The organism is Mediterraneibacter sp. NSJ-151 (assembly GCF_022487435.1).
GTDB classification, from domain to species: domain Bacteria; phylum Bacillota; class Clostridia; order Lachnospirales; family Lachnospiraceae; genus Schaedlerella; species Schaedlerella hominis.
The window spans coordinates 57,672-173,014 of sequence record NZ_JAKVPP010000003.1 but is presented as its reverse complement, the minus strand read 5'-3'; the positions used below and the strand labels follow the sequence as shown (position 1 = coordinate 173,014).

The following is a 115,343-nucleotide window of genomic DNA, read 5'->3' as shown; positions in this document are numbered from 1 at the left end:
CAGGATTTGGACTTAATACAACATGCGGAAGAATAAAAATGTCCAAAAGACCCTGCTGTCTTTTAGCGATAGCGATTCTTTTAATTCAACTTGTTTTGGTAGGATGGTTTCAAATATCCAGAGATTTGAAACCATCCTATTTAGAACAAAATTATCTGGAAAATGAAAATGTAATAATTAAAGGGAACGTATATGATGTAGACAAACGTACTTCTTATTCTGTTTATTATCTAAAAGATATACAAGTATATCGGAAAAGCACCTGGGTAAAAATAAACCGTGAAAGAGTTCTTGTGAATGTAAAAGATTCTGATTCAATTATGGTTGGAAATATTATTCAGGCAGCTGGGAAAATATATTTTTTTCAAGAAAACCGGAATCCCGGAAATTTTAATCAAAAATTCTATTATCAAAAACAACATATCCATGCACAAATATGGTCTACTCAAATCCAAATAAATAATCAAAAAACTGATTTGTTAAAAGAGAATCTGTTTGAACTCAGAGAATCTATAAAAAATATGTTATTGCATAGTCTTGGAAAAGATGCCGGAAACAGTATGGCAGCAATATTACTTGGGGACAAAAAAGATTTAGATCAAACTATAAAACAATTATATCAAAAAGGGGGAATTGGACACATTCTTGCAATATCCGGTTTGCATATGTCTTTTATAGGAATCGGGATGTATCAAGTGTTAAGAAAAATAGGACTCGGTTTTTCGGCTTCGGGAATAATCGGAATATTCTTTTTGCTTTTATATACGATGATGATTGGAATCGGAGTATCTAGTCTTCGAGCTATCATTATGTACATTATACGAATGGGAGCAGAAATTTTAGGAAGAGATTACGATTTACTAACTTCTCTGTCAATTGCTACTGTAATAATTGTTTTATGGCAGCCGTTATATTTGTTTGATGCAGGTTTTTTATTTTCATTTGGTGCAGTTTTAGCGATGATATTAATAAATCCGCTTTTTGAACAAACTTCATGCATACCTAAAATATTCTGTCCTGGAATTGCGATTCAAGTAATGCTTCTTCCAATGACAATGTATTTCTATTTTGAAATTCCTACATGGTCAGTGCTGACAAATATAATTGTAATTCCTTGTATGTCGATTTTAATTGGAGTTGGGATTGTAGGCATATTATTTTTATTCATTTTTTATCCAATCGGTAACTTAATTTTACAACTTTGTAAGGCTATTTTATGGGGATATGAAAAGTTGTGTATGTTTATGATAGATGTTCCGTTTGGCAGGATTGTGACAGGAAAACCCTCAATATGGATAATGCTGACATATTATATAATATTATTGATAAGTTATTTTATATGGAAATATTGGGATATTCAGGCCGAAAAGCAGAAATATAAATCAAAAAACAGAGAAGATCTTATAGAAACAGAAAAAAAAGAAGGCCAAAGAATTTGTTTGAAAAGCAGATATTTTGCTATAAGAAGTGTAGTTTGTACAATTGCATTATGTGGAATTGTTTGTCTGTCCTACCATAAAAAAGGAAATTTGGAAATTACGATGTTGGATGTCGGACAAGGGGATGGCATTTTTATCCGCACCCCAAATGGAACAAACTGTCTTATAGATGGAGGCAGCACAGATGTATCTCAGGTAGGTCTTTATCGCCTGATTCCTTTTTTGGAATCAAACGGTGTTGGATGTTTAGATTATATTTTCATATCGCATGGGGATGAAGATCATATAAACGGAGTCAAAGAAATGTTAGAAAGTCAGAAATTAAATATAAAAATAAAAGCTCTGGTATTGCCTGTAAAGGAAGTATGGGATGACAAACTAAAAGATTTATCCGTGACGGCAGAAGAAAACCATACCAATGTGATCATAATGTCAGCGGGGCAGCAATTCGTAGAATATAAAGAAGATATATCATTCACATTAACATGTATTGGACCGGTAAAAAATTATTGTGGTGAAAATGGGAATGCAGCATCGATGGTTTTAGATTTAAAATTTGATGACTTCGATATGCTGTTTACTGGAGATTTGGAAGGAGAAGGGGAAACGCAATTAATTGAAAGCGGAAGTTTAAGGAAGTATGATATATTAAAAGTTGCACATCATGGTTCGAAAAATTCTACACCCGAAAAATTTCTGGAAATAACTTCTCCTTCCGTTGTGTTAATTTCAGCAGGAGTAAATAATCGATATGGGCATCCACATCAAGAAACTCTTGAACGATTAAATAAGGAAAAACGTACTATCTATAATACACAACATCAAGGAGCAATACATATAAAAACAAATGGAAAAAACTTGAGAATAAATGTTTTGCAAAAAGTAGGTATTTCCGATATAATATAGAAGTTATGAAAAGCTTAAACGAAGATTTAAAAACAGGACAATTTAAACAAATTTATCTCTTATATGGGGAAGAAGCATATTTAAAAAAACAATACCGGGATCGCCTTACAAAAGCATTGCTTCCAGAAGGCGACACGATGAATTTTGCACATTTTGAAGGAAAAGGAGTGGATGTTAAATCCGTGATTGATTTATCGGAGACATTACCTTTTTTTGCCGAAAGAAGATTAATCGTATTTGACAATACCGGCTTTTTTAAAAGTGCAGGTGCAGATCTGGCAGATTATATAAAAGAAATGCCCGATACCACATACTATATCTTTGTCGAAGATGAGGTGGATAAAAGAAGTAAACTGTTTAAGGCAGTAAAATCAAAAGGCCGTGTTGTCGAACTCCCATTTCAGGATGAAAATACGTTAAAACGTTGGGTCGCAGGAAAGATTCGAAATGAAAACAAACAGGTTACAGAGCAGACGATAATTTATTTTTTAAATAAAGTCGGAACAGATATGGAAAATATCACAAAAGAACTGGAAAAATTATTCAGTTATACTATGGAGAAAACAGACATTACAAAAGAAGATGTCGATGCAATCTGTGTTACACAAATTGCCAATCATATTTTTGATATGGTCAATGCAGTGGCTGAAAAGCAACAAAAAAAAGCCTTGGATTTATACTACGAATTGCTTGCATTAAAAGAGCCCCCTATGCGAATCCTTTTTCTGATGACCAGACAATATCGTATGTTGTTTCAGGTAAAACATTTGGCAAATAAAGGATATAGCAAAAAGGAAATTGCATCAAAAACAGGGTTACATCCATTTGCAGTTGGAAAATATATGGATCAGGCAAAATATTTTAAGACATCTGAACTAAGAATGGTTATGGAATACAGTGCAGATATCGAACAACGTGTAAAAACAGGATTGTTAACGGATAATCTGGCAGTGGAGTTGTTTATAATAAAATATTCATCAAAATAATTGTATTAATAAAAGAATATAACTGCGACATCATATTTTACAAAATAAATAAAATTTGGAGGAAGAAAAGTGTCAGGAATAGAACAAAGTAAAATTCGTAATTTTTGCATTATTGCACATATAGATCATGGAAAATCTACGTTGGCAGATCGTATTATTGAAAAAACAGGTCTTTTAACAGATCGTGAGATGCAGGCACAGGTTTTGGATAATATGGATTTGGAGCGTGAACGCGGTATTACGATCAAGGCACAGACCGTCCGAACAGTATACAAGGCAAAGGATGGGGAAGAATATATCTTCAATTTGATTGATACACCGGGGCATGTGGATTTCAACTATGAAGTGTCTCGAAGTCTGGCAGCTTGCGATGGTGCTATTTTGGTTGTAGATGCAGCACAGGGAGTAGAAGCACAGACATTGGCAAATGTATATCTTGCACTGGATCATGATCTTGATGTTGTGCCGGTTATTAATAAAATTGATCTTCCGAGTGCAGAGCCGGAGAGGGTAAAAGAAGAAATAGAAGATGTAATTGGAATTGAAGCTGAAGATGCACCTTTGATTTCAGCAAAGACAGGTCTTAATGTAGAGGATGTTTTAGAAGCAATTGTTGAGAAAATACCAGCCCCGGTAGGTGATGTCAAGGCGCCTTTACAGGCCTTGATCTTTGATTCTGTATATGATTCTTATCGTGGAGTTATTGTATTTTGCCGAATCAAACAAGGTAATGTGCGAAAAGGTACTCCGATTAAGATGATGGCTACAGGAGCTGTGGCCGATGTAGTTGAAGTTGGGTATTTTGGTGCAGGTCAGTTCATCCCTTGCGATGAACTGGAAGCAGGAATGGTTGGATATATTACAGCCAGCTTGAAAAATGTTAAAGATACTCGTGTTGGAGATACTATTACAAATGCGCAAAATCCATGTGCAGAACCTTTGCCAGGATATAAAAAAGTAAATCCAATGGTATATTGTGGGCTCTATCCTTCTGATGGAGCAAAATATCCTGATTTGAGAGATGCATTGGAGAAGCTGCAGTTAAATGATGCAGCACTACAATTTGAACCGGAAACATCTATTGCGTTAGGTTTTGGATTCCGTTGTGGTTTCTTGGGATTACTTCATCTGGAAATTATCCAGGAGCGTTTAGAAAGAGAGTACAATCTGGATTTGGTAACAACAGCACCGAGTGTAATCTATAAAGTGCACAAGACAAATGGTGATTTAATAGAACTCACAAATCCAACAAACCTGCCGGATCCGTCTGAGATCGACTATATGGAAGAACCAATTGTAAAAGCTGAAATAATGGTAACTTCGGAATTTATAGGCGCAATTATGGATTTATGTCAAGAACGCCGCGGTGTATATCAGGGAATGGAATACATTGAAGAAAAACGAGCTGTATTAACGTATCACCTTCCACTTAATGAAATTATTTATGATTTCTTTGATGCATTAAAATCTCGTTCCAGAGGCTATGCATCTTTTGATTATGAGATGTTAGGATATGAGCGTTCAGAACTTGTCAAATTGGATATTCTTATTAATAAAGAAGAAGTGGATGCACTTTCATTTATTATTCATAGTTCTAATGCATATGAACGTGGACGCAAAATGTGTGAGAAATTAAAGCAGGAAATTCCAAGACAAATGTTTGAGATCCCGATTCAGGCAGCAATCGGTGGAAAAGTAATTGCCAGAGAAACAGTTAAAGCAATGCGAAAAGATGTTCTTGCTAAATGTTATGGTGGTGATATCTCACGTAAGAAAAAACTTCTCGAAAAACAAAAAGAAGGTAAGAAGAGAATGCGTCAAGTCGGAAATGTAGATATCCCACAAAAAGCATTTATGAGTGTATTGAAATTAGATGAAGATTAATATGAAGAGAGAATTAGAATTATATCTCCATATACCATTTTGTGTAAGAAAGTGCAATTATTGCGATTTCTTTTCTGCAAGTGGAACAAAAGAAGAATTAAATGCTTATGTTCAGGCTTTATGTAAAGAAATTAATCGTTATAAAGATTTTGCAAAAGAATATATAGTAAAGACGGTTTTCCTCGGAGGAGGAACACCGTCTCTTTTGACAGCAGATCAGATGAAACTAATTTTTGAAAATCTAAATCAGATTTTTACCATCGATCCTGTTGCAGAAATTACAATGGAGATGAATCCAGGAACTGTAAACATTGAAAAATTAAGAAGCTATAAACAGGCAGGTATCAACCGTGTGAGTATCGGATTGCAATCAACAGAAAATAAAGAATTGAAAATGTTGGGAAGAATTCATACTTACGAAGATTTTTTAAATACATGGGAAGCTGTTGAACAAGCAGGATTTAAGAATAGAAATATTGATCTGATGTCAGCACTTCCTGGACAAACTTTAAAAAGCTGGGAAAATACACTGAGAAAGATTCTAACACTTAACCCTGAACACATTTCTGCATATAGTTTGATATTAGAAGAAGGAACGAACTTTTATGAGTGGTATTGTAAAGGTCAATTTGATGCGGGTGACTGGAAACTTCCTTCCGAAGATGATGAATATACAATGGGAGAGATGACCATTCAAATGTTAGAAAGTTGTGGAATGCACCGCTACGAGATATCCAATTATGCATACCCGGGAAAAGAGTGTCGGCATAATCTTGGATACTGGGACAGAGTGGAATATCTTGGAATTGGTGCTGGTGCAGCCTCTCTGATTTCCATTCAAAATAAAAATACTTCAGAAATACAAGAACAAATCCGTTTCAATCATATTAAGAATCGAGATAAATATATTCAAACCATTAATCAAAAACAAGCGATTGAAATAGAACATGAATACTTAACATTAGAAAATCAAATGGAAGAATTTATGTATTTGGGATTGAGAAAAACAGCTGGAATTTCAAAAAATAAGTTTCACAAGTTTTTTGGTAAAGAAATTGGGGAAGTTTATGGAAGTATAATAAAAAGGTTGGAAGAAGATGAATTGATAATAAGTAAAGAAGATAATCTCATGCTTACTCACAGAGGAATGGATATCAGCAATTATGTATTATCTGAATTTTTACTTTCATAAAATCAAATACTAATAAAAGTAAGAAAAACTTTGATTGTTTATGTCAGAGTTTTTTCTTTTTTATAGAAATATATAATAAATTTTTATTTCTATAAAAAAATGATAAACAGTGTTGACAAACGGAAATCAAGGTGCTATCTTATTACTTGTAAGGTGTTAGCACTCAAATAAGTGGAGTGCTAATAGCGAAGAAAGAGGAGGTTTTAAGAAGATGGATATAGAATTAACAGATAGACAACATATTATACTTAAAGCAATTATCCAGAATTATCTTGAAACCGGAGAGCCGGTAGGTTCAAGAACTCTTTCGAAATCAACCGACTTGAATTTAAGTTCAGCAACAATTCGAAACGAGATGGCAGATTTAGAGGATATGGGATATATTTTCCAACCACATACTTCTGCCGGAAGAATTCCTTCGGATAAAGGATATCGGTTATATGTAGATATGTTGATGGCCGATAAGGAACAAGAATTATCAGATTTGAAAAATGTTGTTTTAGAAAAATCTGATAAGGTTGATAAAGTATTAAAACAAGCAGCGAGAGTACTTGCAAATAATACAAATTATGCAACCATGATTTCTGCTCCGATCAACCATAAGAATACATTGAAATTCATTCAATTATCACAGGTGGATCCAGAACAGATTGTTGCAGTTATTGTAATGACGGGAAATGTAATCAAAAACAAGATTATCGAAGTTGATGAAGAGTTAGGCAATGAGACGATGCTAAAGTTGAATATGCTTCTGAACACTTCCCTCAATGGCATGTCTATTGAGGAAATTAACCTTGGGCTGATCGCCAGATTAAAAGATCAGGCAGGTATTCACAGTAAAGTAATCAGCGATGTGCTGGATGCTGTTGCAGATATTATTCATGTAGAAGATGATATGGAAATTTATACATGTGGTGCGACAAATATTTTTAAGTATCCGGAATTAAGCGATAAACAGAGTGCACAGGAAATAATAAGTGCCTTTGAGGAAAAACAACAGCTTGCAGAACTGGTTACAGAAACTCTTTCAAATGAAGAGAATACAGGAATACAAGTTTACATTGGCGATGAAACTCCGGTCAAGACAATGAAAGATTGCAGTGTTGTAACAGCTACTTATGAGTTAGGCGAAGGAATGCGTGGAACAATCGGTATTATTGGTCCGAAGCGTATGGATTATGAACATGTAATGAAGACATTACAGACATTGAAGAATGAACTGGACACTTTAAATCGTAGAGATTTAAGCGAACAGGATATAGAATAAAATTGGTGGAGGAAAAAATGAGTCAGGAAGATATGGTAAAAGAAGCAGTAGAAGAGGCAAAAGCAAAAGCCACACAAACTGTTGAAGAAGAATCTGAAGAGGTGACAGAAGAGGCTGTTGAAGCTGATGACTCTGAAGAAGAAACCTTAGAAGATGAATCATTAGAAGAGACAGAGAAATCTGGAAAAAAATTATTTGGTAAGAAAAACAAGAAAGACAAGAAAGACGAAAAGATTGAAGAATTAACAGATCGTCTTACTCGTCAAATGGCTGAGTTTGATAACTTCCGCAAGCGTACAGATAAAGAGAAAAAACAGATGTACGAAATAGGAGCGAAAGATATCATAGATAAAATTCTTCCCGTCGTGGACAATTTTGAACGCGGACTGGCAGCTGTGTCAGAGGAAGATAAATCACATCCTTTCATGGAAGGAATGGATAAAATTTACAAACAGTTAATGACAACTCTCGATGAAGCAGGTGTAAAACCAATCGAGGCTGTCGGACAGGAATTTAATCCTGATTTTCACAATGCAGTTATGCACGTAGAAGATGAGGAGGTGGGCGAGAATATCGTCGTGGAAGAGTTCCAGAAGGGTTACACATATCGTGACAGTGTTGTAAGACACAGCATGGTAAAAGTAGCAAATTAGAAGTAGTAAATCAGTAAATTTAGAATGATAAATTAGGAGGACAAATATCATGGGAAAAATTATTGGTATTGACTTAGGTACAACAAACAGTTGTGTTGCCGTAATGGAAGGTGGTCAGCCAACTGTTATCGCAAATACAGAAGGAGCAAGAACAACACCTTCTGTTGTTGCATTTACAAAAACAGGAGAACGTCTTGTTGGTGAACCTGCAAAACGTCAGGCTGTAACAAATGCAGACAAAACTATCTCTTCAATCAAACGAGAGATGGGTACAGATTACAAAGTAACAATTGATGACAAAAAGTATTCTCCACAGGAGATTTCTGCAATGATTCTTCAGAAACTGAAAGCTGATGCAGAAGGATATCTTGGAGAAAAAGTAACAGAGGCTGTCATCACAGTACCTGCTTACTTTAACGATGCTCAGCGTCAGGCTACAAAAGATGCCGGTAAAATTGCAGGACTTGATGTTAAACGTATTATCAACGAGCCTACAGCAGCAGCACTTGCTTATGGTCTTGATAACGAAAAAGAGCAGAAAATCATGGTATACGATTTAGGTGGTGGTACATTCGATGTATCTATCATCGAGATTGGTGATGGAGTTATTGAAGTATTATCTACAGCCGGAAATAACAGACTTGGTGGAGATGATTTCGACCAGAAGATTACAGATTATATGCTTGCTGATTTTAAAGCAAAAGAAGGCGTAGACTTATCTACAGATAAGATGGCACTTCAGAGATTAAGAGAAGCAGCAGAGAAGGCAAAAAAAGAGCTTTCTTCAGCTACAACAACAAATATTAACCTTCCTTTCATTACAGCAACAGCAGAAGGTCCAAAACATTTTGATATGAATCTTACAAGAGCTAAATTTGACGAATTAACTCGTGATTTAGTTGAAAAAACAGCTGAACCTGTACGTCGTGCACTTTCCGATGCAGGAATCACAGCTTCTGAATTAGGTCAGGTTCTTCTTGTAGGTGGATCTACTCGTATTCCAGCAGTACAGGAAGAAGTAAAACGTCTGACAGGTAAAGAGCCAAGCAAATCTCTGAACCCAGATGAATGTGTAGCACTTGGTGCTTCTGTTCAGGGAGGTAAACTTGCAGGAGATGCCGGCGCAGGAGATATCCTTCTTCTTGATGTAACTCCATTGTCATTGTCAATCGAAACAATGGGTGGTGTTGCTACAAGATTGATTGAGCGTAATACAACAATTCCAACAAAGAAGAGCCAGATTTTCTCTACAGCAGCAGACAATCAGACAGCCGTAGATATCAACGTTGTACAGGGTGAAAGACAGTTCGCAAGAGATAATAAATCACTCGGACAGTTCCGACTGGATGGAATTCCTCCGGCTCCACGTGGAATCCCACAGATTGAAGTTACATTCGATATTGATGCAAATGGTATCGTTAATGTATCCGCAAAAGATCTTGGAACTGGAAAAGAACAGCATATTACAATTACAGCAGGCTCTAACATGTCAGATGCTGATATCGATAAAGCTGTAAAAGAAGCAGCTGAGTTTGAAGCACAGGATAAGAAACGTAAAGAAGCTATCGACACAAGAAATGAAGCTGATTCTATGGTATTCCAGACAGAAAAAGCGATTAAAGAAGTCGGTGACAAATTAGATGCAACTGATAAAGCAGCTGTAGAAGCTGATTGTCAGGCATTGAAAGATTTGCTTGCTAAATCTACTCCAGAAGAGACTACAGATGAGCAGGTAGCAGAAATTAAAGCTGCAAAAGATAAATTGATGGAAAGTGCTCAGAAGCTCTTTACAAAGATGTATGAACAGACAGCTGGTCAGGCAGGTCCACAGGCAGGTCCTACACCAGAAGCAGGTCCGGCTCCTGAAGGATTCCAGGGTGACGATGTCGTAGATGGAGATTATAAAGAAGTTTAATAAAATGTATGACACATTTAAATAAACACATTGTGTTACTGTTTACAGATTTTGTAGACAGTAACACTTTATCTACGAAACCGGTCAAATGGTTTCGTAGATTTTCACGTTGCAATTTGTTGTAGTTTGTGGTAGATTGTAAACGTTTATGTAACTTAGTAAGAGAAATGAAAGGTAGTATAGATTATGGCGGAATCAAAAAGAGATTACTACGAAGTGCTTGGCGTAAGCAAAGATGCAGATGATGCAGCAATCAAAAAAGCATATCGTGTTCTGGCAAAAAAATATCATCCAGATATGAATCCTGGAGATGCTGAAGCTGAAAAGAAATTTAAAGAAGCTTCTGAGGCGTATGCCGTCCTCAGCGATGCAGATAAACGTCGTCAATATGATCAGTTTGGTCATGCAGCATTTGAAGGTGGTGCAGGTGGAGCCGGCGGTGGCTTTGGTGGCTTTGATTTTAATGGAGCTGATTTTGGAGATATCTTTGGAGATATTTTTGGAGATATTTTCGGTGGTGGCAGAAGAGGTGGTCGTGCCTCAAACAGTCCAATGAAAGGTGCGAATATCCGCAAGAGCATTCGAATTACTTTTGAAGAGGCAATTTCCGGCTGTGAAAAAGAATTGGAATTAGTATTAAAGGATCCTTGTACTACATGTAACGGAACCGGTGCAAAACCTGGAACATCTCCGGAAACATGTCCAAAATGTGGCGGTAAAGGTCAGGTTGTCTATTCGTCACAATCATTTTTTGGAACTGTGCAGAATGTGCAGACATGTCCAAATTGTAATGGAACGGGTAAAATTATTAAAGAGAAATGTTCTTCATGTTTAGGAACAGGATATACATCAAGCAAGAAAAAAATCCGAGTTACGATTCCTGCCGGTATCGACAATGGTCAAAGTGTGCGAATTCGTGAAAAAGGCGAACCAGGTGTAAATGGTGGTCCTAGAGGAGATTTACTTGTGGAAGTAAATGTATCTCGCCATCCTATTTTCCAGAGACAGGATATGCATATTTTCTCAACAGTTCCTATTTCATTTGCTCAGGCTGCTTTAGGAGCAGATATTCGCGTTCCTACTGTAGATGGTGATGTTATTTATACAGTAAAACCTGGAACAAAAACAGATACTAAGGTTCGTTTAAAAGGAAAAGGAGTTCCTTCTTTACGAAATGCTCAGGTACGAGGTGATCATTATGTAACATTAGTGATTCAGACTCCTGAAAAACTTAGTGCTGAAGCAAAAGAAGCTTTGCGAAAATTCGATATGCTTTCCGGTAATACTTTAAAACAAGAGTCTGCAAATACGGATGCTACAGACAAGAATAAAGGGAAAAGCAAGAAAAAATTCATGGACAAAGTGAAAGAGGCCTTTGAGGAATAGGGGAGACGAGTAATGACATTAGAAGAATGTTACACATCATGTGGCGGTGATTATCAGGATGTGTTAAGAAGATTGCAGAGTGAAAACTTGATACGAAGATTTTTAGGCAAGTTTTTAGATGACAAAAGTTATGAGCAGTTGCATGAAAATTTGAATAATCAGAATTATTCAGAAGCCTTTCGTGCTGCACATACTTTGAAGGGTGTATGCCAGAATTTAGGACTCGGATATTTAAGCGAATCAAGTATTGCTGTAACAGAAGCTCTTCGTGACGGAAAACAGAATGTTACGGCTGAGATGTTAAAGAAATTAGATGAAGACTATCGGGTAACAGTTTTGGCGATTCAGTCATTATAAAGTGATTTCAATGATAAAAACCATTGTTAGATTTAGTGCTATCAGTGGTTTTTTTATGCTCATTGTGATATAATAAAACAGATTATAAACCAACAGACGAGAGGAGATCAAGCATGGAATTTTGGGATATTTATAATGAAAAGAAAGAAAAAACAGGTCGGACAATGAAAAGAAATGACTGGAATATGAAGCCAGATGAATTTCATTTAACCGTACTTGGAGTATTGCAAAGACCGGATGGAAGATATCTGATCACTCGTCGTCGTATGGATAAAGAATGGGCCGCTGGATGGTGGGAAGTTCCAGGCGGTGGGGTAAACGCAGGAGAGGAATCCAAGGATGCTATAATAAGAGAAATTAAGGAAGAAACCGGAATCGATGTTTCCAGCGCAGATGGTGGTTACGCTTTTTCTTATAAGCGCATCAACCCAGATGAGAAAAATAATTATTTCGTAGATATTTATAAATTTATTTTAGATTTTGACGATAAAGATGTAAAAGTTCAAGATAAAGAAGTGTCAGAATTTTCAATTGCAACAATTGATGAAGTAAAACAATATGCAAAACAAGGAATCTTTCTTCATTATGACAGTATACGTCAAATATTTGAAGATTAAGATACAATGGCTTTATGCTATATATATTTTTAAGAAAGTGTAGGTATATGATATGTCAGAAGAGACAAAGACTCAGGGATGTTCAGAAGAGTCATGTGCTACTTGTGCACATGCAGATGGGTGCAGCAGTAAAAAAACTGATATGAGAGAACCGGCAAATCCATATTCAAGTGTGAAGCGTGTAATCGGTGTTGTTAGTGGAAAAGGCGGGGTTGGGAAATCTTTTGTAACGGCTTCGCTTGCACGTATGATGAGAGAAAAAGGCTATAATGTCGGTATCTTAGATGCTGATATTACAGGACCATCCATTCCAAAAATGTATGGTATTCATGGGCAGGCCAAAGGAAGCGAAGAGGGAATCTTCCCGGCACTTGCAAAAGACGGAACTCGGATTATGTCTGTTAATCTTTTATTAGATGATGAAGAAGCTCCTGTTATTTGGAGGGGACCAATTATTGCAGGCGTTGTAAAACAGTTTTGGACAGATGTAATCTGGGATGATATTGATTATTTATTTGTAGATATGCCACCTGGAACAGGTGATGTTCCATTGACTGTATTTCAGTCATTCCCAGTTGACGGAATCGTAATTGTAACATCTCCACAGGACTTAGTTCAGATGATCGTAAAGAAAGCTTATGGTATGGCAAAACAAATGAACATACCAGTATTAGGTATTGTGGAAAATTATAGTTATGTTAAATGTCCGGATTGTGGTAAGGAAATCAAAATATTTGGAGAAAGTCATATAGATGAGATTGCAGAATCATATGGTGTGCCAGTGTTAGGAAAGATGCCAATTGACACAAAAATGGCCGAAGCTGTTGAAAAAGAGCGTTTCTATGATATAACAAATCCGTATATAAAAGATATTGAACTTTAATTTTATTTACCAATCATTATAAAAAGCATGGATTATTTCGATAAAGTTATAATCTATGCTTTTTTATTTCAATCAAAAATATTTTTAGGACTTGAAATATACCGTATGGGGGTATATAATCTTTGTAGAGATGTAAAGGAGATGATATATATGGATGAAAAAAACGAATGTTGTTGTCATAAGACAAAAGAGCGTAGTGAAAAAGAGTATAAAGATTTAATCAATCGACTAAGTAGAATAGAAGGTCAGATTCGTGGAATTAAAAGAATGGTAGAAGAGGATGCGTATTGTCCAGATATATTAATTCAAGTATCTGCGGCAAATGCAGCACTTAACAGCTTTAATAAAGTACTCCTTTCGAATCATATTCGTACTTGTGTAGCAGATGATATACGTGCAGGTAAAGATGAAACGATAAATGAACTGGTAAATACATTACAGAAATTGATGAAATGATTGAACAATGGATTTACAACAACGAGAGGTGAGAAGGTATGGAACAATATAATATTACAGGAATGAGTTGTGCTGCCTGCAGTTCCAGAGTAGAGAAAGCAGTGTCTGCTGTTCCGGGTGTTACCAATTGTTCAGTGAGTTTACTTACAAATTCAATGGGTGTAGAAGGTACAGCATCCGCTGAAAAGATAATTTCAGCAGTAGAAAATGCGGGATATGGGGCATCAAAAAAAGGAAGTGAAAAAGGGAAACATACTGTTGATAATGCAGACGACATTTTAAAAGACAGAGATACCCCAAAGCTACGGCAACGTCTTATTATATCCCTTTGTTTTTTAATTCCGCTCATGTACCTTTCTATGGGACACATGATGTGGAACTGGCCGCTTCCAACATGGCTTAATGGAAATCACATCGCAATGGGACTGATACAATTATTACTTACTATTGCAATTATGGTAATCAATCAAAAATTCTTTATCAGTGGTTTTAAAGGATTACTTCACAGAGCACCAAATATGGATACACTTGTCGCATTGGGATCCGGAGCATCTTTTGCGTATAGTACATTTGCATTATTTGCAATGACAGATGCACAAATCCGTATGGATATGGATGCGGTAATGTCATGGATGCATGAATTTTATTTTGAGTCTGCAGCCATGATTTTAACATTAATTACTGTAGGAAAGATGCTAGAAGCACATTCGAAAGGAAAAACAACAGATGCATTAAAAGGTCTTATGAAGCTCGCTCCTCAAAAGGCAGTTATTTTAGTTGATGGTGCAGAGCAGGAAGTATCCATTGATCAGGTAAAAAAAGGCGATATATTTGTTGTTCGTCCCGGAGAAAATATACCTGTAGATGGTATAATAATCAGTGGAAGCAGTGCAGTGAATGAATCAACTTTAACAGGAGAAAGCATCCCTGTAGACAAAGAAAAAGGAGATGCAATATCTGCTGCAACATTAAATCAATCTGGTTTTATTACCTGTGAAGCAACAAGAGTCGGTGAAGATACAACGCTTTCTCAGATTATACAGATGGTTAGCGATGCGGCAGCCACGAAAGCTCCAATTGCTAAGATTGCTGATAAAGTATCTGGGATTTTTGTTCCAACAGTAATTAGTATTGCTATTGTAACCACAATAATCTGGCTGTTTGCCGGACAAGATATCGGCTTTGCTTTAGCAAGAGGAATATCCGTTCTTGTAATTAGTTGTCCTTGTGCTCTTGGTCTTGCGACTCCGGTTGCTATTATGGTGGGAAATGGAATCGGAGCAAAAAATGGAATCATGTTTAAAACGGCAGTTTCTTTGGAAGAAACCGGGAAAATTAACATAATTGCGTTGGATAAAACGGGAACCATTACATGTGGAGAACCACACGTAACTGATATCATCACTGCTGATGGCATATCAAAAACTGAATTATTAGAAAAGGCAGTTGCACTGGAAGCTAAGAGTGAACATCCACTTGCAACTGCTATATTATCAGCAAGCAAAGAATATAGTATTCCGATTCAAAATGTAGAAGATTTCGAAGCTGTTCCAGGCAATGGATTAACAGCAAGATTAAACGGCAAACTTTTATCAGGTGGAAATGAAAATTTCATCAATTCTCAGGCAATCATTTCTACAGACATACAACGACAGGCACAGATATTTGCAGAAGAAGGAAAAACACCTTTGTTTTTCTGTAGTGACAACCAATTTATTGGCATGATAGCTGTTGCAGATGTAATAAAAGAGGATAGTCCTCAAGCAGTAAAAGAATTACAGAATATGGGAATCGAGGTTGTTATGTTGACCGGCGATAATGAACGAACAGCAAAGGCTATCGGAAAACAGGCAGGAGTCAACCGCGTTATAGCAGATGTATTTCCAAACGAAAAAGAAGCAGTCATCCGCAAATTAAAACAACATGGAAAAGTCGCTATGGTAGGAGATGGAATTAATGACGCACCGGCATTAACACGAGCAGATGTTGGTATTGCAATTGGTGCAGGAACAGATATTGCTATTGATGCAGCGGATGTGGTATTGATGAAGAGTAAGCTGACAGACGTACCTGCTGCAATTCGAATGAGTAAGGCGACACTTCAAAATATTCATGAAAATCTATTTTGGGCATTCATTTATAATATAATTGGAATTCCATTAGCGGCAGGTTTATGGTATCCTGTTTTTGGGTGGAAATTAAATCCGATGTTTGGTGCAGCCGCTATGAGCTTATCAAGCTTTTGTGTGGTAACAAATGCGTTGCGACTGAATTTTGTAAATATTTACGATGCAAGAAAAGATAAAAAAAAGAAACAAAAAAATAAAATAATAAAGGAGAAAAAAGAAATGAAGAAAACAATGAAAATCGAAGGAATGATGTGCGGACACTGCGAAGCAGCTGTAAAGAAAGCATTAGAGGCACTGGATGGGGTTGAGATGGCTGAGGTAAGTCATGAATCAGGAACTGCAATTGTTACTTTATCAGCAGATGTTTCAGATGAAATTTTAACAAAAGCAGTAGAAGATAAAGATTATAAAGTACTTTCTATTGCGTAGATTGTAAAAAAGATACTCAAATCAAATTCCTGTTCTATTCGGAAATTGATTTGAGTATCTTTTATATAACAGGAAAGCTCCCATTATAAAATTGGCCTATCGAGCGATATGGCGTTTTAAAGCCTCAAAGCTTTCGGTGCTGATAACATGTTCCATACGGCATGCGTCTTCAGCAGCAACTTCTGGAGAAACACCCAGTCGTTCCAACCATGAAGAGAGCAATAAATGTCGCTCGTAAATTTTGTTTGCAACTTCCTTTCCGGTTTCTGTGAGATAAATATAGCCTTGTGGAGTTACTGTAATATGTTCGCTTTCACGTAATTTTTTCATTGCGACACTGACACTTGATTTCTTGAAATTTAACTCATTTGCTATATCTACAGAACGTACCACAGGAAGAGTTTTGCTAAGTACGAGAATTGTCTCTAAATAATTTTCAGCAGATTCATTTGAATGTATCATAATAACTCACCTCTGATTTTTATAATATATAGTAATTATAACATGAATTAGTGGGAATTGTAAACAGTACTTGACATATTACAACGGTTAGAGTATGCTAACCTTGTAAGGAAATAAAAAATATTTTTTTAATATAAGATTATTAGGAGGGTATAGCTATGGGAACAGCAATTGTAGGTCTTATTTTATTATGTGTTGTTATTGCAATTATTAAGAGTATGATAAAAGATAAAAAGAATGGAAAATCAATTCAATGTGGAGGCGATTGTAAATATTGCGGTGGGCACTGCAATCATAAACATGAATAAAGAAAAAGATACTCATATTAGTACACACTGTACAAATATGGGTATCTCTTTTTAGGGCTATGCCTATAACTGAATGTTTTTAAATAAATCACCGAGACTGGTTCCGATTTCTTCTGCTTCTGGAATTTCTACATTTTCCTCCACTTCTTCCTCTTCAATCTCTTCTAAAGCCTTCTTACTTAAACTAATTTTTCCATCTTTAATGCCAATTACTTTCACTTCGATTTCATCGCCAATACTGAGGACATCTGAAGGCTGCTTGATTCTCTTTTGTGATATCTGAGAAATGTGAACTAGTCCGGACAAACCATTTTCTAATTTAACAAAAGCTCCATAATTCTGAAGTGTCTCTACAACACCTTTCATAACAGATCCTATTTGCACAGAAGCCAGTTGTGCTTCACGTTCCTCTTTCTCTTTTGCTTTAAGCAGTTCACGGGCAGAAAGAACAAGACGATTATTTGCCTGATCAACATCAATCACCTGAACATCAATGTCTTTTAATAAAAATGTTTCCAAATCTTCAATATAAGATAAAGAAAGTCTTGATGCAGGAACAAATCCACGAAGTCCCTCTATCATAACGATAACGCCACCATTAACAATTCCTTCTACTTTTACATGAAGTACGGTTTTATTTTCCAAATAATTATAAACGCGATTCCATGGATTGGCATCATCAAAATGCTCTTCGTAATCAGCCATTGTTTCTTCTGTTTGCACTTCATTTACTTTCATTTCTTCACTCATTGTAGCACCTCTTTTTCTCTTTAAATTCGCAATAAATACGATTAGATTATCTTAAGTATATCATATTTATAAAAGAAAATACAATCTCTGTGAGTAAGCTATTTCAATTATTACAACTTCTTTGTAACGATTGTATCTAATGAAAAACATCTCTCAGATTTATGCCTTCCGGTTGTTGTAGTAAAAAAATCGTGATAGAATATGAATAAAAGAACGTAAAAACTGGAGGAATTTTATGTCACAAGAAGTGAATGAAAACAAAATCTATGTCGTAGGGCATAAAAACCCGGATACAGATTCTATTTGTTCTGCAATTGCATATGCAGCATTAAAAAAAGAATTGACAGGAAAACATTATGTTGCAAGAAGAGCAGGACGTTTAAACGAAGAAACACAATATGTATTAGAATATTTTGGAGTTGAAGTTCCTAAGTTGCTTTCTGATCTGCGTGTACAGGTAAGAGATGTAGATTTAAGACGAGCTGAGAATTTAAATGGTTCAGTATCTATAAAAACAGCCTGGGCACAAATGAAAGAACTGAATATCAAAACCCTTCCTATTGGCCGTAATAATAAACTCGAAGGCTTGATCACAGTAGGAGATATTGCCAGATCTTATATGGATGTATATGATAGTAATATTCTTGCAAGATCAAAGACACAATATCGGAATATTGCATCAACGATAGATGGCAAGATTATTTCCGGAAATGAACACAGTTATGTATCAAAGGGAAAAGTCGCTATCGCAGCATCAAGTCGCCAGTTGATGTCAGATTTTGTTGATGAAGATGATTTGGTAATCCTTGGAGATCGTATCGAAGCACAGCAGCTTGCTATTGATATCAATGTAAGCTGTATGGTGGTCTGTGGTGATGCCAGAATTCCAAATGAAATTCTCAAACAGGCTAAAGAAAAAGAAATTGTTGTAATCGCATCCCCTCATGATACATTTACTGTTGCACGTTTAATCAATCAAAGTATTCCTGTTCGCCATTTTATGACAAAAGACGAATTGATTACTTTTTATCCAAAAGATTATGTGGATGATGTAAAAGAAGTTATGGCACGTAAAAAATATCGTGATTTCCCTGTCGTAGATATAAATGGAGATTTTCAAGGATTTATTTCTCGTAGACGATTGTTAAATTGCCGTAAAAAACAGGTGATCCTCGTCGATCACAATGAGGAAAGCCAGGCTGTCGATGGAATTGAGCAGGCTGATGTATTGGAGATTATCGATCATCACAGATTAAACAGTATTCAGACAATCGGTCCTGTTATTTTCCGTAATCAGCCGGTAGGATGTACTGCAACCATAATTTATCAGATGTACCAAGAATATAATAAATCTGTGAATCCTGTAATTGCCGGATTACTTTGTTCTGCAATTATTTCTGATACTTTATTATTCCGTTCTCCAACTTGTACTTTATTAGATGAAGATGCGGCAAAAGAACTTGCAGAGATTGCCGGCATTAACATGGAAGAGCTTGCTCAGGCAATGTTTAAGGCGGGAAGCAATCTTCAGGGCAAAAGTGCAGAAGAAATTTGTTTCCTTGATTTCAAACAGTTTACAGTAAATGACACTGTATTTGGCGTTGGTCAGGTGAACTCTATGAGTGCTAAAGAGCTGACGGAGATTAAAACACAAATTGAATCCGAATTAGATAAAATCAGGCAAAATCATCGCCTGGATATGATTTTCTTTATGCTTACCAATATTATGACAGAATCATCAGAATTGCTGTGTGTGGGTCCAGAAGCGAGAGAGAAGGCAATCAGTGCTTTTGACTTAAACGGAAAATCAGATACATTATATTTAAAAGGGGTTGTGTCAAGAAAGAAACAACTCGTACCTGCAATTGTTGAGGCATTGCAACAGTAAATAAAAGGAGACATAATAATGAGTAAACAACTTTGGAAACCTGGGAATATGCTCTACCCACTTCCAGCTGTTATGGTTAGTGTTGGAAATAAACAAGGCGAAACAAATATTATTACTGTTGCATGGACGGGCACAATTTGCACGAATCCGGCAATGGTATATATTTCGGTACGCCCGGAACGTTATTCGTATCAGATGATTAAAGAAAGCGGAGAGTTTGTCATCAACCTGACAACAGAAAAATTGGTAAAAGCTACGGATTATTGTGGAGTAAAATCTGGACGCGATGTAGACAAATGGAAGGAAATGAATTTACATCAAGTAAAGGCCGAAACACTGGAATATAGTCCTTTGATTTTAGAATCACCTGTAAATATTGAATGTAAAGTAGTTGAAATCAAAGAATTGGGAAGCCATCATATGTTCTTAGCAAATGTCACAGCAGTTCATGCAGACGAGGCATATCTAAATGAACAAAATAAGTTTGAACTGAATAATACCGGTCTGTTGGCATATTCTCATGGAGAATATCTCGGGTTAGGTAAAAAACTCGGAACATTTGGATATAGTATAAGAAAAAAAGCAAAAAAAAATAAAAAGAAATAAAATCAATATCCGGATAATCTGTTGTTCACAAATTATCCGGATATTTTTATGATATCAGACAGTACTATTTAATATTTATAACGCTTCAATGAAACGATAGAATGCCATTAATCCATCTTCATTACACTTGTAAACACCGGCATCTTCAAGAACCTGACAGAAGACTTTTCCAACTTCTTGCTGTAAAATTTCATCAATTGAATCTTTATTAACATCTGTGTATTTAGGAAGGAATTCTTCTACCCATTCTGCATGTTTTTCAATTGATTCATTCGAACGAATATCTTTTCCCTCTAAAATATATTGTTTTAAAGTTTCAAGTTCCCCCTTCAATCTTGCAGGAAGGACAGCCAGTCCCATTACTTCAATTAATCCAATATTTTCTTTTTTAATATGATGAAGATTTGCGTGTGGATGGTATACACCCAGAGGATGCTCTTCTGTTGTAATATTATTTCTCAAAGTAAGATCAAGTTCATACAAATCACCGCGTTTACGAGCTATCGGAGTAATCGTATTGTGTGGTTGTCCTTCTGTTTCAGCATAGATAAATGCATCTTTATCTGTATAACCTCTCCATACGTTCAAAATATGATCAGCAAGCTCAATAATGCGTTTTTCATCAGCACACTGTAAACGAATGACAGACAATGGCCATTTAACAATTCCCGCCGTCACATCTTCATATCCGGCAACTGTAAACTGTTTAATAATTGGAGCTTTTGCCATTGCAAAAGTATAATGACCTCCCTGAAAATGATCATGACTTAAGATAGAACCGCCAACGATTGGGAGATCTGCGTTTGAACCAAGGAAGTAATGAGGGAATTGCTTAATAAAATCAAATAATTTGATAAACGCATTTTTATCAATCTTCATTGGTGTATGTTCCCCGTTAAATACGATACAATGCTCATTGTAATATACATATGGCGAATATTGGAATCCCCATTTTGAATCATTTATTGTTATTGGAATGATTCGATGATTTTCACGCGCAGGATGGTTTGTACGTCCGGCATATCCTTCATTTTCCATACAAAGCTGACATTTCGGATAAGAAACAGTAGCAGCATTGCGAGCAGCGGCAATAGCTTTTGGATCTTTTTCCGGTTTAGATAAATTAATTGTAATATCTAAAGTACCATATTCTGTATCTACAGTCCATTTCATATCTTTTGATACACGATATCTTCTAATATAGTCACTGTCCTGGCTGAATTTATAATAATAATCAGTTGCAGTTTCAGGAGAAATCTGATATTTCTGCCAAAATGTCTGTTGAACCTGTGCCGGACGCGGAAGAAGACAATTCATAAGTTTTGTGTCAAATAAATCTCGATATGTAATACTGTCTTCAATTATTTCTCGAGAACATGCTTCATCTAATAGCTCTTTTAAAATTGTTTCGAGATTTAAATTGCTTAAATCGCAATCCATATCTTCATAATTATTCTCATGAAATAAATCTAATATTAAATTCGTTGTATAAATTCGTTCGCACTCTGGTGTGATTCCAGTATTAATACCATATTGTACCAATTTTTTTATGTTTTCATATAAAGCCATTATACAAGCCTCCTTGCCCCATCACCGATTTCTACAGTATAAAATTCGGCTTCGTGTCCTACTTTTTCTTTGTATGCTGTACCAATTGTTTCGATAAATGTGTCGATAGCATCATTTTTAACAATGCTGACAGTACATCCGCCAAATCCGCCTCCTGTGATACGAGAACCAATCACTCCGGAAGTATTCCATGCGAGGTCTACAAGAATGTCTATTTCTTCACATGAAACTTCATAATCATCACGAAGAGAAATGTGAGACTGATTCATCAATTGACCAAATAATTCTATATTATCTTCTTTTAACGCTGCAACTGCATCAATCGTGCGTTGATTTTCAGCAACCGCATGTTTCGCACGCTGCTCTTTAATTGGATCACCAATCACAGATTTATATTTTTCAAATGTTTCCATATCCAAATCTCCAAGAGACTCGATAGAAACTACTGTCTGTAATGCAGCAAGTGCATCAGCACACTCCTGACGACGTGTATTATATGCTGAATCAACCAGACTATGTTTCACCTTACTGTTCGTAATAATGATTTTAGCATCTTTTAATTTAACTGGAGCGTATTCAAACTTCAATGTGCTTGTATCAAGGAATATTGCGTTATCGGCTTTACCCATTGCAACAGCAAACTGATCCATAATACCACAATTACATCCATTAAAATTATTTTCTGAGTATTGTCCGATCAGTGCAAGATCTGTCATTGTTAATGCATCGATATTATATAAATCTCTTAAAATAACTCCTGTAAGGACTTCCAAAGAAGCGGAAGAGGATAATCCTGAACCATTTGGAATATTTCCCCAGATTACCATATCAAATCCTGTATCCAGCGTATATCCTTTCTCTGCAAACGCCCATACAACACCCAAAGGATAGTTTGCCCAATTGTATTCTGCATGATATGAAAGATCCTTAAGAGTTACTTCAATCACACCAAAATTATCCAGATTCATAGAATAAAAATGAATTTTGTTGTCGTTTCTTTTTTTTGCAGCACCGTAGGTTCCAATTGTTAATGCACATGGGAATACATGTCCCCCATTATAGTCTGTATGTTCTCCGATGAGATTAACGCGTCCTGGAGAAAAGTAAAGGTGTGCATCCGATGTATCCCCAAAAAGTTCTTCAAATTTTTCAAAAAGTTTTTCCTGCATAATATAGTATCCTCACTTTCGTTATAACAGATAGAATCGTTTTACAAAACATATATTTTCTGTTTTCGTGTTAATTTTATTATACTGGTCTATCGATAAAAAGTATATAAAAAATCCGTGCAAAAATATGTAAAAATGTTGCTTTGGCAGGAGGAGAGCGTTTATAATAAGAAGTAGTAGAAAGAGGTGTTAAAATGTTAAACACATATAAATATTCTTTTAAAGCAAGAGAAAAGTTACTGGGATCGTTATCTGTATATAATGTAGGTCATCAGTTGTGCGAACCGGAATACCAGTGGGGTCCTGGAGTAAGAAACCATTATTGTATCCATCATATCATTTCGGGAACCGGTTGGTATGAAGTAAATGGAGCAGTTATTCAATTATCGGCAGGAGATACCTTTATACTATATCCCGATACAGAAGTGCGTTATTATGCTGACAGCCAAAACCCTTGGGAATATGCATGGGTTGGATTTATGGGAGAAGATGCAGACACTATTATCAGAGCAACTGATTTCAGGCGAAAGCATCCCTGGATAAAAAAGGGTACACTTCCAAATAATCTAATCCAGGAACAACTTGGTATTATCTATGATGTAAAAGGAAGTGATTATGAATCAGCAGTTGCAATGACCGGAGCACTTTACACATTATTGTCTACCTTTATGCATTATGCGCAACATGAAGAAGACGTACAAAACAGCCAAGTGGTTTATGTAGAACAGGCAAAAGATTATATTTCGACAAACTATTCTTATCCAATTACCGTAGAAGATGTTGCATCTTATGTTGGAATTAGCAGAAGTTATCTTTTCCGTTCATTTCAGGCAATACAAAATCAGTCTCCGAAAGAGTATTTAATTGAATATCGGCTTAAGCGGGCCAGACATTTACTACGCGAAACATCATTGTCTATTGCGAGTATTGCCTATTCCGTAGGCTTTGAAAATAATCTCTATTTTTCCAAGGCATTTAAAAGTAAAATGAAAATGACACCATCTGAGTATAGAAAAAATCAAATATAACAACTGCTTTACACCAATATGAATCATGAGTTGCCAAATATCTTGCATATAATTACAATAGATGTGTTCGAGAAGGACGATGTATGCATATAAATAGATATGAAAAAATTTTTTCGAAAATAATCAGTATCAGCTATTTTATTACTGTACTTTTTATCTCGCAATATTTTGGCGTTATACAATTCAATTTAAAGTCAAGTGAAACTAAAGGAGAAATTCCAAAACAATTTGAGGAAACCAAAGCAGCCTTACAAGAACAGATAGAGAAGCCCATGATTGCATTAACTTTTGATGATGGACCAAATGCTCAGTTCACACCTAAATTATTAGAAGGGTTAAAGCAGAGAAATGTGCATGCCACTTTCTTTTTGATTGGCGAAAATATTGAACAAAATAGTAATCGAAACCTTGTAAAACAAATGTATGAGGAAGGACATTTAATAGGAAATCATACATATCATCATTTAGAGATTACAAAGCTAAGTGATGAAGAAGCTTATGAAGAAATAAAAAACACAAATGATCTTATCGAAAGTATTATAGGAAAAGCACCGGAATATATGAGACCTCCTTTCGGCAGCTGGCAAAGAAATTTAGAGAAAAAAATGATGATTATTCCAGTGTTGTGGACTGTAGATCCGTTAGATTGGACTACAGAAAATGTGGATGAAATTGTAAACAAAGTAGTGACGGAAACAAAAGAAAATGATATTATCTTGTTACATGACTGTTACAACAGTTCTGTAATCGCAGCACTTCGAATTGTAGATTTGCTTCAGGCAGAAGGGTATCAGTTTGTTACTGTAGATAAATTACTTCTAAACTAAAACATTTCTGCATTTAGAAATTCATCTGTATAGAAGTGAAAGGAAGATATATATGGATTTATTTGATTATATGAGAGAAAACAAGCAAGAAAAAGAATCTCCTCTTGCATCCAGAATGCGTCCGACAACATTAGATGAGGTAGTCGGACAACAGCATATCATCGGTAAAGACAAATTATTATACCGAGCGATCAAGGCTGATAAATTAGGTTCAATTATTTTTTATGGGCCACCCGGAACAGGTAAGACAACACTTGCCAAAGTAATTGCTAATACCACCAGTGCTGAATTTAAACAGATCAATGCAACAGTAGCTGGTAAAAAAGACATGGAAGAGGTAGTAAAAGAAGCCAAAGATTTACTCGGCATGTATGGAAAGAAAACAATATTATTTATCGATGAGATTCATCGTTTCAACAAAGGTCAACAAGATTATCTGCTGCCTTTTGTAGAAGATGGAACCATTACCTTGATAGGGGCAACGACAGAAAATCCTTATTTTGAAGTAAATGGAGCTCTTTTATCCAGATCAAGTGTATTTGAATTACATGCTTTAGAAAAAGAAGATATCAAATTACTGCTTCATCGCGCCGTGTATGATAAAACAAAAGGAATGGGAAGCTATAAAGCAGATATTGATAAAGATGCAATTGAGTTTTTAGCTGACATTGCCGGTGGTGATGCGAGAAGTGCTTTGAATGCAGTAGAACTTGGTATCTTGACAACTCCGCGAAGTGAAGATGGGTTGATCCATATTACACTAGATGTTGCATCAGAATGCATCCAAAAGAGAGTAGTGCGTTATGATAAAACCGGGGATAATCATTATGACACAATTTCAGCATTTATTAAAAGTATGCGTGGATCGGATCCTGATGCCGCTGTTTACTATCTTGCAAAAATGCTTTACGCAGGTGAAGATGTTAAATTCATTGCCAGACGAATTATGATCTGCGCAGCAGAAGATGTGGGAAATGCTGATCCAATGGCTTTGACAGTTGCAGTGTCTGCCGCTCAGGCGGTGGAAAGGATCGGAATGCCGGAATCCCAGATTATACTTTCACAAGCTGTTTTATATGTGGCATCTGCACCAAAGAGTAATTCTGCAGTGAATGCTATTATGCTGGCAAATGAATCTGTGCGTAATATAAAAACAACAGTACCGACACACCTTCAAGATGCTCATTATAAAGGTTCTCAAAAATTGGGACATGGTATAGGCTATCAATATGCACATGACTATAAAAATCATTATGTACATCAACAATATCTACCAGATGAGATAAAAAATGCCAGGTTCTATGAACCCGGCAATCTTGGTCATGAAAAGCAAACAAAAGAATGGTTACAAAAGCTTCGCGAGCAATGATGCATAAACACTCTGACTTTGCATGTTCCAGTTATTTGCAATGGTTTCAGCCTCTTTTTTTGTGGGAACAGTCAATTTCAGATCAATGAGGCTGGAATCATTTTCTACAATCTGACATCGCACCTCGTATTCGTGGTTCGGTGTCAGATAATACTCTGTTTTTACCGCAGCTTCCTCTTTCAAATCATAACTTTTTTCTTCCAGAAAATCATCAATATCATGTTGAATCTCCGGTGAAATTTTATTGCGGAAAAATTCGATTGTTTTACTGCCTTCTTCTGTTAAGTGATATAAGGTACGATTGTGGGTATTCTCTGCCAAAATCAATTGTGAATCCAGCATTTCAGAAATCGTACTTTGAAGTTTGAAATAATTCGTATACCCCTTATCCAAAATAAATTCAGATATTTGGGATGTGGTTAATGGAAAATCTACCTTTTCCAACATATAAAGAATGATTAATTTGTATAATGTAAATGATTCAGACATGATACTCCTTTCCCTGCCAGATATCTTGTTCTTTCAGATAACGATGCAGCGTATTTAATACGGTCCTTTTCTGACTTGTCCATAATGGTGCTATAAGTAATTCTTTTGGCCCGTCACCAGTTAACCTGTGGATGGTTATATCCGGACGAAGGCTTGCAATACACTTTCCAAGCAGAGAAATATATTCCTCCATAGTAGGACTCCAAAACGGTTGTTTTTCATAGTCGAGGGCAAGATCTGTTCCTTTTAATATGTGAAGCAATTGAAGCTTAATCCCTTGTATATCCATTTTGTTAAGATAATCTATTGTCTCAAGCATCATATCTTCATTTTCTCCCGGAAGTCCTAAAATTGTATGTGTGATCACAGAAATATTTCGTTTTCTCAAATTATTTACTGCCTCTTCAAATACTTCCAACGGATATCCACGACGAATATAGGTTGCAGTTTGTGGATGAATTGTCTGAAGCCCAAGTTCAACCCAAACCGGTTTGATCTGATTGATTTCTTCTAATAATTGAAGTACATCATCTGGCAGACAATCCGGTCTCGTTGCTATAGAAAGAATTTGAACATCCGGATCTTGAATTGCCTCCATATAAATCTGTCTCAAATATTCTACAGGGGCATACGTATTCGTAAATGCCTGGAAATAGGCAATATATGAATGAACAGGTCGTTTTTTTGTTAAATTTTCTTTTCCTATGGCAAGTTGTTTTGTGATAGAGCAGGTGGCAGACCCGGCAAAGTCACCTGAGCCTGCAGCACTGCAGAAAATACAGCCACCATGCCCAACTTTTCCATCTCTGTTTGGACAAGTCATTCCACCATTAAGTGTAATCTTATATACTTTTTCTCCATAAAGTTCTTTTAGATCATAATCCATAGAATGATAACGTTTTTCACCCCAGCGATTCATTAAATCAAGTCCTTTACAGCTTTACTTACAACATCTGCCACACGTGGATCGAAAGCTTCCGGCAAAATATTATTTTCATTTAATTCATCATCCGCAACAAGTCCTGCAATTGCATTAGCAGTTGCGAGTTTCATTTCTTCCGTAATCTGTGTTGCACGGCCTTCTAAAGCACCTTTAAAAATTCCAGGGAAAGCAACAACATTATTTACTTGGTTTGGAAAATCAGAACGTCCGGTTCCAACAACTTTTGCACCGGCTTCTTTTGCAATATCAGGCATAATTTCAGGTACAGGATTTGCCATTGCAAAAAGAATTGCATCCTTATTCATAGAAGCTACCATATCTTTTGTAACAATATTAGGAGCAGATACTCCGACAAAGATATCAGCACCTTCTAAAGCATCAGCAAGAGTTCCTTTTTTATTCTCCAAATTTGTAACTTCAACCATTTTTTTCTGCATCCAATTTAAATTCGGTGAGTCTTTTCCGATAATTCCATTGATATCACACATTGTGATATTAGGAAAACCATATGTTAAAAGAAGTTTTGTGATTGCAACTCCTGCAGAACCTGCTCCATTTACAACAACACGGCAATTCTCTTTTTCTTTACCGGTTACTTTCAACGCATTTATAATACCTGCAAGTACAACGATAGCTGTTCCGTGCTGATCATCATGGAAAACAGGGATATCAAGAAGTTCTTTTAAACGTTCCTCAATCTCAAAACAACGAGGAGCAGAAATATCTTCCAAATTGATTCCTCCAAAAGCAGGTGCAATATTTACTACTGTACGAATGATTTCTTCTGTATCCTGTGTATCAAGACAGATAGGAACTGCATTCACTCCACCGAACTCTTTGAATAAAACTGCTTTTCCTTCCATAACCGGCATGGCAGCTTTAGCACCGATATTACCAAGTCCAAGTACTGCGCTTCCGTCAGAAACAACGGCAATCGTATTGGATTTGATCGTGTATTTATATGCAGCTTCCGGATCTTGTGCGATTACTTTACAAGGTTCTGCAACACCCGGAGTATAAGCGATGGCAAGATCTTCTCTTGAATTCACATGCGATTTTGCTATTGTTTCAATCTTACCATTCCACTGTTCATGCATCTGTAATGCTTTTTCGCTGTTTGTCATATTTTTGTACCTCTTCTTTATTATAATAGTATCTGAAAATTATCATATCACTCTTATAGAATAGACGCAAGAGAGGAATCCTTTCTAAATTTTGAAAAAACTCTTTTATTTTTGCAACAGTTGATGTATACTAACAATAGCTTTAATTCATTTGAGTCGATTCAGACCAAAGTTCCCGAAAATTTACAAAAGCAAATATTTAATACAAAAGACGTATTTTTAAAACATATTTTTATACTTTATATGAAAAGAAAGGATTGTATTTATGACAAGAGAAAAATACGAATCATTGCCGTTGGCAACGTTAAAAGAACTTGCAAAAGCCAGAAATATGAAAGGTATTTCTACAATGAAGAAAAGTGATTTGATTGACGCTATGCTTTCACAGGATGTTGCGGATAAACAAGAGGCTGCAAACACAGAGGCAAAAGAGGAAATCAAAGAAGAACTAAAAGAGAAAAAGGAAACAACTGACATTGAACAGCTGGATAGCGGAAAAGCCGCCAATGGAATTTTAGAGGTGCTTCCGGATGGCTACGGATTTATTCGCTGCGAAAATTATCTTCCAGGTGAAAATGATGTCTATGTTTCTCCATCCCAAATACGTAGATTCAATTTAAAAACCGGAGATATTCTAACTGGAAACACACGAATTAAAACACAGGGAGAAAAATTCAGTGCCCTGCTTTATGTTTCCACAATTAATGGAATTCGACCTGCTGAAGCTGCAAAACGTCCGAATTTTGAAGATTTAACACCGATTTTTCCAAATAAACGAATCCAGTTAGAGGAAGCAACAAGCAGCACCGCAATGCGAATTGTTGACCTTCTTTCTCCAATAGGAAAAGGACAAAGAGGTATGATTGTATCTCCACCAAAAGCCGGAAAAACAACATTATTAAAAGAAGTTGCTCTGTCTGTTCAGAAATCAGAACCAGATATGCACCTGTTAATTTTATTGATTGATGAACGTCCGGAGGAAGTAACAGATATACGTGAAGCAATTGCCGGACCAAATGTTGAAGTAATCTACTCTACATTTGATGAGTTGCCGGAGCACCATAAACGTGTATCCGAAATGGTAATTGAACGTGCGAAACGATTAGTAGAACACGGAAAAGATGTTATGATCCTTCTTGATAGTATTACACGACTTGCAAGAGCATACAACCTTACAGTACCGCCATCAGGAAGAACACTGTCAGGAGGTCTTGACCCTGCTGCCCTGCATATGCCAAAACGTTTCTTTGGTGCTGCCAGAAATATGAGAGAGGGCGGTAGTCTTACAATTCTTGCAACAGCATTGGTCGAAACAGGAAGTAAAATGGATGATGTTGTATACGAAGAATTTAAAGGAACTGGTAATATGGAATTGGTTTTGGATCGTAAGCTTCAGGAAAAACGTGTATTCCCTGCAATTGACATTCCAAAATCAGGAACAAGACGAGAAGATCTTTTACTTACAAAAGAAGAACAGGATGCCGTATATATTATAAGAAAAGCCTTAAATGGATTAAAAGCAGATGAAGCAGTGGACAACCTGTTAAATACATTTGACAGAACAGCGAATAACGCCGAATTAGTACAAAAAGTAATCCGTCAGAAATTTATTTAAAAACTTACAAAAAAAACTTGCAACAGCAAAAAGGTTATGCTATACTGAGATAGCTGTTTAGAGAGTAAATAACTATATTTTAAATAGAGAGGTGAAAATCATGAGAGAAGGAATCCATCCAGAATACCATCAGGCAACAGTAACTTGTAACTGTGGTAATACATTTGTAACAGGATCTACAAACGAAAGCATTCACGTAGAAATTTGTTCTAAATGTCATCCATTCTACACAGGTCAGCAGAAAGCTACACAGGCTCGCGGACGTGTAGACAAGTTCAACAAGAAATATGGTATGAAATAAGAATTTGTTATGCAGGCTGAGGTAGATATATCTCAGCCTCTTATCATTTTATAAATAATTTGTTGCAAGTGTTTTGTAAACAACAGCCCTTATGGTCAGCGGCTTCCATAGAAGCGACTGACTTTTTCAAAATTTATCAGTCGTGTTGTTTATTTTAATCAATAATATAAGTAACAGCAACAGAACAGACAGGAGAAATGATATGAAATCATCCAATATCGGCGGACAGGCCGTTCTTGAAGGGATTATGATGCGAAACGGAGATAAATATGCGGTTGCTGTCCGAAAGCCAAATCAGGAAATTGAAGTAAACGTAGAAAAATATAAAAGCGTGATTCCCTGGGAAACAGGTAAGAAAATTCCATTTATACGAGGAATTTTTAGTTTTGTTGATTCACTGGTTTTAGGAATGAAAACTCTTACTTATTCAGCATCTTTTTATGAAGATGAAGAGACAGATGAAAAAGTAATGACAGCAGAAGAAATTCGCAAACAAGAAAAAAAAGACCAGATTTTTATGAACCTGACAATCATTATTTCAGTTGTACTCGCGGTTGCTATTTTTATGGTTCTTCCATATTTTCTCAGCAATTTTTTGAAAAATTATATTACCTCACATTTTATGATGACAGTAATTGAAGGAATTATCCGCCTGGCTATATTTCTTGCGTACATATCACTCGTATCACATATGAAAGATATTCAACGCACATTTATGTATCATGGAGCAGAGCATAAATGTATCAACTGTATAGAACACGGTATGGAGCTAAATGTTGATAATGTTAGAAAGAGTTCCAAGCAACATAAACGTTGTGGAACAAGCTTTTTGTTTTTTGTTATGATTATCAGTATCATTTTTTGCTTTTTTATTACTGCAAAATCCCAGGTTCTTCGTGTCATAATTCGAATCGCATTGATGCCGGTAATTGCCGGTGTTTCATTTGAAATCATCCGTCTGGCAGGCAATAGTGAAAATCCGATTATAAATCTTCTCAGTCGTCCTGGCATGTGGGTACAGAATCTGACAACAAAGGAGCCGGATGACAGCATGATCGAGGTTGCGATTCAGGCTGTAGAAGCTGTCTTTGACTGGAAAGCATATTTGAAAGATAACTTTAAAATGGATTTAAAGTAAAATTGATGAAAATAACAGTGAGAGATACAATTGGAGAAAAAAGATGACATTAAAAGAGCTGTATAACACAGGAACTGACATACTAAAAAATGCATCCATTCAAGAAAGTTCTCTGGATGCATGGTATTTATTAGAATACGTTACAGGTATTACCCGTGCACGCTATTTTGTTGATTCACAGCAGTCAGTACCCCAAAATTATCAAAAACAATATCTGCAACTGATTCAAAAACGTGCAGAGCATATTCCACTTCAACATTTAACAGGTGTTCAGGAGTTTATGGGGTTGGAATTTCATGTAAATGAACATGTATTAATTCCAAGACAAGATACTGAAATACTCGTGGAAACTGCTTTAGAAAAATTAAAAGAAATCTCGAATCCCGTAAATCTATTGGATATGTGTACCGGTTCAGGCTGTATTTTACTTAGTATTTTGTATTATATGAAAAATAAGAAACAAATTACAGGAACCGGTGTTGATATTTCTGATAAGGCACTGGAAGTGGCAAGGAAAAATGCAAAATCGCTGGGTTTGTCTGTCGATTTTCTTCAAAGCGATCTGTTTGACAAAATAACAGACAAATATTCGATGATCGTATCGAATCCACCATATATTCGAAGTGATGTAATTAAAACACTTCAAGAAGAAGTAAGAGAACATGATCCGATGCTTGCGTTAGATGGAATGGAAGATGGATTATATTTCTATCGGAAAATCATTTCTGAAAGTGAAAAATATTTACAAGCCGATGGATATTTGATATTTGAAATTGGACATGATCAAGGCTTAGACGTGTCAAATATGATGAAAGATGCCGGATTTAGAGATGTCCTGATAAAAAAAGACCTTGCAGGTCTTGACCGGGTTGTATTAGGCGTGTATGATACGAAGAGGTGAATTATCTGTATAGATATGATAGAAGTTAGAAAGGATATAGGAAATTATGTTTGATAGATTAGAGGATCTTGTAATCCGATATGAAGAAGTAATGGGAGAACTTCAGGAACCGGATGTGGCAAACGATGCAACTCGTTTCCGCAATTTAATGAAAGAACAAAGTGATCTGGCTCCTATTGTTGAAGCATTTAAAGAATATAAACAGTGCAAGCAGAATGTAGAAGACAGTCTGATGATGTTAGAAGAAGAATCAGATGAAGAGATGCGTGAACTTGCAAAAGAAGAATTGAATGAATCAAAGAATCGAATAGAAGAACTGGAAAAAGAGATGAAGATTTTACTTCTTCCGAAGGATCCAAACGATGAAAAGAACGTTATCGTGGAAATCCGTGCCGGTGCCGGTGGGGATGAAGCGGCTTTATTCGCAGCTGAAATTTATCGTATGTATGTACATTATGCAGAAGGACGCCATTGGAAAGTGGAGATGATCTCACTTAATGAAAATGGAATCGGTGGCTTTAAAGAATGTGTATTTATGATTTCAGGACAGGGTGCATATTCAAGATTAAAATATGAAAGTGGTGTACACCGTGTACAACGTGTTCCAGAGACAGAAAGTGGCGGACGTATCCATACATCTACTATTACAGTTGCAATCATGCCAGAAGCAGAAGAAGTGGATGTAGAATTGGATATGAACGACTGTAAATTCGATGTGTTCCGTGCTTCAGGTAATGGTGGACAGTGCGTTAATACAACAGACTCTGCTGTACGTCTGACACATATCCCGACAGGAATTGTAATTTCATGCCAGGATGAAAAATCACAGTTGAAAAATAAAGATAAAGCATTGAAAGTACTTCGTGCCCGTCTCTATGAACTTGAACTTGCAAAACAGCATGATGCTGAAGCAGAAGCGCGTAAAAGCCAGGTAGGTACAGGAGATCGTTCTGAGAAGATCCGTACTTATAACTTTCCACAAGGACGTGTAACAGACCACAGAATCAAATTAACTTTGCATAAATTAGATTCCATTTTAAATGGAGATCTTGATGAAATCATTGATAGTCTGATTGCTGCAGACCAGACTGCAAAACTTGCAAAAATGAATGAAGATTAAACAAACAACTTAAATCGGAATAAACAAATAAGACCGGAAAGAAGGAACTAGAATGAAAGTATTATTATTAAACGGAAGTCCAAGAAAAGCAGGCTGTACATATACAGCTCTGACAGTTGTTGCAAAAGCACTTGAGAAACATGGAATTGAGACAGAAATTTTTCAGGCAGGCAATCCTGATATGGAAAATGTAAAAGCAGCGGCTGTGAAGATGGCTGAATCAGATGCTTTAGTTGTTGGTTCTCCGGTTTATTGGGCATCTCCATCTGGCCAGATTATTGAATTTATGGATAAATTATGTTCGTGTGCCGGAAAAGATATGTTGCACAAACCAGCTGCGGCCGTTACATCTGCACGTAGAGCCGGAACAACTGCTACATTGGATGTGATCATGAAATATTTTACATACCATCAGATGCCGGTCGTATCGTCTAATTATTGGACAATGGTACATGGTAATACACCGGATGAAGTGCAGCAGGATGCCGAGGGAATTCAGATTATGAGAACTTTAGGTAATAATATGGCATGGCTTTTGAAATGCCTCGAGGCAGGAAAAAAAGCAGGTATTGAAATGCCGGTGGATGAAGAGAAAATCAAAACAAACTTTATCCGATAAGCTCATTTTAAGCAGCGGGATTTCCGCTGCTTTTTGCACTTGACAATATACTAAACAACTACCGGCCGCAAGTTTTGTGGCTATTACAAAAAGAAAGGATTTTTTGAATGGATAAAATCCAATTTAAACGACCTGAATTAGAAGACCAAGAAATTATTCACTCTTATTTAAAAAAATCACCAAGCCGAAGCTGTGAACGTACTTTTGCAAATGTTTATCTTTGGTCCAGACACTATAAAGTAGAGTATGCCATTATTGAAGGCGCATTAGTTTTCAAGGACAATTCCGAAAAAGCTCTTTTTGCCTATCCTGCAGGAGATGATGACTCTGTTCATAAAGCAATTGAATGGTTAAATCAATATAGTGATACCAAAAATACTCCACTTATGTTTTATAATGTAACAGAAGAAAACTTTGCACAACTGGAATGTTGGTATCCGGGTGTATATAAAATACAATACGACCCGGATCAGGCTGATTATGTATATGATTCAGAAAAACTTATGACTCTTGCAGGGAAGAAACTACATGGGAAAAGAAATCATATTAATAAATTTAAATCCCTGCATGAAGACTGGAGCTATGAACAATTAAACGATGATAATGTGGAAGAATGTTTTCAAATGGCTTTAAAATGGCGTACGCAAAATGGATGCGATGAGGATATGGAGAAAAATGCAGAAATGTGTGTAACATTAAATTCCTTACGCCTGTATAAAGAACTCGGTCTTATAGGTGGTGTTCTTCGTGCAGAAGGAAATATTGTAGCATTTACAATTGGGGAGCCGATGTGTGAAGATACATTTGTTGTTCATATCGAAAAGGCTTTTGCGGATGTAGACGGTGCTTATCCAATGATCAATCAGCAGTTTGTTCAGCATGAATGTACAGATTATGCATATATAAATAGAGAAGACGATGCCGGTTCTGCCGGACTTCGAAAAGCTAAATTATCGTATCAGCCTGCATTTATGGTACAAAAAGGATTCGTCACAAAGAAATAGGAGGATACAAAGATGATTTCAAAAAAAATGGAAAATATGGTTGCAAATAGTTCTGCAATCCGGGCAATGTTTGAAGAAGGTAACCGATTGGCAAAGATATACGGATCTGAAAATGTATTTGATTTTAGCCTTGGCAATCCAAATGTTCCGGCTCCGGATGCAGTTAAATATGCGATCAAAGAACTTTTAGACGAGGAAGATCCTGTAGTTTTACATGGTTATACAAACAGTAATGCCGGATATGAAGATGTTAGAATAGCTATCGCAGATTCTTTGAATGAGCGCTTTGGCACACATTTTTGTAGCAAGAATATTACCATGACCGTAGGAGCAGCCGGTGGACTAAATGTTATTTTGAAATCCTTGATCAATCCAGGCGATGAGGTCATCGCATTTGCTCCATATTTTGGAGAATATCGCAGTTATACAGATAATTATGATGGTGTCCTTGTAGAAGTTTCTCCTAATACTACTGATTTTCAACCTAAGCTAGATGAATTCGAGCAGAAAATATCTCCAAAAACAAAGGCCATAATTGTAAATACCCCAAACAATCCAACGGGTGTTGTTTATTCAGAGGAAACAATTCAGAAAATGGCCGCTATTTTAGAGAAAAAACAGAAGGAATATGGAACAGACATTTATTTAATCTCAGATGAACCATATCGTGAATTAGCATATGACGGAGTTGAAGTACCTTACCTTACAAAGTACTATGCAAATACAATTGTAGGTTATTCATACAGTAAATCTCTTTCTCTTCCAGGAGAACGTATCGGCTATCTTGTAATTCCGGACGAAGCATCTGACAGCGAAAAGCTAATCGGGGCAGTTAATGTGGCAACACGTATTCTTGGTTTTGTAAATGCTCCGACTTTACAACAAAAAGTTGTAAAAGCATGTTTAAATGAAAAAACAGATATTTCTTACTATGACCGTAATCGTGAAACATTATATAACGGATTAAAAAATCTAGGGTTTGATTGTATCAAACCGGAAGGAGCCTTTTATTTATTTGTAAAATCTCCGATTGCTGATGAAAAAGAATTTTGTAATGAAGCCAAAAAATATAATATACTGATTGTACCAGGGTCTTCATTCGCATGTCCTGGATATGTAAGAATGGCTTATTGTGTATCCTACGAGACAATTGTTAATTCACTACCTAAATTTGCCGAACTCGCTAAACAATATAATCTATAGGAAAGGGATAGAATCATGGGATTAAATGAAAATATACGAAATAATATTCGCCAGGTAGAGCCTTATGTTCCAGGCGAACAGCCACAAAATAAAGTAATTAAATTGAATACAAATGAAAATCCTTATGCACCTGCACCAGGAGTTGAACAGGCACTTCAGTCAATGGATTTAGATCGACTTCGCTTATATCCGGATCCGACGGCAGAATTACTTACACAATCTCTGGCTGATCGATACAAAGTGGATAAAGATCAGGTATTTGTAGGGGTTGGCTCAGATGATGTATTATCCATGTGTTTTCTGACTTTTTTTAATTCAGATAAGCCAATTCTTTTTCCGGATATTACCTATTCTTTTTATAAAGTATGGGCTGATTTATATCGCATTCCATATGAATGTCAGAAATTAGATGCTGATTTTCATATTTGCAAAGAAGATTATTATAAAGAAAATGGGGGCGTTATTTTCCCAAATCCAAATGCACCTACAGCAATTTATGAAAATCTGGATTTTGTAGAAGATATCATTAGACATAATCAGGATGTCATCGTAATTGTAGACGAAGCATATATTGATTTTGCCGGAAAGTCTGCATTGGAATTAATCTCAAAATACGATAATTTGATTGTTGTTCAGACATTTTCAAAATCTCGTTCTATGGCTGGTATGAGAATTGGGTATGCCATCAGTAACCCGACTTTGATTAAATATTTAAATGATGTGAAATATTCGTTTAACTCTTATACAATGAACCAGACTTCTCTTGTTTGCGGAGCAGAAGCAGTAAAAGATGAAACTTATTTCAAAGAAACTGTAAATAAAATTGTTGAAACAAGAGAATGGGCCAAAGAGCAGTTTAAAGAGTTAGGATTTGAATATCCAGAATCTCAAGCCAATTTTATTTTTGTAACTCATCCAAAGCTGGATGCAAAACAACTATTTACAGCTTTGAAAAAAGCCAATATTTACGTCAGATACTGGGAAAGCGAGAGAATTGAACAATATTTGCGTGTGACAATTGGTACGAAAGAAGAGATGGAAACTTTCTTTTCTTTCTTAAGACAATATATTGCCGAACATGGAGGAAGATAGTAGATGAAAGAAGCATTAATAAATGGATTAATTGCAGGGCTTAGCGGAAAGGTCGGGAAAGAATTCATCATTTTTTTGATTTCTATGGTACCAATTCTTGAACTTAGAGGTGGACTCCTTGCAGCAGGACCGGCACTTTTAGATGTACCTATGTGGCAGGCTATTCCTATTTGCTTTATTGGGAATCTGGTTCCAATACCATTCATTTTATTATTGATCACAAAGATTTTTGATTGGATGAAAGGAACAAAGAAACTAAAACCTTTAGTTGAAAAACTGGAACATAAAGCGATGAACCAGAGTGCCAATATTGAAAAATATGAATTTTGGGGACTAGTAGCATTTGTAGGCATTCCACTTCCGGGAACAGGAGCGTGGACAGGAGCTTTGATTGCTGCATTATTGGGAATTCGTTTTAGAAAGGCTTTTCCTGCCATTGTTCTTGGTCTTGTAGTGGCAACAGTTATTATGACTATATTATCCTATACCGTTCTCGGAACAATATTTGCTTAATGAAATTAGATTGACATAAAATACGAGAATCCGTATAATTAAAGAAGAACAAATTAGAGGAGAAGAAAACATGCTCGCAAAAAATGATGATCATACAAGAAGTATTATTTGGCGAAGCGTAATGTCTGTCACATCTGTTGTAATTATTTTGATTGCAGTATTTTTCCTGGTTCGTATGTTCACAATGAATCCATTGGAAGGAACATGGGATTACGAGGACAGTGATTTAATTATGACAATCAAAGGGAATAACACAGCAATTATAAAATGGCCGGATGAATTTGATGACAATCAAATTGCAGTTTCCATGGATTATGATATTGATTCTAAAACCAAAACTTTTAGTTTACGTCTCAATACAGATGCTGTAAAAAAGGCAGCTGATTCGGAAGGCATATCAGAAGATGTGATTACTCAGGCGTTAGATCGGTTAGATGGAACCTATGATTACAATATGGAACAGAATCAACTGACACTGACAGACCGGGAATATGGCAGCCAGTTAATATTTGAAAAAGAGTAAAGATAAACAGGGATGAATATGAAACGTCCCTGTTTTTTCTATCATGAAATAAAACGAGGGATATTTTAAAAAGGAGGAACTATGTTAAGAGAAAAGACAAAGGAAATTAAAATTGGAGATGTAATAATCGGTGGAAATCACCCAATCGCAATTCAGTCTATGACCAATACACCTACTGAAGATGTAGAAGCAACTGTAGCACAGATTTTACGTCTGGAAAAAGCAGGATGTGAGATTATTCGATGTACGGTTCCAACATTAGAAGCAGCAGCGGCTATCAAGGAAATAAAAAAACAAATCCATATTCCACTTGTAGCGGATATTCATTTTGATTATCGTATGGCAATTGCGGCCATTGAAAATGGTGCAGATAAAATACGAATCAATCCTGGAAATATTGGGTCAAGAGATCGTGTACAAGCTGTTGTCGACAAGGCAAAAGAATATCATGTGCCCATTCGTGTAGGTGTAAACAGTGGCTCACTTGAAAAGCCATTAATAGAGAAATACGGCGGTGTTACAGCAGAAGGAATTGTTGAAAGTGCTTTAGATAAAGTAAAAATGATAGAAGATATGGGGTATGACAATCTCGTTGTCAGCATTAAATCCTCGGACGTGTTAATGTGCGTGAAAGCACACGAATTAATTGCCAGTCAGTGCCCATACCCTTTACATGTCGGAATTACTGAAGCGGGAACACTTTACTCAGGAAATATCAAATCTTCTGTAGGACTTGGTATTATATTACACGAAGGCATCGGAAATACAATTCGTGTTTCATTGACTGGAGATCCTGTAGAAGAAATTAAAACTGCAAAATTAGTTCTTCGTACCTTAGGACTTCGTAAAGGCGGAATTGAAGTTGTATCTTGTCCAACCTGCGGACGTACAAAAATCAACTTGATTGAATTGGCAAATCAAGTTGAAACCATGGTTTCAGAATATCCGCTTGATATTAAAGTTGCAGTTATGGGATGCGTTGTAAACGGACCAGGAGAAGCAAAAGAGGCTGATCTTGGCATTGCCGGTGGTATCGGAGAAGGCTTGTTGATCAAAAAAGGTGAAATTATAAAGAAAGTGCCGGAAACAGAACTTTTGAATACACTTCGATGGGAGTTAGACAATTGGAACAAGTAAGTAATGCCAAAAGATTTTTTGAGGTATTTCCAACGTTAAAAGTTGAAAAAGATATACAAGAATTATTTGCAGATGTGCAGATTAAAAAAATTACAACAAATTCTTCAAGAGAATTTTTAAATATTCATCTATTCAGTCTGCATCTAATTCAAAAACGTTATATCAAACGAATGGAAGAACACATTAAAAAGCAGCTGTTTGGGAAGACCTCTGTAGCGATAAAAATTGAGGAGGATTATCAGCTTTCTGAACAATATACGCCAGAAGCACTAATGGTAGAATACCATGACAGTATTTTATTAGAATTAAAAGAAGTCAGTGTGCTTGCAGCAAGCATGTTTGAACAGGCAGAAATTCACTTTGAAGCAAATTCAATTATGCGTCTTGAATTATTAAATACAATTGTTTCAGAAGGACGAAAAGAGGAAATTGTATCGTTACTGGATGAGATTTTTAATCAACGTTTTCATATTCCGACGGATATTCGTATAGAATATCGGGAAAAAGAAAAAGAAGACCAAAACCTGGAATATGATGAACAGCGTATTCAGAGGGAAATAGATGCTATCTTTGCAAGAAACCGCAAACTTCATGGAGAAGAGAGGGAAAAAGAGTCTGGTGAATCCAGTCCTGAAAAGAAAGCCACACCTGTTTCTCAAAAGGCTGTTGTTGATAAGAAACCAAAGGACAATGGGAATGATAGTGGTGAACGTAAAAGCTTTAAATCTGATTTTAAGAAAGGTTATATACGTCCGTTAAAACAAGGGAATGATCCAAATCTCATCTATGGTAAGGATTTTGAGGATGAACCAATCCGATTGGATGTCGTCGAGACAGAAATGGGTGAAATTACATTTCATGGAAAGATTATTACTTTTGAAACTCGAGAAATCCGAAATGAAAAATCTATTTTAATGTTTGCTGTAACAGATTTTACCGATACTATTATGGTAAAAATGTTTATTCGTAACGATCAACTTCCGGATTTGCTTGAAGATTTAAGAAAGGGGTCATATATAAAAATCAAAGGTGTAACAACAATTGATCGTTATGATGGCGAATTATCTATCGGTTCGGTTACCGGAATTAAAAAAATCGGTGATTTTACCACGAAAAGAGAAGATTTAAGTCCCGTGAAGCGTGTAGAATTGCATTGCCATACAAAAATGAGTGATATGGATGGGGTATCTGAAACACAGGATATTGTCCGTCGTGCCCACGATTGGGGACATGCTGCAATTGCCATTACAGATCATGGTATTGCACAAGCTTTCCCTGATGCAAATCACTTTATAGAACGATTGGATAAAGATGATCCATTTAAAATACTGTATGGTGTAGAAGGCTATGTTGTAGATGATCTAACAGAAATTGCTGTTGGAGCAGGAGATGAAACACTGGATGATGTTTATGTTGTGTTTGATATTGAAACCACAGGATTTAGTGCCATAAAAGATAAAATCATCGAGATTGGAGCTGTAAAGGTTGTCAACGGCAAAATTGTTGATAAATTCAGTACTTTTGTAAACCCTGAAAGACCAATTCCTTTTGAAATCACTAAACTGACAAGTATTACAGATGATATGGTTATGGAGTATCCAAATATTGAAGTGATTCTCCCACAATTTCTGGAATTTGCAAAAGACGCAGTACTTGTTGCCCACAATGCAAGCTTTGATGTTGGATTCATTGAACAAAACTGCCGTTATCAGGATATTGAACCAAAGTTTATATCTGTAGATACAGTGGCTCTTGCCAGAGTGCTCCTTCCAACTTTATCAAAATATAAATTAAATATTGTGGCAAAAGCACTTGGAATTTCTTTAGAAAATCATCATCGAGCAGTAGATGATGCAGGAGCAACCGCAGAAATCTTTGTAAAGTTTGTTGAAATGTTGAAAGAGCGCAATATAACAACATTAAAAGGAATTAACCAATTCGGTGATATGAATCCAAATGCGATTCGAAAGCTTCCAACACATCATATCATCATTCTGGCAAAAAATGATATTGGGCGTTACAATCTATATCAGTTGATATCAGAATCTCATTTAACTTATTATGCACGACGTCCACGCATTCCAAAAAGTTTGTTAAACCAATATCGTGAGGGACTTGTCATAGGAAGTGCCTGCGAGGCAGGTGAGTTATATCAGGCTATATTAAATGGAAAATCACCACAAGTAATTGCCAGACTGGCAGAATTTTATGACTATTACGAAATTCAGCCACTTGGAAATGATAAATTCATGCTTGCAAGTGATAAGTACTCAAATATCAATACCCTGGAAGATTTGATGGAAATAAACCGACAGATTGTACAGCTTGGGGAAAAATTCAAAAAGCCTGTTGTTGCGACTTGTGATGTGCATTTCCTTGACCCGGAAGATGAAGTGTACCGCCGTATCATCATGGCAGGAAAAGGCTTCAGTGATGCAGATGACCAACCACCTTTATTTCTTCGTACAACCGAAGAAATGCTGGCAGAATTTGAATATTTAGGTTCTGCAAAGGCTCATGAGGTCGTAATTGAAAATCCTTGTAAAATTGCAAATATGATAGAAAAAATATCCCCTGTCAATCCTAACAAATGTCCACCGGTCATTGAAAATTCTGAACAGAATCTGCGTGATATTTGTTATAACCGTGCTCATGAAATCTATGGTGAAAATTTACCAGAACCAGTATCCAAGCGATTGGAGAAAGAATTAAATTCTATCATTTCTAATGGATATTCCGTTATGTACATCATTGCGCAAAAATTAGTATGGAAATCAAATGCAGATGGATACCTTGTTGGATCACGAGGATCCGTAGGTTCTTCATTTGTAGCTACTATGGCCGGAATTACAGAAGTTAATCCATTATCTCCGCATTATTATTGTGCACATTGTCATTATAGTGATTTTGATTCTGAAGAAGTAAAATCATATGCTGGAGGATGTGGATTCGACATGCCGGATAAAAATTGTCCGGTATGCGGTGAAAAACTAATAAAACAAGGATTTGACATTCCTTTTGAAACCTTTCTTGGTTTCAAAGGTGACAAAGAACCTGATATTGACTTGAACTTTTCCGGTGAGTATCAGTCTAAAGCACATAAATATACAGAAGTTATTTTTGGAGAGGGGCATACCTTTAAAGCCGGAACAATCGGAACGCTGGCAGATAAAACAGCTTACGGTTATGTAAAAAACTATTACGAAGAACGTGGTATGCGTAAACGACGTTGTGAAATAGAGCGGATCAGTCAGGGATGTACAGGTATCCGACGAAGCACCGGACAGCATCCGGGAGGAATTGTTGTACTTCCTCATGGACATAACATTAATGAATTTACACCTGTTCAGCATCCTGCAAACGATATGACTGTAGACATCATAACAACACATTTTGATTATCATTCGATTGATCATAACTTGTTAAAACTAGATATTCTCGGTCATGATGATCCGACCATGATCCGTATGCTGGAGGATTATATTACATCTGATGCTCTGGAGAATGAATACAACGAAGAAAATCCTTTTGTAGCAACCAAAATTCCTCTGGATGATAAAGATGTTATTTCGTTGTTCCATAATACAAGTGCACTTGGTATTAAACCAGAAGATATCAGCGGCTGTCCGCTTGGAAGTCTTGGAATCCCGGAGTTTGGAACAGATTTTGTTATCCAGATGGTGCAAGATGCAAACCCACAATCATTATCTGATTTAATCCGAATTTCCGGTTTGTCTCACGGAACCAATGTATGGCTTGGAAATGCACAGGAATTGATCAAACAAGGAAAGGCAACGATTTCTACTGCAATCTGTACTCGTGATGATATTATGATTTACTTGATCAATCAGGGAGTAGATAGTGCACTTTCTTTTACAATTATGGAGAGCGTACGAAAAGGTAAGGGGTTAAAGCCTGAATGGGAAACTGCAATGAAGGAAAAAGATGTACCGGACTGGTATATTGATTCTTGCAAGAAGATTAGCTATATGTTCCCAAAAGCACATGCTGCTGCCTATGTTATGATGGCTTATCGAATCGCATATTGTAAAATTAATTATCCACTCGCTTATTATGGTGCTTATTTTAGTATTCGTGCCGATGCATTTTCTTATGAACTTATGTGCCAGGGCAAAGAAAAGTTAAATTATTATATGAATGATTACAGAAAAAGATCCGATAGTCTCACAAATAAAGAACAGGATACTTTAAAAGATATGAAGCTGGTTCAGGAAATGTATGCCCGCGGACTGGAGTTTATGCCTATTGATTTATATCGTGCAAAAGCAAAAGATTTTCAGATTATCGACGGAAAGCTAATGCCGTCTTTTGCAAGTATTGACGGAATGGGTGATAAAGCTGCAGAAGCGGTAGAACTCGCTGCAAAAGATGGAAAATATCTGTCGTTAGATGATTTCAGACAAAGAACAAAGGTTAGTAAAACTGTTATTGATCTGATGTCAGACCTTGGATTATTCGGAGATTTGCCGCAAAGTAATCAGTTGTCATTATTTGACTTTTAGATAATATATGCTATACTTGTTTCCAATGGGGAACAAAAGAAGAGATGGAGGGAAACTACTATGTATGATTTTGAAGAAATAGTAAAAACAGATCCTGAGATTGCGAATGCAATCAAAGACGAGATGAATCGTCAAAACTCACATATCGAATTAATTGCATCTGAAAACTGGGTAAGCAAAGCAGTGATGGCTGCAATGGGAAGCCCACTCACAAACAAATATGCTGAAGGATATCCTGGAAAAAGATATTATGGCGGATGTCAGTGCGTAGATGTTGTAGAAGATCTTGCAAGAGAACGTGCTAAAAAGTTATTTGGTTGTGAGTATGTAAATGTACAACCACATTCTGGTGCACAGGCTAACATGGCAGTTATGTTTGCTATGCTTGAACCTGGAGATAAGATTATGGGTATGAACCTTGACCATGGCGGACATTTAACGCATGGCTCACCTGTAAACCTGTCCGGTAAATACTTCGATGTTGCTCACTATGGTGTAGATGAAAATGGATTTATTGATTATGATGAAGTGTTACGAATTGCCAAAGAACATAAGCCAAAATTAATCGTAGCAGGAGCAAGTGCTTATGCAAGAACGATTGATTTTAAGCGTTTTCGTGAAATTGCCGATGAAGTAGGGGCTTATTTAATGGTTGACATTGCACATATTGCAGGACTTGTAGCAACCGGATTACATCCAAGCCCAATTCCTTATGCACATGTTACCACCACAACAACACATAAGACGCTTCGTGGACCTCGCGGAGGTATGATTATGTGCAGCGAAGAGATGAATAAAAAGTTTAATTTCAATAAAGCTGTCTTCCCTGGTATTCAAGGTGGTCCGTTAATGCATGTTATTGCTGCAAAAGCAGTTTGTTTTGAAGAGGCACTTAAACCGGAATATAAAGAATATATGGAGCAGGTTGTTAAAAATGCACAGGCCTTGAGTAAAGGCTTGATAGAACGTGGCATAAAGATTGTTTCCGGTGGTACCGATAATCATTTAATGCTGATTGATTTATCTGAAACAGAAATCAGTGGAAAAGAACTTGAAAAACGTTTGGATGATGCACATGTTACAGCAAATAAAAATACAATTCCAAACGATCCTCGCTCACCATTTGTTACAAGTGGTGTGAGACTTGGAACACCAGCTGTTACAACTCGTGGTATGTTGGAAGAAGATATGGATAAGATTGCTGAAATTATTGCACTTGTAGTAGAAAGCGAAGATAATGTAGAAAAAGCAAAAGCAATGGTTGCTGAACTGACAGATAAATATCCGTTATGTTAATTCAAGTCGAGCAGCCGCGAGACTTGGCGCGTGATTCTGGTCAGCGTAAGCTGACACATTCTTTACAGAATCACTGCGCATCCTCGCGGAGCGTTTATCTCAGTCGGAGATTGGACTCCCACTGAGACAAATTTGCTGTTACTCACTACCTGAAAGAGGTGGGAGTCTTCTCGACTGAGATAAATACGAATAAAAAAGAGCATCGTGAAAGATGCTCTTTTTTTAATCTCATTTTGTTATTTGCTTTTAAAAATTATAAATATTAAATCTCGTCATAAATTTATATAATTAAAAGGTACATAAAAAAATCTGATTAAAGTTTTACTACGTTTGTAGCCTGTGGTCCTTTAGCGCCTTCTGTTACATCAAATTCAACAGCCTGACCTTCTTCTAAAGATTTGAACCCATCCATAACTAATCCTGAATAGTGAACGAATACGTCATTTCCTTCAGCATCTGAGATGAATCCGTACCCTTTTTGGTTATTAAACCATTTTACTGTACCTGTCATTGCCTGACCCTCCATAAAAATTTAAAAAATAGTAGTATGTTTGTTCTTATCTTTGAACAATACTTGCTTATTTTAGCATATTTAACAATAAAAGTCAATCGGATTATTTTACTATTCGTAAAAATGTACAAATTCATTCAAAGAAAAATTTTCCAACAATGCAGAGAAAAATAAAAATCGATGCATTAATAATAAAAGTATTGTATAATTAGAACTAACAGAATAAGATATCATTAATATGATACTTATGATCAATATACCAGAATAAGAGAGAAGGGAGTAAAATGAAAGAAGAGATTTTTATATGGCTTGGATTGTTGATTGTATTTTTAATCATTGAGATTATTACTGTCGGACTTACAACAATCTGGATGGCAGGAGGAACTTTAGTAGCGTTAATTTTATGTCTGGCTGGTTTCAACCTATGGTGTCAGATCATATCCTTTTTAATTGTATCCTTTATCTTATTATTATTTACAAGACCTTTTGCTATGAAATACATAAATTGTCATCATGAAAAAACCAATTATGAACAAATAATAGGAAAAGTGGTTAAAATCACAAAAAAAGTAGATAATTTAGAAGAAACAGGTGCAGCTGTCGTGAATGGTTTAGAATGGACCGCACGTACAAAAAATACCGGAGAAATTTTAAATCCAGGAGATCTTGTAAAAGTGGTTGAAATTTCAGGTGTAAAATTAATTGTTGAAAAATATCAGGAGGGATAAACATGTTTGGATTTTTAGTACTTATCATCATTTTAATTATTGTACTTTTCGTACTTATTTCATGTGTCAAGATTGTTCCACAGGCTCATGCCTACGTTCTTGAGCGTCTTGGTGGATATAAAGAAACATGGAGTGTAGGTATTCATTTCAAAATGCCAATTTTAGATCGAGTGGCAAGGAGAGTTTCTTTAAAAGAGCAAGTTGTTGATTTCGAACCACAAGCGGTTATTACGAAAGATAATGTAACAATGCAGATTGATACAGTTGTCTTTTTCCAAATTACGGATCCTAAAAAATACGCATACGGAGTAGAGAATCCAATCGCGGCAATTGAGAATTTGACCGCTACAACCTTGCGTAACATTATCGGAGATTTGGAATTAGATGAAACCTTAACATCCCGTGAGACAATCAATACAAAAATGCGTACAATACTTGATATTGCTACCGATGAATGGGGAATTAAAGTAAACAGAGTAGAATTAAAGAATATCATGCCTCCTAAGGCTATTCAGGATGCTATGGAAAAACAAATGAAGGCGGAACGTGAACGAAGAGAAGCAATCTTGCGTGCAGAAGGTGAAAAGAAATCTACAATTCTTGTTGCAGAAGGTGAAAAAGAATCTGTTATTTTAGAGGCAGAAGCTGCAAAACAAGCTGCAATCTTAAAGGCTGAGGCAGAAAAACAGAAACGGATCAAAGAGGCAGAAGGTCAGGCCGAAGCGATTCGCACTGTGCAAAAAGCTACAGCGGAAGGTATTGAATTTATCAAGGCAGCAGGAGCCGATGAAGCTGTTTTAACATTAAAGAGTCTGGAAGCATTTGCAAAAGCGGCAGACGGTAAAGCAACAAAAATTATTATTCCGTCAGATTTACAAGGAATTGCAGGGCTGACAAAAACAATTTCAGAGGTTGCAAGAACAGAGAAAGCATAAAGAGTAGATAATTATAATGGAAGAACCTATCATAAAGATTTCCGTCCGCAATCTAGTAGAATTCATATTGCGGACGGGTGATATAGACAATCGGACATCCGGCAGTCTGGAGAAGGATGCGATGCTGCAAGGGAGCAGATTGCATCGTAAGATTCAACGCAGAATGGGAGCAGATTATCATGCCGAAGTAGCATTAAAAACAAAAGTTGTTTGTACGGACTTTTTACTTCTGATTGAAGGAAGGGCAGATGGTATTATTGAAAATGATTCTGGAATCTGCATAGATGAAATAAAGGGAACTATACGCGATTTATCTCATATAGAAGAACCGATAGGCGTCCACCTTGCTCAGGCAAAGTGTTACGCCTATATCTATGCCACACAGCAACATTTAACTAATATTGATGTGCAGATGACATATTGTCACTTGGAAACAGAAGAAATAAAACGTTTTAAGCAAAATTTTTTGTTTGATGATCTGGAAAAATGGTTTAACGAATTAATTCACGCATATGAAAAATGGGCAAAATTTCAAATTCAATGGAAGAAAGAACGTGATCGTACAATTCAAAAAACAGAATTTCCATTTTCATATAGAGAAGGACAACGTGAAGTTGTATCCTCTGTATATCGTACGATACTTCGCAAAAAAAATTTGTTTATCCAGGCTCCAACCGGAATCGGAAAAACTATGGCTACAATTTTCCCGGCTGTTCGCGCAATAGGCGAAGGACTTGGAGAAAAAATATTTTATTTGACAGCAAAAACAATTACAAAAACCGTAGCGGAGCAAGCTTTTTATATACTTCGCAAGAACGGATTAAGATGGAAATCTGTCACGGTTACTGCAAAAGAAAAAATTTGTTTTTGTGAAGAAACGATTTGTAATCCTGACGAATGTCCTTATGCGAAAGGACATTTTGACCGTGTAAATGATGCTGTATTTGAATTAATCAGCACAAAAGATGAATGTACGAGAGAAATCATAGAAGAACAGGCAAGAAAATACCATGTATGTCCGTTTGAGATGTCACTTGATGTCAGTGAATGGATGGATGCAATCATTTGTGACTATAATTATGTGTTTGATCCAGACGCTCATTTAAAACGTTTTTTCTCAGAAGGCGGAACAGGAGAGTATTTGTTCTTAATTGATGAAGCACATAACCTTGTTGAGCGCGGTCGAGAGATGTATAGCGCCACGCTTTACAAAGAAGATTTTTTATCTATGAAAAAATTATTCCAAAGCGATGCTCCAAAACTTGCAAAACGCCTGGATGAATGTAATAAACAACTCTTGGCATTAAAACGTGAATGTGAAACATATCAAGTGATAGATAATGTTTCACACATTGCCTTAAAGTGCTTAAATATTCTAGGAGAAATAGAAAACTATTTTGATGAACAGCCTTCTCCTGAAAAAAAAGATGCCCTCCTTGATTTTTATTTTCAGATTCGTTCATTCATTAATATCCATGATATTTTGGATGAAAATTATTTAATCTATACGGAAATGGAATCGGATGGTCGTTTTAAATTAAAATTGTTTTGTGTAAATCCGGTAACAAATCTACAGCGTTTTTTAGAATATGGGAACAGCACAATTTATTTTTCGGCAACATTTTTACCTGTTTTTTATTACAAAAACTTACTTAGTGTCAATCCCGATGATTACGCAATTTATGCAAAATCTACATTTCCAGAAGATAATAAACTTCTCTTATTGGCAGAGGATGTGAGTACCAAATATACATTGCGTGGACCTGAAATGTATCAAAAAATCGCACGATATATTCAAAACATTGTATCTGTCCAACAAGGAAATTACATGGTATTTTTCCCTTCTTATCGCATGTTAGAAGAGGTTTACGAACAGTTTGTTAATTTTCCTACATCTTCGATAAATAATTCTGTAGAATGCATTCTTCAATCACAGTATATGAATGAAATTGAACGTGAAGAGTTTTTGAATTGTTTTGAAAGCCAGAACGATAGAACCTTAATTGGTTTTTGCGTGATGGGAGGAATTTTTTCGGAGGGGATTGATCTGGCTGAAGATCGCTTAATCGGAGCAATTATTGTTGGAACCGGGTTGCCTCAGGTATGTAATGAAAGAGAATTATTGAAACAATATTTTGATGCAAAAAAAATGTCAGGATTTGATTTTGCTTACTTATATCCGGGAATGAATAAAGTATTGCAATCTGCAGGACGTGTGATCCGTACAGAATCAGACAAAGGAGTTATTGTATTACTTGATGTCAGATTTTTAGACAATCGATATCAGGCTATATTTCCGCGTGAATGGAAACAATACCAATTATGTCAGTTGAATCATGTGACTGACACCGTAGCCGCCTTTTGGCAGGATAAAAATAAGGAGAGAATATAAAATGCGTGATAAATTAACTAAAAGCGATGTTAAAAAAATAGAGGAAGAAATTGAATACAGAAAATTAGTTGTCAGAAAAGAAGCAATTGAAGCAGTAAAAGAGGCTCGTGCCCATGGCGATTTAAGTGAAAATTTTGAGTATCATGCTGCTAAAAAAGATAAAAATAAAAACGAAAGCAGGATTCGTTATCTGGAAAGGATGCTGAAAACGGCCATTATTGTCGATGACAGTTCAAAAGATGATGAAGTCGGAATTAATAATACTGTAGAATTATACATGGAAGATGATGACGAAATAGAGACCTACAGACTTGTCACTTCTGTACGAGGCAGTTCAATTCAAGGATTGATCAGTATTGATTCTCCTCTTGGAAAAGCAATTTTAGGACATAAACTAAACGACAGAGTATATATTCAGGTAAACGATAATTTCGGTTATTATGCAATTATTAAAAAAATTATAAATACTCAAAATGATGAAAATGATGAGCTTCGCAAATTCTAGGTGTTGAAATAAAAGATAGGAAGTTTCCACTATATTTCGGGAAACTTCCTACTTTTTTATGCCTGTTCTTTTTCTAAGTTTTTATTTGCTGTCGATAACATCAATTTAATTCTATTCAACTGATTCACCTCACTTGCACCTGGGTCATAATCAATCGCAACAATGTTAGACTGCGGATATAATCTACGAAGTTCTTTAATTACACCTTTTCCAACTACATGATTTGGAAGGCATGCAAATGGCTGCGTACAAACGATATTTCCAGCTCCACTGTGTATCAGTTCTAACATTTCTCCTGTTAAGAACCAACCCTCACCAGTTTGATTTCCAAGAGATACGATGTCGGATGCCATATTTGCCAAATCTTCAATATGAGCCGGTGGATTAAAATGCTTACTTGCTTTAAATGCTTCGGTTGCAGGAAGCCTAAACCACTCTAATACTTTAATTCCTATATTTGCAATTCGTGCTTTGGATTTTTTAAATCCAAGGTGCGATGCTTTAAAATTCTGATTATAAAAACAATACTGTAAGAAATCCAGCAAGTCCGGGACAACTGCCTCAGCGCCTTCTGCCTCAAGTAATTCAACAAGATGATTATTTGCAGCAGGAAGGAATTTAACAAGAATCTCGCCAACAACTCCTACGCGAGGTTTTTTCACATCTAAAGTTTCAATGTTATCAAAATCTTCTATAATACTGCGGCAAAGTTGTTTGAATTTTCTTCTTGAAGGATATCCTTCTGAGACAAATTTCTTACAAACTTCTACCCATTTTTTATGTATTGTATCTGTTGTGCCTGGCACAGCTTCATAAGGACGCATGCGATATACACATTTCATGAAAATATCACCAAATACAGCTCCATAAATTCCACGAAGAGCAAGAGAAGGAGTAATCTTAAATCCAGGATTTGCCTCCAGTCCGCTTAAGTTGATAGAGATAACCGGAATATTTGCATATCCGGCTTTTTTTAAGGCACGACGGATAAATCCAATATAGTTGGAAGCTCGACATCCACCACCTGTCTGACTTATGATCACTGCAAGATGATCGGTATCATATTTTCCAGATAAAATAGCATCCATAATTTGTCCTACTACCATAAGTGATGGATAACATGCATCATTATTTACATATTTCAATCCAACATCTACAGCCTGTTTATTATCATTTGGAAGCACTTCCAATTTATAACCTGCTGCTTTAAATGCAGGCTCAACAATCTCAAAATGAATCGGAGACATCTGAGGACAAAGGATTGTATATGTTGCCCGCATTTCTTTTGTAAATGAAACTTTATCGATCGATGCCGGCTTAATGTCGCGTTTTGTATTTCTCTGTTCGCGAACACGAATTGCAGCAAGTAGAGAACGAATACGGATTCTTGCAGCACCTAAGTTGTTTACTTCATCAATTTTTAATGAAGTATAAATTTTATCTGAATTTGTTAAAATTTCTGCAACTTGATCTGTTGTTACTGCATCCAATCCACAACCGAATGAATTAAGCTGGATCAAATCCAGATTATCTACCGTTTTTACATAGTTTGCAGCTGCATATAAACGAGAATGATACATCCACTGATCCATTACATTTAATGGTCGTTCTACTGGATTCAAATGTGAAATAGAGTCCTCTGTTAAAACAGCCATATTATAAGAATTGATCAGTTCCGGAATACCATGATTAACCTCCGGGTCAATGTGGTATGGACGACCTGCAAGTACAATTCCTCTGTTTCCTGTTTCCTTTAAGAACTGTATCGTTTCTTCTCCTTTTTTTCGCATATCATTGCGACAGGCTGCAAGTTCCTCCCATGCATCATGAACCGCTGCACGTATTTCTTTTTCGTCAATTGAAAATTTTTCTCCAAGCTCTTCAACCATTCGATATGCAACAGTTTCTTCGCTTTCCAGACTTAAAAATGGATGAATAAAATCTACCTCTCCCTGAACGATCGGATCCATATTATTCTTAATATTTTCAGGATACGATGTTACGATCGGACAATTATAATGGTTATTCGCATCGGCAAATTCTTTTCTTTCATATGGAATGGAAGGGTAGAAAATATGCGTAACGCCCTGATTGATCAGCCATTGTACATGCCCATGTGCAAGCTTTGCAGGATAACATTCTGATTCACTTGGAATGGATTCGATGCCTAATTCATATATCTTTCTTGTAGAAGCAGGAGAGAGCAGTACTGAAAATCCGAGTTTCGTAAACAATGTAAACCAGAACGGATAATTTTCATACATATTTAAAACACGCGGAATACCAATCACTCCATGCACAGCTTCATTTGCTTTTAACGGAGTATATCCAAAATAACGCTGCATCTTATATTCAAACAAGTTTGGTAATTTGTTTTTCACCTTTTCTTTTCCAAGACCACGTTCACAACGGTTTCCGGTAATAAATTTACGCCCGCCACTGAAATGATTGATTGTCAGACGGCAGTTATTTGTACATCCTTTGCATTTTGTCATAGTGGTAGAATACTCCAAGGCCTCAATATCCTCAATAGAAAGCATTGTCGTACCTTCACATTCAACATAACGTTCGCGAGCAATAAGCGCAGCTCCAAAAGCCCCCATAATTCCGGCAATATCCGGACGGATAGCTTCACAATTTGCAATTTTTTCAAAACTTCTTAATACAGCATTATTGTAAAATGTTCCACCCTGTACAACAATATGTTTTCCGAGTTCTGATGCATCCGATACTTTAATTACTTTAAACAACGCATTTTTTATAACCGAATATGCAAGACCTGCCGAAATATCAGATACTTCTGCACCTTCTTTTTGAGCCTGCTTTACTTTTGAATTCATAAATACTGTACAACGTGTTCCTAAATCAATTGGATTATGTGCATATAATGCTTCCTGTGCAAAATCTTCCACTGAATAATTCAATGATTTTGCAAATGTTTCGATAAATGAACCACATCCTGAAGAACACGCTTCGTTTAATTGTACGCTATCAACGGTCTGATTTTTAATTTTGATACATTTCATATCCTGACCACCGATATCAAGAATACAGTCAACATCCGGTTCAAAAAATGATGCTGCGTAATAGTGTGAAACGGTTTCTACCTCTCCCTCATCTAAGAGAAGTGCTTCTTTAATCAACGCTTCACCATATCCGGTAGAGCAGGAGTGTACGATTTCTACATCTTCCGGCAACTGGCTGTATATATCTTTAATAGCAGAAATCGTTGTTCCGAGTGGGTCTCCATCATTATTATGATAAAAAGAATACAAAAGCGTTCCATCGTCACCGACCAAAGCGGCTTTTGTAGTTGTTGAACCTGCATCGATACCTAAAAATACCTTTCCTTTATATGAAGCAAGATCTTTCATTGGCACTTGATGTTGATTATGTCTTGAAATAAATGCATCGTATTCAGCCTTTGATGCAAACAGTGGTTCCATACGATCCACTTCAAATTCCATTTGGATTTTAGCGGCAAGTCGTTCCTGCATTTCACGAAGAGATACCTTCACATCTTTCTTTGAATTCAATGCAGAACCGATAGCAGCAAATAAATGCGAATGCTTAGGTGCGATAATGTGTTCATCATCCAACTTCAGTGTGCGGATAAATGCCTCTTTTAATTCTGACAAGAAATGTAATGGTCCGCCCAAGAAAGCAACGTGACCACGAATTGGTTTACCACAGGCAAGTCCACTGATTGTCTGATTGACTACTGCCTGAAAAATAGAAGCTGCCAGGTCTTCCTTGGAAGCCCCTTCATTGATCAGCGGCTGGATATCTGTTTTGGCAAATACTCCACAACGAGCAGCAATTGAATATAATGCATGATAATTTTTAGCATATTCGTTTAATCCGGTAGCATCTGTCTGTAACAGAGATGCCATTTGGTCAATAAAGGAACCTGTTCCACCGGCGCAGACTCCATTCATACGCTGTTCTACATTACCGCCTTCAAAATATATGATTTTCGCATCCTCGCCACCTAATTCGATAGCAACATCTGTTTGCGGAGCATAATCCTGTAATGCCGTTGAAACAGCAATTACCTCTTGTACAAAAGGTACTCCTAAATGTTTAGCAAGCGATAGTCCACCGGAACCGGTAATGACAGGGGACACCTGTATTGGACCCAACTTATAAAGAGCTCTCCCAAGCAGATCAGATAATGTTTCCTGAATATTAGCAAAATGTCGTTCATAATCAGAGAATAATACTTCATTATCTTGATCAAGAACTGCAATTTTAACAGTTGTAGAACCGATGTCAATCCCCAAAGTATATAATTTGTTCAAACTCATAATTATCCTCTTTCTTATATTTTTATAGCTGTTACTTCTTATTAAAATAGTGTAAGCAAAATAACACTACCATACATTATACGACAGGATTTTTAAAAACACAATCGTCATTATGCTGTACGTTTTCCTTCGAAAACAATTTCCTAAAGAAAAAATTGACAAAATTTTCTCAATCCTATCTTATTTACAGAATCTTCACATACTTTTGTTTGACAAACGCACGTTGGGAATGTACAATACACGTATCGGATTTGTACGTATTTAAGTACAATCTTGTTATATGAACGAAAATAATCTATAAAGGAGATGTACATTTGAATTGGTTAGATAAATTAGAAAAGAAATTCGGACGATTTGCAATTCCAAACTTGACGATGTATTTAATTGGAGCATACATTATCGGTTTTGGAATTTATTATTTTTTGCCTGGTTTGTTTAAATGGCTTACACTAGAGCCATACTTTATCTTGAAAGGACAAGTCTGGAGAGTGATATCCTGGGTACTTGTTCCACCAAGCGGAAGTTTGATTTCTATCATTTTTATTGTACTTTTATATTATTCTCTCGGTACTGCGCTGGAACGGGCATGGGGAACGTTTCGGTATAATGTATATATTTTTTCTGGGATTTTATTTACTGTAATTGGTGCTTTTGCATTATACTTTATTGCAGGCACAGGCATGATAGGATATGGAGGGCTTTTCAGCACATACTATATTAACATGTCAATTTTTCTTGCATTTGCAGTAAGTTATCCGGATATGGAACTGTTACTTTATTTTATTATTCCTATTAAGATGAAATGGATGGCTATTGTATACGCTGTATTCATTCTATATGACTTTATTGCTGGAAATTTCATTTCAAGAGTAACAATTGCAGCATCATTATTAAATTTTGTTGTATTTTTCCTTTCTACTAAAAAAGGATATTCACCGAAACAGCAAATGCGAAAGAAAAAGTATCAAAAACAGTCACGCCCGCATATGACTTATTCAAATGGGGCAAGACATCGTTGCGCAGTATGTGGCAGAACAGAATTAGATGATCCGAATCTGGAATTCAGATTCTGTTCAAAATGTAATGGCAATTACGAATATTGCCAGGATCATTTGTTCACACACGAACATGTGAAATAAAGATAGTGTTATAAGGAGATTGAGAAGATGAAGAAGACAAAAGTAGTATGCACAATGGGGCCTAATACAAACAATCCGGAGATTATGCGTGGATTAGTTAAAAATGGAATGAATGTGGCTCGTTTCAATTTTTCACATGGAGATTATGAAGAACATAAAGGTCGTATGGACTTATTAAAGCAGATTCGCGAAGAAGAACATGCAAATGTTGCAATTTTACTTGATACAAAAGGACCAGAAATCCGTACCGGCATTCTCAAAGATGGAAAAAAAGTACATCTGAAAACTGGTATGGAATTTACTCTCACAACAGAAGATATCGTTGGTGATGAGAATCGTGTATCTATTACTTATAAAGGACTGGCCGAAGATGTTGATGCCGGCAAAGTTATTTTGATCGACGATGGTCTGATTGGATTAGAAGTTATTGAAAAATCCGGAAAAGATATCCGTTGTAAGGTTATTAATGGTGGTGAACTCGGCGAACGTAAAGGTGTGAACGTTCCTAACGTACCGGTAAGACTTCCTGCCATCACAGAAAAAGATAAAGAAGATATCAAATTTGGTGTCAGCCAGGATATTGATTTTATTGCAGCATCTTTCGTTCGTAATGCAGAATGTATTTTAGAGATTCGTGCTTATCTGAAATCACTCAATGCGCCATATATTCCAATCATTGCTAAGATTGAAAATTCAGAAGGTATCGAAAATATTGATGAGATCATACGTGCAGCAGATGGTATCATGGTTGCTCGTGGTGATCTTGGAGTAGAAATCCCAGCAGAAGAAGTTCCATATCTTCAGAAAATGATGATCAATAAATGTAACGATAACTTCAAAACAGTTATCACTGCAACACAGATGTTAGATTCTATGATCCGTAATCCACGCCCGACAAGAGCTGAGGTTACAGACGTTGCAAATGCTGTATATGATGGAACAGACGCAGTAATGCTTTCCGGCGAAACAGCAGCAGGAAAATATCCTATTGAAGCTTTACAGATGATGGTTCACATTATCGAGAGCACAGAAAAACACTTGGATTACGATCTGCTTCTTGGACAGTCTGGAAATCATTTGAAAACTGGTATTGCCGGTGCAATTGGATATTCTTCTGTACTTGCTGCATCAAATCTGAATGTGAAATGCATCATTACACCATCTGTTTCAGGTGCTACAACAAGAGTTGTTTCTAATCTTCGTCCAAAACAGAGAATTTTAGGTGTCACACCAAATGAGCGTACAATGCGTAGAATGGCTATTTACTGGGGCGTAGAACCATTGAAATCTTTAGAATTTGATACAACAGAAGATATTACTACAGGAGCAATTGAACTTGCACTTGTAAAGAAATATGTTGAGCCTGGAGATGTTGTTGTATTGACTGCAGGAATTCCTTCACCTAACGTTGAAAAGGGTAGAAACGGTGTAAGTAATACAATGAGAATTGCAGTTGTAGGCGAGTAATCCGAAGAAAAATTTAGCAAACTATGATTTAATAACAAAAAAAGAATGAAGCAGCTTATCCAAAAGTTGTTTCATTCTTTTTTATTAAAATTTTTTAATTAAAGTAATTTAAAAACTCTACTGCCGCATTGGATAATGGAACCTGCTCATTATATGCGATAACAAGCTCACGCTCAGGCAGGGATTCTTCAGTTTCTACAACAAATAAATCTTCTGATTGTCTGGACAGACAATAATCCGGAATAAATGCAATTCCAAGGCCGATCCTTGCAAGATCTATTAAAAGATCATTACTTGTAAGTTCAATTTCCGGAACTAGGTCCAGATGATGCTGCTGGAATAACCGATGTAAAAATTCGCTTGTTGTACTTTGTTTATCCAGCATTAAAATAGGATATTTTGACAACTCCTGATATGAAAGTTTCTTCTCTTTTAAATAATCAAAAGAATGATTCGCAATAAACACATCATGAAACTTCTGAATCTTCTTAATCGATGAGACATTACTTAAATATTTATTTGGATAATTGACAACAATCAGATCAACCTGCCCTGTTTCTAATAACTCTACACATTTAATAGATGTTTGATTGATTACCTTCAAATGTGCATTTGGAAAATCCTGGTGGAATTTTTTTAAATACGGAACAAGAAAATAACGGCAGATTGTATCACTTGCACCAATTCGAATCTGTCCTCCGGTAGATGCCGCATCCATCAACTGTGCCTCACCACGTCGGATTAGATTCATCGCAGGTTCAATATGTCTAAGAAGTATCTCACCCTCTGGTGTTAATTGTACACGCTTAGTACTACGAATAAATAATGTCTGATCTAATTTCTTCTCCAGTGTTTTTATAGATTGACTGACGGCTGATTGTGAAATAAATAATTGTTTTGAAGCCTCTGAAAAATTTAAAGTAGACGCGACATGATAAAACACTTTATACAATTCGTAATTAATATCCATCATTAATTAGTCCTCCTAATAAAAGATACTTATATTATAAAGTAAAAATTATAAAAAAGCAATTAGAAGAACCATGCAAATTTAAGCAAAACTTATCAATGAGTTTAGTTATATTAATTTCACTTATCATCTGATTTGTGATAGGATTGTAACATAGAAACGAAAAATGACATGTAGAAAATAGATTACATGCAAAGGAGAACCAATATGAGTAATGTAAAACGTGTATATGTTGAAAAAAAGGCTGATTTTGCAGTACAGGCAAAAGAGCTGCGTCATGAGATCAAACATTATCTTGGAGTACCTGATGTGACAGGTGTTCGTGTTCTGATCCGTTATGATATAGAGAATGTTTCTGATGAAACTTTTGAAAAAGCTTGTCATGGCGTATTTGCAGAAGCCCCTGTTGATATTTTATATAATGAAACATTTCCTATGAAAGAAAATGAAACTGCATTTTCTGTAGAATCTCTTCCAGGTCAGTTTGACCAGCGAGCTGATTCAGCAGAACAGTGTCTGCAATTCATTAAAGAAGATGAACGTCCGGTTGTAAGAACTGCAATAACTTATGTTATCGAAGGAGATATAACAGATGCGGAATTAGAAGCCATCAAGCATCACTGCATCAACCCTGTAGATTCTCGTGAAACTGGTTTCGACAAACCAGAAACACTTGTCACTGTCTTTGATGAGCCTGCTGATGTGAAAATTTTTGATGGTTTTAAAGAAATGCCAGAAGAGGAATTGAAGGCATTGTATGATTCACTTGGTTTAGCTATGACATTTAAAGATTTCCAGCATATTCAGGGATATTATGCAAATGAAGAAAAAAGAGATCCTTCCATGACAGAAATCCGTGTTCTGGATACATACTGGTCTGATCATTGTCGTCATACAACATTTTCTACAGAGTTAAAATCAGTAAGTTTTGATGATGGAGACCTCAGAGAACCTATCGAAAATACTTATAAACAATACTTAAAAGATCATAGTGAAATTTTTGCAGGTCGTGAAGATAAGTTTGTGTGTCTGATGGATCTTGCATTAATGGCAATGCGTAAACTCAAAAAAGAGGGTAAATTACAGGATCAGGAAGAATCAGATGAGATCAATGCATGTAGTATCGTTGTTCCAATAAAAGTAGATGGTGTAGAGGAAGAATGGCTGATCAACTTCAAAAACGAGACTCACAATCACCCTACAGAAATTGAACCATTTGGTGGTGCTGCAACTTGTCTTGGCGGTGCAATACGTGACCCACTTTCTGGCCGTACTTATGTATATCAGGCTATGCGTGTAACAGGTGCTGCTGATCCGACAGTGTCTGTCAAAGAGACATTAAAAGGTAAACTTCCACAGAAAAAACTCGTTCGTGGTGCTGCAAAAGGATATAGCTCATACGGAAATCAGATTGGTCTTGCAACAGGTGCCGTAAAAGAAATCTATCATCCAAATTATGTTGCAAAACGTATGGAGATCGGAGCTGTACTGGGAGCCGCTCCAAGACGTGCTGTTATTCGTGAAACATCTGACCCGGGTGATATCATCATCTTACTTGGTGGACGCACAGGCCGTGATGGATGTGGTGGTGCAACAGGATCTTCCAAGGTACATACAGAGCAGTCTATTGAAACATGTGGAGCAGAAGTCCAGAAAGGTAATCCACCAACAGAACGTAAAATCCAACGCTTATTCCGCCGAGAAGAAGTTAGTAAATTAATTAAAAAATGTAACGATTTTGGTGCCGGTGGTGTTTCTGTTGCAATCGGCGAATTGGCAGATGGTCTTAGAGTAGATTTAGATAAAGTTCCTAAAAAATATGCCGGCTTAGACGGAACAGAGATTGCGATTTCTGAATCGCAGGAGCGTATGGCCGTTGTTGTTGATCCAAAAGATGTTGAAGAATTCATGGCATATGCAAAAGAAGAAAACCTTGAGGCTACAGAAGTTGCTGTCGTAACAGAAAGTCCAAGACTTGTTCTTACATGGAGAGGAAAAGAAATCGTTAATCTTTCACGCGCATTTTTGGATACAAACGGTGCACATCAGGAAACAAATGTAGCAGTGGATATCCCATCGCTTGAAGAATCTGTTTTCCAGAAACAGGAAGTAACTGATGTAAAAGCAAAATGGCTTGACGTTTTAAAAGATTTAAATGTATGTTCGCAGAAAGGACTTGTCGAAATGTTTGACGGTTCTATCGGAGCAGGCTCTGTATTTATGCCACACGGTGGAAAATATCAGATGACAGAGACACAGGCTATGGTTGCTAAAGTTCCTGTTTTAAATGGAACAACAGATGCAGTATCTATGATGAGTTTTGGATTTGACCCATATCTTTCAAGCTGGAGTCCTTACCATGGAGCTATTTATGCTGTTGTAGAATCTATTGCAAAGATTGTAGCAGCCGGAGGGGATTACAAAAAGATTCGTTTTACATTCCAGGAATATTTCCGTCGTATGACAGAAGATCCTAAGAGATGGAGCCAGCCATTCGCTGCACTTCTCGGAGCATATGATGCACAGCTTGGATTTGGGCTTCCATCAATTGGCGGTAAAGATAGTATGTCAGGAACATTCCAGGATATTGATGTACCACCAACACTTGTATCATTCGCTGTAGATATGGCAACTGAAAAAGAGATTATCACACCTGAATTGAAAAAAGCAGGCAATAAATTAATTCTTGTCAAAACAGAACGTAATAAATATGATTTACCAGTATATGAGCAGATTATGGATCAATATGGTAAATTTGCAGATGATATCCATAATGGAGCTATTGTATCCGCATATGCACTTGATCGTCACGGAATCATCTCTGCTGTAAGTAAAATGGCATTTGGTAATGGTCTTGGAGTAGAATTGAATTCAGAGCTCTCTGCCATGGATGCCTTTGCCCCTGCTTTTGGAGATCTTGTAGCAGAAGTAGCTGCTGACAAATTAGATAAATTAACTGTAGATTATAAAATAATCGGTGAGGTAAGCGAAAATAAACTGTTCAAATATGGTGATGCCGAAATTACTCTTGCAGAAGCCAAAGCAGCATGGGAAGAGCCATTAGAAAAAGTATTTGCCACAAAATCTGCTACAAGCAGTGATGAAAAGATTAAGGAACGCCTGTTCAATACATCAGATATTCATATTTGCAGCCATAAGCTTGCTCAGCCAACAGTATTTATTCCTGTTTTCCCAGGAACAAACTGTGAATATGATAGTAAGAAAGCTTTTGAAAGAGCCGGTGCTAAGGTCATTACAAAAGTATTTAAAAACTTAGATGCAACTGGAATCCGTGAATCCGTAGATGAATTTGAGAAGGCTATTTCTCAGGCTCAAATGATTATGTTCCCAGGTGGATTCAGCGCAGGAGACGAGCCGGATGGTTCCGCAAAATTCTTTGCAACTGCATTCCAGAATGCGAAAATCAAAGAAGCTGTAGAAAAATTGCTTAACGAACGTGATGGACTCGCTCTTGGAATTTGTAATGGATTCCAGGCATTGATCAAACTTGGTCTTGTACCATATGGACAGATTGTCGGACAGAATGAAGATTCACCAACATTAACATATAACACAATCGGTCGCCACATTTCTAAAATGGTATATACAAAAGTTGTTACAAATAAATCACCATGGCTTCAGAATGCACAATTAGGCGGTGTATATACTAACCCGGCATCTCATGGTGAGGGTCGTTTTGTAGCAAATGATGAGTGGATTGAAAAACTTTTTGCAAACGGACAGGTAGCTATACAGTATTGTGATCCAGAAGGAAATATCAGTATGGATGAAGAATGGAACGTAAATGGATCCTACTATGCGATTGAAGGAATAACAAGTCCGGATGGAAGAGTACTTGGTAAAATGGCTCATTCTGAGCGACGTGGAGATTCTGTTGCTATTAATATTTATGGAGAACAGGACCTCAAGATATTTGAATCCGGTGTAAAATATTTCAAATAAATATTTTATATAATAAAACCTTAAATTGTACAACTTTGAAAAAGGGTGTATCTGATAATAGGGGTCAGATACATCCCTTTTTCTATATATAAAGCATATAAATTGTAGAAAATATAGATACTTTTAGAAAAAATCAAAAAAATTATAAAAAGGTGTTGACATTTACTGGATATAATTGTATACTAACGAAGTCGGTTGCGAGAGAAACGCACCAATCACTGATAATAAGGGATCTTAGCTCAGCTGGGAGAGCATCTGCCTTACAAGCAGAGGGTCACAGGTTCGAGCCCTGTAGGTCCCATAATCTTAATGATTATCAGTAAGATATATGGCGGAATAGCTCAGTTGGCTAGAGCACACGGTTCATACCCGTGGTGTCGCTGGTTCAAATCCAGTTTCCGCTATTTGGCTAAAGCATGTTGACAGTTTGCAACATTGTTGTTATACTAGCCTAGTGAGTTCTTTGGAACTTACCAAGTATTGCTTCTTGGGATCTTAGCTCAGCTGGGAGAGCATCTGCCTTACAAGCAGAGGGTCACAGGTTCGAGCCCTGTAGGTCCCATAGAATTTCAATATATACATATCATGGCGGAATAGCTCAGTTGGCTAGAGCACACGGTTCATACCCGTGGTGTCGCTGGTTCAAATCCAGTTTCCGCTACTAAAAAGACTTAGCATTGTGCTAGGTCTTTTTCTTTTCCATTCCTTTTTTAATTTGAAACAAAATTCCAAACCATTTCGTGTTTATATTGCCGAAAAAGTATGTTACATGATACAATAGCTTTAAATGTATTGCCATATCCCAAATATCAGATATGGAAAAACGGAGGATAGAGATATGAACAAAAAGACAAACTATATTCTAAGACTTATGCTGGGAATGTATTTAGCATTTATCGGTGTTAATCTTATTAGGGAAACACTTGCTGCACACCCAAGCGATTTGGCATTTAAACTTTTTATGGGAATCATCTTTGTTATCATTGGAGCCGGTTATACTATCTGGATCATCAAAAGAATGGTTTCATCAAAAAAAGCAGAGCAAGAGGAGCAAAAACGTGCGGAAGCTGCTGAGGCTGCATTGCAAAAAATGGAACAGCGCAGACAACGCGTACTCACACAAAGCCGCACTGCACCAATGCCATCACCGGCTGAATTAGAAGCAGGTATGAAAGAACTCAAACAGGGTAACAACGAGGATAATAAAGAATCAGATTACGAGGAGAAATAAAACATGCGAGTAGGGATGGGCTATGATGTTCACAAATTAGTAGAAAACAGAGATTTGATATTAGGCGGAGTTACAATTCCTTATGAAAAAGGACTGCTTGGTCATTCTGATGCAGATGTCCTTTTACATGCAATTATGGATGCACTTCTTGGCGCTGCCGCACTTGGAGATATAGGAAAACATTTTCCGGATTCCGATGATAAATACAAAGGAATCTCCAGTATAAAATTATTAGAGCATGTCGCAAAATTATTAGATGAAAATCAATATATTATAGAAAATATTGATGCAACTATCATTGCACAGAAACCTAAGATGCGACCATATATTGACCAGATGCGTGAAAACATTGCCGAAGCATTAAATATAACGATAGAGCAGGTAAATGTTAAAGCAACGACAGAGGAGGGCCTTGGTTTTACCGGAAGCGGGGAGGGCATTTCTTCTCAGGCAATCTGCGCACTGGAGAAATTAACAAACTATAGTAGCTATGATGTAACTTTTGACAGAGCATGTACCAATTGTCAGGGATGTCAAAAGGAGCAGTAAAAAGGTTATGAAAACAAGGAAGTTAGAACTAAATGAGCATAATCTGACAAGAGCTTTGTGGGAAGAGATTTTCAATGAAGATTCAAAGAAATTTTTGGATTATTATTACTTTATGAAAGCGAAGGACAATGAAATATATGTGATCGAAAATGACCAGGAAATTTGTTCCATGCTACATTTAAACCCCTATGCCTTAAAACTTGAAGATACACAATTCCAAGGAAGTTACATTGTTGGTGTTGCAACAAAACCGCTTCACCGAAAAAAAGGATATATGGGCACTCTATTACGCCAAAGCTTATCAGATATGTACAAACGCAAAGAGCCTTTTACATTTTTAATGCCTGCTGCAGAATCTATTTACACGCCATATGATTTTCGCTTTGTTTATGATCAGGATCATACAACACTGACAGATGTTAAGAATATAGATGGATACAAAAGCGTAGAGGCGACTTTTTTTGATTGTGAAAGGATTGCTGCTTTCTACACCGAGAACATAGAGAAAAACTGGCAAATCTGTACATTGCGAGACAGCGCATATTATCAATCGCTTTTATTAGAACGGCAAAGTGAACTTGGCGGTATCCGAATGGTTTTTGAAGAAGATAAATTGATTGGTATATTTACTTATATGATGGAAGACGGATTGGAAATTATGGAGCCGCTTTTTCTTCCTGGATATGAAAGTGCAATGGAACAATCTGTCATCCAGTTAAAAACTGAGAAAAATATTTCCGGTAATATAAAAATTTATGCTTCTTTGATTGATACTCAAGAAAAAAAGCCAGCCATTATGGTTCGAATTTTACACCTTGAACAACTTTTAAAGACATTAAAAGTAAAACCCGGCAAACAATTACATTGCTCTTTTGCCATTCTGGATTATATTCTTCCCCAAAACAGCAAGGTATGGGAAATATATAACGATTTAAATAGCCCTGATACACCGAATGTGCTCCACGTAAAAGAAACGGAAGATTCTGAGGGCGTTTTAACGATTGGTGCATTGACAAGTTTTGTATTTGGCTATAAAACACTCGAAGAAGTTGCGAAAGAAGAAAATGTAATACTTACAGACCATTTGGCGGAAGAACTAAAAAAACTAAAACCACTTAATCGAATCTATTTAAATGAAGTTGTTTAAAGAGAATCTGTTGACAAAATTAAGAATTTTGCATAATATATAGTGTATCGGTATAGAGATAAAAAGCGAAGAACGAAAAGAGTAACAAGCAATTGACTCACCAGAGAGAAGCTGTCGTCGGCTGAGAGCAGTTTTTGAGGAAACCTTGTGAAGTGCATTCGGGAGCTGATTTTGTGAATCAAGTAGCAAAATACGGGTGACGAACGTTATAAGTTATAAGTGAAAGAATTAATTCTTTTAATAGAGTGGAACCGCGGATAAACTTCGTCTCTTGTTTAGAGATGAAGTTTTTTATTTATATACTAAGAAAGTGCTTTTCTGTTATATGAAGTAAACACTCTGTATGAAAGCGAGGAAAGAATTATGGGGATGATATCCTATATTAAAGAAGAAATTAATGTTGTAAAAGATCGTGATCCAGCAATCAAATCAAATTGGGAAGTCTTGCTGTATCCAAGCTTTAAAGTTATGCTGAGTTATCGAGTTGCACATAAGCTATATACGAAAAAACATTATTTTATGGCAAGATGGGTTTCACAGAGAGCTGTTCGAAAGACAGGTATCGAGATACACCCTGGTGCAACAATCGGAAAAGGACTCTTTATTGATCATGGAAGTGGTGTTATCATCGGTGAAACAGCAATTCTCGGAGATAATATTACTCTTTATCAAGGTGTTACTCTGGGAGGTACCGGAAAAGAAAAAGGAAAACGCCACCCAACCTTGAAAGATAATGTTATGGTAAGTGCAGGTGCTAAAGTAATCGGTTCTTTTACTATCGGAGAGAATTCTAAAATTGGTGCCGGTTCGGTTGTATTGGAGGAAGTTCCACCAAACTGTACAGTAGTCGGAGTCCCTGGCCGTATTGTCCGAAGAGATGATAAAAAAGTACCTCGTGAAGAATTGGATCAGGTACATCTTCCAGATCCGGTTCTTAATGATATCCGAGAATTGCAGATTGCCAATTTTCAACTGCACGAACAGCTTCTTGCAATGGAAGAACGCTTAAAAAAATGTGTAGAGCAAAACTGCAAAAATTAAAAAACAATAGATATTTCAGATACAGCAGTATCTGTTAAAGTAACAAGGAGGAAATATAAATGAAACTGTATAACACGATGTCAAAACAAAAAGAAGAATTCGTGCCATTAGAAGAAGGGAAAGTTAAGATGTATGTCTGCGGTCCAACCGTATATAACTTTATCCATATCGGCAATGCACGTCCTATGATTGTATTTGACACAGTCAGAAGATATTTTGAATATAAGGGATTTGACGTGAACTTTGTATCAAACTTTACAGATGTCGATGATAAGATTATCAAAAAAGCAAATGAAGAGGGTGTTACAGCTGAGGAAATTTCAAAAAGATATATTGCTGAATGCAAAAAAGATATGGATGGCATGAATGTAAAACCTGCTACAAAAAATCCTCTTGCAACAGAAGAAATTGGCGGTATGATAGAGATGATCCAGTCTCTGATCGACAAAGGATATGCTTATGAAAAGAATGGAACTGTATATTATCGTACACGTCAGTTCAAAGAATATGGAAAATTATCACATAAAAATTTAGATGATCTTCGTTCAGGTAATCGTTCCCTTCTGGTAAGCGGAGAAGATGAAAAAGAAGACCCATTGGATTTTGTTCTGTGGAAACCAAAAAAAGAGGGAGAACCTGCATGGGAATCTCCTTGGAGTGAAGGAAGACCTGGATGGCATATTGAGTGTTCTGAAATGTCAAAAAAATATTTAGGAGAACAGATTGATATTCATGCTGGTGGAGAAGACCTTGTATTCCCACATCATGAAAATGAAATTGCTCAGAGTGAAGCTGCAAATGGAAAAGAATTTGCAAAATATTGGCTACACAATGCATTTTTAAATATCGATAATAGAAAAATGTCAAAATCACTTGGCAACTTTTTTACAGTTAGAGAAATCAGTGAAAAATATGATTTACAGGTACTTCGTTTCTTTATGTTAAGTGCGCATTACAGAAGTCCTTTGAACTTCAGCAGCGATCTAATGGAAGCTGCAAAAAGCGGATTGGATCGAATTATCACTGCCACTGACAACTTAAAATTCCTGGCCGATAATGCAAAAACAGAGACTCTTACAGACATTGAAGATGATGCACTCACAAAAACTCAAAACTATGTCGCAGCCTTTGAAAAAGCAATGGATGATGACTTTAATACTGCTGATGCAATTGCAGCAATCTTTGATCTTGTAAAATATGCAAATACAACTGCAAATGGTGACAGTTCAAAAGCATATGTTACAGCTTTATATGAGTTGATCGTAAAACTTGCAGATGTACTTGGTATTGTGGTTGAGAAAAAAGAAGAGCTTTTGGATGCCGATATTGAAGCCTTGATTCAGGAACGTCAGGCAGCCAGAAAAGAACGTAATTTTACCAGAGCAGATGAGATTCGTGATGAACTTTTAGCTAAAGGAATCATTTTAGAAGATACAAGAGAAGGTGTAAAATGGAAAAGAGCATAACAATGGATTTTCGCGATTGTATTGAAAATGTGCTCCAATTAAAAGAGGTGGATGTGAATCAATATTCACCTCTTGTTTTAGCATATATCGGTGACTGTGTTTATGATTTAATCATCAAAAGTATGATTATTAACAACGGAAACAAACAAGTAAATAAATTACATGAAGAGACCAGTCATCTTGTACAGGCTTCAGCACAGTCGTTGATGATGCGTACAATGCAGGAGCATTTAAACGAAGAAGAGCATGCTGTCTACAGAAGGGGAAGAAATGCAAAATCTGTTTCTCCGGCCAAAAATCAATCAATCACCGACTATCGTCGTGCAACAGGATTTGAAGCACTCGTCGGTTATCTTTACTTGAAAAAGAGATATGCACGCTTAATGGAACTGATTAAAATAGGATTAGACAGTTTGGAAAATAAAGAAAAGTAAGGAGAAGATCATGTCAGAAAAAATCGAAAAAGAATTTGACAGAGACCATCGTGAACATACTCTGGTCGTAGAAGGAAGAAATGCTGTACTGGAAGCTTTTCGCTCAGGCAAACCGATCGATAAGGTATTCGTTCTGGATGGATGCCAGGACGGACCTATACGTACAATTATAAGAGAAGCTAAGAAACACGACACAATTATTAACTTTGTTAATAAGGATCGTTTAAACCAAATTTCTACAACAGGCAAACATCAAGGTGTAATTGCATATGCAGCTGCATATGAATATTCCGAAGTGGAAGACATGTTAAAATTGGCTGAAGAAAAAGGGGAAGATCCATTTCTTATTTTATTAGATAATATCGAAGACCCGCATAATCTTGGTGCGATTATACGTACTGCAAATTTAGCCGGAGCGCATGGTGTTATTATTCCAAAACGCAGAGCTGTCGGACTTACTGCAACAGTTGCCAAGACTTCTGCCGGCGCTTTGAATTATACTCCTGTTGCAAAGGTTACAAATCTTGCAAAAACAATGGAAGAATTAAAAGAAAAAGGACTCTGGTTCGTATGTGCAGATATGGGCGGGGAATCCATGTACCGCTTAAATTTAAAAGGACCAATCGGTCTTGTTATTGGAAATGAAGGAGAGGGCGTTGGAAGACTTGTAAAAGAAAAATGTGACTTTATTGCAAGCATTCCAATGAAAGGTGAAATCGACTCCTTAAATGCATCTGTGGCAGCAGGTGTACTTGCCTACGAAATTGTTCGTCAGAGACTAAATTAGTTTGAAAGGATAGCTGGTTTCATGAACACATATAATAAGATTCCAGATGAACAATTAATCTGTCGTTTAAGAAATGGTGAAGATGAGATTATGGATTATCTTATGATTAAATATAAATCGATGGTCCGCCGAAAAGCAAGGGCAATGTATTTGATTGGAGGCGATAACGATGATCTAATCCAGGAAGGGATGATTGGATTGATCAAAGCTGTTCGGGATTTTGACTCTGAAGCCGGACAGTCCTTTTCCGGTTTTGCAGAACTATGTGTATCACGTCAAATGTATTCTGCAATTGCTTCATCAAAAAGGAAAAAACATATCCCGCTAAATTCCTATGTTTCTCTTTATGATGAAGGAAATCATGAAGACGAGAAAGCACTTCCGTTAATTGATACGATTGAACCTGAAGTTGAAAATAATCCGGAAACACTTTATTTCGGGAAAGAATCTTCAGAAGCATTTATCGAGGAATTAAAAGAGAACTTAAGTGATCTGGAAAATCGAGTACTATATTTACATATGCTGGGAACAAATTATCGGGATATTGCAAATTTACTTGATAAAAGTCCAAAAACGATTGATAATGCACTTCAGCGCATCCGAACAAAAGCCGGAAAACTTTTAAGCCAGTAAAACAAATTCAAAAATGTAGTGGTTCATCATTTCATCTGAACTACTACTAAAAAACAAAACAAACTTTTTCAAAAAGAAGTATTGACAAATGATAAAGAGAATGTTATATTCTATGAGTATGCCGCACAGCGAGGTTTAAGAGCTGTATTTACAGACACCGTAGCTGGCGAGTAATGATAATAGGAGGTGCCATATGTACGCGATTATAGCAACAGGTGGTAAACAGTACAAAGTAGCCGAAGGCGATATCATTAAAGTAGAGAAACTTGGTGTAGAGGCTGGAGAAACTTATACATTCGACCAGGTACTTGCAGTAAACAATGATAAACTGGTTGTTGGTAACCCAACTGTAAACGGAGCATCCGTTACTGCATCCGTAATCGGAGACGGAAAAGCAAAGAAAGTTGTTGTTTACAAGTATAAGAGAAAGACTGGATACCATAAGAAAAACGGTCACAGACAGCAGTTTACAGCAGTTAAGATCGAAAAGATCAACGCTTAATTATGATTAATGTAACTATTTATGTGGATGAAAAGCAGACATATACAGGGTTTGATGTGATTGGACATGCAGGATATGATGAATATGGTCATGATATCGTATGTGCCGCTGCGTCAGTATTAATTATTAATACATTAAACTCGATTGAATCCTTTACAGAGGATGAAACAAGTTGTGTTAGTGATGAAGATACAGGTAATATCGAATTTCGTTTTACAAAAACTCCTGGACATGATGCTCAACTGTTGATGAAATCCATGGTTCTCGGTTTACAGAGCATGGAAGAAGATGACAGTTACAAGCCATATATTGATATTATTTTCGAGGAGGTGTAACTACCATGATGAAATTAAACCTTCAGTTTTTTGCTCATAAAAAAGGAGTTGGTTCTACAAAGAACGGTCGTGACTCCGAGGCTAAGAGATTAGGTGCCAAAAGAGCTGACGGACAGTTTGTAAAAGCTGGTAACATCCTGTACAGACAGCGCGGAACTAAGATTCACCCAGGTGTGAATGTTGGACGTGGAGGAGATGATACTCTCTTCGCACTGGTTGACGGTGTTGTTAGATTTGAAAGAAAAGGAAGAGATAAGAAACAGGTTTCTATCTATCCAGTAGCTGAATAATCATCAGTTCATGAAGGCAGGAAGTATTTCCTGCCTTTTTTCTCTGCCAGAAATCTTTTTATATATCAAAAAGTATTTTCTTGCAGATACTATATATAAGTATGTTACACTGATATTAAATAACCCAAAAATAAGAGAGGTGATCGCGATGTTTGCAGATAGAGCAAAAATTATGATTCGCTCTGGAAAAGGCGGAAATGGTCATGTAAGTTTCCGACGCGAATTATATGTAGCAAATGGTGGCCCAGACGGCGGCGATGGTGGAAAAGGCGGAGATTTAATTTTTGAAGTAGATGAAGGATTAAATACGCTTTATGATTATCGTCACAAAAGAAAATTTGCAGCCGGTGATGGTGAAGAAGGTGGAAAACGCCGTTGCCACGGAAAAGATGGTAAAGATGTTGTATTAAAAGTTCCAGAAGGAACTGTAATCAAAGAAGCAAATACAGGTAAGGTTGTTGCAGATATGTCAGGTGAAAATCGTCGCCAGATTATCTTAAAAGGCGGAAAAGGCGGACTAGGTAATCAGCATTTTGCAACAGCTACTATGCAGGTTCCTAAATATGCACAGCCAGGACAGCCTGCTATGGAAATGGAAGTAACATTAGAATTAAAAGTAATCGCAGATGTTGGGTTGATTGGATTTCCTAATGTTGGAAAATCAACTCTTCTTTCCCGAGTAACAAATGCTGATCCTAAGATAGCAAATTATCATTTCACAACATTAAATCCAAATCTCGGAGTGGTTGACCTTCCAAACGGAAAAGGATTTGTTATGGCAGATATTCCTGGTCTGATTGAAGGTGCTTCCGAAGGTGTCGGGTTAGGACATGAATTTTTACGTCATATTGAACGTACAAAAATGATGATCCACGTTGTTGATGCTGCCGGAATTGAAGGTCGAAATCCAATTGAAGATATTTATAAAATCAACGCAGAATTGGAAGCTTATAACCCTGAAATTGCAAAGCGCCCACAAGTAATTGCAGCAAACAAAACAGATTTAATCTACTCAGAAGATGAAGACCCGGTTGAACTTTTAAAAGCAGAATTTGAACCAAAGGGAATCAAAGTATTTCCAATTTCCGGAGTATCCGGAAAAGGTATTCAGGAATTGTTGTATTATGTAAGCGAGGAACTTCAGAAGATTGGAACTGAAACAGTTATTTTTGAGCAGGAATTCTTCCCTGAAGATGAACTTATTTATGAAGAACTTCCATACACTGTCGAAAAAGTGGATGATATGTATGTGGTTGAAGGCCCTAAAATTGAAAAAATGCTTGGATATACGAACTTGGATTCAGAGAAAGGTTTTGCATTCTTCCAACGTTTCTTAAAAGATACCGGTATCCTTGAAAAACTTGAAGCTGCCGGAATAGAAGAGGGCGATACTGTAAAAATGTATGGTCTGCAATTTGACTATTATAAATAAAAGGAACCCGTAATTGATATAATAAAATTAATAGGAGAATAAAAATGACATCAAAACAGAGAGCTTATTTAAAAGGTCTTGCTATGACAATTGATCCGATTTTTCAGATTGGTAAATCCAGTATGAACCCTGGACTTACGCAGGCAATTTCAGAAGCTTTAGACGCCAGAGAATTGATTAAAATCAGTGTGTTACAAAACTGTGCTGATGATCCACGTGAATTAGCTGAGATGGTTGCTGAACGTACACACGCTCAAATCGTACAGGTAATCGGAAAGAAAATTGTTCTTTATAAAGAAGGAAAAGACAACAAGAAAAAAATTGTTTTACCATAGGTGATAACGGATGAAAATAGGAATTATGGGTGGAACCTTTGATCCAATTCACATTGGACATTTACTGCTTGGCGAATTTGCCTATGAAGATTTTGGACTAGATGAAATATGGTTTCTTCCAAATGGAAATCCACCACACAAAAAAGCTGAAGACATGAAAGATGCATTACGACATCGTATAGAAATGGTTCGCCGTGCAATTCAAAATATACCTTATTTTAAAATTTGTTTGCATGAAGCAAATGAAAGCTTGCACTCTTATACTTATAAGACAATGCAGGAATTAAATGAATTATATCCGGAAGATGATTTCTACTTTATTCTTGGAGCAGATTCATTGTTTACAATCGAACACTGGAGATATTTTGAGGAAATATTTCCTACTTGTACAATTTTAGCTGCTATGCGTGATGATAAAGACATTGAAGATATGCGTATGCAAATCAATTATTTGAAACAAATATATGGGGCTAAAATACAATTATTACAGGCCCCACTTCTTGAAATCTCTTCAACGGTTATACGAAAACGTGCAGCAAAAGGATTAAGTGTACACTTCATGGTTCCTGATGCCGTAGATGAATACATCAAAGAAAACAGATTGTATGTTACAAAAGGGAAAAACAAAAATGGATTTAGACAAGATAAGTAAAAAATTAGAGAAGAAATTAAAACCTGACCGTTATCGTCATACAAAGGGTGTTATGTATACCGCAGCTGCCATGGCAATGCGTTACGAACAAGATATTCAAGAAGCAATGCTTGCCGGATTGTTGCATGATTGTGGAAAATTTACTTCTTCTGAAGAACAGGTCGAGCTATGTAAAAAATATAAAATTGAATTATCGGAGGCAGAATTACAAGTTCTTCCTTTAATTCATGCAAAGCTCGGAGCCTATCTTGCAAAAGAAAAATATAAAGTGGATAATGAACGTGTAATTAACGCTATCCTTTATCACACTACCGGACGCCCAAATATGACTATGCTGGATAAAATCATTTATTTATCGGATTATATTGAACCAGGAAGAAAAATGATTCCTGGTCTTACCGAAGTAAGAAAAGAAGCATTTACAGATATTGACCATGCAGTAAGTTTATGTGCCAAAAATACATTAGAATACTTAAAATGGCAGAAAAGACCAATCGATCCGATGACAGCAAAAACATATGAGTATTATTCAAAATAATGCGTTAAAGGGAGGCAGACAATGGAACAGGCAAGAAAAATGGTAAAAATCGCATATCAGGCTTTAGATGAAAAAAAAGGTGAAGATATTAAGATTATCAATCTGGAAGGAATTTCTGTCTTAGCAGACTATTTTATCATTGCAAATGGTACAAACTCCAGCCAGGTCCAGGCATTGGTTGATAATGTGGAAGAAGAGCTTCACAAAGCAGGATATTCCTTAAAACAACGAGAAGGATACAGCAATGGGAACTGGGTACTTCTTGATTTCGGCGATCTTATCGTTCATATATTTGATCGTGAAAATCGTCTTTTCTATGATTTAGAAAGAATCTGGAGAGATGGAAAAGAAATCACTTTTGATGAGTTATAAGAGATGAAAATAAAGGTTACACCTTAATGCTATTTTAGTAACATTGAGGTGTAACCTTTTATTAATAAATAATATGTATCATAAGTAAAGAAAGTCTTTTGTCTTCTAAAACTCTACTTAAAGAATCGGAACACACCAATCACTTTGCCAAGAATAGTACAATCCTTCACAATAATCGGATCCATAAAATCATTCTCCGGCTGCAAACGAATGATTCCCTCTTCACGATAGAACGTCTTTACTGTAGCACCATCATCTATTAATGCGACTACCTTATCTCCATTATCCGCTGTCTGTTGCTGTTGTACGAGGATATAATCACCATTTAAGATTCCTGCATTAATCATACTTTCCCCTTGTACTTGTAACAGAAAAGTCTGTTTATTAGGCATCATCTCTGCCGGAATCGGAAAATAATTCTCAATATTCTGCTGTGCAAGTAATGGCTCACCTGCGGCAACACGACCGATTATCGGTACATTGACCATCTCACGTCTGGTCAAATTAAATGTATCATCTAAAATTTCAATTGCACGTGGCTTCGTCGGATCTCTATGTATGTATCCGTTCTTCTCCAATGTCTCAAGGTGAGAGTGTACTGAGGACGTAGACTTTAAATTAACTGCCTCGCAAATTTCACGAACTGCAGGTGGAAATCCACGCTCCAGAATCTGTGATTTGATATATTCTAAAATTTCTTCTTGCTTTTTACTGATTTTTCCCTGTGCCATACGAATCCCCTCCCGGCTGTTTTACTATTTTTATAGTATCATAGGAAAAGTGAAATAGCAAACATTTGTTGCGAAAATATGTTCGAATATTATAGCAAACCTCATTGACAAACATATGTTCGTGCCGTATACTATATTTATAACCAGAACAGATGTTCTTTATAGTTTTAATAAATAGGAGAGTGCAGCGTTATGAAAAGAAAAAATATAAACAAACGACATAATCGCAACAGATTAAAAGGAAATATTTTATCCATTATAACAGCATTTTTATTAGTTTCTGTTTGCTGGGTTGGATTTGGCAGTGTAATCTCATCAGCAAAGGATTCAGATATTGCTGTTTCAAAAAATCAGATGCTTTATAAAAGTATTACAATTCATGAGAATGATACATTATGGAGTATTGCAGAACAATATAAACCTGAAAGTTATAGCGTTGATAGATATATTAAAGAACTGAAGGAATTAAATCATCTGCAAAGTGATCAGATATACACTGGTAACAAATTAATCATTATATATGATGCAATGTATCACATAAATGCAAACGGAATCCAAATTGTTTCCAGATAAAAACTTTATATTAGATAGAACTTTTAGTAGTGCATATAGACATATAGATAAGAACATAAGGACATGTTTAAGTAAAATTCAAACATGATTCCATATGTTCTTTTTGTTTTATAGAAAAAGAGTACTAAGTTATCGCAATTCAATCTATACGACAAATACCGATTTTTCCAATAGATGTAGACAAAATATATTTAATATGTTATATTCTAACTATATTACTATCAATAAGGGGTTTTAAACATTATGAAAGAATCAGAACTTGAAACTCAAAATACACCAACTTTTATTGAAAACACTGCTGAAAAATCTTACCACGAACAAACTTATATCGATAATACATTGAGACTGCGTGAAATATTAAAAACGCTTCCTTCTTTTGCCAAAGATTATTTCCGGGCAATTGAACCAACCACGTCTGCTAAGACAAGAATATCTTATGCATATGATATACGCGTGTTTTTCCGCTTTTTAATGGAAAATAATCCACTATATAAGAATTACTCCGTCGATCAGTTTGAAACGTCCGATTTAGAGCGATTAGAGCCTGTGGACATTGAAGAATATCTTGAGTTTCTAAAAGTTTATAAAAATGACGAAGAAAAACAGATTACAAATACTGAAAATGGACTTTCGCGTAAAATGTCAGCTTTACGAAGTTTTTATAGTTATTATTTTAAACATCAAATGATTTCTAAAAATCCGACATTGTTCGTAGATATGCCAAAATTACACGAGAAGGCAATTGTTCGACTTGATACAGATGAAATTGCACTTTTACTCGATTTTGTTGAACACGGCGATGACAAATTAAGTGGACAGAAAAAAGCTTACTATGAAAAAACAAAAAATCGAGATCTTGCAATTATTACATTATTATTAGGAACAGGTATTCGTGTTTCTGAATGCGTTGGCTTAGATATACAAGACGTAGATTTTAAGAATAACGGAGTTAAAGTCATCCGCAAAGGCGGTAATCAAATGGTTGTATATTTTGGTAAAGAAGTCGAATATGCATTAAAGAACTATCTGTATACAACAAGAAAAACTGTAACTCCTCTTCCTGGTAATGAAAATGCACTATTTCTGTCTACTCAGAGAAAACGTATGGGGGTTCAGGCTGTTGAAAATATGGTTAAAAAATATGCCCGCCAGATAACTCCTAACAAAAAAATCACCCCTCATAAATTGCGAAGCACTTATGGCACTGCATTATACAAAGAAACCGGAGATATTTATCTTGTTGCAGATGTTTTAGGACATAAAGATGTAAACACTACGAAAAAGCATTATGCGGCAATTGATGAGGATAGACGCCGTCAGGCTGCATCAGCTGTAAAATTACGAGAAGAATAATATAAAAGTGGAAGAAACTGGAGCATCTGCTATCCTATCTTCCACTTTTATTATCTCAGTCGAGAAGACTCCCACCTCTTTTAGGTGGTGAGTAACAGCAAATTTATCTCAGTGGGAGTACAATCTCCGACTGAGATAAACGCTCCGCGAGGATGCGCAGTGATTCTGTAAAGAATGTGTCAGCTTACGCTGACCAGAATCACGCGCCAAGTCTCGCGGCTGCTCGACTTGAATTTAATATTCTTTACATTATAAAATTAGATTTGTTTATCAGAAATACCTTCCTTAAACAGTACATATTGTTCGATTGCTTTAGCTGTTCCTTCTATGCCAAGCTTTGAGCTGTTCAAGCATAATTCATAACTATCCGCATCGCCCCAACGCTTGTTTGTATAATAGTTATAATAACTTGCTCTCTTCTTGTCTGTCTTTACGATACGATCTTTTGCTTTATTGGCAGGTAAATCATAAATTCGACTAATACGGGAAATTCTTGCCTCCAAATCTGCATGAATAAATACACTGACTACATTATCATAAGCTTCCAACGCATAATCTGCGCAACGACCAACCAAAATGCAAGGACCTTCGTCTGCAATCTTCTTAATCGTATCAAACTGTGCAAGGAATACTTTATGATTGAGCGGCATATCATTATATGCGCTTCCAGCATACCCCATAGAATATGTATCCATTACGAGTGAATAGAGAAAGCTATTTGTTGGCTTCTCATCGTGAGTTTCAAAAATCTCTTCACAGATACCGCTTTCCTTTGCAGCTCTGGCGAGCATTTCTTTATCATAAAGTTTGATTCCGAAATCCTCAGCAATCTTATAACCAATCTCTCTTCCAGCGCTTCCATACTGTCTTCCAATTGTAATAATCGTATTTGTTTTCATACTAGCCACGCTCCTTTACGCTGTATTGATGCACGAACTCATCTATACTCTTTATTATATTCGTTCTAATGCATTTTTTCAAGTAAAGCCTGAAAATAATCTGGTAGTGGTGCATCGAATTCCATATATTCACCGGTTGTTGGATGTGTGATTCCAAGTACCTTCGCGTGTAATGTCTGTCCCTGCAATTTATAAGGACATTTTGCAGGTCCATATATCTGATCCCCTAAAATCGGATGCCCGATACTAGACATATGCACGCGTATCTGATGTGTTCGTCCGGTTTCCAACTGACATTCAATATAAGTAAATTGCTGAAATCTTTTCAGAACACGATAATGCGTAATTGCTTCTCTTCCGTTAGTACAGTGAACACTCATTTTTTTTCGGTCTATCGGATGGCGACCGATCGGTTTGTCAATGGTTCCCTCATCTTCTTTTAATCTTCCATGAACAATAGCGTGATATTTTCTTGTAATAGAATGTTCTTTAAGCTGCTCTGCAAGAGCCTGATGCGCACGGTCATTTTTGCATATCAATAAAGAGCCGGTTGTATCCATATCTATCCTATGAACAATACCAGGACGCATAACACCGTTAATTCCTGATAAATTATCCTTACAATGGTACATGATTGCATTTACCAGCGTTCCTGTATAATGTCCGGGTGCAGGATGTACTACCATACCTTTTGGTTTGTTTACTACAAGGATATCCTGATCTTCATATAAAATATCCAAAGGAATATTTTCCGGAAGGATATCCGGTTCTTTCAATTCTGGAATTTCCACTTCAATCTGATCAGAAGCTGAAAGTTTAAAATTTGATTTCACAGCCATTCCATTTACCCGCACCATATTTTCCTTGATTAATTTTTGAATATGTGAACGAGTCATATCTTCAAGCTGTTCTGACAAATATTTATCGATACGTTCTCCGCCCTTTTCAATTGTAAAGAACAATTTCTCCATACTTCTTTATCTCCAATCTACTACAATAATTCTGTAAATATAGAAAGTGACATTACAAAATGTAATGCCATCTTTATATGAACTCTGATTATTTTTTATTTTCTGCTTACCCATGCAAAATCTTCATCTTTATAATAAAATAAGACAAGAATCGCAAAGAGCACACAAGCTACTACAACATAACAATCCGCTACATTAAAAATCGGAAAATCGATTAAACTAAAATAGAAAAAATCAATAACATAATTGAGTCGAATTCGATCAATCATATTCCCAATTGCGCCGGCACAAACTAAAACTGCACAAAAGCGAAGCCAAAAATAACGTGACATATGCGGTATTTTTCCATACAAATAACCGATTGCAATTAAAACAATACTTGCACCGATTAAAAATATAATCTGTTTGTTCTGCAACATTCCAAATGCTGCACCTCGATTTTCAAGATAATGCAACTCGAAAACGTTTGGAATTATTGTAATACTGTCTTTTCCCTTCAAATTGTGTACTACAAGCCATTTTGTAATCTGGTCAATAAAAATAGCTATTACACACCAGATCACAGCATACATATAGCTTTGAAAAGTTTTATTTTTATTCTGCATAATACAAGCTCCTAAACTATACATATTTATGTATTAAGACATAAATTCTTTTTTTCTTTGTAAAAGCAAGTGTTTCTATAAACTCAAATTTCCCCATTCCTCGAACAGAAATAATATCATGCTCTTTTACTTGATATGCATTAGAAGTAATCAAACGCCCGTTTACAAAAACTTTTCCACCTTCTATAAGACCTGATAATTTACTTCTGGAAGACGAGAATGCAACCGATAAAAGGCTGTCCAAACGCACTGATGCTACAGTGCCTTTTATTTCTTCATAACGCGGGCTGTAGTGAAAATCCGTTAATTCATCAATTGTTGCTAATACTGACGTATGACGGATGCGAGTTATATTTTCTGTTAAAAACTCCTGCATCTGCATCTTTACAAATACAATTGCCTCGGAATCAGTAATAAGAATATCTCCAATCATCCCTCGTTCTATTCCTAAATTTAAAATAGACCCCAGATAATCTCTATGACTCAAAGCTTCACTGTATTTCTTATTTAAAGGAGAAATATGTAGAACCGATATTTCTGATTGAAAAATATCTGAATCTTTAATATCACGCAAAGAAAGAGCATCAGGTATAAATGCTGCCATCTGACGCTCTGCAAAATCATATCCTCCAAAAACTATAAGCCCAGTGTAAAGCCTGTCTTTCGGAATTGAATGTAAAATATTCTGTTCATTCAAATTCAAAAAATCTGAATATGTAATAATATTACGATGATATGCCTGTCTGGATAAATCAATAAAATGCTTTTCCAGAAGCTGTTCTTCTTTTTGCATCTTGTTCTGCCTTATTAAAATCTGCCTCTCACAGCGGATGTCTCCATAGAACCGCTAAGTAAATCCTGTAAATCACCTGTAATGTCAACATTTGTAGGTGTTACAAGGAAAATATAATTTGAAATTTTCTGAAGATTTCCACTGATTGCAAAAGTAGCACCGGAAATAAAATCAATAATTCTCTGTGCAATCTCAAGATCCAGCCCCTCTAAATTCAAGATAACTGTACGTCCTGCAAGTAAAGTCTCTGTAATCTCTCGGGAATCATCTACGGAAGTAGGTTTTACTACACATACTTCCATGCTTGCTCCACGTTTGGATGCAGGCTGACGCATTGGTGTTACTTTACTGCTTGCTGCAGGTGTAAATTTATTCTCGATATCTTCTCCAGCATCAAAATCTTCAAATTCAGGTTCTTTATTAGTATGTTTCTTTCCAAAGAATGAACGATGAGGTTTTTCTTCTTCATAGTCATCGTCATACATCTCATCCTCATCATAGAAATCATCATCATAATCATCATTTAATTTCATGATGTCCAGAAACTTATCAAACACTCCCATGTTTACACTCCTTCTTGTGCGATATACACAACATATTTTTATACATTACTTTCTTTATATTCTTATATATTATAATTTCTTGCACCAAAAATCCCTGTTCCAACGCGAACCATTGTGGCACCTTCTTCGATTGCAACAGCATAATCATTGGTCATTCCCATAGAAAGTATGCTCACATTAACATTATCAATGTTTTTTGCGTTAATGTCAACAGATAATTTGCGTAAATTCGTGAAAATTTCACGATTTTCTTCAGAATTTTCTACAAAAGGCGCAATTGTCATCAGTCCACATACTCGAATATGTGGAAAAACAGAAATTTTTTCTATAAAAGGAATTACCTCTTCCATTTTCAGTCCGAATTTACTTTCCTCTTCTGCTACATTGACCTCTACTAGAATATTTGCAATCAAATTTTTTTTAGCAGCTTCTTTTTCAATTGTCTCTGCAAGCTTCATAGAATCCACAGAATGAATCAAGTCAACTTTATCAATGATATACTTTACTTTATTAGTCTGTAAATGTCCAATCATATGCCAGTGAATGTCCTTTGGCAGTGCCTCGTATTTTTCAGTTAATTCTTGAACTTTGTTTTCGCCAAACACCCGTACTCCCAGGTTATATGCTTCCTGAAGCACTGAAATAGGCTTTGTTTTACTGACTGCGATCAAAGTTACGTCCTCTCGTGAGCGTGAAACTTTGTCACAAGCCTGTTGGATATTTTGTTCTACTTCATTTAATTGTTCTTTCAACATTATGAAAACCTCCATATATCTTTTCTTACTGAAATACTACTTCATTTTCTGTAACAGAGTGCCCGTCTTGAACAATATGATCATAATTGCTCAAGCCATAATCTGTACCTTCTTGAATGATATAATAATCATCGTTTTCGCAAAGGATTTGTATTGTCTTAAATATGGCATATCCTTTATTAATACAAAAGACTCCTTTTAAAGCTCTTTGATCACCTAAGGAATATGTTTCCTGAGTTCCGGACTCCCCTGTCTTAATCAGAACTGTTCCAGATTCAAAAGCTTCCGGATTTAGATAAACAGTTCCATCCGCTTCTGTATAATAAATATCTACAGTTTGATATTTTACAGAGTCACCATCTTGTATCATCACTCCCTGTGAAGAACTGTTTCCGCTTGTCGTCAGGTACTCGCCCGGAATTGTATAAAATAATTTTTCAATCACTGCACTTTTAGGTATTTTCAACCCACTCTGATCATCCAGAATCAATTCTACAGACAAAAATCTACTATTAGAATATTGAATCATTGCACTATCATAAGTTAAATGCCCATAATAGTCGTCCCCTTTTCTGACAATTGCTAAATCTGCCCAAATGGTATCGTTATTCTTATTAATCCTCGTTTTGACATACTGAATGCCTGCAAGACTGGCTGCTGTTTTTTTATCTAGTTGTATATAAACATCCCAGTTTTCGTCCGTAACAACTTTATATACTGGATCACCGGCCTTTATTTTTGTCTGATCTGTCAATTGTGTAGACTCATAATTACTTCTGTCAAAATTTTTATTATTAAGAGTATCTTCTGTCAAATTTTCGTAACCATCTACATTTAACACAAGTATTCCATCTGAATCACTTGGATATGTAGCAATGACATCTGAATTTCCGGCAATTACCGCATCTAACTGTGAGGTTTTTGACTGATTCGCAGCACCATGCAATGCCGAATTAATTTCTGTTTTTAATGAATAAACAGATGAAAAATGTCCATTCGTATAGCTTTCATTAAAATCCTGTATTTTGTAAATAAGATTATTTTGCTCTTCATTTGTAAGCGTGGTGCCTTCTGTATCATTTCCACTTGGAATATTTAACTTATTATGGGATAATACATAAATATTATTACCTTTTCGAAGCTTGGAATTTTCATCTTGAAAATAATTCACATAACCACTTGCATCTGCATAAAATACTTTCTCTTTTCTAATCACAAGTCCGGTATAGGAATTATCTTTTACAATGCTTCCCTCGCGTACTTCATATACAGATATTCTTTTTGCGGTTGCATATGTAAAAATTGTAACAACAAGATAAATAAAAATAAACGCAAAAAGAACAATTCCTATATTCATTTCCTGTTTATTTTTATAATGTCGGATATTAATTGTTTTCTTTACTTTTCGTTTCAATTCAGACTCCTCAAATGAAATCCTTTAAATTTATTCTTCATTAACTTGTCTAGTATAACATTTTTTTATGTATATTTCCAGCGTTTCAACAAATAATAAGAGTATTGATTGGAAAAGGAGGAATTTAAATGAAATGGTTTGATAACACGTCTTTGACACTTGTAATCATTGGCGCACTAAACTGGTTATTAATCGGAATTTTCCGTTTTGACTTGGTTGCATTCTTATTTGGAAATATGAGCTGGCTTTCTCGTATTATTTATACACTCGTAGGATTATGTGGGCTCTATCTGATTAGTCTGTATGGAAGAATAGAAAATACATCAGAATAATATTTTAGAATATTACATTAAAAAAGATGCGGATTAAATATAATTCCGCATCTTTGCTATATTTAATTCAAGTCGAACGTCCGTGAGACTTGGCGCGTGATTCTGGTCAGCGAAGCTGACATATTCCTATCAGAATCACTGCGCATCCTCGCGGAGCGTTTATCTCAGTCGGAGATTGGACTCCCACTGAGACAAATTTGTTATTACTCACCACCTGAAGAGGTGGGAGTCTTCTCAACTGAGATTAATTTTCTGATGATTTTGTTCCAACTCCTGCAGCAAGTAGTGCTGTCATATCATCGTAAAGAATTGTCTTTGTATCTGCTCCCATTATTACAGATATGTAAGGATTTGATTCCATATCCTGATTATATAAAATAACACAAGACCCTGCTTCATCAGTTGTACCTGTTTTACCTCCAAGTACATTCACACCCTCTGGCGGAGTTGCTTCTCCGGCCGAATAATAATTAGTAGGAATCCACTCTGTTGTCCACTGATCTCCATCAGCAGATGTAATCGTTGCAGAGTAGGATTTCTGGGAAATAATATCAATAAATGTTGGATTCTTCGAGCATGCATTAAACATTAAATAAAGGTCATAAGCTGTTGTATACTGTTGTGGATCATGAAGCCCATGTGGATTAACAAAATTCGTATTAGTTGCTCCTAAAGCCTTCGCCTCTTCATTCATTTTCTGAACAAAAGCTTCTACACTTCCACCAACATGTTCTGCTATTGCCAATGCTGCATCATTGCCTGAATAAAGTAACAGACCATTCATTAAATCATACATTGACACCTGATCACCTGCTTCAAATCCGCAAACTTGTGCATCTGCGTCCAAATTCACAGCATTTTCACTTATTGTAACAACATCATCAAGATTTCCATATTTTAGAGCAACATAAGCAGTCATAACTTTTGTTGTACTAGCCGGATATAACTGTGTATGAATATTGTCTGCATAAAGTACTGTATTATTTTTAATATCGAATAAACCGGCAGCCCCCAAAGAATCGTCATCTGCATATCCTTCCAATGAGACATTGTTTGAAGTTACACATAAATCTTTTGCAAATGTATCTCCTTTATATAGGCTTTTATTATAATTTTTCGTCTCATAATCAATTACATAATCTTTCTTAGATTCTGAATGGATTAAATATGCAATTCCTATAGCCGTCAGACATAAAATAAGAATAACCAATACGGTTACTACCTGCTGTTGTCTTCGTCTTCTTTTTCGCAACGCCTTTCTTCGTCTTGCTGCATCATAAGAATTCTGTGTCTGTTTTTTGTTTTTATTTGTACATTTCACGCCAATCCAAATCTCCTCTGTCTAATGCAAGAATCAAAGCCTCTGCAGTGGCAATGTTTGTTGCAATTGGTATGTTATAGATATCGCACAACTTTACAATATCGTTGACATCCGGTTCATGAGAACGTGATGTCAATGGATCTCTAAAGAAAATAAGTAAATCCATATCATTATGTTCAATCTGTGCCCCTAACATCTGTTTTCCGCCTAAATGTCCAGGAAGATATTTATGGATTGTTAGGTTTGTAACATTCTCAACCAACGTACCTGTTGTTTCCGTTGCATACAGATTATGTTTACTCAATATTCCTCGGTATGCAATACAGAAATTCTGCATAAGTTTCTTTTTTGCATCATGTGCTACTAATCCGATATTCATTACAAGTTCACTCCTCTTACTGGTATTTATTCTGTTGAAGTCCAACATTAAGAACAAGTCCGATTCCTATATAGAAACAGACGACCGAAGTCTGTCCGTAGCTGACAAACGGAAGCGAAATTCCGGTATTTGGGAATAGCATTGTTGCTACACTGATATTAATAAAACTTTGGATACCAATCAATGCAGCTACTCCGGAACAAATGAGCTTTCCACTTACGTCTTTCGTCCTCATTCCAACAGAAATACAACTGATTACTATTAATAATAGCAAAATAATGACGCTACAACAACCCACAAATCCTAATTCTTCACCAATAATTGCAAAAATAAAATCTGTTTGAGGCTCTGAAATAAAATTTCCATTTTTAACAGAGGTTGTCGCATCGCTGTTATAGCCTTTACCGGTTAGTTGTCCTGACCCAATTGCCATAACAGAATTTAGTTGCTGATATGCTTCATCCGATTCATATTTCTCTGGCTCCAGCCATGCAAGAATTCGGTTTTGCTGATATCCATGAAGTAATGGTTGATTTGGCTGTATGACAATCACAAACAAAATCACTGCTATTGGAACTACGATTGCCAATACTGTTCCTATAAATTTGTAACTCAAACCGCCTACAAACATCAATACACAGAACAATAAGCCCAGACAGATGGTGTTTGATAAGTTAGGCTGCTCGTAAATCAATGCTAAAGACGGAAGGATAAGTGCAACGCCCTGGATGATCGTCCACTTATCATTGATTACCCGATGTCGTTTCTTTAAAAATTGTGCATAGAATAAAATCATTAAAATTTTAGTCAGATCAGATGGCTGAAATTGAATAAATCCTAAATTCAACCATCTGGTTGCACCATTTGCCTCAACACCGAATAAAAGCACTGCTACAAGTAATACTAAATTAACGATGTATAATAACCAGTAAAATTTTAATATCCACTCATAATCAATCAATGAAACAATCACCATCGCAACAAATCCAATAAGTACTCCAAGTAGTTGTTTAAATTGATATGAATCTTTTGCGCTTCCTACAACAAAAATTCCAACAATAGATATTGCAAGAACAAGTGCAATTAAAATAAAATTATAATCTTGTATATGATATTGCTGTTTAAGCTTTTTAATAAAAAATTTCACTTTTTTTCTCCTATAGTTTTATATGTATATCTGATCTTGAAATTTCGATATCCAACTGTTCTGGTTTAATATCAATATATTTAGAAATTGCAATATATATATCATTTGACATTTTCTCTACTATATCAGGTGTACATTTCATTCTATCGGCTACAACTAATGACCGTACTCTTTCTTTTGCAATCTCAACAGATGGCACACTCATATATTGCAGCCTCCTAATTTTTTACAAATATATGTTTAAAACGGGAAAGGATTCCTTCTGGTCTGTTAAAATCCGGTATTTGTATCTCTTCACCTAAAATTCGCTGACAAATATTACTATATGCCTTCCCTGCAACGCCGGACTCCCCAATTACAGCTTCCCCCTGATTTGTTGCAATTACAACCTGCTCATCGTCCGGAATTACTCCTAGAAGCGGAATTGCCAGAATTTCTGTCACGTCTTCGACTGACATCATATCGCCTCTTCGTACCATGTCAACGCGAAGCTTATTGATCAGTAACTCTTTTTTTGCAATTCCGTTCGCTTCTAGAAGACCTATAATACGATCTGCATCACGGATAGCGGAAACTTCCGGGGTGGTTACAACAATTGCTCTGTTAGCACCCGCAATTGCATTTTTAAATCCTTGTTCAATCCCTGCAGGACAATCAAGTAAAATGTAATCAAATTCCATCTTTAATTCACTGATCAGCTTTCGCATTTGTTCCGGTGACACCGCTGACTTATCTTTTGTCTGTGCCGAAGGAAGTAAATATAACTCTGGAAAACGCTTGTCCTTGATCAATGCCTGCTTCATCCTACATCCACCTGAGATTACATCTACCAGATTATATACAATACGATTTTCCAATCCCATGACAACATCAAGATTCCGAAGTCCTAAGTCTGTATCAATGACTACAACCTTCTTGCCCTTTGATGCAAGCCCTATTCCGATATTTGCTGTCGTTGTTGTTTTACCAACACCGCCTTTTCCTGATGTAATGACAATTACCTCACCCATTCTTGTCAATCCTCCTGCAATTTATTTCTTAATCTCCCGCTATCGCTGTTCCGAGACCTGCAGCATGTCCTGTAACCAGTTCTGCCTTATCTGTCAAGTTAAATTTTGCACGCACAATATCTCTGCCGATTTCTGCCGCATAAGAAGAACTATATCCATTCGCAATACGAATAGCAAGTGCAATTTCAGGTTTTTCTGCCGGAGCAAATCCGACAAATAGTGCATGGTCAGGATGTACGGTACTTTGCTGTGCTGTACCTGTTTTTCCAGCCATCGAAAAATCAAGTCCGCTAAATGTTGCATCATATTGTACCATACTGATCATTCCTTGATGTACAAGATCCCAGGAATTAGACGATATCTCATCCATGGTATTTACAACAGTTGGCTCATATTCTTTAATAATTTTTCCATTTGAATCTGTTGTTTTATCTATTAATGTAAGCTTATATACTGTTCCTCGATTTGCCACTGTCGCAACATAACGATTCAACTGACTTACTGTATAGTTATTTGTACCTTGTCCAATTGCAGACTGTACAGCATATTGGTCCGAAATCTGCGGTTCCGACTCTGGTATTTCCAATCCACTTGTTTCGCCAAGCCCAAATTCTTTTGCATATTTTGCAAGCTTTTCTACTCCAAGATCACTGTCATAATTTCCTTCTGCATCTGTTCCCAGTTCATATCCGACTTCATAGAAAAAGTTATTACATGACACTTTAAGTGCATCGACGATTGTCAAATCTCCATGTGCATTTGGATATGCCCAACATTTCGGACTTGGTGTTACCTTGTCAAAAATTCCGGAACAATTTAAGTATGTGCTTCCGGTTATTACGCCTTCCGTCAGTCCTGCAATAGAAGAAACCATCTTATAAGTAGATCCCGGTGCTGTTTTTTCCTGAGTTGCATTATTATAAAATGGTCTGGAAAGTCCGGTTACCAGCTGATTGTAATAAGCTGAATCCATTGTGTTAGCCAGACGATTGTTATCATAGCCCGGATAAGATACACATGCCAGGACTTCACCGGTATTGGGATCGCTCACCACCGCAGAACCTGTACATGGTTCTAGAGCCAACTGGCCCGGAGTAATCTCCAGATTTTGAATTTTGCTATACAACCAAGAATACGAATCAACTGTTCCTGAACGCAAACCATTGTAAGCAGCTTCATCCATAGGAAGTACTCCCTGTTCATATACAATTGCACAAATCTGCGCTCCGCTGATTCCACTTGATTTTATAAGATATTTATAGAGAAGTTTGTCGAAATTTATATCTGAACTCAAATAATCTTGTAAATATCTTAAAATTGCCTGATACACCTCAGATGCATCTGAATATTTTTCAGAGGAAATATAGTTACTAAGCTTTGAACTATCAACCCAGTTTTTTGAAATCGCATAGTTCAAATATTGATTTAATGTGATTGTTTCCTGTTTTGCCCATGCCTGATATGTTTCATCTGATGTATCAATTGAATCTGCGACAAGAATGCCTGACTTATCTCGCAGTACTTGTTCTATATAATCTTCATATGCTTTCATTTCGTCCGGAAGATCTTTATATGCTGTTCCACCATTTAATTCATTTATAATACTTTCAATAGCAGCCGTTTTTTTCGCTGCAAACACAGCATATACTTCCTGTTCTGTCTGTCCTGCATTAGCTGCTGAGAAATGAGCTTCATCAATGATTTCATTTGCAATAAAAGCATTATAGGCATCATCTACCGGAATAATGATTTCTTTGGAATCGTCTACTGTACTAGGATCATAATTCATAACATTACGAAGTTTTGACAATACAATACCCGCTATTTTTTCTTCAAGCAGCTGATATGTTTCTTCTTGCAAGTCCTTATCTATTGTCAAATAAACGTCATTTCCTGCACCTGGTTCTTTGTAACTTACAACGTCAGTTACTTTTCCCACACTGTCCACGTAAAAAGTTTTACTTCCTTTTGCGCCCTGTAATGTCTGGTCAAGTGTCTGCTCCAATCCTGATTTACCAACAATGTCAGATAATGAATATTTCTTTTTTGATTTTTTATCCAAAGAATCATATTCATCCTGTGATATTTTTCCTGTATACCCAATAATAGATGCAAAATATTTGCTGTCAGTATATCGACGTAATGATTCTTCTTCTATATTGACGCCTTCTAACATATCCAGATTTTCCATGATTGCTGCCGCAGTCTCATCACTGACGTCTGAAGCAAGAACAGTTGGAATATACTTCTGAAAACTGTTCAAATTGATTGCATAACGCAAATTTACCAATTTTAGTATGTGAGCCTTATCCTCACTCGTATCATCAATACCATATCCATAAATATCATCTGTACATAGATAGTGCATTAAATCATCCGGTGTTGCATTCTTTTGTTTTTCAGTCAAGTCATCTACATATGTTTTGCCATAGACATCTGCTATAAAACGAAGTCTTGAAGTTTCATCTGTCTTTGAGAATTGATAGTTTCCGGCTGAATCCAGAACAATTCCAAAATCACTGATAACAGAATCTCCATGTGCTTCAACAATATTAATCACATTTTCCAATGTCTGGTTTAATGTCGTATTTCGATTCTCGTCAGATGGAATATCATCCTCCAGTGTAACAGAATATGCAAGTTCATTATATGCAAGTAAATTTCCATTTCTGTCATAGATGTTTCCACGTGTACCTGCAATCTCTCTTGTTTTTCGAATCTGGAGTTTATAGTTGCTGAGATAATACTCGCCTTTTACAATTTGAAGATAAAATAGTCTACCTATAAGAACCGCAGAAAGTATAATAAATAACAGAATCAATATAAATAATCTGGACTCTACTAACTGATGTCCCTTTTCTTTTATACGCTTTATGAATCGCTTAAACAAACTTACTTGCACTCCTTTTTTCTTCTGCTTCTAATTTATGGTTTATAAAAAGTATCAATGGATATAAGCCGATAGTAACGGCTATAGTATAAATAAGTTCCGGAATAATTATATGGTTTAAATAATATAAGAAATTAAATTCACTACGCAACATAAACATAAATAAATAAACTGTAATACCGTAGAAAAGTTCACTTCCTGCAATCAGGCAAAGTGGCAGCTTAATATTGTCATCATAATACATTTTCTGAAACATTCCATTAATATATCCAACAATAAGATAGATCAATGCGTAAAATCCAAGCATTGTACCAAATTGAATATCAATCAATAATCCGGAGAAAAATCCAAGGAACATGCCTTCTTTTGGTCCACGCATAAACCCGATAGATGCTGTTATAATTAGCAGCAGATTCGGTTTTATGGACGCAAGTGTTAGTTTTTGAAACACTGTACACTGTAAAAGATAAGATATAAATAAAATGACGACCATTACAATAAATCGTTTGATTTTATTTTTTTTCATATTGCCTGCCCCTTTACTTATTTTCTGTAATAGATGATTTTTTTGTTGTAATTACAAGAACTTCTTGAAGATTTTTAAAATCAACCGCCGGAGTAATATAGCCGGAACGAGTCAGATTATTAGAATCTACATTCACTTCACTTACATATCCGATCAAAATTCCCTGTAAGTATTTGTCGCTTATATACGATGTAACAATCTGTTCTCCTACATTAATTGTATTATCGTTATTTTCCATCTGTTCAAATCGTATTTTACCATCACTCATTAAAGAAAGGTCTCCTTCTACAATGCATCGGTCAGATGTAGATAAAACCATGGCACTTACGTTGCTAGAATCATCTATTATCGCACGTACCTTTGACCATGTCGGACCTGTTTCTGTAACAATACCTACAAGACCGGTTCCGGCAATTACATTCATATTTTTCTCAATTCCATCCTTGCTTCCTTTATCTATTGTAAATGTACTGAACCAATTTCCGGAATCCTTTCCAATAACATGTGCTCCCACTTTTTCGTATTCAGCGTAATTCTGATCAAGTTTATAAAGTGCCTGCAAACGTTCCAATTCGTATTTATCTTCTTGCAGATTATTATTTTCTGTAATGAGATCATTCACCTGTTCTTTTAGTTTTTTGTTCTCTGTCTGAACCTCTTTTAGTGTTTTAAAGTTGTCATTCATGTCACCAAGCCATCCACCGATATGGTTGATTCCTTGTTGCATCGGAATCACCGTGACATTCGCCATAACTTTAAAAGGTCCGCGTACTTTGTCCGCAAATGTAGACAGCACCATAAGTAAAATACATACTAAGGCCAATCCAAACAGCCAATATCGATTTTTATGAGAATTTTTTTTTGTTTTCTTCATAATTATTCTAACCACCTATACCCTTTGTCTAACATTGAATATGTCAAGCGTCCATATCTCTTTTTGTCCTGAATAATCTCTCTTAATCCATTCATGCTGCACAATTCCGGATAATCTACTGTAGACACGCGCACGCCAACGCTTTCTTCAAGATATTCTGCAATTCCTCTTAAATTTGCCATCCCACCGGTAAGATAAATTCCGTTTTTTTTCAATTCTCTGAGAACGTCCGGTGGGATTCGTTGTATCATTGTCTGAATTGCATCAACGCAATCATCCATCTGTTCTTTGAGAGCGGCTCTGACTAACCCTATTGAGATATCTGTACGCTGTGGAAGTCCAAGGATTAAATTCCTTCCGGCAATCTGCATTTTAGATTTCGTATCTTCGCTAAATATTCCAAATGTCCTGCGTAATTGCTCAGCAGTTTTTCTTCCTATCAGAAAATCGCGGTTTCGTCTTACTAAATTAATGATTTCCTGATCAAATTGTTCTCCTCCAAACTTTAACAGACGATTCATTACAATACCACCATATGCAAGAACACTTAATTCCATCGTTCCTCCACCCATGTTTAATATCATAACTCCACCTGTCTGATATACATCTATTTTACAACCTATTGCATCTGCGATTCCACGCTCTACAACTGAAACAGACTTTGCTCGTGCAGAAGAATGATACACTAAATCGTAAAAAGCTCTTTTTTCAACCTCTGTTATATCAGTTGGAATTGCAATCACATATTCACTTCCGAAAAATTGTCTTTTTCTTAGAAGATTCTCTAAAAGATTCTGCATGTCACAAAAACGAGCAATTACGCCTCCCTGCATAGGAAATAGTACCTCAATATTTTGAGGTGCCTTCTCGTACATAGCGTACGCTTCATCTCCCACTGCAAATATCTCTGTTTGATTTTTAGTTGCAATTGCACTTTTTTCTTTCCAGATTTCATCTTTTCTTTCATCATATACTTTAATTTCGTAAGTGCCCAAATCCAGTCCGTAAATATTTCCGGCCATTATTTATCCTTCCCCTAAATTTAAATTAAAAAAGTTTTTTCTCGCGCATACTGACGTAACAATTATTTCCAATAATGATATGATCCAACAGATTCACGCCTAGCAGCTCCCCTGCTTCCTGTATCTGCTTTGTAATGATAATATCCTCTTTGCTCGGTGTCGGATCTCCACTTGGATGATTATGAAGCAATATAATAGAAACGGCACCTTTTTGCAATGCCTCTATAAATAATTCTCTTGGAGAAATAATAGCTGCATTGACTGTTCCTTTTGAAATAATTGTCTCGCCGATTAATTTTGTCTTGGTATTAAGCAGTAATAATTTCATATGTTCCTGCTTCTCATGGCGCAAATCTTCCATGTAATATCTGGCAATAGATTCAGGAGAATTAAAGTTTAATTCTTCTTCTGCCGAAGCTTTTGAAAGACGTTTTGCCAATTCAGATAAACACAAAATTTGTATTGCCTTTACTCTCCCGATTCCCTTCATATGAATCAACTGCTCATATGACCAGCGATGGATATTTAAAATTCCACCTTTAAATGAATCTGGATATAATATTTTTTTAGCAAGCTGAAGCGAATTTTCCCCTTTCGTTCCGGTTCGAAGCAAAACTGCCAGTAATTCAATATTTGTTAAATGTTTTGCTCCAAATCTTTCACACTTTTCATAAGGGCGCTCTTCTGTGTTTAATTCTTTAATTTTTTCCATGGTATTTTCTACCGATGATACAAATTATAATATACACCGACTCATTTTAGCACAAAAAAATAATGATGTATAGTTTCACCAAATTAAAAATTGTGAAAATTTTGTAACGTCTTATGATGAAAACGGCTCATATTTTTTTATAATTGCCTCTGCTACTTTCATTCCATCCATTGCTGCAGAAGTAATGCCTCCTGCATATCCTGCACCTTCTCCACATGGATAAATGCCTTTACACGTGCTCTCAAAAGACTCTTCCCGTAAAATTTTAACCGGTGATGATGTTCTGCTCTCTACACCAGACAACAATGCATCTTCTCTTGCAAACCCATGAATTTTATGATCCATATTTAAAATTCCCTGTTCAATTGATTTGGCAAGTTCATCCGGGAAAATAGCACGGACATTAGCTAAACGATAATTCCCTTTCATCTGTGGATGTATATCACCAAGTTTTTCTGTCGGTATATTGTCACAAAAATCTTTATAGCACTGTACTGGGATATTTCCCTGACCAATTTGATATGCACGTTCTTCCAAATTTCTTTGGAACGCTATTCCGGCAAGTGGCGAATCGGATTTATAATCCTGTGGTGTAACTGTCACAATTACCGCACTATTGGCATTTTCTCCTAAACGATCATGATAACTCATTCCATTTACTGCAAGTTTCCCATCCTCTGATGAGGCATTCACAACATATCCTCCGGGACACATACAAAATGTATAAACGCCTCTTTTGTTTTCTAATTGTGTCGTCAGTTTATATGCTGCTGCCGGAAATAAATCTGCCATTTCTTTTCCATATTGTGCTTCCTGAATCATTTTTTGCGGATGTTCAATACGAACACCTACAGCAAATGATTTTGCCTGCATAGGAATCCCTTCATCGTATAAAACCTGAAAAGTATCTCTTGCACTATGTCCAATCGCAAGGATCAAAGCATCACAATCTATTTTTTCAGAATTATTTATTATGATTTGTTTTAAGTGTCTGTCACTTTTTTCAGACCCATTAAAAATAAAATCTGTTACCTGTGCATGAAAGCGTACTTCACCACCAAGTGAAAGGATTTCACGACGCATATTTGAAACAACGCAAGCCAATACATCTGTTCCGATATGAGGCTTTTGCTCATAAAGAATTGCTGGATCTGCTCCAAACTTCACAAATGTTTCTAAAACGAAATTATTTCTGCCAAATTTATCCTTGACAAGTGTGTTGAGTTTCCCATCAGAAAAAGTTCCTGCACCGCCCTCACCAAATTGGACATTTGATTTTGGATTTAGAATGCCTGTATTCCAGAATTTTTCTACATCCTGCATTCTTTCTTCTACCGGAGCCCCACGTTCAACCAAGATTGGTTGATATCCTTGCAATGCCAATGAGTACGCACAGAAAAGCCCCGCCGGACCAGCCCCGACTATAATCGGACGATGTCGTAACTTCATTGTTCCGGCTTTTGGAAATCCATATGATTTTTGAGAAACTTTTTGAACTTTATTCTTTGCTTTTTTTAAAATACGTTCTTCATTTTTTACTTGAAAATCAATGGCATATGAATAAAAAATAGTCGGCTTTTTTCTTGCATCAATAGAACGTTTATGAATATGATATTCTAACAATTCCTCTTCTTTTAAATGCAATGTCGTAAGCAATAATTTTTTTAACTCCTGTTCTGTGTGATCAGGAGCTAATTTCAACTGATTAATTCGAAGCATTTCCTGCTGCCTCCCTCCCTGCGACAAATCCACTTGACCATGCCCATTGTAAATTATATCCTCCACAAATCCCATCCACATCAAGAAGTTCTCCTGCGAAATAAATTCCCGGAACATAGTTTGATTCCAAAGTATCAGGATTAATCTCCGTTGTATCAACACCTCCACAACAGATCTGTGCCTGTTCGAATGCATTTGTCTCTGTAATATGTGTTCGTAAATGCTGGATCAACAGTACTAATTTTTCAAGTTGTTCCCCGGACAGGTCAGACACTCTCATTTCTTTTGGCAACCATGAAAGCCGAATCCACAGTTCACAAAGCTTTTTAGGGAATATTCCGGTAAAAAACTCATCTAGTGTTTTGTGTGGGCACAAAGTAATTCGTTCTTGTAAAAATGATAAAAATTCATCTTTATTCATATCCGGCATAAAATTCAAAACAGCTGTAACTGACTGTTTTTGATATATGGCCTTTGCCGCATAACGACTTACCTGAAATACCGGAATGCCGGAAATACCATAATTCGTCAACTGGATTTCCCCTGTATCTGATGCAAGGGAAATGTCATCCGCATAAATTTCAACAGTTCCTTGAACCCTCACCCCTGAAATACTTTTATAAAATTTCTCTGCACATCGAAGCTGAACAAGTGCCGGAAGCACCGGAACGATTCTATGACCAAGTAGTTTTGCTAATTGATATCCTGAACCATCTGATCCTGTCACCGGTGCTGCCTTTGATCCACAAGCAAGAATAACACTGTCTACAGTGATTGTTTTTTTATCGGTAGTAACGCGAATTCCTCTTTTTACCGGTTGAATATCTAAAACATTTATTTCTGTCATGACACAAATATCTAATTTTGCGATTTCTATCTGTAATACCTCCAGTATAGCAGCCGCCTGATCAGAATACGGATATAAATAGCCATTTCTATCCTTTGGATAAATCCCAAGTTCTTTAAAAAATGAAATTGTTTTTTCTACATTAAATTTTTGAATGATATTCCATGCAAAATCTCTGTTATCTGAACGATAACATGCAGGTGTCTGAAAAGTATTTGTAAAATTACAACGCCCATTTCCGGTTGATAAAATCTTTTTCCCAATTCGGTCTTTATGTTCCAGAATGGTTACCTTTACTCCCTCACGTGCGGCAGTGATTGCAGCCATCATTCCGGCTGCACCACCTCCGATTACTGCGACATGTCTCATTAATCTATCCTCTGACTACAAATTTTTTAATTGTTCTTCTGTTACAATACCTGTCGATACAAGTTGCTGCAAAGATTGTAAAATTCCCAGCTTTGCATGTGGCCATGTAAGACCGCCCTGAAAATATACAGCATATGGTGGTTTAATAGGACCATCCGCACTTAATTCGATTGAAGACCCTTGCACAAATGCTCCTGCTGCCATAATCACATCGCTGTCATATCCAGGCATCGCCCATGGCACCGGTGTTACAAAACTGTCCACTGGTGCAGCGGCCTGGATTCCCTTGCAAAATGCGATCACGCCATCAGCTGTTCCTAATTCAACAGCCTGAATAATATCATGTCTGGATTCCTGACCATTCGGAATCACTCCAAAACCAAGACGTTCATATATATTCGCAGCAAATACAGCCCCTTTGATGGCACTGCTTACAACGGTTGGTGCCAGGAAAAATCCTTGATAAAATGACTGCATTACACCAAGCGATGCTCCAACTTCTTTTCCAAGTCCTGGTGAAGTAAGACGATACGCACAGTTTTCGATCAGATCACTGCGTCCTGCCACATATCCACCGATTGGCGCAAGTCCACCACCCGGATTTTTGATCAAAGAACCAACTATCATATCTGCTCCAACATCACTTGGTTCAATCGTCTCGACAAATTCCCCATAACAGTTATCAACCATACAAATTACGTCTGGTTTTATCTTTTTTACAAATGCAATCAATTCACCGATTTTTTCTACTGAATAACTAGGACGTGTCTGATAACCTTTTGAACGTTGAATCGTGATCAGTTTTGTTTTCTCGTTGATTGCTTTCTCAATGGCAGGATAATCAAAATAACCATCTTCCAAAAGTTCAACCTGACGATATGTAATTCCGTATTCAGCAAGAGAACCTTTTGATGGACGAATTCCAATTACCTCTTCCAAAGTATCATAAGGTTTTCCAACCGGAGAGAGGAGTTCGTCTCCCGGACGTAAATTTGCGGATAGTGCAAGTGCAAGCGCATGTGTTCCACAAGTAATTTGTGGACGAACCAATGCTGCTTCTGTATGGAACGTGTCAGCATAAACCTGCTCTAAAGTATCACGTCCCTGGTCGTTGTATCCATATCCGCTTGCATAGTGAAAGCAGCCTTCATTGACACGATTTTTTTGCATCGCATGAAGAACCTTTAATTGATTATATTCTGCTACCTTGTCAAAATTTGCAAATCGTGATTTCAACTCTTGCTCGATTCTATTTCCGGCATCAAGCACCACTTTTGATATTCCTAAATTTTGATACATTTCATCCATTATTGTATTCATTTATAATTCCTCTTTCTTTCAATTCCTGAAGCATTGCTTTTAGAATTCTTTCTTCGTTATAATCATATTCTTTTTTATCAATCCACGTAACATCGGATTCTCTTTTAAACCATGTGATTTGTCGCTTTGCAAAATGTCTTGTATCCCGCTTGATAATTTCAACAGCCTCTTCCAACGAGCACTTATTATCTAAGTAATCTAACATTTCTTTATATCCAAGACCTTGCATGGAAACCATATCTCTTGTATAACCTTTTTCTTTTAAAGACTGTACTTCTCTTACCAGACCTTCATTTATCATCTGATCCACACGAAGATTAATTTTCTCATATAAATGTGCTCTCTCATCGTTCAATACAAAATAAGAGAAATTATATGGAGATACTTTTTTTCGTTGTTCTTCATTATGCTCTGATATTTTTTCTCCGGTTTGATGAAAATATTCTAGTGCACGAATGACACGTTTTACGTTATTGGCGTGAATGTCCTGTGCCGATTTTTCATCTACTTCCCGTAAACGGTCATGGAGATATTCTGCACCTTTTGTTTGTGCCAGTTTTTCCAGTTCTTCTCGATAAGACGTATCTTTTTCATTTTCTGAGAAATCAATATCATACAAAACCGCCTGAATATAAAATCCAGTTCCTCCTACGAGGATTGGTATTTTCCCTTTCTCATAGATTTTCTGTATTGCCTGTTTTGCCATCTGTTGAAAAAGAACAACGTGAAATTCTTCATCCGGCTCCAAGATATCTACAAGATAATGTGGAATTCCATCCATTTCCGAAGGCTTTATTTTTGCTGAACCAATATCCATTTGCTTATAGACCTGCATGGAATCAGCAGAAATAATTTCCCCGCCAATTGCTTTGGCAAGACCGATAGATGCTTTTGTTTTTCCAACAGCTGTTGGTCCTGTTAAAATAACTAAAGGTTTTTTCATATTATACAATCCTCTTGAATTTTTTCTCCAATTCTTTTTTTGACATTGCAATAATCGTCGGACGACCATGTGGACAATGATACGGATTCTCCAATTCTAATAGTTCACCGATTAATGCGTCAACTTCTTGTGCTGATAATCGGTTATTTCCTTTTACAGCCGCTTTACATGACATAGATGCTACTTTTTCATCAATGATATCCGGTGTCATATTGGTGCTAAGACCATCTGCCAGATTGTCCAGCATTTCCATAAAAAGCTCTTTTTTTGCAATGCTAAATAAATTTGCAGGAACCGCACGTATCGCATATTCCTCGCCCCCGAATGGCTCGATTTCAAAACCTATGCGCTCAAAACGTTCCTTATGTGTCTTAAGCAGCTCTGCTTCCTGCATAGAAAGTGTCAGTATGATCGGAGGACTTAAATACTGTGAGGTAAACTCCCGGTTTTTCATTTCTTTTAAAGTCCGTTCATATAAAACACGTTCATGAGCGGCATGCTGGTCTATAATATAAAGATTATCCTGAAATTGAACAAGCCAGTAGGTATCAAATACTTGTCCAATCAGACGATACTCTGCCCGGACCTCCCGTTTTAATAACTTTTCTTCAAATAAATTCAGCTGCTCTGGTTTCTGGACTACCGGTGTCTCATTTACCTTATATGTTGTAGCTTCACGAACCGAAGTCTGTATCCGTTTTTTCTGTTCTTCCGGTCTGAAAATCTTTTTCTGATCTTTCACCTCTGCTGAAGAATTCCGATTATGATAAGACATAACACGCTCTCTCATTTTACGGATAAAGTAATCCTCGTTATGAGGTTCCTCTTTCACCGGCTCTGGCACTGTCTGTGCCGCAGAATCTCTCGGTGTTGTCGCAATCGAAACTGCAGCTTCCTTTGAATTGGATGGGATTGCTCGTCTTACAAGTTTAAGATCCGGTGACGGAGTCTTCTTTTTTTCCTGAACAGGCGATGTCAATGGTTCTGGAACTTCCACCTGTGGAATCAATTCCGGTTCTAATAATTGTCGATGTATTGCTTCAAATACGGTTTTATATACTTCTTGTTGATTTTGAAAACGAAGTTCCATCTTTGTCGGATGCACATTTACATCTACTGTTTCTGTATCCACCTGGAAATGCAATACTACAAATGGAAATTTATGTTGCATCATGAAATCTTTATACGCATCTTCAACAGCTCTTGAGATCATCGTACTTTTTACATAACGTCCGTTCACAAAAAATGTCTCAAAATTACGATTTCCTCTTGTGATCAAAGGTTTCCCAAGATACCCGGTAATATGAATGCCTCCTTGTCGATAATCCAATTCCAGTAAATTAGATGCAACATCACGTCCATAAATATTATAGATCACATCCTTTAATTTGCCACTTCCGGAAGTTCTAAGCTTCTCTTGATTATTATTTAAAAATCGAAATGCAACTTCCGGATGAGATAATGCCAATCGTATTAACAAATCTTGTACATGTCCCGCTTCTGTCATTGCAGTTTTTAAAAATTTGCGTCTTGCAGGGACATTATAGAATAACTGTCTTATTATAAAAGTTGTTCCGTCAGAAGATCCGGCTTCATCTAATGAAAGTTCTTGTCCGCCTTCAATTACATATCTTGTTCCAAGTATAGCCTCTTTTGTTTTTGTGATTACTTCCACCTTTGTAACTGCCGCAATGCTTGATAATGCCTCTCCTCTAAATCCAAGAGATGTAATGTGAAGCAAATCCTCCACATTACGGATCTTACTTGTAGAATGACGCAAAAATGCATTGCGGATATCTTCTTTCATAATACCACTTCCGTCATCGGTAATACGGATCAATGAGATTCCACCTTCTTCGATCTCAATTGTAACATGTGTTGCTCCGGCATCAATCGCATTTTCTACAAGTTCTTTCACAATAGAAGCCGGTCGTTCAATCACTTCCCCAGCGGCAATTTTATCAATTGTAACCTGATCTAATACTTGAATATGCTGCATTATATACTCCTTTTACCAGCGATTTTTTAATTTGTTCTGAAGTCTGTAAATGGTATTTAAGGCATCGATTGGAGTCAGATTACCTACATCAATAGCTTTCAGTTCTTCAAGAACATCATCGTCTTTTACTGTGTCGAATAAAGAAAACTGTGCAATATCTACTTCATCATATTTTTTAGACTTTGTTTTTTTCTTTGCTTCAGCCTCTCTGGAAGCAATTTCACTGACACGTGAAGTAATATCTTCATCCGCCAGTTCCTCTACGATTTCTTTTGCTCGATTGATTACAATATCCGGAACTCCTGCCAGTTTTGCTACCTGAATACCATAACTCTTGTCTGCTCCGCCTTTTACAATCTTTCGCAAAAATACGATATCATCACCCTTTTCTTTCACCGCGATACAATAATTGTTTACATTGTTGATTTTTCCTTCTAACTCTGTTAGCTCATGATAATGTGTTGCAAATAATGTTTTCGCGCCAAGTAATTTTGCATCACTGATATATTCTACAACTGCCCATGCAATGGAAAGGCCGTCAAATGTACTTGTTCCTCGACCGATTTCATCCAATACAAGCAGACTCTTACTTGTAGCATTTCGTAAAATATTAGCTACTTCCGTCATCTCTACCATAAATGTACTTTGTCCTGATGCAAGATCATCTGAGGCTCCGACTCTGGTAAAAATACGATCCACAAGTCCAATGTTTGCTTTAGAAGCAGGCACATAAGAGCCAAGCTGTGCCATCAGCACAATAAGGGCAACTTGTCTCATATATGTAGATTTACCAGCCATATTCGGACCTGTAATAATAGAAATCCTCTGCTTTTTATCATCCAGCACGGTATCATTGCAAATAAATGAGCCATTTGGAATCATCTGCTCTACAACTGGATGTCGCCCATCTTTAATATCAATTTTTCCCTGAACATTGATTGTAGGGCGGATATAGTTATTGCGTTCTGCAACAAGTGCAAGTGATGTAAACACATCCAATGCTGCAACGGCTTTCGCTGTTTTCTGAATTCGGATAACTTCTCCTGCAATCGTATCTCGAACAGTACAATATAATTCATATTCCAGTGCATAAAGTTTATCTTCTGCACCTAAAATAGTGTCTTCCAGTTCTTTTAATTCAGGTGTAATATATCTTTCCGAATTTGCCAGTGTCTGTTTACGGGTATAATATTCCGGCACAAGCTCTTTATAAGAATTTGTTACTTCCAAATAATATCCAAACACTTTGTTATATTTAATCTTTAGGTTTTTAATTCCTGTCTTTTCACGTTCCTGCTCTTCCAGTTTCGCAAGCCATGTTTTTCCATCCGATTTTGCACGACGAAGCGTATCTACTTCCTCGCTGTAGCCATCACGTATAATATTTCCTTCTTTCATAGCAATTGGTGGTTCTTGTGCAATTGCTGATTTTACAAGGGAGCATAAATCCTCCAGCGTATCCATTTCTTTACAAATCTCACATAATAAGTCGGATTTCATATCTTCTAATATATAATGGATAGCCGGCAGCATTTCCAATGATGTTGAAAAAGCAGTGAGATCTCGTGGATTGGCTGAGCCATACGTAATTCTTGTAATCAATCTTTCTAAGTCATATACAGGAGATAAATACTCTCTGATCTCTTCTCTGGAAATAGCCTCTTCTTTTAATTCTGTAACAGCATCCAGACGACGTTCTATTTCGGTACGCTCAATCAACGGTTGTTCAATATATTTTCGTAATGTTCTAGCCCCCATAGCTGTTTTGGTTTTATCCAATACCCATAATAAAGAGCCTCTTTTTTGTTTCTCACGTAAAGTTTCACATAACTCTAGATTCCGTCTTGTAGAACTATCCAGCATCATATATTTTCCGGTCGTATACGGTGTGATATGTGTCATATGGGACAGATCATTTTTTTGTGTTTCCAATAAATATTGAAGCAGTGCCCCCGCACTGATCACTCCACAATCATAATCCGCAAGTCCAAGTCCTTGCAGCGAAGATACCTTGAAATGTTCCATTAATTTAGATTTACAAATTTCATCATCAAAATACCATGATTCCAATGAATAAATTGTAATTCCAAGTCGATTTTTCATATCTTCAAGATCCATTCCACTCATATAGAATGATTCATTGCAAATAATTTCTGACGGCATAAATTTAAAAATTTCATCTTTTAATTTTTGTCCGTCCGGCAGTTCTGTCACAAAATAATCTCCGGTAGTTACATCTGCAACTGACAATCCATAGCGATCCGCAATGTATACAATACACATAATATAATTATTCTTGCTCTCGTCAATTGCGGCTGCATCCAAAATAGTTCCAGGTGTTACAATTCGCACTACTTCACGCTTCACAATACCTTTTGCCTGTTTTGGATCCTCAACCTGCTCACAGATTGCTACTTTATATCCTTTAGATACTAATTTTGTCAAATGTCCATCTACTGCGTGATAAGGAACCCCACACATTGGTGCACGTTCTTCCATCCCACAATTCTTTCCTGTCAATGTGATTTCTAATTCTTTGGATGCAGTCAATGCATCATCAAAAAACATCTCATAGAAATCACCTAATCTATAAAATAAAATGCAGTCCGGATATTGAGACTTTGTCTCCATATATTGCTGCATCATCGGTGTCATTTCAGCCACTTATTACGCCATCCTTTCAATTCAAATTAATGTATCTCAAAAGAAATCCAATTTATTATAGCATTTTTCGACTTTTTATAAAACATGGATATGTGGTTTTTTTTCACCACAAATAAAGTGTAAAAAATACGCTGATAAATAAATCGCTATCACGCATAACCCGGAAAATAAAATAATGAATGCAAAACAAATTTGTCCAAGAAGATGAAACGGCTGATCCGAATAATCCCATACATTCAGCTTCAACCATTTATTTACAATAATTCCTGTAATAAATTCTCCTGCTGTAACAAAGATTGAACATCTTACTACCTGCATCCACAATGGGTCCTCCCACTTTGTCCACACTCCCTGCTGCCCACAAAACATCATGCAGATTCCTCCCAGCACAAACATAGACCAATGTGAAAAACCTCGAAAAATTACTTCTATTCCATAATATAACATTCCGCCTAAAGCCCACAATCCAGTATATTCTTTTAATCTTTTCATGCAAAAACGTCCTCCTATATAGTTTTGCTACATAGTTTGGACGTTTTTGGTAAAAATATTGCCCGAAAAATTTTTTCTTAAGAAACGATTTCTCCCATATAATAAAATCCATGACATTCTTTGAGTTCAACATCAACTAATTTTCCAATCAATGAAGCATCTCCCGGAAAATGAACAAGCAGATTGTTGCTCATACGACCTGTCACCAGATGCTCGTCATGATCATTTTTGGTTTCAACAAGAACACGCTGTATCGTTCCTTTATGTACACTGCACACTTCTGCTGAGATTGTCTGGACTTCTTTTAACAGACGATCAAAACGATCTTTCATGACCTCCGGTGAAATCTGGTCTTCAAGTACGGCAGCAGGAGTTCCTGTACGCTTTGAATATTGGAATGTAAAGGCACTGTCATAGCGCACCTTACGTACTACATCTAACGTTTCCTGAAAATCTTCTTCTGTCTCTCCCGGAAATCCAACAATAATATCTGTTGTAAGTGAAATATCCGGAATTGCCTTTTTGATTTTCTCTACCAGTAATAAATACTGTTCTTTTGTATACCTTCTATTCATCTTCTTTAAGACATCTGTACTTCCTGATTGAACCGGTAAATGAAGGTGTTTACAGATTTTTTTTGAATGTGCCATTACTTCAATCAGTTCATCTGATAAATCCTTTGGATGGGAGGTCATAAAACGGATACGTTCAAGCCCTTCTATTTTTTCAATCTCCTGTAAAAGTTGAGCAAATGTCATTGGCTCATCCAGATTTTTCCCGTATGAATTTACATTTTGTCCAAGAAGCATGACTTCTACTACTCCATCAGCAACCAGCTTCTCTATCTCTCGAATAATATCTTTCGGATTACGGCTTCTTTCTCGTCCACGCACATAAGGTACAATACAATAGCTGCAGAAATTATTACAGCCAAACATAATATTTACACCAGATTTGAATGAATACTTACGATCTGTCGGCAAATCTTCAACAATTTTATCCGTATCCTTCCAGATATCGATCACCATACGTTCTGATTCAAAGCATGTTACGATCAGTTCTGCAAATTTATAAATATTATGAGTTCCAAAAATCAGATCAACAAATCTGTAACTCTTCTTTAACTTTTCTACAACTTCCGGTTCCTGCATCATGCATCCGCATAATCCAATCATCATATGTGGGTTCTTCTTTTTAATGCGGTTAAGCTGTCCAAGACGTCCATAAACACGCAGATTCGCATTTTCACGAACAGTACAGGTATTATAAATAACAAAATCTGCCTTATTTTCATCTGTTTCTTCTTTATAACCCATCTGTTCAAGAATACCAAGCAATTTTTCAGAGTCTTTCGCGTTCATCTGACAACCAAAAGTGTTTACACAGACATAAAGAGGGCGATCTAATTTTTCGCTCAACTCGGCAACATACGCTCTCCCTTTTTTGATAAAATAATACTGGCGCATAGGCTCTTCAATTGGTGCTTCTTCACTTATATCAATCTCTTCTAATATTTTTTCTATTTCTTTATTGTTATTATATTCCATCGTTTTCCAATGTTCCTTTCAATATTAAGACGATATTATATTATACGTTACAAAATGTTTTTTTTCAACTGCTTTTCTAATATATAAAACGGCAGGCTTACGAAATAACTTTTCGCAAACCTGCCTTTGTCCTATCATTAAACAAATTGATTACGGTTACTATCATAGAAATAATCAATCGCATTTAATTTTGATTCTATCTCTTCTTTTGCAACATTCATATCATCACACAATACATTTAGGTCGTGATATTGATCTCGTAATTTTGTATTTACGACACTTAACAACATAACCGGATCCCCCGGAAGTCCATTTAACATAATTCAAACACCCTTCCTAATTTCCAATTTTTCTTCCGTATTTTTCACCAAGGTTTATGATACTTCCATCTTTTTCCTTGATATCGATATTATTTAACTGGCTGCGCAGGTTACCGCGAATACTTTCCAGATACTCCTGTCGTAAAAGTTTCTGTTCTTTTTTCTCGGATTCTGTCAGTCCTTCTGCTTTTGATTTTCTATATAATTCATTAATTCTTGCTATCTTTCGCTCATCCATTGTAATTCCTCACTTTACTTTTCCATGTAAATTTCTCGTAAACATAACTATACTACACTATTTTTTTTATTTCGTCTACCCGTCTGCCAAAATTCTCTACTCTCAACTTGAATAGTTTTCTAAAAATTGATATAACTCCTCTGCGCTTTCAATATACATTGAATTCATTACTTTTTCCTGTATATCTTTAGGAAGTGAATTTATCGGAATATCGGTTACTTCATATACCGTTTTATGGTCATCACAATATACGACAATATATCCTTGCAGGGACGAAATATAATATCCGTTATTTTTTACTGCATCCCCTTTTGTGCTGATGCTTCCTGATTTTTCAATACGTTCTGTCAGCATCTGTTCCTTACTCTGTTGAGCTTTTGTATTCGTATACTTATAAGTCAATTGATATCCTACTGTAATTACACTAAATACTATTAAAATAATAGAAAAAAAGCCAATAAAATATTTTCTCATAGGATCTCTCCTTTTTTATATAGTATTGGCTTCTTTTTATTTCTTATTCAGTTAAATTTATAACATTCTATATTTTGGAAGCAGATGGAATTTTTTACAAATATGTAAAATCTTATCTCCCTGTGGCAATGCCCGGATGTCATCATTTGACAATGTCCCGAGTTTTAATAATGCAAGTGCATAAACAATCACTGCAAATAAAATTGCAATAAATGTTGCAGTAAAACGCCCTCCAATTAAAAGATCAAAAATGAAATGTACAAGATACGTAACTGCACCCATAATTAATGCTGCAATCAATGGTTTGACAAATGTATTATCAATTTCCTGCCGATAATCACATGCTTTATGAATTGCACGTGCATTAAGCAGGCACATACAAATTGCAAAAACAATATTACTTCCTACTAACGCATAGATATTCCATTTTAATACAACTAACATAATAAATAATGCGATCAAATGTATAACCAATGAAATCCCTGCATTTTTAGCAGGTTTAGATAACTTATCAAGACCTTGTAAAATTGAGTTTGAAACAGTTGACCAGCAATACAAAACAACCGTAATCGAGCCAACAGCGAGCAATGTTGCCGGTGTTTTGCTTGTATCATTATACAAAAGGACCATAAGTGGAGACCCAAGTACAATAAATCCAATAAAACATGGGATTGCAATAATCATTGTAAATCGAATCGATTGACTGATTTTTTCATGAATCTGATTTTTGTCATGCACTGCAACGGCTGTTGTCATACTCGGAATAATTGAAGCCGCCAATCCATTTGCCATTGCAAGCGGCACATTAATCAATGTATTATACTTTCCAGTATAAATTCCCTGTAAAGCCATATACTCTTTCTCCGTAAAGCCTTGTGCTGCCATAACCTTATTGAATATTGTCAGATCTAAAATCTGATTGATATTATAAATTGCGGTACTGAAAATAATCGGTGCAATTGTAATTAACAGGATTTTAATTATACGCTTATAACTTTCTTTTCTACGAGTAGTATCACTTTTTAACTGTCTACGAATATTATTTCGATATAAGAAAATTGCAAAAAGCAAGAATAATAACGCCGCAAATGCACCCACTACTGTTCCAAGAGTTCCACCGGCAGCTCCATATGCCGGACCAAGTAATTCTTCCCCTGATTTTTTACCTGCTGCTGCCCCAACATCAAACAGTACTTTTGCCCCTGCAATACTTACGATTGCATTGATAATCTGCTCAATGATCTGCGAAATTGCAGTTGGAACCATAGTGCCAAGTCCCTGAAAATAGCCTCGAAGAACACCAAGAACAGCAACAATAAAAAGACCTACAGCCAATACTCGAAGTGCATATACACTGAGCGGAGATTCCATCATATGCGTAGAAATTGCCCCTGCTCCAAAAAAGATTAAAAGTGAGATAACCAGTCCTACGACAATTGAAAATGCCAACGCTCCAAGAAACACTCGAAACGCATTTCGTTTCTGATGCATTGCAAGTCTTGCTGAAACTAACTTTGAAACTGCAACAGGAAGACTAAATGTTGAAAGCATCAATGCCATCGCATAAACCTCAAATGCATAACCGTAGAATCCGTTTCCTTCGTCTCCCAGGATATTTGTCAATGGAATTCTATATACAACTCCGATGATTTTTGTAAGGAACATTGCAACTGCCAATATTGCTCCCTGCATCAAAAAATCATCTTTTTTCTTTGTTTTTTTATTACTTTGTAAATCCGTCATCATCCCCTCCGTCAGTTAGCGTAATATTTGTACTTTTTCCATAATTTCCCGCTGCTTTGCTTCCATTATCATACGTTCTTCCTCTTCCATGTGATCGAACCCAAATAGATGAAGCATACTATGTGCAATAAGAAAAGCAAACTCCCGCTTTGGAGAATGTGCATAAGCTTCTGCCTGTGCAAGAACATGTTCTTTTGAAATCACAATATCTCCAAGCATCAATTCTCCGGTCTCTGGGTTGAATGCATCTTCTTGTTCTTCAATTTCCGAAAAATCACCCGGATTTGCATATTCTAACATTGGAAAAGACAATACATCTGTAGAGCGGTCTACCTGTCTAAATTCCTGATTCATTTCATGAATTGCTTCATCATCTGTCAGCAACAGATTTACTTCTGCTTCAAACGGACACTGGATATAATCCAATGCTGCTTCTACCACAAGATTTGCAATTGATTCCACCTCAATCGGAAGTGTAATATTGCTCTCATCTTCTATATATAAACTCATGATTTTCTCCTTTTTGCATTTGTTTTCCCTAAACGAGTACTTTTGTTTTCGTATGCTTCATACGCTTTTACAATACGTTGTACAAGTGGATGGCGCACAACATCCTTACTTGTCAAAGTACAAATGCTGATATCTTCAATATCTTTGACTACCTTTACCGCAACATCTAATCCAGACACACTTCCTGCCGGTAAATCCTTCTGCGAAGAATCTCCGGTAATAACAACCTTGGAACCAAACCCGATTCGCGTAAGAAACATCTTCATCTGGGCAGGTGTTGTATTTTGTGCTTCATCCAGAATGATAAACGCATTATCCAAAGTACGTCCTCTCATATATGCGAGAGGGGCCACTTCAATCAATCCCTTTTCCTGATTTTTAATAAAGCTCTCCGCTCCCATAATCTGATATAATGCATCATATAACGGTCGGAGATATGGATCGATCTTGCTCTGCAGATCACCTGGAAGGAATCCAAGCTTTTCTCCTGCTTCAATAGCAGGTCTTGTTAAAATAATTCGACTCACCTCATTATTTTTAAATGCAGTGATTGCCATTGCCATTGCTAAATACGTTTTTCCCGTTCCTGCCGGTCCTAATCCGAAAGTGATCATTCCATTCCGTATCGCATCTACATATTTTTTCTGACCAAGTGTCTTTGGTTTGATTGGTTTTCCTTGTAATGTATGACAAATTAAATCTTTATCTATTTCTACAATTTCTTCTTCCTGGCCCTCAAACACAAGTGAAATTGCATAATTTACATTTTGTTCTGTGATCGTATTTCCTCTGCGGGATAATTCTGTAAGCTGGCTAAGTACACGATATGCTTTCTGCGCCAGTGACTGTTCACCAAGAATTTTAATTATGCCATCTCGTGAGATCAATGTTACATGAAATGTACGTTCTATTTTTTTCGCAAATACATCAAACTGGCCGAACACGTTTTTTTCGTGTTCAGCCGGGATATCAATATTTAATTCCGATAAGCTCATTCCGGTTCGTTCCTTTCAATTTCCATCATTTCTGTCTCGACAGGTTGTGTAATTGTCTGATTTAAATATAATGTTCCATCTGCCGATGCAAAAACGTCATATAAATGTATATTAACACTTTTCCCTGTTATTTGAATACCCTTTTCTTCCAATTTTTGGAGAAATTGTTCAAAATTCAAATTCAATTTTGTTTTTAATTCTTCTTTTGAATAATTTTTGGGTATAAAATGATACCCCTTAGCCTTCGCATATCCATAATAAATCGGCAATTTAAAATTTTCACCAAATTGAATCTGATATTCCACTGATTCCTTTTCAACATTCGAAAAGGAATTTCTCAGGCTTCCAATTTCAATAGACCAGGATTTTATCCTAAAAAAGATAGTAAATCGTTGTTCTTTTTTATTATACTGTTTTTGCTTATACTTCCTTGAAATTTTATCCGTATATACTTTTATTGTATCTGCAAAAACATCCGCATCAGAATGTTCATATTGATAACGGATAATTTCCTGGGAATCATTCTTGATTTCCAATCTTCCAGATACCAGGATATCTCCTTTTTTTACTTGATCTCCGACATGTACAAGGGGGATTCCTTTTCTTGTTATAATTTGTGTTATAACTCCATCACAAGTTGCAATCAAATCTATCCCTTCTGCGTCTTCCAATGAAGGTACGTTATTTCTTCGCATTTCATTTTCTTTGATTTTAATTTGAAGAATACTTCCATCTAGCGAAGTAGACACCCATACAATCTCAGGATATTGTTCACGAAGTACTTTATTTACCTGAAAACAATCTATTTTTTCTTTACGCATTCCAGGATATATAGAAATTGTCTGCAAAAAATCCATTAGTGATTCTGCAGTCAGTTCTTGATTTCCGCTAAAATGCACATCCCATATTCTGGCGGAGCATTCTTTTAACAAACAGATACAAAAAATAATTCCAACAAGAAAGAAAGCCCTTACTTTATGAGAATATATAAAGAACGGAAAGCCAAAACGATTTTTTATTTTTACATGTGTATGCGTTTTCCGGGCAATCGGGCGGATTTTTCGAAAATCTTTGATTCTTATTTGTAATTCATAAACATTGTCATGAATGGTTACATTCCATATATATATTTTATGATATGAACATAAATTCAAAAAGCGCTCTGCCGAATCTCCTTCCACGCATAAAATCAAATACCCGTGAAGATATTGGATGATTGAATGTATCAATAGAAAACTCCTTATTTACAAAATTCTATCGAACAAATATCTCCTGTGATTTTCATTTCTAAATTTGTATAATATTCTATTTTTAATTTCTTTCCAACAACACGTATTTGTGCCTGTTTTGTCTGAATACGTATCAGGCAAGAAGTATATTCAAGGATTCCACGATAGTTTTCTATATATAACTTATGATATCCAAGTATATTTATAACCGATGCTCCTAAAATAACCTCATCGGGCATTCCTGTAACAGAAGTAATCTTATTCTTTAACTGATCTTGCTTCTGCTTTGCTCTCATATACACGATCACGTATTCTTTTTTATAAAAAATCTATGAGAGAACTTTCTTTTCTATGAATGAACAAAGATTTTTTATTTATTATTTTCCAAGGTATACATATATAACTCATGTAACGCTCTTGTCGCACAAATATAATCTGCCTGTTTTGACATATTTGTTTCAATATCCGAACGAACAGTGAAAACTTGATCAAACTCTAATCCTTTTGCAAGGTAGTATGTGGTAATCGTCAGCCCTTTCTGAAAAACAGATGTATCTCGATCCATATAAGAGACATTTTCATCTTTTCTTTTTAATAAACTATATAATTCAAAAGCTTCCTTCTCTGTTCTGACTAAAACCGCTGCTGTTTCATATTTATCCAAATTAATATTTTTCAAAATTTCAGAAATTACTGATTCTACTGATGAAAAAGTTTTTTCTACTACTTCTTTTCCATGACGGTCAAACAATTCCAAATCACAAATACCTGTCAGTCCTGCTGCATACTTTGCAATTTCAACTGTATTTCGATAACTCTTATTCATAACAATTTTCCGAACTTGTTTTCCAAATATTTTCGGCAGGAAAGCAAGAACATCTTGTGTTTGTTCATCCATAGATTGTGCCTTATCTCCAAGTATCGTCATCTTGCAATCAAACATTGTTTGTAAAATTGTATACTGTAAATAAGAATAATCCTGCATTTCATCAATCACCACATGTTTAATACGGTTATGCTGTTTCTTTCCATAGAGTCGATATTTTAAATAGAGCATCGGATATACATCTTCATATTTCAGTATGCGACGTTCATACGACACTTTTGGTAACACTGGAGAATCTATATCTTCTAAAAACCAATTATAAATAATATACAAATCTTTTGTCTGATACATTTTATCAAAAAGTTCATCAAAATAAATGTGTTCATCTTCCTTAAGATCACGTCCCATACTGGTTTCAATCTCATCAATAAAATATTCTTTAATTGCATCCATTCTTACCAAAATCGGAGTGTCTTGAAATTTGAAATAAAATAATTGGATTAAATCTTCTTCTGACTTATGGTATCCACGCCATTCAATATCATGAAAATCAATCAAACGATCTTCTAATACAGCAAGAAAACCTTCCATCTGTCCAATAAAATCAAAAGACTGTTTGTATCTGTAACGATGAATCTCACTTGATGGACAATCATGTAACTGCCGTTCCAATTGATGATAGCGATCTTCGCAATCATAGACAAATTCTTTTAATTCTTTATAAGCAAAAATATCAAAACTCATTTCCTGAATATTCTCTTCACCAAGTTCTGGAAGAATATGTGAAATATAATCAGAAAACACACTATTGGGAGATAAAATTAAAATGTTTGATGATTTTAAATTTTTACGGTCATGATATAGCAGATAAGCAATTCTGTGTAAAGCAATAGATGTTTTTCCACTTCCCGCTGCCCCCTGAATGATCAATATTTGATCCTTGGTGTTCCTGATAATCTCATTTTGCTCTTTTTGTATTGTTCTAATAATGCTTTTTAATTGAACATCGCCATTGCTTCCTAATTCTTGTTTTAAAATTTCATCATCTATCAACATATCACTTTCAAAAGCATATATAATTTTACCTTTTTTTATTTTATATTGTCCTTTTGCTGTAATTTCACCTGTAATTATTCCAGCCGGTGCTTCATAAGAAGCATTGCCTTTATCATAATCATAAAATAAACTGCTTACCGGTGCTCTCCAGTCATAAATAAGAGGCTGCCTTCCAGTGTCTTCTGCAAAATTTGCAATGCCAATATAAAATGATTCGGGTTCTTCATCTCCATCATACAGAAAATCAACACGTCCGAAAAAAGGTGAATCTAACAAAGACTCAAGTCGATGTTTCATTGACAATGTATTCTGATTTGCATTTACCTGTTGCAGTAACGCCTGTTGGTTATCATAATACTCATAACCATATTCATCCATCTCTGTATAATTATCCCAGAAATATTCTTGCATCTGATCTATCTCTTTTTGTCCGTCCAAAAGAGTTTCATAAAGCTGTGCCAATTTCTGTTTCAATTTTTCTGTGACAGTTTCTAAGAATGCCATGCCTTCTTCCTGTATATCTTGTGTTGCTTCTTGCATGTTTTAAAATCCTCTTCTTTTGCTTATATTTTTTATCTATTAAATGACTTACTTGTGGTATGGTTCGTGATTTATTATTCTATAACTCCGATATATCTGTTCCAGTAAAATTACACGCATCAGTTGGTGTGGAAATGTCATTTTAGAAAAACTCAACGCATAGTTTGAGCGTTTTAACACCTCATTTCCAAGGCCTATTGAACCACCAATAATAAATATGATATGACTGGTCCCTTGAATACCCAGAGTTTCAATTTTATCAGCCAGTTCTTCAGAGGTCAAGAGTTTTCCCTTGATTTCTAAAGTAACAACAAATGCATCTTCTTTCACATATTTTAAGATACGTTCTCCTTCTTTATCACGAATTCCGTCTTCAACAATCTGACTTGCGTTATCAGGAGTTTTTTCATCAGCAACTTCTATGATTTCTAATTTGCAATAACGGCTCAAACGTTTACTATATTCTGAAATTGCATCTTTCAAATACTTTTCTTTTATTTTCCCAACTGTAATCAATGTGATCTTCATATAAATCCCCTAATGTCCAAAAAACGAGGATATAGGAAAAACCTATATCCTCATAATTATTTTATGCATTGCATCTAAAATTATTCAGTGCAAAATTGCTCTCTCTAAATTATTTATTGCTAAGATATTCGTCAATACCCTTTGCAGCTGCTTTACCGGCACCCATTGCAAGGATAACTGTAGCTGCACCAGTAACAGCATCTCCACCGGCATATACACCCTCTTTAGATGTTTTTCCAGTTTCTTCTTCTGCTACGATACATTTCCATTTATTAATCTCCAGCCCTTCAGTTGTAGAAGAGATCAATGGGTTTGGTGATGTACCAAGTGACATGATCACTGTATCTACATCAATGTCATATTCAGAACCTGCAACTTCAACAGGACGTCTTCTTCCTGATGCATCCGGCTCTCCAAGTTCCATTTTAACGACTGTCATTCCAGTTACGTTACCATTCTCATCTACTTTGATTTCTTTTGGATTTCTCAGCAAATCAAAAATGATTCCCTCTTCTTTTGCATGATGCACTTCTTCTACTCGTGCTGGAAGTTCTTCTTCACTACGACGATATACAACATGCACTTCTGCACCAAGACGAAGTGCTGTTCTTGCAGCATCCATAGCAACGTTACCACCACCTACAACAGCTACTTTATGTCCGGCTGAAATTGGTGTGTCATAAGAATCGTCAAAAGCTTTCATCAAGTTACTTCTTGTCAAATACTCATTAGCAGAGAATACGCCATTTGCATTTTCACCAGGAATACCCATAAATTTAGGAAGACCTGCACCTGAACCGATAAATACAGCTTCAAACCCTTCATCTTCAATCAACATATCAATTGTTGTAGATTTTCCGATTACAACGTTTGTCTCAAATTTAACTCCAAGCTCTTTTACTTTTTCAATCTCTTTTGCTACAACTTTCTGTTTTGGAAGACGGAATTCTGGAATTCCATATACCAATACTCCACCGAGTTCATGAAGTGCTTCAAATACAGTTACATCGTAACCAAGTTTTGCAAGGTCGCCGGCACATGTAAGTCCTGAAGGACCTGAACCGATAACAGCTACTTTATGTCCGTTCTTTTCTTCTGCTCCAACTGGTTTAATATCATGCTCCAAAGCATAATCTGCAACAAATCTCTCCAGTTTACCGATAGAAATTGGCTCACCTTTGATGCCACGGATACATTTTCCTTCACACTGTGATTCCTGTGGACATACACGTCCGCAAATAGCAGGTAATGCTGAAGACTGTCCGATAATCTTATAAGCCTCTTCGATATTACCTTCTTTTACTTCATGAATAAATCCTGGAATATTGATAGATACAGGACATCCCTGAATACATTTTGCATTTTTACAGTTAATGCAACGAGTAGCTTCTTCCATTGCCTCTTCTTTATTGTATCCAAGACATACTTCTTCAAAAT

At 36.2% G+C, this 115,343-nt stretch carries 107 protein-coding genes, 4 tRNA genes and 1 other annotated feature (2 of these 112 cut by a window edge); of the genes, 64 read left to right on the top strand and 47 right to left on the bottom strand.

The features are described from left to right. From LQE94_RS04210 to LQE94_RS04145, 14 genes are all read left to right on the top strand, one after another. On the top strand, positions 1–36 hold the 3' end of the coding sequence (locus LQE94_RS04210) for a GerMN domain-containing protein (protein ID WP_240577080.1). 894 nt of this gene lie to the left of the window's left edge; the window shows 36 of its 930 coding nt (coding positions 895–930); the start codon falls outside the window, past its left edge; its stop codon occupies positions 34–36. Positions 37–38: 2 nt separating this feature from the next. Beyond that, positions 39–2,345 carry a DNA internalization-related competence protein ComEC/Rec2 gene (locus tag LQE94_RS04205; protein ID WP_240577079.1) on the top strand — a complete coding sequence of 769 codons (2,307 nt, stop codon included), beginning with the start codon at positions 39–41 and terminating at the stop codon, positions 2,343–2,345. A gap of 5 nt (positions 2,346–2,350) precedes the next feature. Then, positions 2,351–3,331, top strand: a complete 981-nt coding sequence (gene holA / locus LQE94_RS04200; protein WP_022075983.1) for a DNA polymerase III subunit delta — start codon at positions 2,351–2,353, stop codon at positions 3,329–3,331. Between the two features lie 69 nt (positions 3,332–3,400). After that, on the top strand, positions 3,401–5,215 hold the full coding sequence (gene lepA, locus LQE94_RS04195) for a translation elongation factor 4 (protein WP_240577078.1): 1,815 nt from the start codon (positions 3,401–3,403) through the stop codon (positions 5,213–5,215). Between the two features lies 1 nt (position 5,216). Next, positions 5,217–6,407: a radical SAM family heme chaperone HemW gene (gene hemW, locus LQE94_RS04190; RefSeq protein ID WP_240577077.1), complete on the top strand. Its 1,191-nt coding sequence runs from the start codon at positions 5,217–5,219 to the stop codon at positions 6,405–6,407. A 211-nt stretch (positions 6,408–6,618) separates the two neighbouring features. Continuing rightward, positions 6,619–7,674, top strand: coding sequence for a heat-inducible transcriptional repressor HrcA (gene hrcA, locus LQE94_RS04185; protein ID WP_240577076.1), 1,056 nt, complete (start codon positions 6,619–6,621; stop codon positions 7,672–7,674). Between the two features lie 17 nt (positions 7,675–7,691). Then, positions 7,692–8,327 (top strand): nucleotide exchange factor GrpE, encoded by a 636-nt coding sequence (grpE, locus tag LQE94_RS04180; protein WP_240577075.1) that lies wholly within the window; start codon positions 7,692–7,694, stop codon positions 8,325–8,327. Between the two features lie 49 nt (positions 8,328–8,376). After that, on the top strand, positions 8,377–10,242 hold the full coding sequence (gene dnaK, locus LQE94_RS04175; RefSeq protein WP_022075988.1) for a molecular chaperone DnaK: 1,866 nt from the start codon (positions 8,377–8,379) through the stop codon (positions 10,240–10,242). Positions 10,243–10,428: 186 nt separating this feature from the next. After that, positions 10,429–11,628 (top strand): molecular chaperone DnaJ, encoded by a 1,200-nt coding sequence (dnaJ, locus tag LQE94_RS04170; RefSeq protein ID WP_022075989.1) that lies wholly within the window; start codon positions 10,429–10,431, stop codon positions 11,626–11,628. 12 nt (positions 11,629–11,640) lie between these two features. Beyond that, positions 11,641–11,985: an Hpt domain-containing protein gene (locus LQE94_RS04165; RefSeq protein ID WP_118723620.1), complete on the top strand. Its 345-nt coding sequence runs from the start codon at positions 11,641–11,643 to the stop codon at positions 11,983–11,985. Between the two features lie 113 nt (positions 11,986–12,098). Then, positions 12,099–12,602: an NUDIX hydrolase gene (locus LQE94_RS04160; protein ID WP_240577074.1), complete on the top strand. Its 504-nt coding sequence runs from the start codon at positions 12,099–12,101 to the stop codon at positions 12,600–12,602. 52 nt (positions 12,603–12,654) lie between these two features. After that, positions 12,655–13,485, top strand: coding sequence for an Mrp/NBP35 family ATP-binding protein (locus LQE94_RS04155; RefSeq protein ID WP_240577073.1), 831 nt, complete (start codon positions 12,655–12,657; stop codon positions 13,483–13,485). A 150-nt stretch (positions 13,486–13,635) separates the two neighbouring features. Continuing rightward, positions 13,636–13,941 (top strand): metal-sensing transcriptional repressor, encoded by a 306-nt coding sequence (locus LQE94_RS04150; protein ID WP_022075993.1) that lies wholly within the window; start codon positions 13,636–13,638, stop codon positions 13,939–13,941. 38 nt (positions 13,942–13,979) lie between these two features. Continuing rightward, positions 13,980–16,499 (top strand): heavy metal translocating P-type ATPase, encoded by a 2,520-nt coding sequence (locus LQE94_RS04145; protein ID WP_240577072.1) that lies wholly within the window; start codon positions 13,980–13,982, stop codon positions 16,497–16,499. A 96-nt stretch (positions 16,500–16,595) separates the two neighbouring features. On the opposite strand, the gene LQE94_RS04140 is transcribed toward LQE94_RS04145, so the two are convergent. Then, the gene (locus tag LQE94_RS04140) at positions 16,596–16,958 is read right to left on the bottom strand and encodes a metal-dependent transcriptional regulator (protein ID WP_117989417.1); all 363 of its coding nucleotides are present in this window, start codon (positions 16,956–16,958) and stop codon (positions 16,596–16,598) included. A 161-nt stretch (positions 16,959–17,119) separates the two neighbouring features. Here LQE94_RS04140 and LQE94_RS04135 point away from each other — a divergent pair, with 161 nt between their 5' ends. Continuing rightward, positions 17,120–17,269, top strand: a complete 150-nt coding sequence (locus tag LQE94_RS04135) for a FeoB-associated Cys-rich membrane protein (RefSeq protein WP_022075996.1) — start codon at positions 17,120–17,122, stop codon at positions 17,267–17,269. Between the two features lie 63 nt (positions 17,270–17,332). Here LQE94_RS04135 and LQE94_RS04130 read toward each other — a convergent pair whose 3' ends face one another. Continuing rightward, positions 17,333–18,019 (bottom strand): S1 RNA-binding domain-containing protein, encoded by a 687-nt coding sequence (locus LQE94_RS04130; protein ID WP_022075997.1) that lies wholly within the window; start codon positions 18,017–18,019, stop codon positions 17,333–17,335. A gap of 235 nt (positions 18,020–18,254) precedes the next feature. Here LQE94_RS04130 and LQE94_RS04125 point away from each other — a divergent pair, with 235 nt between their 5' ends. Both LQE94_RS04125 and LQE94_RS04120 read left to right on the top strand, forming a co-directional pair. Further along, positions 18,255–19,907, top strand: a complete 1,653-nt coding sequence (locus LQE94_RS04125) for a putative manganese-dependent inorganic diphosphatase (protein ID WP_240577071.1) — start codon at positions 18,255–18,257, stop codon at positions 19,905–19,907. Between the two features lie 18 nt (positions 19,908–19,925). Next, on the top strand, positions 19,926–20,513 hold the full coding sequence (locus LQE94_RS04120; RefSeq protein ID WP_117989077.1) for a flavin reductase family protein: 588 nt from the start codon (positions 19,926–19,928) through the stop codon (positions 20,511–20,513). 75 nt (positions 20,514–20,588) lie between these two features. On the opposite strand, the gene galT is transcribed toward LQE94_RS04120, so the two are convergent. Together galT and LQE94_RS04110 are read right to left on the bottom strand one after the other, a co-directional pair. Then, positions 20,589–22,082, bottom strand: a complete 1,494-nt coding sequence (galT, locus tag LQE94_RS04115; protein WP_240577070.1) for a UDP-glucose--hexose-1-phosphate uridylyltransferase — start codon at positions 22,080–22,082, stop codon at positions 20,589–20,591. Beyond that, positions 22,082–23,251: a galactokinase gene (locus LQE94_RS04110; RefSeq protein WP_022075954.1), complete on the bottom strand. Its 1,170-nt coding sequence runs from the start codon at positions 23,249–23,251 to the stop codon at positions 22,082–22,084. Before LQE94_RS04110 ends, galT begins: the two co-directional genes overlap by 1 nt. 194 nt (positions 23,252–23,445) lie before the next feature. Between LQE94_RS04110 and LQE94_RS04105 the strand changes: the two genes are divergently transcribed. The 3 genes from LQE94_RS04105 (at position 23,446) to LQE94_RS04095 (ending at position 26,475) form a co-directional block, all read left to right on the top strand. Continuing rightward, the gene (locus LQE94_RS04105; RefSeq protein ID WP_022075955.1) at positions 23,446–24,279 is read left to right on the top strand and encodes an AraC family transcriptional regulator; all 834 of its coding nucleotides are present in this window, start codon (positions 23,446–23,448) and stop codon (positions 24,277–24,279) included. Positions 24,280–24,362: 83 nt separating this feature from the next. Continuing rightward, a complete protein-coding gene (locus LQE94_RS04100) occupies positions 24,363–25,106 on the top strand; it encodes a polysaccharide deacetylase family protein (protein WP_240577069.1) in 744 nt (247 codons plus the stop codon). 52 nt (positions 25,107–25,158) lie between these two features. Further along, positions 25,159–26,475: a replication-associated recombination protein A gene (locus LQE94_RS04095; RefSeq protein ID WP_118723626.1), complete on the top strand. Its 1,317-nt coding sequence runs from the start codon at positions 25,159–25,161 to the stop codon at positions 26,473–26,475. Here LQE94_RS04095 and LQE94_RS04090 read toward each other — a convergent pair. The 3 genes from LQE94_RS04090 to LQE94_RS04080 are packed head-to-tail and all read right to left on the bottom strand — an operon-like array spanning position 26,452 to position 29,031. Continuing rightward, a complete protein-coding gene (locus LQE94_RS04090; RefSeq protein WP_022075958.1) occupies positions 26,452–26,964 on the bottom strand; it encodes a DUF4364 family protein in 513 nt (170 codons plus the stop codon). The genes LQE94_RS04095 and LQE94_RS04090 overlap by 24 nt on opposite strands. Next, complete coding sequence (locus LQE94_RS04085) at positions 26,957–27,883, bottom strand: TIGR01212 family radical SAM protein (protein WP_240577068.1); 927 nt, start codon at positions 27,881–27,883, stop codon at positions 26,957–26,959. Before LQE94_RS04085 ends, LQE94_RS04090 begins: the two co-directional genes overlap by 8 nt. Next, positions 27,883–29,031 carry an NAD(P)-dependent malic enzyme gene (locus tag LQE94_RS04080; protein ID WP_240577067.1) on the bottom strand — a complete coding sequence of 383 codons (1,149 nt, stop codon included), beginning with the start codon at positions 29,029–29,031 and terminating at the stop codon, positions 27,883–27,885. The genes LQE94_RS04085 and LQE94_RS04080 overlap by 1 nt, the downstream gene beginning before the upstream one ends. 265 nt (positions 29,032–29,296) lie before the next feature. On the opposite strand from LQE94_RS04080, the gene rho reads away from it, so the two are divergent. The 14 genes from rho to glyA all read left to right on the top strand — a co-directional run bounded on the left by rho (position 29,297) and on the right by glyA (position 46,016). Further along, positions 29,297–30,646, top strand: coding sequence for a transcription termination factor Rho (rho, locus tag LQE94_RS04075; protein WP_118723629.1), 1,350 nt, complete (start codon positions 29,297–29,299; stop codon positions 30,644–30,646). A gap of 100 nt (positions 30,647–30,746) precedes the next feature. Continuing rightward, the gene (gene rpmE / locus LQE94_RS04070; RefSeq protein ID WP_022075962.1) at positions 30,747–30,947 is read left to right on the top strand and encodes a 50S ribosomal protein L31; all 201 of its coding nucleotides are present in this window, start codon (positions 30,747–30,749) and stop codon (positions 30,945–30,947) included. Positions 30,948–31,149: 202 nt separating this feature from the next. Further along, positions 31,150–32,085 carry a DUF1385 domain-containing protein gene (locus LQE94_RS04065; RefSeq protein WP_240577066.1) on the top strand — a complete coding sequence of 312 codons (936 nt, stop codon included), beginning with the start codon at positions 31,150–31,152 and terminating at the stop codon, positions 32,083–32,085. A 43-nt stretch (positions 32,086–32,128) separates the two neighbouring features. Next, the gene (prmC, locus tag LQE94_RS04060) at positions 32,129–32,986 is read left to right on the top strand and encodes a peptide chain release factor N(5)-glutamine methyltransferase (RefSeq protein WP_118737245.1); all 858 of its coding nucleotides are present in this window, start codon (positions 32,129–32,131) and stop codon (positions 32,984–32,986) included. Positions 32,987–33,032: 46 nt separating this feature from the next. Beyond that, a complete protein-coding gene (gene prfA / locus LQE94_RS04055; RefSeq protein ID WP_118737246.1) occupies positions 33,033–34,106 on the top strand; it encodes a peptide chain release factor 1 in 1,074 nt (357 codons plus the stop codon). A 52-nt stretch (positions 34,107–34,158) separates the two neighbouring features. Continuing rightward, positions 34,159–34,725 carry a flavodoxin family protein gene (locus LQE94_RS04050; protein ID WP_240577065.1) on the top strand — a complete coding sequence of 189 codons (567 nt, stop codon included), beginning with the start codon at positions 34,159–34,161 and terminating at the stop codon, positions 34,723–34,725. 107 nt (positions 34,726–34,832) lie between these two features. Next, complete coding sequence (locus tag LQE94_RS04045; RefSeq protein WP_240577064.1) at positions 34,833–35,729, top strand: DUF2156 domain-containing protein; 897 nt, start codon at positions 34,833–34,835, stop codon at positions 35,727–35,729. Between the two features lie 12 nt (positions 35,730–35,741). Then, the gene (locus tag LQE94_RS04040) at positions 35,742–36,932 is read left to right on the top strand and encodes a pyridoxal phosphate-dependent aminotransferase (protein WP_022075400.1); all 1,191 of its coding nucleotides are present in this window, start codon (positions 35,742–35,744) and stop codon (positions 36,930–36,932) included. A gap of 15 nt (positions 36,933–36,947) precedes the next feature. Further along, complete coding sequence (hisC, locus tag LQE94_RS04035) at positions 36,948–38,024, top strand: histidinol-phosphate transaminase (RefSeq protein ID WP_240577063.1); 1,077 nt, start codon at positions 36,948–36,950, stop codon at positions 38,022–38,024. Between the two features lie 3 nt (positions 38,025–38,027). Further along, the gene (locus LQE94_RS04030) at positions 38,028–38,537 is read left to right on the top strand and encodes a COG2426 family protein (protein ID WP_022075398.1); all 510 of its coding nucleotides are present in this window, start codon (positions 38,028–38,030) and stop codon (positions 38,535–38,537) included. Positions 38,538–38,607: 70 nt separating this feature from the next. Continuing rightward, a complete protein-coding gene (locus LQE94_RS04025) occupies positions 38,608–39,060 on the top strand; it encodes a hypothetical protein (RefSeq protein WP_118737248.1) in 453 nt (150 codons plus the stop codon). A gap of 81 nt (positions 39,061–39,141) precedes the next feature. Further along, positions 39,142–40,197: a flavodoxin-dependent (E)-4-hydroxy-3-methylbut-2-enyl-diphosphate synthase gene (gene ispG, locus LQE94_RS04020; protein WP_118723636.1), complete on the top strand. Its 1,056-nt coding sequence runs from the start codon at positions 39,142–39,144 to the stop codon at positions 40,195–40,197. Continuing rightward, positions 40,185–44,720 (top strand): PolC-type DNA polymerase III, encoded by a 4,536-nt coding sequence (locus LQE94_RS04015; protein WP_240577062.1) that lies wholly within the window; start codon positions 40,185–40,187, stop codon positions 44,718–44,720. Before ispG ends, LQE94_RS04015 begins: the two co-directional genes overlap by 13 nt. Positions 44,721–44,780: 60 nt before the next feature. Next, on the top strand, positions 44,781–46,016 hold the full coding sequence (gene glyA, locus LQE94_RS04010) for a serine hydroxymethyltransferase (RefSeq protein ID WP_022075394.1): 1,236 nt from the start codon (positions 44,781–44,783) through the stop codon (positions 46,014–46,016). A 313-nt stretch (positions 46,017–46,329) separates the two neighbouring features. On the opposite strand, the gene LQE94_RS04005 is transcribed toward glyA, so the two are convergent. Next, positions 46,330–46,527, bottom strand: a complete 198-nt coding sequence (locus LQE94_RS04005) for a cold-shock protein (RefSeq protein WP_022075845.1) — start codon at positions 46,525–46,527, stop codon at positions 46,330–46,332. 284 nt (positions 46,528–46,811) lie between these two features. Here LQE94_RS04005 and LQE94_RS04000 point away from each other — a divergent pair, with 284 nt between their 5' ends. The 4 genes from LQE94_RS04000 to LQE94_RS03985 are packed head-to-tail and all read left to right on the top strand — an operon-like array spanning position 46,812 to position 51,087. Next, positions 46,812–47,255 carry an NfeD family protein gene (locus LQE94_RS04000; RefSeq protein ID WP_240577061.1) on the top strand — a complete coding sequence of 148 codons (444 nt, stop codon included), beginning with the start codon at positions 46,812–46,814 and terminating at the stop codon, positions 47,253–47,255. A 2-nt stretch (positions 47,256–47,257) separates the two neighbouring features. Continuing rightward, on the top strand, positions 47,258–48,190 hold the full coding sequence (locus LQE94_RS03995; protein WP_118737250.1) for an SPFH domain-containing protein: 933 nt from the start codon (positions 47,258–47,260) through the stop codon (positions 48,188–48,190). A 16-nt stretch (positions 48,191–48,206) separates the two neighbouring features. Continuing rightward, positions 48,207–50,582 carry an ATP-dependent DNA helicase gene (locus tag LQE94_RS03990; protein ID WP_240577060.1) on the top strand — a complete coding sequence of 792 codons (2,376 nt, stop codon included), beginning with the start codon at positions 48,207–48,209 and terminating at the stop codon, positions 50,580–50,582. 1 nt (position 50,583) lies between these two features. After that, positions 50,584–51,087, top strand: coding sequence for a GreA/GreB family elongation factor (locus tag LQE94_RS03985; RefSeq protein WP_117989053.1), 504 nt, complete (start codon positions 50,584–50,586; stop codon positions 51,085–51,087). A gap of 56 nt (positions 51,088–51,143) precedes the next feature. On the opposite strand, the gene LQE94_RS03980 is transcribed toward LQE94_RS03985, so the two are convergent. After that, positions 51,144–55,394, bottom strand: coding sequence for a 2-hydroxyacyl-CoA dehydratase (locus LQE94_RS03980; RefSeq protein ID WP_240577059.1), 4,251 nt, complete (start codon positions 55,392–55,394; stop codon positions 51,144–51,146). A gap of 314 nt (positions 55,395–55,708) precedes the next feature. Between LQE94_RS03980 and LQE94_RS03975 the strand changes: the two genes are divergently transcribed. Further along, the gene (locus LQE94_RS03975; RefSeq protein WP_022075839.1) at positions 55,709–56,533 is read left to right on the top strand and encodes a rhomboid family intramembrane serine protease; all 825 of its coding nucleotides are present in this window, start codon (positions 55,709–55,711) and stop codon (positions 56,531–56,533) included. A gap of 27 nt (positions 56,534–56,560) precedes the next feature. Beyond that, entirely contained in the window at positions 56,561–58,000 is a 1,440-nt protein-coding gene (gene pyk, locus LQE94_RS03970; RefSeq protein WP_240577058.1) for a pyruvate kinase, read from the top strand. A 94-nt stretch (positions 58,001–58,094) separates the two neighbouring features. On the opposite strand, the gene LQE94_RS03965 is transcribed toward pyk, so the two are convergent. Continuing rightward, entirely contained in the window at positions 58,095–58,973 is an 879-nt protein-coding gene (locus LQE94_RS03965) for a LysR family transcriptional regulator (protein WP_117989049.1), read from the bottom strand. A gap of 204 nt (positions 58,974–59,177) precedes the next feature. On the opposite strand from LQE94_RS03965, the gene LQE94_RS03960 reads away from it, so the two are divergent. The 21 genes from LQE94_RS03960 to rsfS all read left to right on the top strand — a co-directional run bounded on the left by LQE94_RS03960 (position 59,178) and on the right by rsfS (position 74,677). After that, on the top strand, positions 59,178–62,933 hold the full coding sequence (locus LQE94_RS03960) for a phosphoribosylformylglycinamidine synthase (RefSeq protein ID WP_240577057.1): 3,756 nt from the start codon (positions 59,178–59,180) through the stop codon (positions 62,931–62,933). 228 nt (positions 62,934–63,161) lie between these two features. Beyond that, a tRNA-Val gene (locus LQE94_RS03955) sits at positions 63,162–63,234 on the top strand. Positions 63,235–63,263: 29 nt separating this feature from the next. Then, a tRNA-Met gene (locus LQE94_RS03950) sits at positions 63,264–63,337 on the top strand. An 85-nt stretch (positions 63,338–63,422) separates the two neighbouring features. Then, positions 63,423–63,495, top strand: a tRNA-Val gene (locus tag LQE94_RS03945). A gap of 25 nt (positions 63,496–63,520) precedes the next feature. Continuing rightward, positions 63,521–63,594 (top strand) — tRNA-Met (locus LQE94_RS03940). Between the two features lie 177 nt (positions 63,595–63,771). After that, complete coding sequence (locus tag LQE94_RS03935) at positions 63,772–64,164, top strand: hypothetical protein (protein ID WP_118723646.1); 393 nt, start codon at positions 63,772–63,774, stop codon at positions 64,162–64,164. Between the two features lie 3 nt (positions 64,165–64,167). Next, positions 64,168–64,713, top strand: coding sequence for a 2-C-methyl-D-erythritol 2,4-cyclodiphosphate synthase (gene ispF, locus LQE94_RS03930; protein ID WP_186864920.1), 546 nt, complete (start codon positions 64,168–64,170; stop codon positions 64,711–64,713). A gap of 7 nt (positions 64,714–64,720) precedes the next feature. Continuing rightward, positions 64,721–65,860 carry a GNAT family N-acetyltransferase gene (locus LQE94_RS03925; protein ID WP_240577056.1) on the top strand — a complete coding sequence of 380 codons (1,140 nt, stop codon included), beginning with the start codon at positions 64,721–64,723 and terminating at the stop codon, positions 65,858–65,860. Between the two features lie 59 nt (positions 65,861–65,919). Continuing rightward, positions 65,920–66,135 (top strand) — a binding site (T-box leader). Positions 66,136–66,223: 88 nt separating this feature from the next. Further along, positions 66,224–66,901 (top strand): serine O-acetyltransferase EpsC, encoded by a 678-nt coding sequence (gene epsC / locus LQE94_RS03920; protein ID WP_118723649.1) that lies wholly within the window; start codon positions 66,224–66,226, stop codon positions 66,899–66,901. A gap of 59 nt (positions 66,902–66,960) precedes the next feature. Continuing rightward, positions 66,961–68,367 (top strand): cysteine--tRNA ligase, encoded by a 1,407-nt coding sequence (gene cysS / locus LQE94_RS03915; RefSeq protein ID WP_240577055.1) that lies wholly within the window; start codon positions 66,961–66,963, stop codon positions 68,365–68,367. Continuing rightward, positions 68,352–68,801, top strand: a complete 450-nt coding sequence (locus tag LQE94_RS03910; RefSeq protein ID WP_022075552.1) for a Mini-ribonuclease 3 — start codon at positions 68,352–68,354, stop codon at positions 68,799–68,801. Before cysS ends, LQE94_RS03910 begins: the two co-directional genes overlap by 16 nt. A 10-nt stretch (positions 68,802–68,811) precedes the next feature. Then, positions 68,812–69,588, top strand: a complete 777-nt coding sequence (rlmB, locus tag LQE94_RS03905) for a 23S rRNA (guanosine(2251)-2'-O)-methyltransferase RlmB (protein ID WP_022075551.1) — start codon at positions 68,812–68,814, stop codon at positions 69,586–69,588. A gap of 21 nt (positions 69,589–69,609) precedes the next feature. After that, entirely contained in the window at positions 69,610–70,221 is a 612-nt protein-coding gene (locus LQE94_RS03900) for a sigma-70 family RNA polymerase sigma factor (protein ID WP_118723652.1), read from the top strand. Positions 70,222–70,414: 193 nt separating this feature from the next. Beyond that, on the top strand, positions 70,415–70,723 hold the full coding sequence (gene rplU, locus LQE94_RS03895) for a 50S ribosomal protein L21 (protein WP_022075549.1): 309 nt from the start codon (positions 70,415–70,417) through the stop codon (positions 70,721–70,723). A 2-nt stretch (positions 70,724–70,725) separates the two neighbouring features. Next, positions 70,726–71,058, top strand: coding sequence for a ribosomal-processing cysteine protease Prp (locus LQE94_RS03890; RefSeq protein ID WP_118723653.1), 333 nt, complete (start codon positions 70,726–70,728; stop codon positions 71,056–71,058). Between the two features lie 5 nt (positions 71,059–71,063). Further along, entirely contained in the window at positions 71,064–71,348 is a 285-nt protein-coding gene (rpmA, locus tag LQE94_RS03885) for a 50S ribosomal protein L27 (RefSeq protein ID WP_022075547.1), read from the top strand. Between the two features lie 148 nt (positions 71,349–71,496). After that, positions 71,497–72,780 carry a GTPase ObgE gene (gene obgE / locus LQE94_RS03880; protein WP_022075546.1) on the top strand — a complete coding sequence of 428 codons (1,284 nt, stop codon included), beginning with the start codon at positions 71,497–71,499 and terminating at the stop codon, positions 72,778–72,780. 44 nt (positions 72,781–72,824) lie between these two features. Next, positions 72,825–73,115 carry a ribosome assembly RNA-binding protein YhbY gene (gene yhbY, locus LQE94_RS03875; RefSeq protein ID WP_022075545.1) on the top strand — a complete coding sequence of 97 codons (291 nt, stop codon included), beginning with the start codon at positions 72,825–72,827 and terminating at the stop codon, positions 73,113–73,115. 10 nt (positions 73,116–73,125) lie between these two features. Further along, positions 73,126–73,767: a nicotinate-nucleotide adenylyltransferase gene (nadD, locus tag LQE94_RS03870; RefSeq protein WP_118737258.1), complete on the top strand. Its 642-nt coding sequence runs from the start codon at positions 73,126–73,128 to the stop codon at positions 73,765–73,767. Beyond that, the gene (yqeK, locus tag LQE94_RS03865; RefSeq protein ID WP_240577054.1) at positions 73,745–74,305 is read left to right on the top strand and encodes a bis(5'-nucleosyl)-tetraphosphatase (symmetrical) YqeK; all 561 of its coding nucleotides are present in this window, start codon (positions 73,745–73,747) and stop codon (positions 74,303–74,305) included. The genes nadD and yqeK overlap by 23 nt, the downstream gene beginning before the upstream one ends. 21 nt (positions 74,306–74,326) lie before the next feature. Further along, positions 74,327–74,677, top strand: coding sequence for a ribosome silencing factor (gene rsfS, locus LQE94_RS03860; protein WP_240577053.1), 351 nt, complete (start codon positions 74,327–74,329; stop codon positions 74,675–74,677). 113 nt (positions 74,678–74,790) lie between these two features. Here rsfS and lexA read toward each other — a convergent pair whose 3' ends face one another. Beyond that, positions 74,791–75,408 (bottom strand): transcriptional repressor LexA, encoded by a 618-nt coding sequence (gene lexA, locus LQE94_RS03855; RefSeq protein WP_118723656.1) that lies wholly within the window; start codon positions 75,406–75,408, stop codon positions 74,791–74,793. A 192-nt stretch (positions 75,409–75,600) separates the two neighbouring features. Between lexA and yneA the strand changes: the two genes are divergently transcribed. Both yneA and LQE94_RS03845 read left to right on the top strand, forming a co-directional pair. Beyond that, on the top strand, positions 75,601–75,981 hold the full coding sequence (gene yneA / locus LQE94_RS03850; protein WP_240577052.1) for a cell division suppressor protein YneA: 381 nt from the start codon (positions 75,601–75,603) through the stop codon (positions 75,979–75,981). Positions 75,982–76,224: 243 nt separating this feature from the next. Beyond that, positions 76,225–77,334 (top strand): tyrosine-type recombinase/integrase, encoded by a 1,110-nt coding sequence (locus LQE94_RS03845; protein WP_240577051.1) that lies wholly within the window; start codon positions 76,225–76,227, stop codon positions 77,332–77,334. 257 nt (positions 77,335–77,591) lie between these two features. On the opposite strand, the gene LQE94_RS03840 is transcribed toward LQE94_RS03845, so the two are convergent. From LQE94_RS03840 to LQE94_RS03810, 7 genes are all read right to left on the bottom strand, one after another. Next, the gene (locus tag LQE94_RS03840) at positions 77,592–78,233 is read right to left on the bottom strand and encodes a cytidylate kinase-like family protein (protein ID WP_240577050.1); all 642 of its coding nucleotides are present in this window, start codon (positions 78,231–78,233) and stop codon (positions 77,592–77,594) included. 65 nt (positions 78,234–78,298) lie between these two features. Then, positions 78,299–79,204, bottom strand: a complete 906-nt coding sequence (locus LQE94_RS03835) for an RluA family pseudouridine synthase (RefSeq protein WP_022075537.1) — start codon at positions 79,202–79,204, stop codon at positions 78,299–78,301. Positions 79,205–79,299: 95 nt separating this feature from the next. Further along, positions 79,300–79,809: a signal peptidase II gene (lspA, locus tag LQE94_RS03830; protein ID WP_022075536.1), complete on the bottom strand. Its 510-nt coding sequence runs from the start codon at positions 79,807–79,809 to the stop codon at positions 79,300–79,302. Between the two features lie 16 nt (positions 79,810–79,825). Continuing rightward, positions 79,826–80,602, bottom strand: coding sequence for a YlmH family RNA-binding protein (locus LQE94_RS03825; RefSeq protein WP_022075535.1), 777 nt, complete (start codon positions 80,600–80,602; stop codon positions 79,826–79,828). Positions 80,603–80,616: 14 nt separating this feature from the next. Beyond that, the gene (locus LQE94_RS03820; RefSeq protein ID WP_022075534.1) at positions 80,617–81,165 is read right to left on the bottom strand and encodes a cell division protein SepF; all 549 of its coding nucleotides are present in this window, start codon (positions 81,163–81,165) and stop codon (positions 80,617–80,619) included. Between the two features lie 62 nt (positions 81,166–81,227). Next, entirely contained in the window at positions 81,228–81,920 is a 693-nt protein-coding gene (locus tag LQE94_RS03815; protein WP_118723660.1) for a YggS family pyridoxal phosphate-dependent enzyme, read from the bottom strand. A 25-nt stretch (positions 81,921–81,945) separates the two neighbouring features. Continuing rightward, a complete protein-coding gene (locus LQE94_RS03810; RefSeq protein ID WP_240577049.1) occupies positions 81,946–83,334 on the bottom strand; it encodes an HlyD family efflux transporter periplasmic adaptor subunit in 1,389 nt (462 codons plus the stop codon). A gap of 128 nt (positions 83,335–83,462) precedes the next feature. On the opposite strand from LQE94_RS03810, the gene LQE94_RS03805 reads away from it, so the two are divergent. Further along, on the top strand, positions 83,463–83,666 hold the full coding sequence (locus tag LQE94_RS03805) for a DUF378 domain-containing protein (protein ID WP_117989024.1): 204 nt from the start codon (positions 83,463–83,465) through the stop codon (positions 83,664–83,666). A gap of 244 nt (positions 83,667–83,910) precedes the next feature. On the opposite strand, the gene LQE94_RS03800 is transcribed toward LQE94_RS03805, so the two are convergent. The 29 genes from LQE94_RS03800 to gltA form a co-directional block, all read right to left on the bottom strand. After that, a complete protein-coding gene (locus LQE94_RS03800) occupies positions 83,911–84,987 on the bottom strand; it encodes a D-alanyl-D-alanine carboxypeptidase family protein (protein WP_330638841.1) in 1,077 nt (358 codons plus the stop codon). Then, the gene (locus LQE94_RS03795; protein WP_022075529.1) at positions 84,971–85,366 is read right to left on the bottom strand and encodes a methylglyoxal synthase; all 396 of its coding nucleotides are present in this window, start codon (positions 85,364–85,366) and stop codon (positions 84,971–84,973) included. Before LQE94_RS03795 ends, LQE94_RS03800 begins: the two co-directional genes overlap by 17 nt. Before the next feature lie 16 nt (positions 85,367–85,382). Next, the gene (locus LQE94_RS03790; RefSeq protein ID WP_118736959.1) at positions 85,383–86,513 is read right to left on the bottom strand and encodes an FtsW/RodA/SpoVE family cell cycle protein; all 1,131 of its coding nucleotides are present in this window, start codon (positions 86,511–86,513) and stop codon (positions 85,383–85,385) included. A gap of 10 nt (positions 86,514–86,523) precedes the next feature. Next, positions 86,524–86,718: a cell division topological specificity factor MinE gene (locus LQE94_RS03785; RefSeq protein ID WP_022075527.1), complete on the bottom strand. Its 195-nt coding sequence runs from the start codon at positions 86,716–86,718 to the stop codon at positions 86,524–86,526. Between the two features lie 13 nt (positions 86,719–86,731). Continuing rightward, complete coding sequence (gene minD / locus LQE94_RS03780) at positions 86,732–87,523, bottom strand: septum site-determining protein MinD (RefSeq protein WP_118736960.1); 792 nt, start codon at positions 87,521–87,523, stop codon at positions 86,732–86,734. Between the two features lie 28 nt (positions 87,524–87,551). Next, entirely contained in the window at positions 87,552–90,413 is a 2,862-nt protein-coding gene (locus LQE94_RS03775; RefSeq protein ID WP_240577048.1) for a penicillin-binding transpeptidase domain-containing protein, read from the bottom strand. Further along, complete coding sequence (gene mreD, locus LQE94_RS03770) at positions 90,406–90,939, bottom strand: rod shape-determining protein MreD (protein ID WP_118723664.1); 534 nt, start codon at positions 90,937–90,939, stop codon at positions 90,406–90,408. Before mreD ends, LQE94_RS03775 begins: the two co-directional genes overlap by 8 nt. 13 nt (positions 90,940–90,952) lie before the next feature. After that, entirely contained in the window at positions 90,953–91,813 is an 861-nt protein-coding gene (gene mreC, locus LQE94_RS03765) for a rod shape-determining protein MreC (RefSeq protein WP_118723665.1), read from the bottom strand. 2 nt (positions 91,814–91,815) lie between these two features. Further along, entirely contained in the window at positions 91,816–92,835 is a 1,020-nt protein-coding gene (locus LQE94_RS03760) for a rod shape-determining protein (RefSeq protein WP_186864916.1), read from the bottom strand. 25 nt (positions 92,836–92,860) lie between these two features. Next, complete coding sequence (radC, locus tag LQE94_RS03755) at positions 92,861–93,547, bottom strand: RadC family protein (protein WP_118723666.1); 687 nt, start codon at positions 93,545–93,547, stop codon at positions 92,861–92,863. 111 nt (positions 93,548–93,658) lie between these two features. Continuing rightward, positions 93,659–95,266: an NAD(P)/FAD-dependent oxidoreductase gene (locus LQE94_RS03750; protein ID WP_240577047.1), complete on the bottom strand. Its 1,608-nt coding sequence runs from the start codon at positions 95,264–95,266 to the stop codon at positions 93,659–93,661. Beyond that, positions 95,253–96,482: an NAD(P)/FAD-dependent oxidoreductase gene (locus tag LQE94_RS03745; protein ID WP_240577046.1), complete on the bottom strand. Its 1,230-nt coding sequence runs from the start codon at positions 96,480–96,482 to the stop codon at positions 95,253–95,255. Before LQE94_RS03745 ends, LQE94_RS03750 begins: the two co-directional genes overlap by 14 nt. Before the next feature lie 15 nt (positions 96,483–96,497). Beyond that, the gene (locus LQE94_RS03740; protein WP_118736965.1) at positions 96,498–97,802 is read right to left on the bottom strand and encodes a methionine gamma-lyase family protein; all 1,305 of its coding nucleotides are present in this window, start codon (positions 97,800–97,802) and stop codon (positions 96,498–96,500) included. Further along, positions 97,783–98,745, bottom strand: coding sequence for a tRNA (adenosine(37)-N6)-dimethylallyltransferase MiaA (gene miaA / locus LQE94_RS03735; RefSeq protein ID WP_186864912.1), 963 nt, complete (start codon positions 98,743–98,745; stop codon positions 97,783–97,785). Before miaA ends, LQE94_RS03740 begins: the two co-directional genes overlap by 20 nt. A 1-nt stretch (position 98,746) precedes the next feature. Further along, the gene (gene mutL / locus LQE94_RS03730; protein WP_240577045.1) at positions 98,747–100,744 is read right to left on the bottom strand and encodes a DNA mismatch repair endonuclease MutL; all 1,998 of its coding nucleotides are present in this window, start codon (positions 100,742–100,744) and stop codon (positions 98,747–98,749) included. 12 nt (positions 100,745–100,756) lie between these two features. Next, the gene (gene mutS / locus LQE94_RS03725; protein WP_442920068.1) at positions 100,757–103,408 is read right to left on the bottom strand and encodes a DNA mismatch repair protein MutS; all 2,652 of its coding nucleotides are present in this window, start codon (positions 103,406–103,408) and stop codon (positions 100,757–100,759) included. Between the two features lie 75 nt (positions 103,409–103,483). Continuing rightward, on the bottom strand, positions 103,484–103,900 hold the full coding sequence (locus LQE94_RS03720; RefSeq protein WP_186864910.1) for a putative ABC transporter permease: 417 nt from the start codon (positions 103,898–103,900) through the stop codon (positions 103,484–103,486). Positions 103,901–103,977: 77 nt separating this feature from the next. Then, on the bottom strand, positions 103,978–105,447 hold the full coding sequence (miaB, locus tag LQE94_RS03715; RefSeq protein WP_118723673.1) for a tRNA (N6-isopentenyl adenosine(37)-C2)-methylthiotransferase MiaB: 1,470 nt from the start codon (positions 105,445–105,447) through the stop codon (positions 103,978–103,980). Positions 105,448–105,584: 137 nt separating this feature from the next. Next, the gene (locus LQE94_RS03710) at positions 105,585–105,767 is read right to left on the bottom strand and encodes a DUF4250 domain-containing protein (protein WP_022076075.1); all 183 of its coding nucleotides are present in this window, start codon (positions 105,765–105,767) and stop codon (positions 105,585–105,587) included. A 16-nt stretch (positions 105,768–105,783) separates the two neighbouring features. Then, on the bottom strand, positions 105,784–106,005 hold the full coding sequence (locus tag LQE94_RS03705; RefSeq protein ID WP_022076076.1) for a DUF896 domain-containing protein: 222 nt from the start codon (positions 106,003–106,005) through the stop codon (positions 105,784–105,786). A gap of 102 nt (positions 106,006–106,107) precedes the next feature. Next, positions 106,108–106,479 (bottom strand): hypothetical protein, encoded by a 372-nt coding sequence (locus LQE94_RS03700; RefSeq protein ID WP_022076077.1) that lies wholly within the window; start codon positions 106,477–106,479, stop codon positions 106,108–106,110. A gap of 57 nt (positions 106,480–106,536) precedes the next feature. After that, positions 106,537–108,222, bottom strand: coding sequence for a putative polysaccharide biosynthesis protein (locus LQE94_RS03695; RefSeq protein WP_022076078.1), 1,686 nt, complete (start codon positions 108,220–108,222; stop codon positions 106,537–106,539). Positions 108,223–108,237: 15 nt separating this feature from the next. After that, positions 108,238–108,732, bottom strand: coding sequence for an rRNA maturation RNase YbeY (ybeY, locus tag LQE94_RS03690; protein WP_118723675.1), 495 nt, complete (start codon positions 108,730–108,732; stop codon positions 108,238–108,240). Then, on the bottom strand, positions 108,729–109,727 hold the full coding sequence (locus tag LQE94_RS03685; protein ID WP_240577044.1) for a PhoH family protein: 999 nt from the start codon (positions 109,725–109,727) through the stop codon (positions 108,729–108,731). Before LQE94_RS03685 ends, ybeY begins: the two co-directional genes overlap by 4 nt. After that, the gene (locus tag LQE94_RS03680) at positions 109,724–110,956 is read right to left on the bottom strand and encodes a sporulation protein YqfD (protein WP_240577043.1); all 1,233 of its coding nucleotides are present in this window, start codon (positions 110,954–110,956) and stop codon (positions 109,724–109,726) included. Before LQE94_RS03680 ends, LQE94_RS03685 begins: the two co-directional genes overlap by 4 nt. Before the next feature lie 11 nt (positions 110,957–110,967). Then, positions 110,968–111,252, bottom strand: coding sequence for a YabP/YqfC family sporulation protein (locus tag LQE94_RS03675; protein WP_117989002.1), 285 nt, complete (start codon positions 111,250–111,252; stop codon positions 110,968–110,970). Positions 111,253–111,326: 74 nt separating this feature from the next. Continuing rightward, positions 111,327–113,378, bottom strand: a complete 2,052-nt coding sequence (locus tag LQE94_RS03670; RefSeq protein WP_240577042.1) for a HelD family protein — start codon at positions 113,376–113,378, stop codon at positions 111,327–111,329. Positions 113,379–113,426: 48 nt separating this feature from the next. Continuing rightward, a complete protein-coding gene (gene rlmH / locus LQE94_RS03665; protein WP_022076084.1) occupies positions 113,427–113,906 on the bottom strand; it encodes a 23S rRNA (pseudouridine(1915)-N(3))-methyltransferase RlmH in 480 nt (159 codons plus the stop codon). 109 nt (positions 113,907–114,015) lie between these two features. Beyond that, positions 114,016–115,343, bottom strand: partial view of an NADPH-dependent glutamate synthase gene (gene gltA / locus LQE94_RS03660; RefSeq protein ID WP_022076085.1) — the 3' portion only. 61 nt of this gene lie beyond the right edge of the window; 1,328 of the gene's 1,389 nt are visible here — the last part of the coding sequence; its start codon lies off the right edge, out of view; it ends in the stop codon at positions 114,016–114,018.

Coding starts and splice junctions, on each gene's coding strand:
- LQE94_RS04205 (WP_240577079.1), top strand. CDS start 39: ATGTCCAAAAGACCCTGCTGTCTTTTAGCGATAGCGATTCTTTTAATT.
- holA (WP_022075983.1), top strand. CDS start 2,351: ATGAAAAGCTTAAACGAAGATTTAAAAACAGGACAATTTAAACAAATT.
- hemW (WP_240577077.1), top strand. CDS start 5,217: ATGAAGAGAGAATTAGAATTATATCTCCATATACCATTTTGTGTAAGA.
- hrcA (WP_240577076.1), top strand. CDS start 6,619: ATGGATATAGAATTAACAGATAGACAACATATTATACTTAAAGCAATT.
- grpE (WP_240577075.1), top strand. CDS start 7,692: ATGAGTCAGGAAGATATGGTAAAAGAAGCAGTAGAAGAGGCAAAAGCA.
- dnaK (WP_022075988.1), top strand. CDS start 8,377: ATGGGAAAAATTATTGGTATTGACTTAGGTACAACAAACAGTTGTGTT.
- dnaJ (WP_022075989.1), top strand. CDS start 10,429: ATGGCGGAATCAAAAAGAGATTACTACGAAGTGCTTGGCGTAAGCAAA.
- LQE94_RS04165 (WP_118723620.1), top strand. CDS start 11,641: ATGACATTAGAAGAATGTTACACATCATGTGGCGGTGATTATCAGGAT.
- LQE94_RS04160 (WP_240577074.1), top strand. CDS start 12,099: ATGGAATTTTGGGATATTTATAATGAAAAGAAAGAAAAAACAGGTCGG.
- LQE94_RS04155 (WP_240577073.1), top strand. CDS start 12,655: ATGTCAGAAGAGACAAAGACTCAGGGATGTTCAGAAGAGTCATGTGCT.
- LQE94_RS04150 (WP_022075993.1), top strand. CDS start 13,636: ATGGATGAAAAAAACGAATGTTGTTGTCATAAGACAAAAGAGCGTAGT.
- LQE94_RS04145 (WP_240577072.1), top strand. CDS start 13,980: ATGGAACAATATAATATTACAGGAATGAGTTGTGCTGCCTGCAGTTCC.
- LQE94_RS04135 (WP_022075996.1), top strand. CDS start 17,120: ATGGGAACAGCAATTGTAGGTCTTATTTTATTATGTGTTGTTATTGCA.
- LQE94_RS04130 (WP_022075997.1), bottom strand. CDS start 18,019: ATGAGTGAAGAAATGAAAGTAAATGAAGTGCAAACAGAAGAAACAATG.
- LQE94_RS04125 (WP_240577071.1), top strand. CDS start 18,255: ATGTCACAAGAAGTGAATGAAAACAAAATCTATGTCGTAGGGCATAAA.
- LQE94_RS04120 (WP_117989077.1), top strand. CDS start 19,926: ATGAGTAAACAACTTTGGAAACCTGGGAATATGCTCTACCCACTTCCA.
- galT (WP_240577070.1), bottom strand. CDS start 22,082: ATGGCTTTATATGAAAACATAAAAAAATTGGTACAATATGGTATTAAT.
- LQE94_RS04110 (WP_022075954.1), bottom strand. CDS start 23,251: ATGCAGGAAAAACTTTTTGAAAAATTTGAAGAACTTTTTGGGGATACA.
- LQE94_RS04105 (WP_022075955.1), top strand. CDS start 23,446: ATGTTAAACACATATAAATATTCTTTTAAAGCAAGAGAAAAGTTACTG.
- LQE94_RS04100 (WP_240577069.1), top strand. CDS start 24,363: ATGCATATAAATAGATATGAAAAAATTTTTTCGAAAATAATCAGTATC.
- LQE94_RS04095 (WP_118723626.1), top strand. CDS start 25,159: ATGGATTTATTTGATTATATGAGAGAAAACAAGCAAGAAAAAGAATCT.
- LQE94_RS04090 (WP_022075958.1), bottom strand. CDS start 26,964: ATGTCTGAATCATTTACATTATACAAATTAATCATTCTTTATATGTTG.
- LQE94_RS04085 (WP_240577068.1), bottom strand. CDS start 27,883: ATGAATCGCTGGGGTGAAAAACGTTATCATTCTATGGATTATGATCTA.
- LQE94_RS04080 (WP_240577067.1), bottom strand. CDS start 29,031: ATGACAAACAGCGAAAAAGCATTACAGATGCATGAACAGTGGAATGGT.
- rho (WP_118723629.1), top strand. CDS start 29,297: ATGACAAGAGAAAAATACGAATCATTGCCGTTGGCAACGTTAAAAGAA.
- rpmE (WP_022075962.1), top strand. CDS start 30,747: ATGAGAGAAGGAATCCATCCAGAATACCATCAGGCAACAGTAACTTGT.
- LQE94_RS04065 (WP_240577066.1), top strand. CDS start 31,150: ATGAAATCATCCAATATCGGCGGACAGGCCGTTCTTGAAGGGATTATG.
- prmC (WP_118737245.1), top strand. CDS start 32,129: ATGACATTAAAAGAGCTGTATAACACAGGAACTGACATACTAAAAAAT.
- prfA (WP_118737246.1), top strand. CDS start 33,033: ATGTTTGATAGATTAGAGGATCTTGTAATCCGATATGAAGAAGTAATG.
- LQE94_RS04050 (WP_240577065.1), top strand. CDS start 34,159: ATGAAAGTATTATTATTAAACGGAAGTCCAAGAAAAGCAGGCTGTACA.
- LQE94_RS04045 (WP_240577064.1), top strand. CDS start 34,833: ATGGATAAAATCCAATTTAAACGACCTGAATTAGAAGACCAAGAAATT.
- LQE94_RS04040 (WP_022075400.1), top strand. CDS start 35,742: ATGATTTCAAAAAAAATGGAAAATATGGTTGCAAATAGTTCTGCAATC.
- hisC (WP_240577063.1), top strand. CDS start 36,948: ATGGGATTAAATGAAAATATACGAAATAATATTCGCCAGGTAGAGCCT.
- LQE94_RS04030 (WP_022075398.1), top strand. CDS start 38,028: ATGAAAGAAGCATTAATAAATGGATTAATTGCAGGGCTTAGCGGAAAG.
- LQE94_RS04025 (WP_118737248.1), top strand. CDS start 38,608: ATGCTCGCAAAAAATGATGATCATACAAGAAGTATTATTTGGCGAAGC.
- ispG (WP_118723636.1), top strand. CDS start 39,142: ATGTTAAGAGAAAAGACAAAGGAAATTAAAATTGGAGATGTAATAATC.
- glyA (WP_022075394.1), top strand. CDS start 44,781: ATGTATGATTTTGAAGAAATAGTAAAAACAGATCCTGAGATTGCGAAT.
- LQE94_RS04005 (WP_022075845.1), bottom strand. CDS start 46,527: ATGACAGGTACAGTAAAATGGTTTAATAACCAAAAAGGGTACGGATTC.
- LQE94_RS04000 (WP_240577061.1), top strand. CDS start 46,812: ATGAAAGAAGAGATTTTTATATGGCTTGGATTGTTGATTGTATTTTTA.
- LQE94_RS03995 (WP_118737250.1), top strand. CDS start 47,258: ATGTTTGGATTTTTAGTACTTATCATCATTTTAATTATTGTACTTTTC.
- LQE94_RS03990 (WP_240577060.1), top strand. CDS start 48,207: ATGGAAGAACCTATCATAAAGATTTCCGTCCGCAATCTAGTAGAATTC.
- LQE94_RS03985 (WP_117989053.1), top strand. CDS start 50,584: ATGCGTGATAAATTAACTAAAAGCGATGTTAAAAAAATAGAGGAAGAA.
- LQE94_RS03980 (WP_240577059.1), bottom strand. CDS start 55,394: ATGAGTTTGAACAAATTATATACTTTGGGGATTGACATCGGTTCTACA.
- pyk (WP_240577058.1), top strand. CDS start 56,561: ATGAAGAAGACAAAAGTAGTATGCACAATGGGGCCTAATACAAACAAT.
- LQE94_RS03965 (WP_117989049.1), bottom strand. CDS start 58,973: ATGATGGATATTAATTACGAATTGTATAAAGTGTTTTATCATGTCGCG.
- LQE94_RS03960 (WP_240577057.1), top strand. CDS start 59,178: ATGAGTAATGTAAAACGTGTATATGTTGAAAAAAAGGCTGATTTTGCA.
- LQE94_RS03935 (WP_118723646.1), top strand. CDS start 63,772: ATGAACAAAAAGACAAACTATATTCTAAGACTTATGCTGGGAATGTAT.
- ispF (WP_186864920.1), top strand. CDS start 64,168: ATGCGAGTAGGGATGGGCTATGATGTTCACAAATTAGTAGAAAACAGA.
- LQE94_RS03925 (WP_240577056.1), top strand. CDS start 64,721: ATGAAAACAAGGAAGTTAGAACTAAATGAGCATAATCTGACAAGAGCT.
- epsC (WP_118723649.1), top strand. CDS start 66,224: ATGGGGATGATATCCTATATTAAAGAAGAAATTAATGTTGTAAAAGAT.
- cysS (WP_240577055.1), top strand. CDS start 66,961: ATGAAACTGTATAACACGATGTCAAAACAAAAAGAAGAATTCGTGCCA.
- LQE94_RS03910 (WP_022075552.1), top strand. CDS start 68,352: ATGGAAAAGAGCATAACAATGGATTTTCGCGATTGTATTGAAAATGTG.
- rlmB (WP_022075551.1), top strand. CDS start 68,812: ATGTCAGAAAAAATCGAAAAAGAATTTGACAGAGACCATCGTGAACAT.
- LQE94_RS03900 (WP_118723652.1), top strand. CDS start 69,610: ATGAACACATATAATAAGATTCCAGATGAACAATTAATCTGTCGTTTA.
- rplU (WP_022075549.1), top strand. CDS start 70,415: ATGTACGCGATTATAGCAACAGGTGGTAAACAGTACAAAGTAGCCGAA.
- LQE94_RS03890 (WP_118723653.1), top strand. CDS start 70,726: ATGATTAATGTAACTATTTATGTGGATGAAAAGCAGACATATACAGGG.
- rpmA (WP_022075547.1), top strand. CDS start 71,064: ATGATGAAATTAAACCTTCAGTTTTTTGCTCATAAAAAAGGAGTTGGT.
- obgE (WP_022075546.1), top strand. CDS start 71,497: ATGTTTGCAGATAGAGCAAAAATTATGATTCGCTCTGGAAAAGGCGGA.
- yhbY (WP_022075545.1), top strand. CDS start 72,825: ATGACATCAAAACAGAGAGCTTATTTAAAAGGTCTTGCTATGACAATT.
- nadD (WP_118737258.1), top strand. CDS start 73,126: ATGAAAATAGGAATTATGGGTGGAACCTTTGATCCAATTCACATTGGA.
- yqeK (WP_240577054.1), top strand. CDS start 73,745: ATGGATTTAGACAAGATAAGTAAAAAATTAGAGAAGAAATTAAAACCT.
- rsfS (WP_240577053.1), top strand. CDS start 74,327: ATGGAACAGGCAAGAAAAATGGTAAAAATCGCATATCAGGCTTTAGAT.
- lexA (WP_118723656.1), bottom strand. CDS start 75,408: ATGGCACAGGGAAAAATCAGTAAAAAGCAAGAAGAAATTTTAGAATAT.
- yneA (WP_240577052.1), top strand. CDS start 75,601: ATGAAAAGAAAAAATATAAACAAACGACATAATCGCAACAGATTAAAA.
- LQE94_RS03845 (WP_240577051.1), top strand. CDS start 76,225: ATGAAAGAATCAGAACTTGAAACTCAAAATACACCAACTTTTATTGAA.
- LQE94_RS03840 (WP_240577050.1), bottom strand. CDS start 78,233: ATGAAAACAAATACGATTATTACAATTGGAAGACAGTATGGAAGCGCT.
- LQE94_RS03835 (WP_022075537.1), bottom strand. CDS start 79,204: ATGGAGAAATTGTTCTTTACAATTGAAAAGGGCGGAGAACGTATCGAT.
- lspA (WP_022075536.1), bottom strand. CDS start 79,809: ATGCAGAATAAAAATAAAACTTTTCAAAGCTATATGTATGCTGTGATC.
- LQE94_RS03825 (WP_022075535.1), bottom strand. CDS start 80,602: ATGCAAAAAGAAGAACAGCTTCTGGAAAAGCATTTTATTGATTTATCC.
- LQE94_RS03820 (WP_022075534.1), bottom strand. CDS start 81,165: ATGGGAGTGTTTGATAAGTTTCTGGACATCATGAAATTAAATGATGAT.
- LQE94_RS03815 (WP_118723660.1), bottom strand. CDS start 81,920: ATGTTGAAAGAACAATTAAATGAAGTAGAACAAAATATCCAACAGGCT.
- LQE94_RS03805 (WP_117989024.1), top strand. CDS start 83,463: ATGAAATGGTTTGATAACACGTCTTTGACACTTGTAATCATTGGCGCA.
- LQE94_RS03795 (WP_022075529.1), bottom strand. CDS start 85,366: ATGAATATCGGATTAGTAGCACATGATGCAAAAAAGAAACTTATGCAG.
- LQE94_RS03785 (WP_022075527.1), bottom strand. CDS start 86,718: ATGAGTGTGCCATCTGTTGAGATTGCAAAAGAAAGAGTACGGTCATTA.
- minD (WP_118736960.1), bottom strand. CDS start 87,523: ATGGGTGAGGTAATTGTCATTACATCAGGAAAAGGCGGTGTTGGTAAA.
- mreD (WP_118723664.1), bottom strand. CDS start 90,939: ATGAAAAAAAATAAAATCAAACGATTTATTGTAATGGTCGTCATTTTA.
- mreC (WP_118723665.1), bottom strand. CDS start 91,813: ATGAAGAAAACAAAAAAAAATTCTCATAAAAATCGATATTGGCTGTTT.
- LQE94_RS03760 (WP_186864916.1), bottom strand. CDS start 92,835: ATGGCCGGAAATATTTACGGACTGGATTTGGGCACTTACGAAATTAAA.
- radC (WP_118723666.1), bottom strand. CDS start 93,547: ATGGAAAAAATTAAAGAATTAAACACAGAAGAGCGCCCTTATGAAAAG.
- LQE94_RS03750 (WP_240577047.1), bottom strand. CDS start 95,266: ATGCTTCGAATTAATCAGTTGAAATTAGCTCCTGATCACACAGAACAG.
- LQE94_RS03745 (WP_240577046.1), bottom strand. CDS start 96,482: ATGAGACATGTCGCAGTAATCGGAGGTGGTGCAGCCGGAATGATGGCT.
- LQE94_RS03740 (WP_118736965.1), bottom strand. CDS start 97,802: ATGAATACAATAATGGATGAAATGTATCAAAATTTAGGAATATCAAAA.
- miaA (WP_186864912.1), bottom strand. CDS start 98,745: ATGAAAAAACCTTTAGTTATTTTAACAGGACCAACAGCTGTTGGAAAA.
- mutL (WP_240577045.1), bottom strand. CDS start 100,744: ATGCAGCATATTCAAGTATTAGATCAGGTTACAATTGATAAAATTGCC.
- LQE94_RS03720 (WP_186864910.1), bottom strand. CDS start 103,900: ATGAAAAGATTAAAAGAATATACTGGATTGTGGGCTTTAGGCGGAATG.
- miaB (WP_118723673.1), bottom strand. CDS start 105,447: ATGGAATATAATAACAATAAAGAAATAGAAAAAATATTAGAAGAGATT.
- LQE94_RS03710 (WP_022076075.1), bottom strand. CDS start 105,767: ATGTTAAATGGACTTCCGGGGGATCCGGTTATGTTGTTAAGTGTCGTA.
- LQE94_RS03705 (WP_022076076.1), bottom strand. CDS start 106,005: ATGGATGAGCGAAAGATAGCAAGAATTAATGAATTATATAGAAAATCA.
- LQE94_RS03700 (WP_022076077.1), bottom strand. CDS start 106,479: ATGAGAAAATATTTTATTGGCTTTTTTTCTATTATTTTAATAGTATTT.
- LQE94_RS03695 (WP_022076078.1), bottom strand. CDS start 108,222: ATGACGGATTTACAAAGTAATAAAAAAACAAAGAAAAAAGATGATTTT.
- ybeY (WP_118723675.1), bottom strand. CDS start 108,732: ATGAGTTTATATATAGAAGATGAGAGCAATATTACACTTCCGATTGAG.
- LQE94_RS03685 (WP_240577044.1), bottom strand. CDS start 109,727: ATGAGCTTATCGGAATTAAATATTGATATCCCGGCTGAACACGAAAAA.
- LQE94_RS03675 (WP_117989002.1), bottom strand. CDS start 111,252: ATGAGAGCAAAGCAGAAGCAAGATCAGTTAAAGAATAAGATTACTTCT.
- LQE94_RS03670 (WP_240577042.1), bottom strand. CDS start 113,378: ATGCAAGAAGCAACACAAGATATACAGGAAGAAGGCATGGCATTCTTA.
- rlmH (WP_022076084.1), bottom strand. CDS start 113,906: ATGAAGATCACATTGATTACAGTTGGGAAAATAAAAGAAAAGTATTTG.